A 115343-nucleotide genomic window follows, 5' to 3' on the forward strand; every position below is an offset into this window, starting at 1 on the left:
GTCGGCGAAGGTCATCTGCTTCATGGAAAAACTCGGCTGGCGGGATCGGCGTATTTCACCAGATTCGGGAAGTCTTTTTCAGACCTTCCCTAACGCAATGGGCTGGCCTTTATTGTGTGTAGTGCTTCAAGGATCAACGATTATCGAGTAACGTGCCACTCTGTTTTGGTGAAACGTTTCAGCACAATAGTGTCTTATCGCTGTTATGTCTGTATCGCCCGATGTCGATGATTCAACATGCGATTAGGCTAAAACAATCATTACAAGAAAGGCACGGTGCTCTTCGGTCGCTCGTAGTGCCATGGAGGATTTGAATGTTCGAACTCGATGCGCAGCATATTCGCATGGGACAACAGGCCGCTGACAAGGATAGCGCGCTTGCCCTACTGGGTGAGGCCCTTGTTGCGGATGGGCTTGTGGCTCCCGGCTATATCGATGGTTTGCGTGCTCGCGAAGCCCAGGGTTCTACCTACCTTGGACAGGGTATTGCCATTCCCCATGGTACTCCTCAGACCCGTGACCATGTGTTTACAACGGGCGTACGAATCATGCAATTCCCCGATGGTGTAAGTTGGGGGGAAGGGCAGACCGCTTATCTGGCCATTGCAATTGCCGCCAAATCTGATGAACACCTTCGAATTCTCCAGTTATTGACGCGTGCACTGGGTGAAAAGTCGCTGGACGAGGCGATTCGCCGTGCCGAAAGCGCCGAGGCGATTGTTCAATTGCTGCATGGCGCCCCGCAAGAGCTTGAGCTGGATGACCAGCTGGTGCGTCTGCACGTGGAGGCTGATGATCTTGAAGACTTAGCGTGGGAAGGGGCACGTCTTCTGAAGAAGACACAATGCGTTGAGGCGGGATTTGCCGGTGCGCTACAAACGGGCGTCCCTCTGCCACTAGGAGAAGGGCTTTGGTGGCTGCACAGCGACCATGCCGTAAGCCGCCCCGGTCTTGCGTTTGTAACGCCTGCAACGCCGTTGACGCTGGAGGGGCAGCCAGTCAAGGGCTTGTTCTGTCTGGCCAGCCTTGGTGAGGCTCACCGTGATTTGCTGGAGCGCCTGTGTGACTTGCTGATCGCTGGCCGTGCCCAGGAGCTTAGCCAGGCAACCTCCAGCCGGGCGGTGCTCGAAGCGCTGGGCGGTGAGGTAGCACCGGACTGGCCCAGTGCGAGTGTGGTGCTGGCTAATGCCCATGGCTTGCATGCGCGTCCGGCCAAGGAGCTGGCGCGTGTGGCGAAGGCTTCAACCGGTGAGGTTCGGGTCAGGGTGGATGGCGGAACGGCCGTTTCGGCCAAGAGCTTGTCTCGCCTGCTGGCATTGGGTGCGCGCCGTGGTCAGGTGCTGGAGTTTCTGGCTGAGCCGGGAACCGATGCCGAAGCGCTGCTGGGGGATCTTGTCGCGGCGGTCGAGGCCGGGTTGGGTGAAGAGGTTGAGCCCATTAGCGCCAATACTCAACCGACGCACGCGGCCGTGCCGGTTGAAACCAATATTCTGGCGCGAGCAGAGGACACGGCGCCGCTAGCCTCAGGCGATACCTTCAAGGCCATTGCTGCGGCACCGGGGCTAGCCGTTGGGCCAGCCTATGTCGTGGCTCAGCAGCATTTCGACTTTCCTGCCGAGGGTGAGGGGGCTGCCGCTGAAACCGAGCGCCTCGAAGCGGCACTGGCGGCAGTCAGAACGGAAATCGATGCCCTGATCAGCCGTAGCGAGGCGGGCGCTATTCGCGACATCTTCCTGACCCATCTGGAGATGCTTGATGATCCGGATCTGCGTGAAGGCGTACAGACGCGCCTCAAGCGCAATGCCAGCGCCGCAGCGGCCTGGAATGCACAGATCGAGGAGGCGGCCGCTCAGCAGGAGTCATTGAAGGATGCGCTCCTGGCCGAACGTGCGGCTGATCTGCGTGATGTAGGCCGCCGTGTTCTGGGGCATCTGTGTGGGGTTGGCTCCGCCAGTGAACCAAGCGAGCCCTATGTGCTGGTCATGGATGAGGTCGGGCCTGGTGATGTGGCGCGTCTGGACCGTGACAGGGTCGCCGGTATCCTGACGGCACGTGGGGGGGCCAGCTCTCACAGCGCCATTGTTTCCCGCGCCTTGGGTATTCCTGCGATTGTAGGCGCTGGCCCGCGCGTACTGAACCTTGCACCTCAGACCATTCTTCTGCTGGATGGCGATCATGGCTTTGTCGAGGTCGGGCCGGATGCCGCACGCATCGAGCAGGTTCGTGTAGAGCGCGAGGTGCGGGAGCATCGTCGACAGGAGGCCGAAGCCAAGCGGTTTGAGCCTGCGGTCACCCGCGACGGGCACCGCATTGAGGTGGCTGCGAACCTGGGCAACACGGCGGATGCCCCGGCGGTAGTCGAACAGGGCGCAGAGGCAGTTGGCCTGCTGCGTACCGAGCTGGTATTCATGAGCCATGATTCGGCACCTGATGAGCAGGCGCAGGAAAAGGATTACCGACGCGTACTGGATGCGCTGGATGGACGACCGCTGGTGGTACGTACGCTGGATGTGGGAGGCGACAAGCCGTTGCCTTATATGCCGATTCCAGCCGAAGAGAACCCGTTCCTGGGTATTCGCGGTATACGCCTGACCCTACGTTGCCCGGAGGTGCTGGAAACCCAGCTGCGCGCCTTGCTTCGTGCGGCCGAGGGGCGTCCGCTTAGAATCATGTTTCCGATGGTGGGACGGGTTGAGGAGTGGCGTCAGGCGCGAGACATCCTCAATCGCCTGCGGCAGGAGATTCCGGCGGTCAATCTGCAGGTAGGCATCATGATCGAAGTACCTTCGGCAGCCCTGTTGGCACCGGTGCTGGCGCAGGAAGTAGATTTCTTCAGCGTCGGAACGAATGACCTGACCCAATACGCCTTGGCGATCGACCGTGGTCATCCCTTGCTGTCCGGCGAGGCTGATGGTTTGCATCCCAGCGTGCTGCGCCTGATCGATATGACGGTCCAGGCCGCCCATGCACATGGCAAGTGGGTAGGCGTATGCGGAGAGTTGGCCGCCGATCCGCTGGCGGTTCCGCTTTTGATGGGGCTGGGTGTGGATGAACTCAGCGTTTCAGCGCGCAGCATTCCGCTGGTCAAGGCGCGGGTGCGTGAACTGGATTTCGTGGCTGCACAAGCCTGTGCCCAGCGAGCACTGGCGCTGGCGACAGCAGATGAAGTGCGCGCCAGTGTGGAGGCCATGCAATGAGCCGTGTTTTGACCGTTACCTTGAATCCCGCGCTGGATCTGACGGTGCGACTGCCCGAACTGCATCCGGGAGAAGTAAACCGTAGTGAAGCGGTTGTCATGCACGCGGCAGGCAAGGGACTGAATGTGGCTCAGGTCCTGGCAGACCTGGGGCATTCGCTGACCGTAACCGGCTTTCTGGGCGCTGATAACGCCAAGCCGTTCGAAGCCTTGTTTGCCGAGCGTGGCTTCAAGGATGCCTTTGTGCGGGTAGAGGGCGAGACCCGCAGTAACATCAAGCTGGCCGAAACCTCAGGCCGCATTACGGACATCAACGGGCCGGGACCGCACGTTACCGAGACTGCCCAGGCTCAGTTGCTGCGCACCCTGGACGACGTAGCACCGGGACACGATCTGGCCGTTGTGGCCGGCAGTCTGCCACGCGGCATCGGTGCCGACTGGCTTGCCGAGCTGGTTCAACGGCTGAAAGCCCTAGGCTTGCGGGTGGCACTGGATACCAGTGGCGCCGCGCTGCGTGCCGGGCTCAAGGCTGGGCCGTGGCTGGTCAAGCCTAATACCGAGGAGCTGTCCGACGCCTGTTCGGCACCTGCCGATACTGCCGAGCAGCAGGCTACGCTGGCCGCTCAGCTGGCCGCTCAGGGTGTTGAGCACATAGTGATCTCTCAGGGCAGCGAGGGTGTTCGGTGGTTTGCGCCAGGTCGCGTACTGCAGGCCGTTCCGCCCAGGGTGCAGGTGGCCAGCACCGTAGGGGCCGGCGACTCGCTTCTGGCCGGTATGGCGCACGGTTTGCTCACCGGACTTGAGCCGCAGGACGCGCTACGCAACGCCACAGCCATTGCTGCCATGGCCGTCACTCAAATCGGCTTTGGCATTGATGATCCTGCCCGTTTGGCAGAGTTGGCGAACGGCGTCAGTGTTCACGTCATGACAGAACAATAAGCAGGGATAACTCATGAATATCGCAATCGTTACGACCTGCCCGACGGGCATGGTTACCAGTGTGCTCAGTGCACGATTGCTGGATGCTGCCGCACAGCGCCGTGGCTGGCAGACCAGTGTTGAAATCCACGACGGCCCCGAAGCTACGCTGCTGACGGATGATCAGATCGCTCGGTCTGAATTGATTGTCGTTGTGCATACCGGTGCGGTAGACCTTCGCCGCTTCGCGGGCAAGCGCGTTTACCGTGCAACACCGGCGGAAGCCCTGCGGGACGTCGATGCCTTTTTGCAGCGTGCCGAGCGTGAGGCCAAGGTGTACGAAGCCAGCGCCGAGCCTGAAGCTGTCAGCGCAGCCGCTGCACCTACCAAGCAGCCCCGTCTGGTGGCGATCACGGCCTGCCCAACCGGCGTTGCACATACGTTTATGGCAGCTGAGGCATTGATTCAGACCGCCAAGAAGCTGGGCTATAAGCTGGATCTGGAAACCCAGGGGTCAGTAGGCGCACGCAACCCTCTCAGTGCCGAGGCGATCGCGGAGGCCGATGCGGTTCTGCTGGCAACTGACATTGAGGTCAATACGGATCGCTTCGCGGGCAAGAAGGTGTTTCGCTGCGGCACTGGTGTCGCCCTCAAGCAGCCTGAAGCTACGCTCAAGCGTGCATTGGCTGAGGGTGAAATTCTGGGGGGCGCGGCGGCGGCTTCGTCTTCCGGACAAGCAAAGGCCGGTGCGAAAAAAGAAAAGACCGGAGTCTACAAGCACCTGCTGACGGGCGTGTCCTACATGCTGCCTATGGTAGTCGCCGGAGGCCTGTTGATTGCCCTGTCGTTTGTCTTTGGGATCGAGGCGTTCAAGGAGCAGGGCACGCTGGCGGCTGCATTGATGCAGATCGGTGGCGAAGCGGCGTTCAAGCTCATGGTGCCGGTGCTGGCCGGTTACATTGCATACTCCATTGCCGACCGGCCGGGCCTTGCGCCGGGAATGATTGGCGGGTTGCTGGCCAGTAATCTGGGCGCGGGCTTTATCGGCGGTATCGTGGCAGGCTTTCTGGCCGGTTATGTGGCGAAGGCGATTGCTCGCTGGGTGAAGCTGCCGGCCAGTGTAGAAGCCCTCAAGCCTATTCTGATCATTCCGCTGTTGGCGAGCCTGATTACCGGCCTTGTGATGATCTATGTTGTGGGAACGCCGGTTGCCCAGGCATTGACCGCGCTGACGGGCTTTCTGGAAAACATGGGGACGTCTAATGCCGTTCTGCTGGGTGTCATTCTGGGTGCCATGATGTGTGTGGATCTGGGTGGGCCGATCAACAAGGCGGCGTATGCCTTTACCGTAGGGTTATTGGCATCCAAGACCTATGGTCCGATGGCGGCTACGATGGCGGCCGGTATGGTGCCTGCGATCGGTATGGGGCTTGCTACCGTTCTGGCGCGCCGCAAGTTTGCCCAGAGCGAGCGTGAAGCGGGCAAGGCGGCCTTTGTCCTGGGGTTGTGCTTCATTTCCGAAGGGGCAATTCCCTTTGCAGCGAAAGACCCGCTGCGTGTGATCCCCGCGAGCATCGCGGGCGGCGCATTGACCGGTGCGCTCGTCATGCTGTTCAACTGCAAGCTGATGGCACCCCACGGCGGTCTTTTCGTACTCCTGATTCCCAACGCCATCAATCACGCCTGGCTATACCTGGCCGCCATTGCGGCGGGCAGTATCTTGACCGGTGTGGTGTACGCTGTGATCAAGCGGGGGGAAGTACAGGAAGAGCTGGTACCTGCGGCATGATTAAAAAGGGCTCTCAGGAGCCCTTTTTAATGCGTTGGCGACTTGTCTGATACTGCCGGATCAGGCCAACTGAACGACATATTTGCGTGTCCGCAAGGCAGCTTTCAGATCCTTTAACGCGTTGGGCAGCTGTTTGAAGGGAACAACCTCAAGAGTAGGTATGGCCAATCGATTGTTCTTGATCTGATCCATCAGATCGGCTCCTGCGATGGTCAGCTCCATCCAGTCCAGGACGGTGCCATGCTGGTGGATTGAGGCGAGGGCTTCCTCATGGTAAGAGATCGCCGTTGTGAAGGCAGGCAAGGGCGGCTGCTCGATCCGGTCCTGGATGCAGACCAGATGGCCATTAAGGCCCAGAAGACCGGCCAGCGAGGCGGCATGCTGGCCGGAAATTGTGTCAAAGGCAGCATAGAATTTACGGCCTTGCAGCTTTTTGAGTAACAGATCCCGCCAGTTTTCCTGGTGGTAATCCACAACCTCGGTCACGCCACGTGACAGCAGCTTTTCACGGTGCTGCTCCCCTGCGGTTACCCAGACGCGCCAGCCTTTTTGCAGCGCCAGTTGTGCCACCAACGATCCGACCGAGCCCCCGGCGCCGGTCACGAGTACATCCTTGTTGGTTGCATCCGGTACCTTCATGACCGACTGCCAGGCGGTCAGGGTAGGGCAGGGGAAGGCGGCGGCAGCAGTGTCACTAAGGCCGTCCGGCACCGGCATCACCATGTGGGCGGCGATCTTGATATGCGTGGCATAGCTGCCGGCGTGGTAGAGGTTCTGGTGATAGGCGACCCGCGTTCCGATACGCAGGTGCACGTCGCGACCGGCTGCGATTACGACGCCCATGCCGTCCACGCCTGGAATATGGCCCGGCTTCCAGACCTTTTCGGCCTGCGCAATGAATTTCCAGTCGACTGGGTTGATGCCGATGACCTTGTTGGCGATCAGGATTTCATTAGGCGCTAGCTCCTCGCTAATGGCATGGGTTTCCAGTACCAGATCCGTAGGCTCGTTACCGTGGCGCCAGGTCCAGGCGTGTACATCCAGCATGAGAGTCTCCTTTCAAGGGGGTATATTTTCTCCTTTATGGGGGTTAGTGATGGCTCGTAAAACCCTTACAGGAAAGGAATATGAGTAAAGAGCAGCGGAAGGAGCAGGAAAAAGCAGTGGCGCAGGGAGCATGATCAGGTTTGTATGGCTTCTCTGGATTGCCTACTAGACAAACAATAGGTATCCACTCACACGACAATTGCAAACAAACGACTGGCGAAGTTAAGCCGCTCGGGCAGCGGTATGCCGACCATAAGGAGGGCGAGCGCAGGCAACAGCGGAAGCACGTAAACAGTAAGAAGGACAGCCGAGGTTAGGAATTGCTCAAACCAACCGGTATTCGTAAGGTCATAACACCATTTGATATTTCAATACTTTGTTACAATTGCTGAGCCAACCTATTTTATTTGCTTATGAGCGACTCGAGCGATCCTGCTGCCCCTGACCACAGGGAAACATCTACACACCGCGCTGCGGCATCTCAAGCACCCCAACAGCGCCATCAACGGTTTCGCTCCATTCGGCAACGCCTGGCGTTCTGGGTCGGCGCGCTGCTGGTGGGTTTACTGGCGCTGGCTTTTGCGTGGCTGGCTGATCATGCCTTTCAGCTCTTTCAGCGTCTGTTGAATCACAGCCACTTATGGCCGTGGTTGGTGACACCCGCAGGATTTGCCCTTCTAGTCTGGCTGACTCAGGGGTGGCTGCGTAATGCCAGGGGAAGCGGCATTCCACAAGTGATTGCAGCGCTGGAAAAGCCCTCTGGTCAGTTCAGGGCAGCGGTGTTGGCCTGGCCGATCGCGCTCGCAAAGATGATACTGACATTGCTTGCCCTGCTAGTGGGGGCCTCGGTTGGCCGCGAGGGGCCGACCGTACATTTGGGCGCCTCGGTACTGTATGGCTTTGGTCGGCGGCTGGGCCTGTATGAGCGAAAGACGGTTTCGGGACTGATTCTCGCTGGCGGTGCCGCGGGTATTGCTGCGGCGTTCAACACGCCGCTGGCGGGCGTAGTATTTGCCATTGAAGAGTTGAGTCATACCTTTGAACAGCGCTTCAGCGGTCTGGTACTGACGGCTGTGGTGATTGGCGGTATGGTCACGCTGGGCCTGGTCGGACCGTATACCTATTTTGGCGTTATCAGTGCCAGTTTGCCCTGGGGCGATGCCTGGGTAGCGGTGGTCATATGCGGGCTGGCAGGCGGCCTGTTGGGCGGCGGCTATGCGCGGCTGGTCATTCCAACATCCCACGGCTGGCTTGGAAGGCTGGGCGCTATCCGCTCACGCTTCCCGGTTCGGTTTGCTGCCGTTTGTGGATTACTGGTTGCCTGTCTAGGGACACTGTCCGGACAACATGTCTTTGGTACCGGCTACGAGGAAACACGTGCCATTCTGGAGGGACAGCCCATAACCGATCAGGGCTTTCTCATCTGGAAGTTTCTGGCCAACGTGGTTTCGTATCTGGCGGGCATTCCCGGCGGGCTCTTTTCGCCTTCGCTCACAGTAGGCGCCAGCTTTGCGCCCTGGCTGGTCGATTGGCTCCCTGATGTCACTCTGCAGACCGGTGCGCTTCTGGGCATGGCGGCCTACCTCGCGGGCGTTACCCGGACACCGCTCACCTCGACTGTCATTACCCTGGAGCTGGCCCACAGCCCCGACATGGCGATCCCCGTATTGGCAACGTGCCTGCTGGCGAATGGTGTGTCCGGCTGGCTTTCGCCCACCTCGCTTTATCATGCGTTGGCTCAACAGATCCTGCATGCGGTGGAGCCTGAAGCGTCGAAGCCTACCAAGTGTGATTGAGATCACGCCGTAACAGCTGTTCTTCAGACTGTCACAGGGTTGTCAGGCGTTTTCGCTAAACCCATTCGCTCCAATAATCGTGGGAGCGCATGATGAGCACGTTCGATAATGGAAGACGGCGCCTGATCCAGGGGCTGGGCGTTGGATTGCTGCTGCCGGGAGTAGCACCTGCCGTGATCGCTGGCGCCAAGCAACGTCCGCTGATGCTTGAGGGAGTTCAGTCAGGTGATGTTCAGGGCAATCGGGCCATCGTCTGGAGCCGCTGTGATCGTCCGGCGCGAATGGTCGTCGAGTGGGACACTAAGGAGAGCTTTCGCCATCTGCGCCGAATGGTTTCGCCTGTGGTGACAGCCGACACGGATTACACTGCGCGCATGGACTTGCGCGGACTTCCCGCTGATCAATCCATTTTCTATCGGGTTCGTTTCGAAGATATTTACAGCGGTGCGCAGAGCGAGCCTGTCTTTGGACATTTGCGTAGCGCACCGACGCATCGTACCGATATCCGCTTCGTCTGGAGCGGTGACACGGTCGGGCAGGGATTTGGTATCAACCCTGATATCGGTGGCATGCGCATCTATGAGGCCATGCGTCGCCGACAGCCGGACTTCTTCCTGCACAGTGGCGATACCATCTATGCAGACGGCCCGCTAGAAGCCAAGACCACGACGGTGGAAGGCAAGGTCTGGCGCAACATCACTACAGAGGCCAAGAGCAAGGTTGCCGAGACGGTCGATGAATATCGTGGCAATTATCGCTACAACCTGATGGACGAAAATGTCCGTCGGTTCAATGCTGAAGTCCCGCAGATCTGGCAGTGGGATGACCACGAGACCACCAATAACTGGTCTTCTACCAAAGTGCTGGATGACCGTTACACCGTAAAGGACATCAACGTACTGGCCAAGCGGTCACGTCAGGCGTACCTGGAGTATGCCCCCATGCGGCTGCAACAGCGTGATGATGCCGGACGCATCTATCGCAAGATCAGCTACGGTCCTCGGCTGGATATTTTCGTGCTGGACATGCGGACCTACCGGGGCGGGAACAGCACCAACCTGCAACCCAATGAGGGACCAGACACTGCTTTCATGGGGCGCACGCAACTCGAGTGGCTCAAGCAGGGGCTCGCGGAGTCTACGGCTACCTGGAAGGTTATTGCGGCAGACATGCCCATTGGTCTGGAAGTCCCTGATGGGGTAGATGCAGCAGGAATGCCTCGTTGGGAAGCCATTGCCAATGGTGACGGCGGTGCACCCTTGGGTCGCGAACTGGAAATTGCAGAGCTCTTGCGTTACATCCGCCGGTGGAATATCAACAATACGGTCTGGCTGACTGCAGATGTGCACTACTGCGCGGCTCACCACTACCACCCCAACCGGGCAGCCTTCCAGGATTTCGAGCCCTTTTGGGAGTTCGTGGCAGGCCCCCTCAATGCCGGTGCATTCGGGCCCAACAAGCTGGACAACACTTTCGGGCCGGAGGCCGTGTTTGTGAAGGCGCCACCGGTAGCCAACAGCTCGCCGCTGTCGGGCTTCCAATTCTTTGGCGAGGTCAATATCGAAGGGCACAGCGGTGATCTGACTGTGACCCTGCGAGATCTGGATGGAAAGGCGGTATTCGAAAAGACGCTTCAGGCTGTTTAATCAGGCGGTAGAAACAAAGGGCTGAATGATCAGCCCTTTCTCTTATGCTTAGTGATGTTCCCGCGTCGCGCGGAATTTTATGTCAGGCCAGCGCTCTTCCATGAGACTCAGATTGACGCGAGTCGGAGCAAGATAGGTCAAGTGGCCACCGCCATCCACGGACAGGTTCTCCATGGCTTTGTTCTTGAATTCCTCAAGTTTCTTCTTGTCACCGCACTCGATCCAGCGGGCAGACCAGACATTGATCGGCTCGTAGACGCATTCCACCTTGTATTCTTCCTTCAGGCGGCTGGCAACGACGTCGAACTGCAGCACACCAACAGCGCCGAGAATGATGTCGTTGTTACGCTCAGGGAAGAACACCTGGGTCGCGCCTTCCTCTGCCAGCTCCTGCAGGCCCTGGCGGAGCTGCTTGGACTTGAGTGGGTCCTTCAGGCGTACACGGCGGAACAGTTCAGGCGCAAAGTGCGGAATACCGGTAAAGCCGAGGCTCTCACCTTCGGTAAAGGTATCGCCGATCTGGATGGTGCCGTGGTTGTGCAAGCCGATGATGTCGCCTGCAAAGGCTTCTTCCAGTTGTTCACGCTCGGAAGAGAAGAACGTCAGGGCGTCAGCAATCTTGATGTCCTTGCCGATCCGCACATGGCGCAGTTTCATGCCTTTTTCATACTTGCCGGAGCAGATCCGCATAAAGGCAATCCGGTCACGGTGCTTGGGATCCATGTTTGCCTGGATCTTGAATACGAAACCGCTGAATTTCTCTTCGACCGGCTGTACGTCACGCTCGTTGGTCGCACGCGAGAGCGGCTGTGGCGCCCAGTCCACGACCGCGTCCAGGACGTGATCGACACCGAAGTTGCCCAGGGCTGTACCAAAGAAGACCGGTGTCATCTGGCCCTTTAAAAATTCATCCGTATTGAACTCATGGCACGCGCCCTGAACCAGTTCGAGCTGCTCGACGAAATCATCGTACAGGTCACCCAGGTGAGTACGGGCTTCGTCCGAGTCCAGTTTTTCAATGACGCGGGTTGCGATACGCTCATGGCCGTGGCCAGGGGTATAGACAAAGATCTTGTCTTCGGAGAGGTGATACACCCCTTTGAAGTCACGGTAGGAGCCAATCGGCCAGGTAATCGGGGCCGCCTTGATTTTCAGGACAGCTTCGATCTCGTCGAGCAGCTCGATCGGATCGCGAATATCACGGTCCAGCTTGTTCACAAAGCTGACGATGGGCGTATCGCGCAGACGGCAGACCTCCATCAGGGCAATCGTACGAGGCTCAACGCCTTTACCGCCATCGAGCACCATCAGGGCAGAGTCAACCGCCGTCAGGGTGCGGTAGGTGTCTTCCGAGAAGTCTTCGTGACCGGGCGTGTCGAGCAGATTGATCATGTGCTCGCGATAGGGGAACTGCATGACCGACGTGGTAATGGAGATACCACGCTGCTTTTCCATCTCCATCCAGTCGGAGGTGGCATGGCGGTCGGATTTACGTGATTTAACGGTCCCGGCCACGGCAATGGCTTGCCCCATCAGGAGGAGCTTCTCGGTGATGGTGGTCTTACCGGCGTCCGGGTGGGAAATGATGGCGAAAGTGCGCCGCTTGGCGACTTCGGCGGCCTGCTTGGTCATGGAGGCTGATGTCCGGTGGATACTTAAACCGGCGATTATAGCAAGCCAAAAGGCCTGTAGGTTCAGGCCTTTTGGCTTTTCAGACGAGTCTTGTTCAGCAGGGTGGCCCTGATGCACTGGGCCACTCTGCCAGCGGCTTATTTAGGCCCTATTTCCGAGCAGCCCGAGTGTTTCACATACTTCTTGAGAATGGCCCACTGCGGACGCTCCTTGTTATCCCGGGGTTCGATGGAAAGGGAATAGTCGCCCCAGCCCGGACCTGCTGCCCAGTATGTAGCTGGGATACATTCCTTCTGAAGATGCGAGAGCATGTTATCCATGACCTTCATCCAGCGGGGATCATCCCCTGGTGCACCAAACTCACCAATGTGGCCTTTCTTGTTATTGGCCTTGAGCCAGTCAATAAAAGGTTGAACACGTTTAACGCCAATCATGGGATCAAGCTGACTGGTGTCCTTGGATTCGTAACGACCACCGGCATCAGCGTCGAAATACACATGAGCCGAGAAAATCAGATTGTCCGCCGGATCCTTGAGGTTTAGCAGGCCTTTGTTTACATCAGGCCAGCGCGCGCTGCTTGACCAGAAGTTGCCCTCGATCACGATCGGACGGCTCTTATCGACGGAGCGGATGCCATCGATGCCGTACTGGGCCGCGGTGTCCCAGTGGTCTTCCACATCATGCGGCTCGTTCATGATGTCATAGCCCAGCAGGGCAGGGTGCTTGCTCCAGGTTTTGGCGATCCGCTCCATGACGTCCTGGTAAGCCTCGTAGGGTACGCTCTCCGAACCAATGATCTGGTCGCGGTAACGCCCGTAGTTGTGCAGGTCCAGAATGACCTGCATCTTGTAGCGCTTGGCCGAGTCCAGCGTCTGGCTGATCAGGTCAGCGTACTGAGTGTCCAGCTCACCGTTGAGCTTGGGTTGCAGGCGCTCCCAGGTGATCGGGAAACGTACGACGCGAATCCCGCGATAGCCCCAGCGCCTGAAGTAGGAGTCGTCAGGAAAGAAGTAGTTGGTACCGTTCACACCCGGAAGCACCTGCGCCGCAAAGCCGGCACCCGAGAAATTCAGGCCGATCATCTCGGCTGGGTAATCGGCCGCCGAGGCGGTATGGCTCATGAGCAGGGGAGCGAATGCTAGAAAGGCATATCGCTTGAGGTTGCGTTTGATTCGCCCGGTTCTATTCATCGAAATAAGTGCCATAAGCGTAATGGGCAGGCCAGAACTGTACCTGCAGGGTTAACATGGATAGCCTGATAGCAAAACCCGTCAAACGTGCTCTTTGAGCAGGTCGATTGACAAGGGGGGCCGGCGGGGTTTGACGTAAAAATGTGATTGCCTATGGCTTTATTGAAAATACGTACAGCGATAGGAGCGGGAAGTAAACTCGATAAGCGTTAAAAAGCCATTAAGCTGAAAGCCTGAGCCGGACTCAGGACACAGGCTTTCAAGCCTGGCGCTTAGCAGGCATCCAGACGGAAGCAGACTCCTGTCCAGCGCTCAGCCTCCTCACGTGCATCCTGCTCGTTATCGAACTCGGCAATGACTCCGCCATGGGCGTAGATCACCGCCCAGGTTTCCTTCAAGGCAACCTGTAACGAGTTGATGAATGATGGAGGCTCTACCGAGCCGTCGACTTCGATGCCAAACATTTTGATTTCCCTATGAAATGAAGCAAAACATATTGTTGGAGTTTGGCCATATCCTTCCGTGATGTAAGGCACTGCATGGCGACACACGAAGACCTGTGCGTCTTAATAAAGTTTACGCCTTGCCATATTTCTTTCATCTTTTTGGTGAGCGGCAGTATCCAAATCTGGTTAGCACTCTCTCGCAAAAATCAATCTTTGTTGAAAATGCCTATCTGGCTTGAACGGGTTCTCTCAATTGCAGAGGAATCCTGACGGATTTTGGAACATCGGTTCGCCTGGCCGGTCGGTTTTACGAGGAGGGTTCGTACCGGATCGAGGTAAATCAGACAGTCGTATGGGATTTTTGATTGATCTTGCGGGCGTGTAGTCCTAAAGTTCGCGCCCGAACGTCCATGCTGGAAACGATCCATCCGGCTCAAGTACTGACGACGAGACAGCAAGGTCAACGCTCTGGACATGTTGACCTTTTTGCTTTCGGCGACGTGCCTTGGGAAGTAGGCGAACCAAAGTGGGGAAACGGATTAGGCGTTCAGCAATACCCCTACGAATCCATTTGTTCTGCCATTGGGAGTCCGACGCATGTCCATCCAGGTCGAAGATTATTACTCGCGCGAGACCTTCCAGCGAATGAAGTCCTTCGCTGACCAGCATGAAACGCCTTTTGTCGTAATCGATAAAGCCACCATTTCCAGAGCCTACGATGATCTGGTGAACAATTTCCCGTTTGCCAAAATTTATTACGCCGTTAAGGCAAACCCAGCTATCGAGATTACTGAGCTCCTACGCGACAAGGGCTCGAATTTCGACATCGCGTCCATCTATGAGCTGGACAAGGTACTGAGCACGGGCGTCAGTCCTGATCGCATCAGCTACGGCAATACGATCAAGAAAGCTAAGGACATTCGCTATTTCTACGAGAAGGGTGTGCGGATGTTCGCCACCGACTCCGAGGCTGACCTGCGTAATATTGCCAAAGCTGCGCCGGGATCGAAGATCTATGTGCGGATTCTGACCGAAGGCTCTAATACTGCTGACTGGCCGCTTTCACGCAAGTTTGGCTGCCAGACCGATCTGGCACTGGACCTCTTGATCCTGGCCCGCCAGCTAGGCCTTGTGCCTTACGGCGTCTCCTTCCATGTCGGCTCGCAACAGCGTGATATCGACGTTTGGGATGCGGCCATCGCCAAGGTCAAGGTGATATTCGAGCGCCTGCGTGAAGAAGACGGCATCGTTCTGAAGATGATCAATATGGGTGGCGGGTTCCCGGCAAACTATATTGCCAAGACCAACAACCTCGAAACCTATGCTGAAGAGATCATCCGTTTCCTGAAAGAAGACTTTGGCGACGAACTTCCGGAAATCATTCTGGAGCCCGGTCGTTCGTTGATTGCCAACGCCGGTATTCTGGTGAGCGAAGTGGTACTGGTGTCGCGCAAATCGCGCACCGCCGTTGAGCGCTGGGTATACACCGACGTAGGCAAATTTTCCGGTCTGATCGAAACCATGGACGAGTCCATCAAGTTTCCGATCTGGGTCGAGAAGAAAGGTGAGATGGAAGAGGTCGTGATTGCCGGCCCTACCTGTGACAGTGCCGACATCATGTATGAACACTACAAGTATGGTTTGCCACTGAACCTTGCCAGCGGTGACCGTCTGTATTGGTTGTCTACCGGGGCGTACACCACCAGCTACAGTGCTGTGGAGTTCAATGGCTTCCCTCCACTCAAGGCCTATTACCTCTAAATAGCGCTCATAAAAACCCGCTTCGGCGGGTTTTTTATCATTCAGACGGCAAGGGGCGAATCGTAGCGCTTGCTCTGGGCTCTGGTAAGGGCCGCTTGATCCGTCTCGTCGCCCAATTCGGCGGCGCGCTCGAAATAGCTCAGCCCGATCAGGCGCAGCGCTTCATGGTCGGAGTCCAACAGTCCTTGCCGGCTGGCCCTGAAAAAATTGAGGTTGCCGGCCTTCAAGGCTTCCTTCAACCAGTGCTGGGCTTCCTCAAGGCGACCCGTTGTTGCCAGCACCGCTGCATAGCTATATTGACCGCGAAAATCGCCTGCCTCTGCCGACCGCTTGTACCAGTCATGTGCAACCTTTGTATCCCGTGTAACGACAAGACCCTCTTCGTAGAAGCGTCCAACGAGATTCATGGACTTGGCATGGCCCAGCTCAGCGGCGCGTCGGTAGAATAAAAAGGCGCTGTGCTCGTTACGGGAGACACCGCGTCCTGTCGCCAGCAGATTGGCATAGTTGTACATGCCCCAGTCCAGGCCCTGTTCAGCGGCCTGACGATAGGCCTCGGCTGCTGCGTGGGCATCCTGCTCGCAGCCCCAGCCATGTTCGCGGCAACGTCCTACCATGTTGAGCGCCATCGTGTGGCCTTGATCGGCAGCGATAGTGAACCAGATCAATGCGAGGCTGGCGTCCTGTGCAATGCCGCGGCCCTCCAGCAGGATCTGGCCTAGCATGGCCTGGGCATCTGGCGAGCCGGCCTTGGCAGCCGTCAGGATGACACGGGCCGCCTCCCTGGGATTATCCGATGCCAGTGCCTGTTCCAGCGCCTGGTTTTCGAGAACTTCCTGTCGCCTCAAGACGTAGGCCATGGTTATACGTCTACCCAGCGGCGTAGCAGGTTGTGATAGGTCCCGGTCAACTGAACCAGTGAAGGATGATCAGGGACGTCGCGGGTCAGGTTTTGAATGGCTGTGTCCATTTCGAACAGCAGGGCCCGCTGGCTATCTTCGCGAACAAGACTCTGAGTCCAGAAAAACGAGGCATATCGAGTGCCTCGAGTCACCGGCTCCACCTTGTGCAGGCTGGTGGCCGGATAGAGCACGGCGTCGCCTGCCTTTAGCTTTACGCGCTGTGTGCCATAGGTGTCCTGAATCACCAGTTCTCCACCGTCATAGCTGTCGGGATCACTGAAAAACACTGTGGTCGAGATATCGGTTCTGACACGCTCGACGCTGTTTTTCACGTTGCGTACGGCGTTGTCTATATGGAAGTCGAATGAGCCGCCGGCGGTGTAGCAGTTGATCAAGGGCGGGAAGATCTTGTGAGGCAGTGCCGCAGACATGAACAGGGGATGCTGCCAGAGCCGATGGACAATCGCTTCGCCGATTTCACGCCTTAACGGATGGTCTTCGGGAAGTTGAAGATTATGCTTGGCCTTGGAGGATTGATGTCCGGCAGTGATTTTTCCATCACTCCACTGGGTCTGTTCAAGCGCCTCTCGGATACGAGCCGTTTCTTCAGCAGTAAAGACCTGGGGTATGGCTAGCAGCATGACGCGCTCCGACGAGCATAAAAAAAGCTATTAATGATAGTCATTCTCAGAATTTTTGCAAAAAGTACAGCGTAGAACTGCAAGCTGTCTTTGATAATTCAGAATACTTTAAATTACTATTGATACTAATTCGTATTTGCGTATATTTTCCGCGGCTTCGTTCGTGGGGAATAATTAGAAATGACACGTCAAACCGAGTTGGGTGTTACGCCTAGGCTGTTAGTTTCAGCGGTAGGGGTAGCCATAACGGCTTTTTCCGGTACTACGCTTGCTCAACAAGCGCCTACTAAGCAAAGTGCTAACCAAGGCTCGAGCGTATTGGATCTGAACAGCACCACCGTCCTGGGGGATGAAGAGGGCAGTTATAACGCTCAGGAATCAGCATCGTCCAAGTACACGGCTCCGCTGCGTGACACACCCAAGTCAGTGACGGTAATACCGGCTCAGGTAATCCAAGACACCGGTGCGCTTTCATTAACTGACGCGCTACGGACTGTTCCAGGCATCACGTTTGGAGCAGGAGAGGGAGGAAACCCCCAAGGCGATCGCCCCTTCATCCGCGGTTTCAGTGCTGAAAGTGACACTTTTGTTGACGGTTTGAGAGATATCGCTTCGCAGACACGTGAAGTATTCAATCTCGAAAGCGTTGAAGTCAGCAAGGGGCCAGGCTCGGCTTATACAGGCGCAGGTTCGACTGGGGGTAGCCTCAACCTGATTTCCAAAACGCCCAAGATGCATGATTTCGTCAATGGCGGCTTTACCTATGGCTCTGATCAGACTCGCCGTACAACCCTGGATGTCAACCATGTATTGACCGACTCGGCTGCCTTCCGCCTGAATCTGATGAAGCACGATGCCAATGTGGCTGGTCGTGATGGTCCAGATGTCAGCCGCTGGGGTGTAGCACCTTCGATTAGTTTCGGTCTGGGTACACCCACACGTGCCACGTTTTCCTACTACCACTTGGAAACAGATGACACGCCGGACTATGGTATTCCGCTGACCAATGTGAACCGCAGCAAGGCCAACCCGAGCGGGCCGGCTCATGTAGATAAGGACAACTGGTACGGGTCTAGCCGTGATTACCGTGAAAGCACGACCGACAGCGGTACGCTTCGAATCGAGCACGATTTGAATGACAGCCTCACGCTGTCTAACAGTTTTCGCATGGTGCGGACCACACTGGACTACGTGGCTACCAACCCGGACGACAGCAAAGGCAACGTTGCAAACGGTTACGTCTATCGCTCACCTAAGAGCCGCAATTCAACATCAGAAGGCTGGGTCAACCAGACCGACTTGAAGGCGCTGTTTAATACGGGGACGATTGAACATACTCTGGTAACGGGCTTGGAATTTAGTTACGAAGATGTGCATAGTCGCCCCTATACCTTTACATCGACGGCGTCCGGTACAACATGCAATGCGTCCTTGCTGGCCAGTGGTGATTGCACCAGCCTGTATAACCCCACCTACAAGGATGGATGGGCAGGCACGATTACCGAGGGTGCGTCTTATACGGATACCGACACCAAGACCAGTGCCGCCTATGTATTCGATACACTGAAGCTTAACGATCAGTGGTCTGTAAACCTTGGTCTGCGCTACGACGATTACCAGGTCAAGAGCAGCGGCTTCGGCAATAATGGTGTTCGTGGTGCAGCCAACACCAATTTCTCCAATGAAAACAATTCGCACTTCTGGAACTATCAGGTTGGTGTCGTTTATAAGCCCGCATCCAACGGCAGTATCTATGTAGCGTGGTCGACATCGAGTAACCCATCGGGCGAGACGGGAGGAGAAGGTTTGTCCGATCTGGCGGCTGCCAATAACGGACTGGATCCAGAGCGTAATCGCAATTATGAAGTGGGGACGAAGTGGGACTTCTTCAACGAAGCGCTTTCGCTTAATGCGGCCTTGTTCCGTACAGACAAGACCAATGCTCGCGTTGCCAGCGCAGACGCCAACATATCGCAAGTACTGGACGGCGAGCAGCGTGTCCAGGGCGTGGAGCTGGGCTTCAGTGGCAAGCTGACGCCTCACTGGAAAGTATTCGGCGGTTACACCTACTTGGATAGCGAGATCCGCAAGTCGACCACCACTTCCGATGAAGGCAATAAGATGCCTCAGACACCGGAAAATAACTTTACTCTGTGGACAACTTATGATGTCACTCAGGATTTCACAGTGGGGGGTGGCGCTACGTATGTGGATCGTCAGTTCGGTAATACGGCCAACTCGACCTACATTCCCTCCTACACGCGCTATGACGCGATGGCGGCTTACCGCGTGACGAAGAATCTGGATCTGCAGTTGAATGTGCAGAACCTGACGGACAAACGTTATTTCGACCAAGTGTACTCAACCCATATGGCGCACGTAGCGCCCGGACGTACAGCGCTCCTGAGTGCCAACTTCCATTTCTGATGGAAAAGTGCATGGCCCGGCTCCTGTGAGCCGGGCTTTTTGTATGGATATCTCTTACTTGTCAGGCGCATATGGCACACGCGCTCTGGTTTTGAATGGCTCGTGGATCGAGTGATTTAAATGAAAAAGCTTCTCTTCCAGCTGCATTGGTTTATGGGCATCACGGCAGGACTGGTGCTGGTCATCATAGGCGTGACCGGCGCTGCGTATTCGTTCGAGCCGGAGATATCGAACCTGATCAATCGTTCTGCAGCGGTAGAGCAGCGAATGGCTGGAAATGCGCTGGCACCTTATGAGCTTATCAAGCGCGTCGAGGCGTACGAGGGTAAAAAGGTAACCGGGCTATGGGCCGATCTGGTGCTCAACAGTAATGTCCGCGTATTTCTCGAGCCCCCGCCGGGAGAGCGGCGCGGGCCTATGCGCTTTGTCGATGCCTATACCGGTGAGGTATTGAGTGAACCGATTGGCGCCGAATTCTTTGGGCTCATGCTGCGATTGCATCGTTTTCTTGCTGTGGGAGAAACCGGCAAGGCGATTGTGGGTGCCTGTACCCTGATGCTCGTATTCTTCTGTTTGTCTGGTCTCTATCTTCGCTGGCCTAAACAGGTTGCCAGCTGGCGCGCCTGGTTGACCTTGGATTGGGCCCGTAAAGGGCGCAGCTTCAATTGGGACCTGCATGCTGTCGCAGGCACCTGGTGCCTTATGCTCTATCTGCTGGCGGCGCTCACGGGGCTCTTCTGGTCCTACGAGTGGTACCGCAACGGCCTGATCCGGTTGTTGGATGATGCGCCTGCCGAGCAGCGAGGCGAGCGCAAAGGCGGCAGGCCGGAACGTCCTCAGCCAAACGGGGTGCCACCCATCATCAATCATGAGGCCCTTTGGGCAAGCGTGCAGCAAGCGGCCGGTCCGACGCTGGAAGGTTATACCTTACGCCTGCCCTCGGCAGCCGGTCAGCCGGCAATAGTCTTTTATCGCCTTCAGAATGCCGATCATCTACGAGCACTCAACAAGCTGGACCTGGACCCGCAAACCGGCGCGGTCCGCAGCCATGAGCGCTACGCTGACAAGAGCATCGGCGGGCAGCTGCTGGGCAGCATCTATGCGCTGCACACGGGAGAATACTTCGGGTTGCCGGGGCGGCTGCTAATGTTTCTAGCCAGCCTCGCCATGCCCTTGTTCTTTATCACGGGCTGGTTGCTCTATCTGGATCGCCGCCGAAAGAAAAAGGGGATTCGCCAGGCTCGTCGCGAAGTCATACCTACGGCAACAGAGGATGAGCCCTGGTTGATCGGCTTTGCCAGTCAGAGCGGTTTGGCGGAGCAACTGGCCTGGCAAACCGCCGGCCAGCTACAGGCTGCAGGCCAGCCAGCAACGGTAAAGCCGCTGGCTCAGCTCAATTCTGATGCCTTGACGGCGGCTCGCAAGGCATTATTTATCGTCAGCACCTTTGGTGATGGCGAGGCTCCAGATAATGCCCGCAAATTCGAGCGCGCCGTATTACGGCAGGCGGTGTCCCTGAAGCAGCTCTCCTACGGTGTGCTGGCGCTAGGGGATCGGCAATATCCGGATTTCTGTGCGTTCGGACGACGTCTGCAGCGTTGGCTGAGCGGGCAGGGCGCTCATAGCCTGTTCGATACGGTTGAGGTAAACCGGGACGATGAGGTTGCCTTGGGTCTATGGCAGTCTCGCCTGGGCGAGTTGGGTGCCGTGGCGCATATCCAACCAGCTACTGCTCCGTTCCAGGATTATCACCTGTCGGCCCGTCAGTGCTTGAACCCCAGAGGGCAGGGATGGCCCGTCTTCAGGGTCGATCTCCAAATGCCGGCAAATTGCTCGTGGGCAGCCGGCGACCTTATCGAAATACTGCCGCGTTATCCTGTGTCATTCGTACAGGAATGGCTAAGTCCATTGGGACTTTCTCCAGATTCCCTTGTATGGCTGGACGGGATCGAGTTGCCGTTGGATCAGGCATTGGCAACACGTTTTCTGCCTGAGGACGTGCACCAGATGGTAGGCATGCACGCACAGGGATTGGTTGAGGCGCTGCTGCCTTTGGCGGTCAGGCAGTATTCAATTGCATCCCTGCCCGTTGAGGGGACTATGTCACTGATCATTCGCCAGGAGCGCAAACGAAGTGGGCAGTTGGGTATCGCGTCTGGCTGGCTGACCACCCATGCTCCAGAGGGTGGGCACCTGATGGCACGCCTAAGACCTAATCCCGCGTTCCATATGCCTCATGACGATCGGCCTGCGCTCTTTATTGGCAACGGCACGGGGATAGCCGGCTTACGGGCACTGCTCAAGGCGCGCATTGACGCAGGACACAGCCGGAACTGGCTGCTCTTCGGTGAGCGGAATCGTGGGCATGATTTCTTCTACCAGGAAGAATTGGAGCGCTGGCTGGCGCATCGGCAGCTTGCCCGGCTTGATCTGGCTTTTTCCCGTGATCAGGAAGACAAGGTATATGTTCAGGATCGCTTGCTGGAATCCACAGAAGACGTCCGAGCCTGGGTCGAGCAAGGCGCGGTCATTTACGTCTGTGGCAGCTTGCAGGGCATGGCGCGAGGTGTACATGCCGCCCTGGTTGAGATCCTGGGCGAATCGGGCCTGGAGCGGTTGCAGGAGGAGGGGCGCTACAAGCGGGACGTTTATTGACGGATAGCCTCTGGCCATTCCCATTTGCAGGAGGGAGATGGCCAGTTGCGCTTTGCCTGTAAATCGATAAGCTCTCCGGCCACTCGGGAAAGCACATGCATAGCGGCGGTGATGCCCCTTGAGAAGCAGCTTTCCACTCTGTCTGCCATGGTTCGGATCCTGGCATTCGCTTAGAAGGGATGTGTATGTCGGAAGTACGTCACGGTTCTACCCAACATTGCACTGCTGACGAGGCAGGGACTTACCGTCTTGTTATCTGGCGACTCATTCCGTTTCTCTGTTTCTGTTACCTGGCTGCCTACCTGGACCGTATCAACATCGGATTCGCAAAGTTGCAAATGCTTGATCAGTTGCATCTTTCCGAGACGGCTTACGGGTTGGGGGCAGGGCTCTTCTTCGTCGGCTATATCCTGTTCGAGGTGCCCAGTAACCTGGTGCTGGAGCGTGTCGGCGCCCGTATCTGGATTGCCCGAATCATGATCACCTGGGGGTTATTGTCGGGCGCCACGATGTTTGTGACCGAGGCGTGGCAGTTCTACCTCCTGCGTTTTCTTCTAGGGGCCGCCGAAGCGGGCTTTTTGCCTGGTGTTCTGTTTTACCTGACCCAGTGGTTCCCTACTTATCGCCGAAGCCGCGTCATTGCACTGTTCATGATTGGTCTGCCGCTGTCGAGCCTGATTGGCGGGCCGATTTCGGGTTGGATCATGAGCCATTTCCATCAGGTCAACGGCTTGCAGGGCTGGCAATGGCTCTTTCTGCTGGAAGCCGTGCCTACAGTGGTTCTGGGTATTTTGACTTTCTGGGTGCTGCCCAACACCATCAGCGAAGCCGCCTGGCTGAGCGCAGAACAGAAACAGGTGCTGTTGCAGAAGCTTGAGGAAGATGAATCCGATCGACCCAATACGCCCTATCGTTTTCGCGACGGATTCTGGGACATCAAGGTCTGGATGCTGGGAGGAATCGACTTTTCAATCCTGCTTTGTGCTTATGCCATGGGATTCTGGCTGCCAACCTTCATCAAGGGCGCTGGGGTAACCGATACCGTGCATATTGGATGGCTCACCGCCATTCCAAGCCTCATGGGGCTGATCGGTATGCTGGCCATTGGCGCAAGCTCGGACCGTTTTCGGGAGCGCCGCTGGCACATCATCGTGCCGTTCATCGTAGGGGCTGCGGCGCTGTCCATGAGCACCTTCTTCTCCCAGGACGTCATGATGCTGGTGCTGCTGTTCGGAATCGCCTCGGCTGCGATCATTGGCGCCGTCCCGGTCTTTTTCAGCCTGCCGGCCACCTTTCTCAAGGGGACGGCGGCTGCGACCGGCTTTGCCCTGGCCTGTTCGCTAGCCAACATTGCCGGTCTGGTCAGCAACTCGCTGATGGGGTTTGTGCTGGATCTGACCCATAGCAGCGCCGTAGCGCTCTGGTGCTTTGCTGGTTCGCTGCTGCTCAGCTGTCTGCTTGTACTGGCCCTGCCGGCCAAGGTGGTAAACCGCTGAGGTCAACCTGCTGCTAGGCTGAAAGAAGTCCTGATTACGGAGGCGCCCATGTTCAGTCACATCCAGCTTGGCATTCACGATCTGTCAGGCATGACGGCCTTTTACAACGCTGTGTTGAGCGAGCTTGGCATGATTCGTATGCCCAACGAGCAAGACGGTGGTCCCGAGGGTGCTGGCTGGCAGTATCCCGGGCAGCGATGGCCGCAGTTCTTTATCCAGTTTCCCTTTGATGGAAAACCCGCTTCGGTGGGTAACGGAACGCAGGTAAGTTTTGCGGCTCCCTCACAGACCAAAGTGGATGCCGCATGGCGTCAGGCGCTGTTGCATGGCGGCTCCGATGAAGGCGCTCCGGGGCTAAGACCACAGTACGCGCCAGATTACTATGGCGCGTACTGCCGCGACCCTGAGGGCAACAAGTTATGCTTTGTTCATGCCGAAGGGCTGCCGTTAGCGCACCACCAGTAAGGCGCCGCCGGCCATACGCAGCATATTGCCGGTATTGCTACCCATGAAGAAGTGTCGTAATCGGGAATGTCCGTAGGCGCCCATGACCGTCAGGCCAATTTCCTGCTGTTTGCGGTACTTCTCAAGCGCAAGCTCTACATCGCCTTCGACGATGGCGGTCACAGCGCTCAAACCCACAGAGCGTAGGATAGTGGCTGCATCTTCAAGAGGCTGACGATTTTCGGCGTTATCCTTTCCGACGGTCACGATATGGCACTCCAAACCCCGAAATAGCGGGCTTTCGGCCATAAGCTCGAGTGCCTTTCGCGCACTGTTGCTGTTATCGAAGCCCAGCATAACGCGCTGAGGGATCTCAAACGCTACCGGTGTCACAAGAATCGGACGGGTCAGGGTGCGGATTGCGCTTTCTAAATGGCTACCGATCAGCCGCGCCGGCGGGGTTTCCTCGCCCAGTCGACCCATGACGAAAAGAGCGCTTTGCGCCTGCATATCCCGCAGCGTATCGAGAAAGTCTCCGTGCCGCTGCAGCGTATCGGTTTCCTGAGCGCCCAGCTTGGTAACATGCTCCTGAGCCGCTTCCAGTAGAAGCTGCCCTTGCTTGAGACCTAGCCCCCTGCGTTTCTCATCCAGTCTGGCCAACTCGTCCAACAGGTGCTCCCGGCTGCCCAGCCCGATAGTGCCACTCAGGTCAGAATCGGCAGGATAATGTTTGCGGTCAAGCACATGCAGCAGATGTATGGGGGTGCCCAGCTTCAGGCTGGCCCAGGCAGCATAATCGCAAACACCTCGTGTTGCAGGGGAGCCATCGATACAGGCGATGATCCTGTTCATTACTGTTCCTCGATCAGTAGCATTCAAAACACGATATCTAGTGGCCCATCACTTTGTTGGCCGCGTCCGGTTTGTCATGGATGCCAAAGCGGTCGACCAGCGTAGCACTAGCCTGGTTCAGGCCAATGACCTCCACGTGCGCACCTTCCCGACGGAACTTGAGAACGACGTTATCCAGTGCCGAAACCGCTGTAATGTCCCAGAAGTGGGCATGGGTCAGGTCGATCACTACATGGGAAACCGCTTCCTTCAGGTCGAATGCTGCGTTGAAACGAGTAGTCGATGCGAAGAAAACCTGCCCTTTTACGTCGTAGATCCGTTTTTGCCCATTTTCCAGTCGGCTCTCTACCGTCAGGTAGAACGCCACCTTGTTGGCAAAAAACAGCGAAGCCAGCAGTACACCGGTGAGCACACCAAAGGCGAGGTTATGCGTGAAAACCACCACAGCCACGGTGACCAGCATCACTATATTGGTGGATAGGGGGTATTTTTTCAGGTTACGGATGGAGTCCCAGCTAAAGGTGCCGATAGAGACCATGATCATGACGGCAACCAGTGCAGCCATGGGAATGCGCGAGACCCAATCCCCAATGAAAACCACCAGAATCAGTAGGAATACTCCGGCCACGAGAGTGGATAGACGGGAGCGGCCGCCAGACTTCACGTTAATAACTGACTGGCCGATCATCGCGCAGCCTGCCATTCCGCCCAGAAGGCCCGAAACAATATTGGCCAGCCCTTGGCCCTTGCATTCACGGTTCTTGTCGCTGGACGTATCGGTCAGGTCATCCACGATAGTGGCAGTCATCATGGACTCCAGCAGGCCTACCACGGCAATGGCAGCCGAGTAGGGGAGGATGATCAGCAGGGTATCCAGGTTGAGCGGCACGTCAGGCAGGAGAAATACCGGCAGGCTGTCAGGCAGTTCACCCATGTCCCCTACGGTGCGTACATCAAGACCCAGATACATCGAGAGGGCCGTCAGCAGCAGGATGCAGACCAGTGGTGAGGGAATGAACTTGCCTAGCGTGGGTACGTAGGGAAACAGATAAATGATGCCCAAGCCAGCCGCTGTCAGGGCATAGACATGCCAGGTGACATGGGTCAGTTCAGGCAGTTGCGCCATGAAAATCAGGATAGCCAATGCATTAACGAAGCCGGTCACTACGGAGCGCGAGACAAAGCGCATCAGCGAGCCCAACCTCAGAAAGCCGATGATGATCTGGATAACGCCAGTCAGCAGCGTAGCGGCAAGCAGGTATTGGAGGCCATGATCGCGCACGAGGGTGGTCATGAGCAGGGCAGTCGCGCCTGTCGCTGCCGAGATCATGCCGGGACGCCCCCCTGCGAAGGCGATGGTCACCGCGATACAGAAGGACGCATACAGGCCGACTTTCGGATCGACGCCAGCAATGATGGAAAAGGCGATGGCCTCTGGGATGAGCGCAAGAGCAACGACCAGGCCGGCAAGAATGTCGCCGCGCAGATTGTAGAGCCAGTGATTCTTGAGGGTATGCAGCATTGCAGGTACCAAAGCAAAAGCCAAAACCCGCACGCCGAGCGGACGGCATGCGAAGCCCATGGGTTATGACACGTTGAAAAAAGACAAGTGCTGGGCCTGAAAGGCGCGCAGCAAATACCGCACTGACGGGTGCTTCCAGCGTCAGCGGTACAGGCGAGGAGGGGAAAGCGCTATGGCGGCGTAGGCAGCCAGCAAAGAGGGTTAAGCAGTGTCATCAGACCTGTCTTCAGCCTTCGAAATAAACGAGGGAGCGACCTTAACACAAAATGTAAAAAGGTGCAGACAGCATTAAAGACTTGCTGTATTAGGCCGATAACAAAATCAGAAGTTTCGGAGCGCGCCTCTGACAGAAGTGCTCTGCGAAAGTTCCCAAAAGAGCAAAATAATCGGATAACTGGCTAGTTGCCACCGCTTCGATTGGTTATATTTTGCTCAGGGGTGCGGCGAAGAATCGCACTTCACTTCTGATGAGGAGTCAAGACGTGGATATGAACCGTCGGCAATTCTTCAAGGTCGCGGGTATCGGCCTTGCAGGATCTAGCCTGGCGGCACTAGGCATGGCACCGACGCCAGCTTTTGCCGAACAGGTGCGCCATTTCAAACTGGCGCGCACCATCGAAACGCGTAACACCTGCCCTTACTGCTCTGTGGGTTGTGGCTTGGTTATGTACAGCCATGGCGATAAGGCCAAGAACGTTGCGCAAAACATCATTCACATCGAAGGCGATGCGGATCACCCGGTGAACCGCGGTACGCTGTGCCCGAAAGGTGCCGGTCTGCTGGACTTCATCCACAGCCCGAATCGACTGAAGTACCCCGAGGTCCGCGAAGCAGGCTCCAACGAGTGGAAGCGCATCTCCTGGGAAGAGGCGATGGATCGCATCGTCAAACTGGTCAAGGAAGAGCGTGACGCCAATTTCATCACCAAGAATGCTCAGGGCCAGACGGTTAACCGTTGGACGTCCGTAGGCTTCCTGGCTGCGTCCGCTGCTTCCAACGAAGCCGGTTATCTGACTCAGAAAGTCGTTCGTAACCTTGGTCTAGTCGGTTTCGATAACCAAGCTCGCGTTTGACACGGCCCGACGGTGGCAAGTCTTGCCCCGACATATGGCCGTGGCGCCATGACGAATACCTGGACGGATATTCGTAATGCCAACCTGATTCTGGTGATGGGCGGAAACGCCGCTGAAGCGCATCCGTGCGGCTTCAAGTGGGTGACTGAAGCGAAGGCCCATAACAAGGCACGCCTGATCGTGGTCGATCCGCGTTATACCCGTACGGCTTCCGTATCGGATTATTACGCGCCGATTCGTACCGGCTCGGACATTGCGTTCCTGGGCGGCCTGATCAATTACCTGATCACAAACGATAAGATTCAGCACGAATACGTTCGTAACTACACTGACGTCTCCTTCATCGTGAACGAAGGTTTCACGTTCGAGGACGGTCTGTTCAGCGGTTACAACGCCGAGAAGCGCACCTATAGCGACAAGTCCACCTGGAGCTATGAGAAGGGCGCGGATGGTTTTGCCAAGGTCGATCCGACCCTGGAACACCCGCGTTGCGTCTTCCAGCTGATGAAGAAGCACTACAGCCGTTACACACCGGAAGTTGCCAGCAATATCTGCGGTATGCCGCAGGATCGCATGATGAAGATCTGGGCGGAAATCGCCGAGACCTCGCAGCCTGGCAAGACCATGACCATTCTGTACGCCCTGGGTTGGACGCAGCACTCTGTGGGCGCCCAGATCATCCGTACAGCGGCAATGGTTCAGCTGCTGCTGGGTAACGTGGGTCTGCCGGGTGGCGGTGTGAACGCACTGCGCGGTCATTCCAACATCCAGGGTCTGACCGACCTGGGTCTGCTGTCGAACCTTCTGCCGGGCTACATGACGCTGGGCAATGATGGTGAGCAGGACTTTAACGCTTACATCACCAAGCGTGCGCTCAAACCGCTTCGTCCTGGCCAGATGTCCTATTGGCAGAATTACGGCAAATTCCATGTCAGCCTGATGAAGGCCTGGTATGGCGATGCGGCGACCGCTGAAAACAACTGGTGCTACGACTATCTGCCCAAGCTGGACGTACCGGGTGCCGGTTATGACGTGATGAAGATGTTCGACATGATGTCTCGTGGCGAAGTCCGTGGCTATTTCTGCCAAGGCTTCAACCCGATCGCATCGTTGCCGGACAAGAATCGCGTAGTGGCTGCGCTTGCCAAGTTGAAGTGGCTGGTCATCATGGACCCGCTGGCAACCGAAACCTCCGAGTTCTGGCGTAATGCCGGCGAGTACAACAACGTTGATACCGCCAGCATCAAGACCGCAGTGTTCCGTTTGCCCACGACCTGCTTCGCTGAAGAAGATGGCTCTCTGGTCAACAGTAGCCGTTGGCTGCAGTGGCACTGGAAGGGCGCTGAAGCACCCGGTGAGGCGCGTACCGATGTGACCATCATGTCGGAAATGTTCCTCAAGCTGCGCGAGATGTATCGCACGGAGGGCGGTGCCTATCCGGATCCGATCCTGAACCTGTACTGGCCGTACAAGATTCCGCACGAGCCGTCTCCCGAGGAGTTGGCCAAGGAGTTCAACGGTTATGCCGTCAAGGACGTTACCGATGCCACTGGCGCGGTAGTGGCCAAGGCTGGCCAACAGCTGTCGGGCTTCGCTCAGCTCAAGGACGACGGTACAACGGCTTCGGGCTGCTGGATCTTCTGTGGCAGCTGGACCGAGCAAGGCAACCAAATGGCGCGCCGTGACAATAGCGATCCCTATGGTGTCGGTCAGAGTCTGGGCTGGGCATGGGCGTGGCCGATGAACCGCCGGATTCTGTACAACCGTGCCTCGGCCGACCCAAGCGGTAAGCCATGGGGACCGGACAAGAAGCTGGTCTGGTGGAACGGCAAGAACTGGGGCGGCGCTGACGTTCCAGACTTCAAGCCGGACAGCGCACCGGAAGCCGGTATGAATCCGTTCATCATGAACCCGGAAGGTGTGGCGCGTTTCTTCGCCGTCGACAAGATGGCCGAAGGTCCGTTCCCTGAGCACTACGAGCCCTTCGAGACGCCGATCGGGGTTAACCCGATGCATCCGAAGAACAACAAAGTGATCAGCAACCCGGCCGCTCGTGTTCTGCCCTCCGTATGGGAGTCGTTCGGCAAGGCCGACAAGTTCCCGTATGCGGCGACCACGTACCGTCTGACCGAGCACTTCCACTTCTGGACAAAGCATTGCCGTTTGAATGCGATTGTCCAGCCCGAGCAGTTCGTCGAGATCGGCGAAGCGCTGGCGAAGGAGAAGGGCATAGCGGCAGGCGACAAGGTTCGGGTGAGTTCCAAGCGTGGTTACATTGTGGCCGTCGCGGTGGTGACCAAGCGGATCAAGCCATTGGAAGTGAACGGCCAAACCGTGCACCAGATTGGTATTCCGTTGCACTGGGGCTTCTCAGGTCTGACGCGTCACGGTTACCTGACCAACACACTGGTTCCATTCGTCGGCGATGGCAACTCGCAAACGCCCGAATCGAAATCGTTCCTCGTCAACGTGGAGAAGGCATAAATGGCACTTCAAGAAATCGTTGCCCAATCCGCGACGACGACCACGCCTTCCTCCATCCGTCAGGTGGAGGAGGTCGCCAAGCTGATCGACGTCTCTAAGTGCATTGGCTGCAAGGCCTGCCAGGTGGCGTGTTCAGAGTGGAACGAGCTGCGTGATGAGGTGGGGCACAACCATGGTACGTACGACAACCCGGCCGACCTGACCTCTGATACCTGGACGCTCATGCGCTTTACCGAGCATGAGAACCAGGCCGGCGATCTGGAGTGGCTGATCCGTAAGGACGGCTGTATGCATTGCGCCGAGCCGGGCTGCCTCAAGGCGTGCCCGAGCCCGGGAGCGATCATCCAGCATGCCAACGGTATCGTTGACTTCAACCAGGACCATTGCATTGGCTGCGGCTACTGCATTACGGGTTGTCCGTTCAACATTCCGCGGATCTCGCAGAAGGATCACAAGGCGTACAAGTGCACCCTGTGTTCCGACCGTGTGTCCGTAGGGCTTGAGCCTGCGTGCGTGAAGACCTGTCCGACGGGTGCCATTACATTTGGTACCAAGGAAGACATGAAGCACCATGCTGAGGAGCGCATTGTCGATCTGAAGAGCCGTGGTTACGAGAACGCCGGTCTGTACGACCCGGCGGGTGTAGGCGGTACGCACGTCATGTACGTGTTGCACCACGCCGACCAGCCTGCGTTGTACAACAACCTGCCGAACGATCCGGCCATCAGCCCGATGGTAAGCCTGTGGAAAGGCATCACCAAGCCGTTATCGCTGCTTGCCATGGGCGCTGCGGTGCTGGCGGGCTTCTTCCACTACGTACGTATCGGACCGAACCGTGCGGACGAAGAGGATGAGGCGCATCACGATGCCGCCGCCGAGCAGGTGGAGAAAAAGTCCCAGGACACGTCGGTGAAGACGTTCGATCCGACCAAACGCTGAGATAACGTCTCCCTCGCAGGCGGGGGAGACGCTCCAGGAGCCTTCAAATGAAAAAAGAGATCGTTCGTTACGGTGCCAGTGAGCGCACCAATCACTGGGCGGTGGCTATACTGTTCTTCATGGCAGGCCTGTCGGGGCTGGCGCTGTTCCATCCAGCGCTGTTCTGGCTGACCAACCTGTTCGGCGGCGGACCGTGGACACGGATTCTTCACCCCTTCATGGGTGTGGCGATGTTCCTGTTCTTCATGGGACTCGTGATCCGCTTCTGGCATCACAATATCCTGGAAAAGCGGGATATGCAGTGGGTCAAGCAGATCGGTGACGTGCTGAACAACCGGGAAGATAAGTTGCCCGAAATCGGCAAGTACAATCCGGGACAGAAAGTGTTGTTCTGGGTACTGCTGGCTTCCATGCTGGTACTGATGCTCAGCGGGATCGTGATCTGGCGTGAGTACTTCAGCCATTTCTTCCCGATTGGTGGTATCCGTCTGGCGGCACTGGCCCATGCGGCTGCAGCTTTCCTGTTGATCCTGTCGATCATCGTGCATATCTATGCCGGTATCTGGATCAAGGGTTCGATTGGTGCCATGCTGCACGGTAAGGTCAGCCTCCTCTGGGCCAAGAAGCATCACTCGCTCTGGTACAAGGACATCACGCGAGACAAGAAGTAAAAGTCCCTTCATGGCCTGTTTTGGCAGGCCATGAACAGGCGTCAAACGTGTAGCCATGCCTGGCATGGTTGTCGCCGTCACGGACCAGGAGGTCTGTGGCGGCTCCCATCACCGAAGAGGTTTCCTGCGTGTCAGGTCAGATTCTCGAACCGGGGCAGATCGAAGCCTCAGCCGTAACGCCTCCCTTCATCAACCTGCCGCCGAAAAATGCGTTCAGCTACCGTGCCGAGCGTTTGGAAAAGTTGGCGGACGGTAACCCGCTCCGTGATTACTTGCTGCTTGTCAGTGGCATCTGCCGTGCTCAGCAGCAGGTTTTCGACAACCTGGAAAACCTTCCGCTGGAGGCTAAGCGGATTGAGCAGAGCCAGCATCACGGCCTGCCCCCGCTGAGCTGCGATACGCTGGTCCGCGAAGAGGCGTGGCTAGGTGTTCTAGACGCCGTACTGAAGGTGTATCAGGCCCCCGAAGGCAATACGGCCGTACAGGAAGCGCTTGAGCAGATTCGTACAGCGGACGCCGGGCAGCGCAAAGTGTGGGCAATTGCCTTGGTCAGCGGGCAGTACGACCAGGTTCCAGCGGCACTGGTGCCTTTCCTGGGCGCAGCGCTACAGGTTGCCTGGACAAATTGGCTGTTTCAGATCGAGACGGACAAGTTTCGTGAATCCAAAAGCCAGACCCATTGCCCAGCCTGTGGCTCGCTTCCGGTAGCCGGTGTGATTCGCCACCGCGGCAAGCTCAATGGTCTTCGCTACCTGAGTTGCTCACTGTGCTCGTGTGAATGGCATTACGTGCGGGTAAAGTGCACCCAGTGCGAAAACAGCAAGGAGTTGGGTTACTTTTCGCTGGAAAACGATGCGGTTCTGGCCGAAAAGGCACCGCTGCGAGCGGAAGCTTGTCCCAGCTGCGAAACCTACCTCAAGCTGCTGTATCTGGAGCATGATACCGAGGCGGAGGCCGTGTCAGCCGATCTGGCCAGCTTGGCGCTAGACATGCGGCTCGATGAGGAAGGTTATCACCGTCAGGCCCCTAATCTGCTGCTGGCTCCCGGCGGCTGATTCCTGATAAACAGAGTCCGCTTCGCTCATAGCGGCGGGCTCTGCCAGCCTTTCTTTTACAGGGCTGAAGTGTTGGTCTTGCTACGTGCGCATGCGCGATGCTGCATCCGGTTGTAAACTCCAGGCTCATGTTCTTGTTATGAGGCCTGCATGACAGCCGTCCGTTTGCCTTCTGTTGATCGTCTGTTACGTCATCCCGCTGCGACATCGCTCCTGGACCGCTATGGTCGTGAAGCATTGCTCAAGACCTTTCGCGAGCTGCTCGATGAGCTGCGTGAGCCTTTTCGACAGGGACAGATCAGCGAGGCGGATGTTGATGAAGCCGTTCTGACAGGCCGGGCCGGGGAGCGATTGGCTGCCCGAAACCAGCGTCAGGTCCGACGCGTATTCAACCTGACTGGAACTGTTCTCCATACCAATCTTGGGCGTGCGCTGCTGCCTGAAGAGGCCATCGATGCGATGACCCTAGCTGCTCGCTACCCGCTCAATCTTGAGTTTGACCTCAATACCGGCAAGCGCGGTGACCGCGACGACCTGATTGCGGGATTGATCCGTGAGCTGACCGGCGCCGAAGCGGTGACGGTGGTCAACAACAATGCCGCCGCCGTATTGCTTGCCCTTAACAGTCTTGGCGCTCGCAAGGAAGGCATCATTTCGCGTGGCGAGTTGATCGAGATCGGTGGCGCTTTTCGTATTCCGGACATCATGGCGCGCGCCAATGTAAGGCTGATCGAGGTCGGTACGACCAACCGTACCCACGCCAAGGATTACGAGAGCGCCATTACCGAGCGTACCGGGCTGCTCATGCGTGTACATACCAGCAATTATACGGTTCAAGGGTTTACCAGCAGTGTGGCAACTCCCGAACTGTCCTCTATTGCTCGCGCCCATGAAGTCCCCTTGCTGGAGGACTTGGGGAGCGGCTCTCTGGTAGACCTCACCCGTTGGGGATTGCCCAAGGAGCCAACCGTCCAGGAAGCGCTACGCGATGGCGCTGATATCGTGACCTTTAGCGGCGATAAGCTGCTCGGTGGTCCGCAGTGTGGAATTATCGTCGGGCATAAGGACCTGATCGCCCGCATCAAGAAAAACCCCCTCAAACGTGCTTTGCGAGTCGACAAGATCACCTTGGCTGCACTTGAGGCGGTGTTGGCGCTTTATCGAGACCCGGATCGTTTGGGTGAAAAGCTGACCAGCCTCAGATTACTCTCCCGTGGCCAGGGGGATATTGATAGTCAGGTTCAGCGGGTAATGCGTCCTTTATCTCAGGCACTGGGCGAGCGTTGGCAGGTAACGAGTGAGCTCACGCTCGGCATGATCGGCAGTGGTACCCAGCCGGTGGCTCGTCTGCCCAGCGCAGCGTTGTGCATGCGGCCGAATAGCTCCAAGCGCCTGCGAGGCCGTGCGCTGCGTCTGCTGGAAGAGGCCTTGCGACAGCTGCCTATCCCCGTGATCGGACGTATCGATGACGATGCGCTTTGGCTTGATCTGCGTCAGCTCGATGACGAGGCCGGCTTTCTGGGGCAGCTGGGAGCGCTATCGGTTGGGGAGTGGGACGCATGATCGTTGGAACAGCGGGCCATATCGACCACGGCAAGACGTCCCTCATCCGAGCCCTGACGGGTGTGGAGGGCGATCGTCGCCGTGAGGAAAAGGAGCGAGGCATCACCATTGACCTGGGGTACGTTTACTCGGATCTGGGGAATGGAGAGCTGACCGGGTTTATCGATGTTCCTGGCCACGAGCGGTTTGTTCATAACATGCTGGCCGGGGCCAGTGGAATTGATCTGGTGTTACTGGTCGTGGCTGCCGATGACGGTGTGATGCCACAAACACGCGAACATCTGGCCATTGTTGAATTGCTGGGCATACGCCGTGCGATGGTCGCCATGACCAAAACGGATCGGGTTGAGGCTGCGCGTGTTAACGCGGTACGGGAAGAAATTGATGCACTGTTAGCAGACGGCCCGCTTGCCGGGGCTCCGGTATTTCCGGTCTCCAGCCAGACGGGAGTGGGTATCGAGGCACTGCGTGCAGCGCTTCTGGATCAGGCTGAACAGGCACTGGCCCGCAGCGACCAAGGGTATTTCAGGCTTGCAGTCGACCGTGTCTTCAGCGTCTCGGGTGCCGGGGTGGTGGTCACGGGAACGGCTTTCGACGGTCGTGTTGCCGTCGGCGATGAGTTGTTATTGGGCACGCTGGGGCGTCGCGTGCGTGTGCGTGGCCTGCATGCGCAAAATCGAGAGGCCCAGATTGCCCACGCAGGGCAGCGGGTGGCAGTAAACCTGGCGGGTGAACGGCTCAATGTCGAACAGATCCGGCGAGGCGATTGGCTGCTCGATGAAGCCCTCCACGCGCCGTCTACCCGTGTCGATATTGATTTGCACCTGCTTGGCAGCGAAGGTAAAGCGCTGGCCCACTGGACCCCTGTCCATGTGCATCTGGGCGCCCAGAATCTGACCGGTCGGGTGGCGCTGTTGGAGGATGAGGGTGTATTGACGCCTGGTGGGCGCACACTGGCGCAGCTGGTGCTCAACTCGCCGCTACAACAGGCTGCTCATGGTGACCATCTGGTGCTGCGGGATCAATCCGCGCAGCGAACCATTGGCGGTGGACGTGTGCTGGATCCTTTCGGGCCTGCCCGCAATCGGCGTACTCCCACACGTCTGGCACAGCTTGAGGCATTGCGTCAGGGCTCCTTTGAAGACGCACTGCCGGAGTTGCTCAAACAGGCGGACAATGGCGTAGCGCCTGCCGTGCTGGAGCGCCAGTTCAATCGACCGAGGGCGCGCTGGCAACTGCCTGAACATGTCATGGAAGTTGCTACCCGACAGGGTATCCGTCTGTTCGATGCGACCCGCTGGCAGCACTTGCAGTCTACGCTGTTAGAGCGGCTCGGAACCTTTCATGTCGAACAGCCCGATGAGCTAGGGCCTGATCGTGATCGATTACGTCGTTTTGCCTTGCCGCAACTGGACCGGCCTGTGTTCATTGCGTTGTTGGAAAGCCTGATGGCGTCCAGCCAGATCGAGGCGAGCGGGCCGTGGCTGCACCTGCCGGGCCATCGGGTTCGTCTGACCGAGGCCGAAGAGGCGCTGAAAGAAAAGCTCTGGCCTCTTCTCGAAGCAGGCCGCTTTGATCCCCCCTGGGTACGTGATCTGGCCCGGGAAATTGGTGAGGACGAAGCAGGGGTTCGTCATCTGCTACGCAAGCTGGCACGCCTGGGACAGCTGCAGCAGATCGTCAAGGATCTCTTCTATCCTGAAAATACGATAAACCATTTGGTACGATTGACGTTGCGTCTTGAGCGCGAAGAGGGGATCATTCGTGCAGCCGCGTTTAGGGATGGTCTGGGGATCGGACGTAAGCGCACAATCCAGATACTCGAATTCTTCGACCGGATCGGTCTGACTCGCCGTATGGGTGATGAGCGCAAGATCCGCCCAGACAGCGCACTGGCTGCTCAGGTCGAACAAGCGAGTTGATTGATGGAAGGCAATCGTGCCCGGTGGCGCGGCCGGGCTTCAAACCCGGTTGGGGACGGCAGCCGTTCCCGGGTGAGTTCGACTCTCACTGCCTTCCGCCATTTCTTTTAGACCGAATGTCCTGGCCTGACTTTGCTTTTCTGAATCTTACCTATACTGGATAGGACAAGGCAGCGCGTGACGCCTCCTGTTCTGCTGGCGCCAGGCTGTCAGCCTATGCAGTGGAGGTGACGTATGAAGACGAGAGCCGGCGCGGCCTTTCTTTTTCTGACCTTGTTAGCGGTGTTGCTGGGTGGGCTTGGCCTTGACCCAGCTTCGACTCCATCGACTGAAGCCTCTACAGCCGCTTCGACAGACTGTATGTATGGATATGAGCCCTACGGTTGCGCAGCGCCTATGCAGGTAGGCGGCGACTTTGCCATGCTGGCCCGCATGTAGCGGGTAACGCATTCAAAGACGTTTTCGCAGGTGTATCAGGGCTGTTCGTTGTCCGGAGGAATCGCGTCGCTCATCAATGGATACCGGCAAATAGCCCAAATGTGTATAGAGCAACAGGCCCGGCGTATTGTTGCTGAAACAGGCAGCATGCAGAAAACGCACGCCATGCTGCTGGCAGGCTTGCTGCTCCATCACTCCGATCAGGTGTTGCGCTATGCCCATGCGTCGTGCCCAGGGTGCCACCATTAAATTGCCCAAGTCGCACCGTTCGCCTGGTTGACAGCGAAAGAAGTTTGCGAATGCAGCCAGACGATTGTTCAGCAATACAACCGTGCTGCCCTGGCGGTTGGCATATGCCTCTGCCAGTTGGTCTCTTGTTAGTGGCCACTGAGCTGTGGGATAGCTGTAAAACAGCTCTTCACGACTTTGCGGAAAGTGACACACGGCCTGCAAATCATCAAGGGTGGCCGCGCGATGTGTCAGTTTGGTATTCATCAGTGAGGTGGGTACTGCGGCAGGATCTTGCCAACGGCTGTCTGGATGGTTGCAGTACGCTGCGCAGGGGTATCAGCTGTCTGGTCAGATGACACCTCGGTGCTGCCACGCCATACCAGTTTTCCGTCCCGGCCATCGAGCAGGTCGATCTGCAGCGTAGTTACCTGATAGGTAAAGGTCTGGGTCTGGGTATAACCGCCACCCCAAGGGCCCCAGTATCCCCAGGGACCACCCCAGTAAGGATCGGTGCGCATGGTTTGCCCTTGGCGCTCGTCCGTGAACAGATAGGCCCGAACCCTCAGGTCTGCCTGTCCGTTCGCTGCGGCAGGGCGTAAGCCGCGCTGATCAAGCTGGCTGCTTACGGCATCCTTGATGCGCTGCTCGGTCAAGTCACTTTTCAGCCGCGGGTCTTCAGGCTTGTACGAGACGGCAGGCTGGGCCCAGGTCCAGTTTCGGTAGGCCGCATAGTCACGGGAGGGATCATAGTCCCGGTTGACGGTATTGGTTTCACACGCGGCAAGGGCAAGCGTAAACGCGATAACAAGCAAACGACGGATCATGATCATTCTCCGACCAGGGGCGCTTAAAAGAAACAATAACTACTCATGGGACCAGGCCGTATGCGCTTTATCTTCAATGCGGTGGATACTGCTCCAGCGCGCGACGAGCGGCTTCGCGGATCGCCTGGACCCGGGCGCTCTGATCATTGCCGCCCCGTTCCTCGACACTGCCACTCCATATTCTCTTGCGGCTCTGCGAATCGATCAGCTCGATGCTCAGCACCTGAACCTGATAATACCGAGGGCGAGTCTGGCTGTAGCCTGTTCCGCCATACGTGCCCCAACGATCGTAGCCATACGGATAGCCGCCGCCATAGCCGACACCACCTCCGTAGTAATCGGTATCGTATACGACACGTTGCTCCTGTCTGACCGTTGCGCTCACGTAGAGATCAGGCCGCGTACCGGTTGGCGCAGGTCGGAGCCCGCGCTGATCGAGCTGGGCGCTGATGGCCTCCTGAAGAGTGCTGGTATCCATTGATTGAGAGGAATCACCGCTGGCACGAATGCCCTCGGGTGACCAGGCCCAGCTCCGGTAGCGGCCATAGTCGACTGGGGCTGCTGGATAGCTGCTCGGGTCGATACGTGCCGGAACAGCAGGTGCTGGCGCAGCAAGCTCAGGCAGGGCGCTGGCTATATAGGGATTCTGGCTCTGACAGGCGGTCAGCCCCAGGCTGATAACCACGCAGGCAAACAGGCGACGCATAGATCACTCCTCTAACGCGCCGGGTTGGCAGATCCAGTGCAGATAACGACCAAGCCCGGCAAATGTAGGGTGCCGTCGATGGGCCAATTCCATTTCGATCAGATCGGCTTCGTTGACCTTACCTTGAAATTCGACTGGCATATAGTCATGAAAAACACGAACGCCACTACGGGTCACGATCTGCCAGCGACTGCTCATGGCGCGTTCCAGCTCCCGCGGATCAAGTGGCTGTTGAGGTGTCAGGCCCTTGCCTTCGCCCGCATATTCCTGGCGCTTGAGCTTTTTGAAATGGCCTTTGAGCAGGTTCCGGTAGATCAGCGCGTCCCGGTTGTAGAATGCCAGTGAAAGCAGACCATCCGGAGCCGTGAGGCGCGAGAGGACTGGCAGAATCGTATGTGGCTCGGCCAGCCATTCCAGTACGGCGTGGCAGATGACCAAGTCAAAGCGAGTCGTGAGCTGCTCACTCAGTTCCTGCCAGGGCGCCTCGATAAACGTTGCCTCAAGGCCAGCCTCGGCGAAGCGTTGGCGAGCACCCTCCAGCATCGGGGCTGAAGGTTCTGCCAGTGTGACGGAGTGACCCTGTTCAGCCAGCCAGAGCGCCATATGGCCCAGTCCTGCTCCAATATCCAGAACCCGCAGCGAGCGTTCAGGCAGGGCTTCCTTCAGGTCGGCCTGGAGTACCGCCAGCCGGATGGCGCCTTTGGCATTGCCATAGATCTTTTCGGCGAAACGGATGGCGCGGTCATCGAAAAAGGTATCGGTCATGGCAGGAAGCGCCGCTCATTATCGGCCAGCTTGGCGCGAGTGATTGTCTCCATGTCGAGTCCGAGCTCTGCGCAGAGTTGCAGCAGATAGAGCACGACGTCTGCAATCTCCTGGCCGGCATGCTCAAGGTGATCAGCCGTTAAATGGCGGGATTCCTCTTCGGTCTTCCACTGGAAGATTTCAGCCAACTCGGCCATCTCAACGCCGGCAGCCATAACCAGGTTTTTCGGGCTGTGATAACGCCGCCACTCATTGGCATCGCGAATGGCGTGCAGGCGGGCAGTAAGTTCGGAAAGGTCCATGCAGGGCTCCTGATGGCCGCATGGCTGGTGGATAGCTATGCGGCGCTTGTTAAGCGCCGCATTTTTTCATGGACTGACGCGAAAGCGTAGCGGCTTAGCGCGTCATCAGCAGCCAGGGCGTGCCGATTCCCAGCCATGCAGCCAGGAACAGGAAGCCAAAGATGGCACCCAGGCGCCACCACATCGGTCCAGGCAGATAACCGCTGCCGTAGTAAACCGGGCTAGGGCCGGTACCGTAGGGCGTAATGATGCCCATGATGCCGATGGTGGGCAGAAGCAGCAATACGAAGGTATGCATGTCGATGCCAGGAATACTGGCGGCGGCGGCCACCATAACCGGTAGCAGAGCCGTGGTATGCGCGGTGGCACTGGCGAAGAAGTAGTGCAGCAGGTAGAAGGCAATCGTGAGCAGGACCATCGCCACAGTAGGATCGAAGTGGCCCAGGTAGTTGGCCATCAGCATACCGAACCATTTCACAAAGCCGACCATGTTCAGGCCGTCTGCGAGAGCTACCAAGGTGGCGAACCAGGCAAAGGTGTTCCAGGCGGCTTTATTACTAAGGATATCGTTCCAGGTCACGATGCCGATAATCAACATGAGACTGATCACGAGCATACCAACCAGCGCGGGTGAAATAACGGCAGTACCAAAGATCCACATGGCCAGCGCCAGGACGACCAGAATCAGCAGAATGACTTCGTTGCGCGTCAGGCTGCCCATCTTGGCCAGCTCCTCGGCAGCCCATTTGGGCACTACCTCACCGGACTTCAACTCGGGCGGGCACAGCCAGTAGCTCAACAGTGGCAACAGGGCGAGCAGCAGGATGCCGACCGGCGCGGTGGCCATGAACCATTCACCCCAAGTAATGCGAATGCCGGTGGAGCTTTCCACCAGGGCAACGGCGAGCAGGTTGGGGGCGATACCTGTCAGAAACAGTGTGCTGGTTACACAGGCTGAGGCAATCGCCACCCACATGAGGTAGGTGCCGATGCGACGCATGCTGGGATCGTTGGGGTGCGAGTCATACAGCGGTGGCAGGTTACGCAGAATAGGGTAGAGCGTACCGGCGCTGCGTGCGGTATTAGAGGGCGTAAAGGGGGCCAGAACGGTATCCGCCAGCATGATGGCGTAGCCCAGCGTCAGGGTACGCTTGCCCATGGTTTTAACCAGCCATAAGGCAATACGGCGACCCAGGCCGGTCTTCTCGTAACCCAGGGCAAACATGAACGCGCCAAAGATCAGCCAGACTGTAGAGTTGGTGAAGCCGGAAACGGCCCAGGTAAAGGCCTTGTCGGCCACCTTGAAGCCCGGCTGTGCCAGTTGCTCGGGCGAGAAGAGAGCCCAGGGCGCCAGGACCGCAGCAACCACCACGCCAATCAGGCCGATGACGGCACCTGGTAAGGGTTCAAAGATCAGACCGATCACACAGCCCAGAAATATAGCAAAGAAATGCCATGCGTGCGGTGCCAGCCCCTCGGGAACCGGCAAGGCTGCAATGACGATCGCCACGATCAATGGCGCCATCAACTTGGCCAGCGATTTCATTTTAACTCCCATGCTTTAAAGAGTTTGCGATCTTAGCGCCTGAATGAGACGGCTCAATCGTTTAATTAAACTAAGCGCTAATTGACTTGATTGTTTTTATTGATTAGCAGTTCGGTGAAATTGAGGCAAACGCAGGCCAACCGACAAAAATTCCGGTGGCCATTAGCGTAGGAGAGAGTAGACGCCAGACTGAAAAGTCTGGCGCTGTCCTGGATCAAAGAAAGTTTTCGGCGTAATGGCAGGCAACCTGACGGTTGTCTACATCACGAAGGGCAGGAACTTCTGTCTTGCAGCGCTCAGTTGCGTAGGGGCAACGGCGGTGGAACACGCAGCCAGGTGGCGGATCCAGTGGGTTCGGCAGCTCGCCCTGGATCTTGATGCGTGGCTTGCTGGCGTCCGGTTGCAGGCTTGGCGTGGCTGAAAGCAGCATCTGAGTATAGGGATGCAAGGGCTTTTCAAAGAGTGCATCGCGAGGCCCCTTTTCTGCCGTACAGCCCAGATACATCACCATCACGTCATCGGCGATATGACGCACCACCGACAGGTTGTGTGAGATGAAGACGTATGCAGTATGAAACTCCTGCTGCAGATCCATGAACAGGTTAAGCACTTGCGCCTGGATGGAAACGTCCAGTGCCGACGTCGGCTCGTCCGCTACCAGCACCTTGGGGTTGAGCATCATCGCGCGGGCCACGGCAATCCGCTGGCGCTGGCCGCCAGAGAACATGTGAGGATAGCGCTGATAATGCTCGGGACGCAGGCCTACCTGCTGCATCATGGCCTGTACCTTGTCACGACGCTCGCTACGGGACAGGTTTGTATTGATAACCAGCGGCTCCGCCAGTTGGTCCCCGATCTTCTGCCGTGGATTGAGCGAAGCGTAAGGGTTCTGGAACACCATCTGCACATCGCGGCGCAACTGCTTGCGGACTTCTGCACTGGCACCACTGACCTCATGACCGCCAATGTTGAGCGAGCCGGAGGACGGCTCCTCGATCAGCGTCAAGGCACGGGCGAGGGTGGATTTGCCACAGCCCGACTCACCGACGACCGCCAGTGTCTTGCCGGGTACCAGGTCAAACGAGACACCGTTCAGGGCGCGTACGGTAGCTTGACCTTTGAACAGACCTCGGGAGACATGGTAATGACGTGTCAACGCTCGGGCGGTGAGTACGCTATCCGCTGGTTTGGCAGCGTTGGTATTCAAATCAGGCGCGGCCATGGGTTTCTCCAGGTAGATGACTAGGACGCTGGAACTCCGGCAAGACTTCCGGCCACTGCGCAGGGTTCAGGTTGCGCGGGAAGAAGCAGCGGACTGAGCCGCTGATACCATCGTGGGTATAGGGCTCGAGGGCAGGGCGTTCCAGACAGCGTGGCTGTGCGTAAGGGCAGCGCGGCGACAGCAGACAGCCCTTGGGTCGATCGTAACGGCCGGGAACAATACCAGGCAGCGTAGAGAGCCGTTCGCCAAGGCTATGCTCGGGGATGGCGGCCAGCAGCGCTTCCGTGTAGGGATGTTTGGGTGCCTGAAAGATATCCGGCACAACGCCGGTTTCCACGGACTGGCCGGCGTACATCACGCAGACCCGCTGAGCCGTCTCAGCCACTACGGCAAGGTCATGAGTGATCAGGATCAGGGCCATGCCTTCATCACGCTGAAGGTTGAGCAGCAGGTCCATGATCTGCGCCTGAATGGTAACGTCCAGCGCTGTGGTTGGTTCGTCGGCAATCAGCAGCTTGGGTTCTGCCGCAATCGCCATGGCGATTGCCACGCGCTGGCTCATGCCGCCGGACAGTTGATGTGGGTAGGCGGAAAGGCGGCTCGCTGCGGCTGGAATCTCCACCCGCTCAAGCAGTTGAAGCGCCCACTGGCGGGCTTCTCGGCCTCGCAGACCCAGGTGCTGGCGAATCACCTCTTCGATCTGATAACCCACCGTGTAACTGGGGTTCAGGGCGGTCATCGGGTCCTGAAAGACCATGGACAGGTCCTTGCCGATCAGCTGACGCCGGGCACGACCCTTGAGCTTGAGCAGATCCTGGTCTGCAAAGCTCAGCCGATTGGCCGTGACCTTACCGGGCGCATCGATCAGGCCCATTACAGACATCATGGTCACGGACTTGCCGGAGCCGGATTCACCTACAATGGCCAACACTTCGCCCTGGTCGATGGTCAGGTCGAGACCTTCGACGACCGGGATGGCATCTTCACCGCCAAAGCGGACATTCAGATTCTGGATTTCCAGGAGGCTCATGGCTGCTCCTTGATCAATAAGCAGGAATCGATCGGCAACGGGCTGCCGCATCGAGACAACGAAAGAATGATTGGCAAGCCGGTCATGACTGCACCTTCAGGCGAGGGTCGAGGGCGTCACGCAGGCCATCACCCATCAGGTTAATAGCCAGTACGCTCAAAAGAATGGTCAGGCCGGGCAGGGTAACCACCCACCAGGCGCGCTCAATGTAATCACGGGCCGATGCCAGCATGGTGCCCCACTCAGGGGTGGGCGGCTGTACGCCGAGGCCAAGGAAGCCCAGGGCCGCCGCATCCAGAATGGCCGAGGAAAAGCTCAAGGTAGCCTGAACGATCAGAGGTGCCATGCAGTTAGGCAGTACGGTGACGAACATCAGGCGCAGGCGTCCGGCACCTGCCAGTCGAGCAGCCGTTACATAGTCGCGATTCACCTCACCCATGACAGCGGCTCGGGTCAGGCGCACGTAGGAGGGCAGCGAGACAATGGCAATGGCAATGACGGTATTGGACAGGCCTGGGCCGAGAATTGCCACGATAGCTACCGCCAGCAGCAACGATGGCAGGGCCAGCATGATATCCATCAGGCGCATGATGAAAGGGCCGGCTCGCGTGGGCGAAAAGCCTGCAATCAGCCCGAGCAGGATGCCGGGAATGAGTGAACAGATCACCGAGGCCAAACCGATCATCAGTGACAGCCGTGCGCCGTGAATCAGGCGGGACAACAGGTCGCGTCCCAGTTCATCGGTGCCCAGCAGGAACTGCGTCGTGCCGCCTTCCAACCAGGAGGGAGGCGTCAGCAGGAATTCACGGAACTGCTCGCTGGGATCGTGGGGTGCAACCCAAGGGGCGAACAGGGCGCAGATCACGATGATAGTCATGAACAACAGGCCGCCCAGGGCGCCTTTGTTGTGGGAAAACGCTTTCCAGAACTCCTTGTACGGAGACGGATACAGGACAACCTGATCTTCGACCTGAGCGCCTTGTGGCAAAGTACGTTCCATAGGGCCTCCTTAGCGCTGATGGCGGATACGGGGGTTGGCAAAGCCGTAGAGAATGTCCACGACAAAGTTCACCAGGATGACAAGGGTGGCGATCAGCAGGATGCCGTTCTGCACGACGGGATAGTCGCGACGGGAAATCGCATCGATCAACCATTTGCCTACACCAGGCCAGGAAAAGATCGTTTCGGTCAGCACGGCGCCAGCGAGCAGGCTGCCCACCTGCAGGCCCAGTACGGTGAGAACCGGGATCAACGCGTTACGCAGTGCGTGGATGAATACGACACGGGCTGGCGACAGGCCTTTGGCACGAGCCGTACGTACGTAATCTTCTCGCAGCACTTCCAGCATGGCGGAGCGCGTCATCCGTGCGATAACTGCCAGGGGAATCGTGCCTAGCACAATAGAGGGCAGAATCAGGTGGTGGAGGGCGTCCATGAACGCGCCTTCTTCATCGGACAACAGGCTGTCGATCAGCATAAAGCCGGTTTTGGGCTCGATGTCGTAAAGCAGATCGATCCGGCCAGACACCGGGGTCCAGCCGAGCTGTACCGAAAAGAACATGATAAGGATGAGGCCCCACCAGAAGATCGGCATGGAAAAGCCCGTCAGGGAAATGCCCATCACACCGTGGTCAAACAATGAACCGCGGCGAAGCGCTGCGATCACTCCGGCCAGAAGGCCCAGCACGGTAGCAAAGATCATAGCGCAGAGAGCCAGTTCCAGGGTGGCCGGAAAGAGGGTGGTGAACTCGTGCCACACATTGTCACGGGTAATCAGCGACTCTCCCAGGTTGCCGTGGGCAAGGTTGCTGAGATAGTCGAAATATTGCTGGTAGAGCGGCTTGTCGAGCCCGAGGCGATGCAGTGCTTCGGCATGCATCTGCGGATCGACGCGGCGCTCGCCCATCATGACCTCTACCGGATCGCCAGGAATCAGGCGAATCAGGGAAAAAGTCAGTAGCGTGACACCGAAAAACGTCGGTATCAGCAAGCCCAGGCGGCGGGCAATAAAACTGAACATGGGGTTGAATACTCCTCATCGGAGGCAGGGAAGCGTGCCCTGCCTGTTTCCGTCTTTTTATTTTGCGTACGTTGTAGCGAAATTGTTGTTGGCCAAGGGACTCAGGTGATAGCCCTCGACGTTGCTGCGCATGACGTTGAACAGCTTGGGATAGGCCAGGGGGATCCAGGGCGCATCGTTGTGGAAGATCACTTGAGCCTGCTTGTAGAGCTCGGCTCGCTCATTTTCATCCTGGCTGGTACGAGCCTTGTCCAACAGGGCGTTAAACTCCTTGTTGCACCAGCGTGCACTGTTTTCGCCTGACTTTGCGGCATCACATGACAAGTTAGGCGTCAGGAAGTTATCCGGATCGCCGTTGTCACCTGCCCAGCCAAAGAAGAGCAGATCGTGCTCGCCTTGCTTGGCTCGGCGAATCAGCTCACCCCACTCCAGATTGCGGATGTCCAGTTGTACGCCGACCTTGGCCAGGTCGGCCTGAAGCATTTGAGCACCCAGCGCAGGGTTGGGGTTGGTCGGGCCGCCGCCTGAACGTGTAAACACGGTCAGCTTGAGGCCTTTCTCCATGCCGGCCTCTTTCAGCAGTGCCCGCGCCTTTTCAGGGTCGTAGGGCCAGTCCTGAATATCACGGTTATACCCCAGAAGGGTAGAGGGATACGGATTGACGGCAGGCACAGCGTTGCCTTCACCAAACAAGGCCTTGATGTAGGCGTTCTTGTCAAAGGCCAGATTCAGGGCCTGACGGATACGCACATCGTTCAGCGGTTTATGCTCGGTGTTCATGGCAACATAGGCAATTAGCAGTGCTTCGCCTTCAGCAAGCTTAAGGTTCGGGTCCTTGCGGATGGCTGGAATATCGTCCGGTTTAGGATAAACGCCTACCTGACATTCACCAGCTCTCACGCGCTGCAGGCGTACATTGCTGTCGAGGGTGATGGCAAGGACCAAGCCATCAGCTGGAGGTTTGCCTTCGAAATACTCGGGGTTAGCCTTGAAACGTACCTGAGCATCCTTGGTATAGCGCGAGAAAATGAACGGACCGGTACCGACCGGCTTGAAGTTGAGCTGATCAAACTGTCCGGCTTTTTCCAGTTGAGCGGCATATTCAGCCGAATAGATCGATGCAAAGCCCATCGCCATGTCCCGCAGGAAAGGTGCTTCCGGACGATTGAGCACGAAGCGGATCGTGTAGTCGTCGACCTTATCGATCGACTTGATCAGATTTTGCAGTCCCATGGCCTCAAAATAGGGGAAGCCATGCTGCGCCTTGTCGTGCCAGGTGTGCTTGGCATCGTATTGGCGCATGAAGCTCCACATCACGTCGTCGGCATTGAATTCACGTGTGGGCTTGAAGTAATCGGTTGTCTGAAACTTCACCCCTTTACGCAGGTGGAAGGTGTAGGTCATGCCGTCTTCGCTGACGTCCCAACGCTCTGCCAAACCAGGCTCGATGTCGGTAGTGCCGGGCTTGAAGTCTACGAGGCGGTCGAATAGCGTCTCAGCTGAGGCGTCAGCCGTCGTGGCTGCGGTGTACTGAGCGATGTCGAAGCCTTCAGGACTGGCTTCCGTACATACCACCAGAGGTTTGGCTTGAGCCAGGGTGGCGGCGCCAAGCAGACTCACGGCAAGCGCGATTCGTGTTAATGCATGCATAGGGATGCTCCTAGGTCTGTAACCGGTCTACGGCATAGAGCGAGCCTCGATCAGCCTGATCGGGCTCGTCTTCTTTTTGGGAAAAGCGCTTAATCCAGGCGCACAGTTGAAAAATCGTTTTTACCCAGAGGGCTCATGACAAAGCCGCTGACGTTGCTACGTGTCACAACGTTCCTCACAGGCTGTGAGGTGGGAATCCAGGGGATTTCGTTGTGAAAGATCTCCTGGGCCTTGCGGTAGAGCTCAGCGCGCTTGTCCAGATTACTGGTACGGCGAGCCTGCTCTACCAGCGAGTCGAACTCGGCATTGCACCAGCGTGCACGGTTCTCGCCGTTTTTGGCTGCCGAGCAGGTGAGGTTGGGTGACAGGAAATTGTCCGGATCGGCATTGTCACTGACCCAGCTCATGCTGAGGATATCGTGTTCACCCTGCTTGCCACGACGAACAAATTCGCCCCATTCGTACTGACGAATATTGACCTTGATACCGATCTTGGCCATGTCTCCCTGAAACAGCTGGGCGACTCGCAAGGTATTTCCCGAGGGGCCTGACCCGGTAGAGCTCATATAGGTCAATTCCAGCCCGTTGGGGTAGCCCGCTTCGGCCAAGAGCTGCCTGGCCTTTTCCAAGTCATACGGCCAGGGTTTGATATCGGTGTTATAGCCCAGCATGGCAGGGGGATAGGGACCCCAGACCGGCTTGGCTGCGCCTTCACCGTACAGGGCCTTGATCGTACCCTCCTGATCGGTTGCCATGGCAATGGCCTGACGGACGCGTACATCGCTGAGTGGCTTGTGCGTTACGTTCAGAGCATTGAAGCCTATGGTCAGCTCCTCGACGCTCAGTACTTTCAGATTGGGGTCTTTTTTTAACGCCGGAACGTCTGACGGCTTGGGGGTCAGTGAAATCTGGCATTCGCCTCGCTTCAGACGTTGCAGGCGCACGCTGGAGTCCAGTGTAATGGCTTGTACCAGATCGACTGCTGGCGCACCGTCCCAATAGTTGGAGTTGGCCTTGTAGCGCACCTGCGAGTCGCGGCTGTAGCGCTCGAAAACAAAAGGTCCCGTACCTACCGGTTTGAACCCCAGATCATCAGTTTTTCCGCTCTTGAGCAGCTGATCAGCATATTCAGCTGAGAGAATTGAGGTAAAACCCATGGCCAGATCAGCCAGGAAGGGCGATTCTTCATGTTGAAGAACAAAGCGCACCGTATGGTCGTCGACCTTTTCAATATGGTCGATGATCTTGCTCATCTCCATCGAGTCGGAGAAGGGGAAGCCTTTGCTGGCTAATTCGTGCCAGGGGTGCTTGGGATCGATCTGACGCTCGAAGCTCCAGATTACATCATCGGCCGTCAGCTCACGGGTAGGCTTGAAGTAGCTGGTACTATGAAATTTAACACCCTTGCGCAGGTAAAACGTGTACTGGAGACCATCCGGGCTGATGTCCCACCGCTCGGCCAGTGACGGCTGAAGCTCCGTCGTGCCGGGTTTGAACTCCACCAGCCGGTTATAAAGAGGCTCATCTGCCGCATCGGCTGTATAACGCGAGGAGTGAACCGCCGGATCGAATGTCTCCGGACTGGCCTCGGTACATGCCACCAACGTTTTGGCTTGTGCCTGTACAGCCGTTGCCAACGCAACCGCCAACAGACAGGTATTCAGCCTGAATGCAGCTTTCATCTTTCGTTAGGCTCCATGGTGAGGCGGTAACAGTCGGGTTGCGACTGTAACCGCTTGCAATCCCGTCGATGGGTATCGGCGGAAGGTGTCCCTGCCGGGGTCCGCTGGCATCGCTCGGGTAAAGCGTCGCACCAGAGGAAATCCGGCAAACCGGCTGCCTGCGTGCTGATCGAGCACGTCGCCGGCGGCAATACAGGACAGCCTGCCTCTCATCGGGCAAGGCTGACGCCATAGAATGCGCTAAGCCCGAAGGGGCTGATCTTGAAGTCCTGGACTTCCTTGCGCATGGGTTGATAAACGATGGAATGGGCGATCGGTGTGATCGGCACGGCGTCCTTCAGCACATGCTGCGCCTGCTTGTACAAGCGAATACGTTCCTCACGATCATTGCTGATCTTGGCCTGTTTGATCAGCTTGTCATAGGCCGGATCGCACCATTTGGAGTAGTTGCTGCCATTGACGGCATCGCAGCTGTATAAAACGCCCAGCCAGTTGTCTGGATCACCATTGTCTCCGGTCCAGCCGTAGATCATTACATCGTGTTCGCCCTGACGGGCACGCTTGATGTACTCGCCCCACTCATACGTGACGATGTTGGCCTTGATGCCGATCCTGGCCCAGTCCGCCTGTACCATCTGCGCAGACAGGCGGGCGTTGGGGTTGGATGCGCGAACGACCGGCATGGCCCATAGGTTGAGCTGTGTGCCTTGCTTGATACCGGCCTTCTTGAGGAGCGCCTTGGCCTTTTCCGGATCGTAGGGGGCATCCTTGATCGTGTCGTCATAGGACCACTGCGCCGGTGGCATGGAGTTGGTGGCGAGCTTTCCATTACCCTGGTAGACGGCATCGATGATGGCCTTCTTGTTGATGGCCATGTCCAATGCCTGACGGACTTCGAGCTTGTCCAGCGGCGGATGCTGAACGTTGTAGGCGAAATAGCCCAGGTTGAAACCGGGTTGTTGGAGCACCTTCAGGCTGGAGTCTTTCCTGACCTCGGCAATATCTGCCGGACGTGGATAACCACTGATCTGGCACTCACCCGCCTTGAGCTTTTGCAGGCGAGTAGCGGCGTCCGTCGTAATGGCAAAGATCAGGTTGTCGAGTTTGACGTCCTCGGGCTTCCAGTAATCCTTGTTGCCCTTGTAACGAATGACCGCATCCTTCTGGTAGCGACTGAATACAAAAGGTCCGGTACCGATCGGGTACTGGTTGATATCGGCTGCTTTGCCCTGCTTGAGCAAATGATCGGCATATTCGGCTGACTGGATGGAGGCAAAGCTCATGGCCAGGTCCGAGGCAAAGGCGGCATCGGTCTGATTCAGCGTAAAGACAACGGTGTAATCGTCTCGCTTTTCGATCTTGGCGATGTTCTTGTCCAGGCCCATGTCGCTGAAGTAGGGGAATTCACTCGGGTAGGCCTTACGGAACGGGTGCTCCTTATCGAGCATACGCTGAAACGTGAACACGACATCGTCGGCATTGAATTCACGTGTCGGCTTGAAGTAGTCGGTCGTATGAAACTTCACGCCCTTGCGCAGATGAAAGGTATAAACCTTGCCGTCTGGAGAAATCTCCCACTTTTCGGCCAGCCCCGGTGTCAGGGTAGTGCCGCCACGCTCGAATTGAACCAGGCGATTGAATACCGTCTCGGCAGACGCATCGAACTCGGTTCCGGAGGTGTACTGAGCAGGGTCGAAACCGGCCGGGCTGGCTTCGGAGCAATACACGAGATTGCTCGCCGCCTGGGCGAGCGGAGCGGCTGCAAGCAGGCTTGCAGTAAGAAAGGAGAGGGCGAAGGACGTACGCATGGATGAATTCCCGTCAGTCAAGTAAAGCGGAGCGTTCGGGGTTTTACCCTACGAACGCTCCGCCGCCAATCACTTGCTGACGCTTACGCCATAGAACTCGTTCAATCCAAAGGGACTGATCTTGAAGTCCTGGACTTCCTTGCGCATCGGCTGGAACACCGTCGAGTGCGCGATCGGCGTAATCGGAACCTGTTGTTTCAGGATCTGCTGAGCCTGCATATACAGCTTGGTCCGCTCGTCCATATCGGTGGTGCGCTTGGCGGCCTTGATCAGCTTGTCGTATTCCGGCTGGCACCAGCGAGAGTAGTTGTTACCGCCGATGGCATCGCAACCGTACAGGGTGCCCAGCCAGTTGTCCGGGTCACCATTGTCGCCGGACCAGCCGATCAGCAGGGTGTCATGTTCACCGGCCTTGGCGCGCTTGTTGTACTCGCCCCATTCATAGCTGACGATCTTGGCCTTGATGCCCACCTTGGCCCAATCCTGCTGGATCATCTCGGCCATCTGACGTGCATTCGGGTTATAGGGACGCTGAACAGGCATGGCCCAGAGGGTGATTTCCGTTCCTTCCTTCACACCAGCCTGCTTGAGGAGCGCCTTGGCTTTTTCCGGGTCGAAGGGTGCATCCTTGAGGCTGTTGTCATAGGACCACTGGGTCGGCGGCATACCGTTGACCGCCATCTGGCCAGCGCCCTGGTAGATCGCGTCGATGATGGCCTTCTTGTTGATAGCCATGTCCAGCGCCTGGCGGACTTCGAGCTTGTCCAGTGGCGGATGCTGAACGTTGTACGCCAGATAACCATCGTTGAAGCCGGGCTGTGAAGGCACCTTCAGGTTGGGATCGTTCTTGAGCCCTTCCAGGTCGGCCGGGCGTGGGTAAACGGTAATCTGGCATTCGCCGGCCTTGAGCTTTTGCATGCGGACCGAGGCGTCGGAACTGATCGAGAAGATCAGGTTGTCCACCTTGGCACCTTCTTCCGGATCCCAATAATCCTTGTTGGCCTTGAAACGAATGACCGCATCTTTCTGGTAGCGGCTGAAGACGAATGGGCCTGTTCCGACAGGTTTCTGGTTGATGTCACTGGGCCGACCGGACTTGAGGAGCTGGTTGGCGTACTCCGAAGACTGGATCACAGCGAATGGCATGGCCAGGTTCTGAATAAACGCCGCGTCGACCTCTTTCAGGGTCATGCGTACCGTGTAGTCGTCCACCTTTTCAAGTTTGGTGATGTTTTCATCGAGGCCCATGTCAGTGAAATAGGGAAACTCGGTGGGGTAGGCCTTACGGAACGCACTGTTCTTGTCTAGCATGCGCTCGAAAGTGAATACCACATCGTCTGCGTTGAATTCGCGGGTCGGCTTGAAGTATTCCGTAGTATGGAATTTCACGCCCTTGCGCAAATGAAAGGTGTAGGTCCTGCCGTCTTCGCTAACATCCCAGCTGCTTGCAAGCCCGGGCTGCACTTTGGTGCCGCCGCGTTCGAACTCGCTCAGGCCATTGAACATGGTTTCAGCAGAGGCATCGAAGTCCGTTCCGGTGGTGTACTGTGCAGGATCGAAGCCTGCCGGGCTGCCCTCAGAGCAAAAAACCAGGTTACTGGCTGCTTGAGCAAATGGGGTTCCGGCCAATAAACCAGCCGCAATGAGAGATGAAAGTAACTTCTTATGCATGCAGACCTCGGTTGGCTGATGTCGACTCAGGCGATGGATACGTCTGGGTCATACAGAAACAGTTGAGACTTTTTGGGTCATTGGGCGGACGCTATGCAGGAGATATGCCTGTAATAGGATGACTGACGAGTCAGTGGCAGGTTGTGGAGTAACACTGAATGTTTGTGTCGCAAAAATATAAAAACAGGCGAGCTAGAGCGGAAAAATGAAACTGTTCCTACGGTAACAGCACCAAATTGTGTTACCGCAGGTGTGTTTTGCACCAAATTAGAGCGATGCAAGCGGGGTCTTTGCTTTAATTTAGGGCGTCTGCACTTCAATGACACCATCGGCCGTGATAGACACTGCGCTAGTACCTGCTTCGATATCCTGGCTGGGTGCGCTTTCAGCGTAAGCCATGATCTTCATTCTCATCATGGGCATAGGGCCGGTAGCGTTGTTGGTTATCAGGTTGAGATTCACAAGCTTGTAACCGGAACCGCCCAGGGCATCGGTTGCTAGTTGAGCACGTGCCTTGAAGGCGTTGACGGCCTCCTTGAGCAGGGCATCTTCACTTTTCTTGCGCGTCTCGTCAGCAACAGTAAAGGTCATGCCGCCCATTTTGAGGGTACCCAACAGGTCGGCTGTCAGGCGGGAAAGGCTGGCAAAGTCACTGCTCTGCAAGTGAAGCTCACCACGCTCGCGCCAGGCGGTAATGGTCTGGCGTTTATCGTCATACAGCGGAAAACTGTTGCGCCCTCCCTGACTGATCTCGACGCCATTGACCTTGCGCGCAGCCTCGACCCCTTCGTTGAGCGCCTTGGTGATGTCCGCCGCCAGTTTGGCAGGGTCATTACCTTGCTGTTCGGTATAAAGCGTTACCTGCATGCGGTCTCGCGGAACATCCTGGCTGACTTCGGCGCGCAGGCTGATCTGGTTGTAACGAGGCTCCTCGGCCTGCGCTGCATGGGAAACACTGATCAGTGCACCCGCTGCCATGATCGACGCCATCCCTCTGGACAAATGTTTAGTCAAGGCAGGTGAGGTGGCGAGACGGGAAAAGACAGGCATCATGGACTCCTTTCGTTCATTAACAGTGACTTCCGTTCTATCCTATGGGTTTGTGCGGCGCTATGTCGCGCCTTGCGGACAGAAATGGGCCAGAGCCACCGTTATACTCGCCGCCCCTGGATAAATACATGTTTGAATCTCCTGTGCAGTGGTTATCCGCTAGTCGTCAAAACCTGGGTCGTCTTGTTCTCATTCGCGTACTGGTGCTGGCTGCCCAAGCCGGTTCGGTAGGGGCTGCCTGGCTCTCCGATATCGTCGAGCTACCATGGCTGGCTATCAGCGCCACATTAGGTCTGTCCGCGCTACTCTGTGGCATCACTGCGCTGCGCCTGAGTCGAGACTGGCCTGTAACCGAGCAGGAGTATGCGGCGCATCTTGCCTTCGACCTGCTTATCCACAGCGTGCTGCTCTACTATGCCGGAGGGGCAACCAATCCCTTCGTGTCCTACTACCTGGTGCCGCTGACCATTGCGGCGGCTACCCTGCCTTGGCTCTACACGTTGCTGCTGGCGGGCCTTGCCTTGGTCAGCTTCACGTTCATGCTGATCTGGTTCCGGCCACTGCAACTTCTGATCAACCCAGGTGGCGAAATTCTGAGTTATGGCATGTGGCTGAGCTTTGCGCTATCGGCGGCACTGATCACCTTTTTTGTCGCCAAAATGGCTGAAGCGCTCCGCCACCAAGAGCTGCTGCAGGCCCAGCGCCGTGAGCAGGGGATGCGCGATCAGCAACTACTGGCCGTGGCCACGCAGGCCGCTGGCGCTGCCCATGAGCTGGGTACGCCATTGTCGACCATGAGCGTACTGCTCAAGGAGCTGCGCCAGGAGTACACCGATAAGGCTGAGCTACAGGAAGACCTGTCGCTTCTGCAAGATCAGGTTCAGCTCTGTAAGGAAACCCTGCAGCAGCTGGTGCGCGCCGCTGAAGCGGATCGCCGTCAGACTATTCATGAGCAAACGGCACTGGAGTGGCTGGAAGCCGTACTGAGTCGCTGGCATCTGATGCGGCCCGAGGTCAGTTACCGCTTTGAATGTCCAAGCGTAGGCGCAGCGCCTCGTTTGATTCCACCCACGGATCTGACTCAGGCGCTTCTTAACCTGCTGAACAATGCTGCTGATGCCTGTCCGGATAATCTGCTGGTAACCCTGTCGTGGAGTGCCGCGGAAATATGCCTGTCCATCAGAGATCGTGGCCCGGGTGTACCGCTGGCCATTGCCGAGCAGATCGGTAAACCGTTCTTTACGACCAAGGGTAAAGGCTTTGGTCTAGGGTTATTCTTGAGTCAGGCGAGTGTGACCCGTGTCGGTGGTACAGTGAAGCTGTATAACCATGAAGAAGGCGGCACGCTGACCGAGCTGCGTCTGCCACGTCAGTATCCATTGGTCTGAACTGCTGTCGCGAGGATTACAATGAGCGAAAACATTCAACATGACGATGAGCAGCCCCATCTGCTGCTGGTCGACGACGATGCCACCTTTACCCGCGTCCTGGCACGGGCCATGGATCGTCGCGGGCTGCGCGTATCGGTCGCGGGCTCGGCAGAGGAGGGCTACGAGCTGGCCAAGCAGGATCTGCCCGATTACGCCGTGCTGGACCTGAAAATGGAAGGCGATTCCGGCCTTGTCCTGTTGCCCAAGCTGCTTGAGCTGCATCCCGACATGCGCGTCGTGATTCTTACCGGTTATTCCAGTATTGCCACGGCGGTCGAAGCGATCAAGCGTGGTGCTACGAATTATCTGTGCAAGCCTGCCGACGCAGATGATGTGTTGACCGCGCTACTTTCCCAGCATGCCGATGTGGACAGTCTGGTGCCGGAAAACCCGATGTCGGTCGATCGGTTGCAGTGGGAGCATATCCAGCGGGTATTGAACGAGCACGACGGCAATATTTCGGCAACGGCACGTGCACTCGGAATGCACCGTCGTACTTTGCAGCGCAAGTTGCAGAAGCGTCCGGTTCGTCGCTGATCAGCTGATCCCCTTCCGGCTGGAAGGGGATTGATAAAAATGGACAGAAATCTTTTGTTACGTTTGGTGTGACAGAAACCATTCAGCTTGGCTGCCCTATGATGGCCTTTGGTTACGTTATTACGTGCTTACCGAGCTGGAGCGATGAGAGAAAAAGAGACTCCCGTACCGCCTGTGTATGGTTCGACCAAGGGCCATTTCCTGTCCCGCGTTTGGGCATTGACGATACCCTATTGGCGCAGTGAAGAAAGAAAGCCTGGCTGTTGCTGGTTGCTGTGATAGCTCTTTCGCTGGCGGGTGTCGGCTTGTCAGTGGTATTCAATACCTGGAACCGGTATTTCTACGATGCCCTGCAAAATCATGATCTGAAGTCCTTTACGCGTCTTATTTTGTATTTTTGCGGCTTGGCGGCCCTGTTCATTCTGCTGGCCGTATACCGGCTTTACCTGACCCAGATGCTTACCATCCGGTGGCGACGCTGGCTGACCGAGCAGCATTTCTCGCTATGGCTTAGGCACCGCAACTATTACCACTTGGAGCAGAAGGGGGGGCGCAGACAACCCGGACCAGCGTATTGCCGAAGATCTGAACAGCTTTACGGACATGACGCTCTCTCTGGGGTTGGGATTCATCCGCACCATCGTCAGCCTGATTTCCTTTTCTGTCATCCTGATCACTATGTCAGGCAGTATCGAGCTGTTTGGCATCACCGTTCCTCATTACATGTTCTGGGCTGCAGTACTGTATGCCGCCATCGGCACCGTTCTGACGCATTACATTGGTCGACGGTTGATTGGCCTTAGCAATCAGCAGCAGCGCTATGAAGCGGATCTGCGTTTTGGGTTGATCCGTGTCCGGGAGAATGCCGAGAGCATTGCACTCTATAACGGGGAGCAGAACGAGCAGCAACGGCTCCAGGAACGATTCGGGCACGTCTGGGGCAACTTTTGGATGCTGATGCGCTATCAGAAGCGTCTGACCTTCTTTACCTCTGGCTACTCCCAGATTGCCGTCATCATTGGCGCCGTGCTTTCGGCACCGCGCTATTTCAGTGGCAGGATCCAGCTTGGTGACATGATGCAGATCAGCGACTCGTTCAGTAACGTTCAAGGCAGCTTGAGCTGGTTCATTGACGCATACCTGCAACTGGCGAACTGGCGTGCTGTAACTGATCGTATCCTGAGTTTTCGCGACACCATGCACAGGCATGAGGCTCAGGCTTCCGCCATTACGCTGGAGCGCGGCGAGGATGCATTGGTATTCGACAGGCTCCAGGTTTCGCTGGCCAACCAGACGCACTCACTGATCGACCCTATCAGCGGCCGCATTGAGTCAGGCGAGCATGTGCTTATCAGCGGTCCCTCAGGGGGTGGCAAAAGCACCCTGCTACGGGTTATCGCAGGGCTGTGGCCCTATGGTAGCGGGACAGTAAGTCTCCCGATTGGTCGATGCCTATTTCTGCCGCAACGACCTTACCTGCCTATTGGAACATTAAGGGCTGCGTTGAATTATCCTGGGGAAGTTCAGCATGCGCCAGAGTGCCTCGAGAGCGTGCTAAGGCAATGCCGTCTGGCGCATCTGGTTTCTGTCATGGACGAGGCTAACCATTGGGAACGGCGCCTCTCTCCTGGAGAGCAACAGCGCCTGGCCATTGCTCGGGCTATCCTGTACCAACCGCACTGGCTGTTTCTGGATGAAGCGACTTCTGCCCTGGATGAGCGTGATCAAACCGCCATGTACACCTTGTTACGAGAGCACTTACCCGATACGACACTGGTGAGTGTAGGGCATCGAAGCAGTCTGCAACGCTTCCATCAGCGGATCTTGCGCCTGGAGGAGGGCATCCTCAAGGACGTTACTGTCTATGAAAGTGCCCAACTTTAGATTAATAGGGTCATCCTACAACGCGGTTACGCTATTATGGTTCATATTTCCAAGACGCCCTGAATGAACCCTTATGCAAAACAGTAACGTGACTCCTCGCCCACGTAAAAAGTCTCGCAGTCTGGCCGAAAACGTTGTCGAGGTCATGAAGGCTCGTATTCGTGACGGCGACCTGAAACCCGGCGACAAGCTGCCGACCGAGTCGGCCATCATGCAGGAGCAGGGCGTCAGCCGAACGGTGGTCCGTGAGGCGATCTCGCGCCTGCAGGCTGCAGGGCATGTCGAAACGCGCCACGGGATCGGTACGTTTGTGCTGGAGCGGCCTGCCGAGGGGCCACTGTTCATCGATCCGGCTACCATCACAACCTTGCGTGATGTGTTGGCAATGCTTGAGTTGCGAATCAGTCTGGAGGTTGAAGCTGCCGGTCTGGCGGCGCAGCGCCGAAATGACGAGCAGCTTCAGGAGATGCGTCGTCTGCTGGATCAAATGAAAGCTCGCACCGAGCAGCCTGCCGAGGCTGTCAGTTTCGATCTGCAGTTTCATTTGCAAATTGCCATGTCTACGGGCAATCGTTATTTCAGCGACATCATGACCTACCTCAGTAGCGTTCTGATCCCCCGCACCCGTCTCAACTCAGCTTACCTGGCTCACGATGATCAGCAGCGCTATCAGCTGCGCCTGGATGGCGAGCATGAAGACATCTACAACGCTATCGCTCGGCAGGACACTGATGCGGCACGTGCAGCGATGCGCCTGCATCTAACCAACAGTCGCGAGCGACTACGTCGAGCCAATGAAGAGGTAGGAACAGGCCAGAATTCACGCTGATTAAAAAATCTGCGTAAGGGGAGTTGTACCCTGGAATCTATAGTTGTACGATGACTGATAACGGGCGATAGCCTGTCTCATTAACTTCTGTATGCCGTCAGGCCAGGGTGCAACAAAAATGACTCCACAAGAACTCAAGCACACCCTTTCATCCGGATTGCTGTCCTTTCCGGTAACCGATTTCGATGCGCAGGGCGACTTCCGCCGCGATACCTACATCAAGCGTCTGGAATGGCTGGCGCCCTACGGTGCCAGCGCCCTGTTTGCGGCGGGCGGCACCGGTGAGTTCTTCTCGCTGGACCAGAAGGAATACTCCGACATCATCAAAACGGCCGTGGACACCTGCAAGGGCATGGTCCCGATTCTGGCCGGTGCCGGTGGCCCAACCCGCGTGGCGATCCAGCAGGCTCAGGAAGCCGAGCGCCTGGGTGCCCAGGGCATCCTGTTGCTACCGCACTACCTGACCGAAGCCAGCCCTGAAGGCGTGGCCGCGCATGTCGAGGCGGTGTGCAAGTCCGTCAAGTTTGGCGTGGTGGTGTACAACCGCAACGTCTGTCGCCTGAAGCCTGACCAGCTGGAAATGCTGGCCGAGCGTTGCCCGAATCTGATCGGCTTCAAGGATGGCATGGGTGACATCGAGCTGATGGTCTCCATCCGCCGTCGCCTGGGTGATCGCTTCACCTACCTGGGCGGTCTGCCGACCGCTGAAGTCTATGCCGCGGCCTACAAGGCGCTGGGTGTACCGGTGTACTCCTCGGCGGTGTTCAACTTTGTTCCCAAGACGGCCATGGACTTCTACAAGGCCATCGCTGCGGATGACCACGAGACCGTGGGCAAGCTGATCGATGACTTCTTCCTGCCGTACCTGGACATCCGTAACCGCTGCGCAGGTTATGCGGTAAGCATCGTCAAGGCCGGTGCGAAGATCGCAGGTTACGACGCCGGTCCGGTACGTGCACCGCTGACTGATCTCAAGCCTGACGAGTACGAGCGTCTGGCTGCGCTGATGGACAAACTCGGTCCGCAGTAAGTGTGTAAATGGCTGACTGGTTTTAGTAGACCAGTCAGCCATTTTTGTTTTATTGTGTTCTGAAATGATTGCGCTATCATTTGGTTGTGTAAGCAAAGGCGATGTTCTCGCCTGGCTATAAAAGACTACCCGCGACAAGAATAACGAGTGGGGGCAGAGTGAATATCAACCGAGTCAGTGTGACATCGCTTGCCTTGTCAGGCACTTCATTGCTCGGTGCTCTTGGCATTCGCAGACCCCGCATTCTGCGCGCGATCAGCTTTTCTGAACGCTTATCTTTAGTCATCCCGCTTGCCATGGTCGGCTCCCTTATCGGAACGCTAAGGGTTGCCAGAACCTGTCATTTGTCCAGTGGCGGGTCGATCAGGTGCTCTTTATTGCAACCAGTGGCGAAGCGTGGAGAAGCGTCCGCGTGTGTATCGGTGACTCACAGCGGAGGTATGGGGATGGATGAGTTGACCGTCGGTTTACGTTGAATAACAGAACGCGGGCAGAGCATCGCTCTGTTCGCATGCCTTAGCCTGAGTGAGTATAAGAAGGAGTGAGTCATGCAGTTGATTGAACACCAGGACTCGCCTCGTTACATCCGACTTCATGCTGACGATAACGTCGCAATCGTTGTAAACGAGCAAGGTGTTGCAGCCGGTGGCCAGTTTCCAGACGGTCTCGTGACCATCGAGGCCGTTCCGCAAAGTCACAAGGTAACGCTGGTTGATATCCCCGAAGGCGGCGCTGTTCTGCGCTATGGCACAGTGATCGGATATGCCCTGAAACCCATTCTACGGGGCTCCTGGGTGAAAGAGGAGTTGCTTAGCCTGCCTTCGCCGCCCCCGCTGGACAACCTGCCGCTGGCAACTGATGTACCGCCTACCCAGCCTCCGCTGGAAGGTTTTACCTTTGAGGGTTTCAGAAACCCGGACGGTAGCGTCGGGACGCGCAATATCCTGGGTGTGACCACCACGGTTCAATGTGTGACCGGTGTGCTTGATCATTGCATCGAGCGTGCCCGTAAGGAACTGCTGCCTAAATATCCGTATGTGGATGACGTCATCGCATTGACTCACAGCTATGGTTGCGGTGTAGCGATCAACGCCCCCGATGCTGTCGTACCCATTCGTACGCTGCGTAACATCAGTCGTAATCCCAACCTCGGTGGCCAGGCACTTGTCATCAGCCTGGGATGTGAAAAGCTTCAGGCCAGCCAGATCATGCCGGACGATGAATTGCCTTCTGGTATCGATGAAGAGGAATGGCTGTTCCGCCTCCAGGATTCCAATACCGGTTTCAGCGGTATGGTCGAGCAGATTCTTGGCATGATCGAGGATCGCCTGAAGGTGCTGAACGAGCGCCGTCGTGAGCCATGTCCGGCTTCCGATCTGGTGGTCGGTATGCAGTGCGGCGGCAGTGACGCCTTTTCCGGGGTAACAGCCAATCCGGCATTAGGTGTTGCGGCTGACCTGTTAGTGCGCGCAGGGGCTACCGTGATGTTCTCGGAAAACACCGAGGTGCGCGACGGTATCCATCTGCTGACCTCGCGGGCGGCTACACCTGAAGTCGCCAAGGCCTTGGTTCGTGAAATGGATTGGTACGACCGCTATCTGGATCGCGGCATGGCGGATCGCAGTGCAAATACGACGCCCGGTAACAAGAAGGGTGGCCTGAACAACATCGTGGAAAAGGCCATGGGCTCGATTGCCAAGTCGGGTTCCAGTCCTATTGCAGGGGTGGTATCGCCAGGCGAGCGTGTCAAGGGTAAAGGCCTGTATTACTGCGCAACACCTGCCAGTGACTTTATCTGCGGTACGCTTCAACTGGCTGCCGGTATGAACCTGCACATTTTTACTACAGGTCGCGGAACGCCTTATGGTCTGGCCATGGTGCCTGTCATCAAGGTAGCAACACGCACCCAGCTGGCCGAGCGCTGGCCGGATCTGATCGACGTAGACGCCGGTCGGGTGACATCGGGCCGAATGACACTGGAAGAGTTGGGTTGGGAGATTTTCCATCTCTACCTGGATGTTGCCAGTGGCCGCAAAAAGACATGGGCTGAACACCACAAGCTGCATAACGATCTGACACTGTTTAATCCGGCTCCAGTGACCTGATGGCTAAGTGAAGTACAAAACAGCGGAGCTTGGTGCTCCGCTGTTTTTTGCCTATCAGGATAAGCGCCTGGTTCGGGACAGCGAATTGAAAGGGCGTCCCTCATGCCAGGACGCTAGCTAGGTATAAGGCAAGCTGACCTCTCTGCTCCAACGCATTATTAGCCCCGTCTAGTCAAATCAGTCCAAGGCCCTGATCTGGACTTTCGCAACGCCATCAGAAATCAAGCCGATTGAACTGGCCGCATTGCGTGACAGATCAATAATCCGTCCACGTACGTGAGGACCACGGTCATTGATGCGTACGACTGCACGCTTTCCGTTGCTCAGGTTGGTCACCTCGACTCGCGTGCCAAAGGGCAGCGTACGATGAGCGGCTGTCATCTCCGAAGGATTGTAGCGTTCTCCGCTGGCAGTGCGGCGTCCGGCATGGCGTTTGGCGTAGTAAGAAGCGAGGCCGGAGTCCTGGTAACCATGAACAGCAGCAGGTGACATGGGTGAAGAATAAGGCTCTCGGTTGGCACACCCGGCAAACAGTATGGTGAGCGATAGAAGAGCAATGCGTAGGCTCCATGACATATCGAAAGCTTCCTGGCGATTTGATATCAGATTGGCTATATGACTCTCTTGAGTTCAAGCCGTTTCGCTGTAATTACGTGCTGAAACACATTCCAGGACTAGTCCGACATTCAGCCCTGAAGATTGTATAAGCGTGCGTAATCTATAGGCGCAGGCCAAGTCCATCGCTCAGAAAGCTCGACTGCTTCGCATCGGCTGAAAAAGAAAAATGAAGAAAGAAGAAGTAGATTCGTGAGTGGCATAGCCATGACGCAAGGTTGCGTCATGGCTATCGGAGGAGGTTAACCTGCCAGCTTTTTCTTCAGCAATTCGTTGACTTGCTGAGGATTGGCCTTGCCTTTGGAGGCCTTCATCGCCTGGCCTACGAAGAAGCCAAACATCTTTCCGCGCTTGGCCTCATCACTGGCACGGTACTGCTCGACCTGGGCGGCGTTGGCTGCCAGGACTTCATCCAGCATGGACTCAATAGCGCCGGTGTCGGTTACCTGCTTGAGCCCCTTCTTTTCGATGATCTCATCGGCAGAACCTTCGCCAGCGGCCATGGCTTCGAACACCATCTTGGCGATCTTGCCGGAAATGGTGTTGTCCTTGATACGCAGGATCATGCCGCCCAAATGCTCAGCGGAAACTGGCGAGTCGGCGATATCCAGATCCTGCTTGTTGAGCAGGCTGGAAAGCTCGCCCATGACCCAGTTGGCGGCCAATTTGGCATCGCCGCTGACCTGTTGGACCTGCTCGAAATAATCGGCCATTTCACGGCTGGAGGAGAGGACCGTCGCGTCATACGTAGATAGGCCAAAGTCACGCTCGAAGCGCTCACGCTTCTGCTGCGGCAGCTCTGGCAGCAGACTCCGTGTCTCTTCGAGAAAACTGTCTTCGATCACCACGGGCAGAAGGTCAGGGTCAGGAAAGTAGCGATAGTCGTTTGCTTCTTCCTTGCTGCGCATAGCCCTTGTGTCATCGAGGTTAGGGTCGTATAGACGCGTTTCCTGAATGACTTTGCCACCATCCTCAATGAGGTCAATCTGGCGTTGAACCTCACGATTGATCGCCTTCTCGATGAAGCGGAACGAGTTAACGTTCTTGATCTCGGCGCGAGTACCAAACTCGGCCTGACCTTTCGGACGAACCGAGACGTTGCAGTCGCAACGCAGCGAGCCCTCGTTCATGTTGCCATCACAGATGCCCAGGTAACGCACGAGTGCATGAATGGCCTTTACGTAGGCAACGGCTTCCTTGGCGCTGCGGATGTCCGGCTCAGAGACGATCTCCAGGAGTGGCGTGCCGGCGCGGTTCAGGTCGATGCCCGTCATGCCCTGGAAGTCCTCGTGCAGGCTCTTGCCCGCATCTTCTTCCAGATGCGCACGGGTGATACCGATGCGCTTGACGGTACCGTCGTCTAATGTAATGTCCAGGTGGCCCTTGCCTACGATAGGCAATTCCATCTGGCTGATCTGATAGCCCTTGGGCAGGTCAGGGTAGAAGTAGTTCTTGCGCGCAAAAACGTTACGCTGGCCAATGTGTGCGTCGATGGCCAGGCCAAACTTGACGGCCATGCGCACTGCTTCCTGGTTGACTACTGGCAGTACGCCGGGCATGCCCAGGTCGATCAGGCTGGCCTGGGTATTAGGCTCGGCACCAAAGGTGGTGGAGCTGCCAGAAAATATCTTCGATTTCGTGGAGAGCTGTGCGTGAATTTCCAGCCCGATCACGGTTTCCCATTGCATGTGAGTCGTCCTCTGCCTTCTATTCCAGGAACCCAGTCGGGGCTTTCGTATGCCAATCGGTTGCCTTCTGGTACTGATGGGCGATGTTGAGCAGGCGGCCTTCCTGGAAGTAGGGGGCCAGCAGCTGTACGCCAACGGGCAGGCCGTCGACAAAGCCGGCCGGCATCGAAAGACCAGGAACGCCGGCAAGGTTGGCAGTGATGGTATAGATATCCATCAGGTATTCAGCCACGGGATCGTTGTTCTTCTCGCCGAGTTTCCACGCCACGCTGGGCGTCGTCGGGCCAAGAATGACGTCCACATCATTGAAGGCGGTCATGAAGTCGTTCTTAATCAGGCGGCGGATACGTTGTGCCTTCAGGTAGTAGGCATCATAGTAACCGGCAGAAAGTGCATAGGTGCCCACCATGATCCGACGGCGAACCTCATCACCAAAGCCTTCTGCGCGGGAGCGTTTGTACAGATCGGTCAGGTCTGCCGGGTCTTCACAGCGATAACCGAAACGTACACCGTCATAGCGCGACAGGTTGGAAGACGCTTCCGCCGGTGCGATCACGTAATAGGCAGGTATCGCGTGCTGCATGTTTGGCAGACTGATGTCCTTGACGGTTGCGCCCAGCGCCTTCAACGCTTCTACAGCCTTGAGCGTAAGATCTGCGATACGGCTGTCCAAGCCCTCACCGAAATACTCTTTCGGCAGGCCAATGCGCAGGCCGGCGAGCGGCTTGCCCAGGCAGGCCAGATAGTCATCGACCGGTTGGTCTACGCTGGTGGAGTCCTTGGGGTCGAAGCCTGCCATTGCCTGCAAGAGTAGGGCGCAGTCTTCGGCGTTGCGGGCCAGCATGCCGCCCTGATCGAGGCTGGAGGCATATGCAATCATGCCCCAGCGGGAGACGCGCCCATAGGTGGGCTTGAGGCCAGTCAGGTTGGTCAGCGCCGCAGGCTGGCGGATCGAGCCGCCGGTATCGGTACCGGTTGCAGCCGGGACGAGGCGAGCCGCTACTGCCGCCGATGAGCCACCTGAAGAGCCGCCTGGAATACGAGAGGTGTCCCAGGGGTTCTTGACGGGGCCGTAGTGGCTGGATTCGTTGGCCGAGCCCATCGCGAACTCGTCCATATTCAATTTGCCCAAGCTTACAACGCCTGCATCTGCCAGCTTCTGAACCACAGTGGCGTTGTAGGGCGCGATGAAGTTATCAAGCATTTTCGAGCCGCAGCTGGTGCGAATGCCCTGAGTGCAGAAGAGGTCTTTGTGTGCGATCGGTGCCCCTAGGAGCGCGCCGGTTTCGCCCGCTGATCGGCGCTGATCGGCGATTTTGGCCTGCTCAATGGCCTGTGTTTCCGTCACGGTGATAAAGCTGTTGAGCTGTGGATCAACCCGGGCGATGCGGTCCAGCAGGGCGCGAGTCAATTCCTCGGCAGAAAATTCCTTTGCCGATAGCGCACGGCTGATCTCGGCCAGGGTCAACGTATGCATAGGGGTGTCCTTCATTACTCAATCACCTTGGGTACCAGGAACAGGCCGTTTTCGACCGCTGGGGCGATAGTCTGGTAGGCGTCACGCTGATTGGTTTCGGTGACTTCGTCGGGTCGCAGGCGCTGTACGGCCTCCAGCGGGTGCGCCAGAGGTTCGACGTTATCGGTATTGACGGCCTGCATGCGATCAATCAGGCCGAGGATGTCATTCAACGTCCCGGTGGTCCGTTCAATATCGGCATCGTTAAGGCCTAGTCTGGCCAGGTGAGCGATCTTTTCGACGTCGGAGCGTTCGAGCGCCATCGGATTCTCCAGCAATATCGGGGCTTGACCATGGCGAAAGTCATAAATCGAGAGATTTGCACGGTAGGCGGTCAAGCACCGCGTTAAGAAAGGCCTAAGAGGGCCGCAGAAACGAGCAATCTAGCACATCACCGCCTTGCTCAAAATCCCTGCCGTTGTTAGAGTCTGCCGCAATTTTTCCCACGCGTTTCATCTGCGTGCCTGACGCCACCGCCTAGGGTCACTTCATGTTCAAAAAGTTGCGTGGCATGTTTTCCAGCGATCTGTCGATCGACCTGGGTACAGCCAATACCCTCATTTATGTCCGGGATCGCGGTATTGTCCTTGACGAGCCATCCGTTGTTGCCATTCGTACGCATGGCAATCAGAAGAGTGTAGTTGCCGTCGGTACCGACGCCAAACGCATGCTGGGTCGTACGCCTGGCAATATTTCTGCGATCCGACCGATGAAGGATGGTGTGATTGCAGACTTCAGCGTTTGTGAAAAAATGTTGCAGTACTTCATCAACAAAGTTCACGAGAACAGCTTTCTCCAGCCAAGTCCCCGTGTACTTATCTGCGTACCGTGCAAGTCCACCCAGGTCGAGCGCCGTGCCATTCGTGAATCGGCTCTGGGCGCTGGCGCCCGTGAAGTCTTCCTGATCGAAGAGCCGATGGCAGCTGCCATTGGCGCAGGTCTTCCGGTTGAGGAAGCGCGTGGTTCGATGGTAGTGGACATCGGTGGCGGCACCAGCGAGATCGCCTTGATCTCCCTGAACGGTGTTGTCTATGCCGAGTCCGTACGCGTAGGCGGTGACCGCTTCGATGAAGCGATCGTGACCTATGTCCGCCGCAACTACGGCAGCCTGATCGGTGAATCTACTGCCGAGCGCATCAAGCAGGAAATCGGTACGGCCTACCCGGGCGGTGACCTGCGTGAAATCGACGTCCGCGGCCGCAATCTGGCTGAAGGCGTACCGCGCAGCTTTACGTTGAACTCCAACGAAGTGCTGGAAGCCCTGCAGGAATCGCTGGCAACCATCGTCCAGGCGGTCAAGAGCTGTCTGGAGCAGTCCCCGCCGGAGTTGGCTTCGGATATTGCCGAGCGCGGTCTGGTCCTGACCGGTGGTGGTGCTCTGCTACGTGATCTAGACAAGCTCCTGGCGCAGGAAACCGGCCTGCCGGTGATCGTGGCGGAAGATCCTCTGACGTGTGTTGCCCGCGGTGGCGGCAAGGCGTTGGAGATGATGGACCGTCACGCTATGGATCTTCTTTCCACCGAATAAGTCGCATGCATGAATATCAGGGCCTGCATGGCGGGCCTTGATGTTGTCATGATTGACGCTTCGAGGACGAGACCATCAAGCGTATATTTTCCAAGGGTCCTTCGCTTGGCGTCCGTCTGCTGGCTCTGGCTGTTCTGTCTGTCAGCCTGATGGTGGTAGATGCCCGCTTCGATTATCTGAAGCCGGTGCGCAGCGAAATGGGCCTGGTGCTTACACCCTTCTATTGGGCAGCCGATCTCCCGGTTCGTGCCTGGCAAGCCGTGCGCGATCAGTTTTCCAGCCGTACTGAAATCATGGCTGAAAACGAGCGCCTCAAGGCTGAGGCACTGCTTATGCAGCGTCGCCTGCAAAAGCTGGCGGCTTTGACCGAGCAAAACGTACGACTTAGAGAATTGCTCAACTCTGCCGCCCTGGTAGACGACAAAGTGCTGGTCAGCGAGCTGATTGGCGTCGATCCGAATCCATTTACTCACCGTATCCTGATCGACAAAGGCGCGAAGGATGGGGTCTTTATCGGCCAGCCGGTGTTAGACGCCAGTGGGTTGATGGGGCAAGTGGTCGAAGTCATGCCCTATGCCGCCCGTGTCCTGCTGTTGACGGACGTCACCCATAGCATTCCTGTTCAGGTCAACCGCAATGGTTTGCGTGCTATCGCCATGGGAACTGGTAACCCTGAGCGTCTTGAACTGCGCCATGTGGCCGATACCGCCGATATCAAGGAAGGCGATCTACTGGTCAGCTCTGGTTTGGGGCAGCGGTTTCCTGCGGGGTACCCGGTCGCAACCGTGACCGAAGTAGTGCATGACTCAGGGCAACCGTTTGCCATTGTGCGAGCTGTACCCACTGCCAAGCTGAACCGCAGTCGCTATGTGCTATTGGTCTTCAGTGATCCACGTACACCTGAGGAACGGGCCTACGATGCTGCCCGGGCCCAGGAAGAAGCGGATCGCAAAGTGTCCCAGGAGCAGCAGGGAACAACGCCAGCGGCAACCTCGCCCGCCCAGGTTAATAATCCCGCTCAGCCAGCCAGTGGTAATAACAAGACACCGGCGACCAACGCGGCGGCTCCGGCTGCTCAGTCGGCCAAGCCCCAGACTCAACCCGCGAAGCCTGCCGCCAAGCCGCAGTCCAGCCAAGCCCCGGCCGCCTCGACACAACGCGCCCAGGAGGCCCGTTAATGGCCTTTCGGATCGGCCATAACGGCTGGGTTATCTGGCTGACATTGTTGGTGGGGCTGTTGCTTTCGGTTGCGCCAATGCCGGACTTCATGGAAATCGGGCGGCCCTTATGGCTGTCCATGTTCTTGACGTTCTGGACGTTGGCGCTGCCTCACCGGGTAGGCCTGAGTACGGCCTGGGTTTTCGGATTGGCAGAGGATGTGCTGTACGGAAATCTGCTTGGCCAGAATGCCCTGATTCTGAGCCTGGTAGTTTTTCTGGTGCAATCATTACAACAGCGGCTTCGCGTCTTTCCCATTTGGCAGCAGGGCTTTGTGCTGCTGGTCGTCTATGGCATCTCGCAGCTGGTTCAGCTCTGGCTGAATACGTTGACGGGTAATCGTCCACCCACCCTGGTATTTCTTGCACCCTCCCTGGTCAGCGCCTTGCTCTGGCCTTGGGTATATCTGGTGCTACGTGATTTGCGAACGCGTTTCAATGTAAGTTGACGTGGCGTCGGCGGCTGATCTGCTGACGTGAGCGTTTCAAGGAGCCTTCTATGCCACGTCTGTATCTTGCTTCCGGATCTCCACGCCGTCGTGAGTTGCTTGAGCAAATCGGTGTGCCGTTCGAACGTCTTTCGGCCGAAATTAATGAGGCCGTGCTGCCTGGCGAGACAGCAGATGCCTATGTCGAACGTCTTGCCAGAAGCAAGGCACAGGCAGGTCTGGCACTTTTGTCTGGTGACACGGTTGATTGCGTCCTGGGAGCCGACACTAGCGTCGTGTTGGATGGGCACATTCTGGGCAAGCCGGAAAGCCGCGAGCATGGCATGGCTATGTTGGTTCGTCTGAGCGGCAAAACGCATACCGTTCTAACCGCAGTTGCCGTAGCCAGTAAAGACCTGTGCCTGGCGCGTGTCGTGTCGAGCGAAGTAACGTTCAGGCCTATCAGTGAAGCCGAGCGTCAAGCCTATTGGGCAAGCAGTGAGCCGGCCGACAAGGCAGGCGGCTACGGAATCCAGGGGCTGGGCGCTGTCTTTGTTCAACATATAGCGGGAAGCTATAGCAGCATCGTCGGACTCCCCCTTTGTGAAACAGCGGAGCTTTTATCAACGTTTGGCATACCATGCTGGCAGCCCAATGTACCTCGTTGAAAAGGTTAATACCCTAGATAGCGCCGATACCGATAAGCTGCAAGACACCTCGAATAATGGATAAGTCTATGAGCGAAGAAATCTTGATCAACATCACCCCGATGGAGTCTCGGGTGGCGGTTGTTGAAAACGGCGTTCTGCAAGAGGTTCATATCGAACGCACGATGCGCCGGGGCATTGTAGGCAATCTGTATCAAGGCAAGGTTGTCAGAGTCCTGCCTGGGATGCAGGCGGCCTTTGTGGATATTGGGCTGGCCAGGGCCGCCTTTATTCATGCTGCCGAGATTTCTACCCGCGAGGGCAGTGCTGTCGAAAGCATCAGTGCCCTGGTTCATGAGGGGCAAAGTCTGGTCGTTCAGGTCACGAAGGATCCGATCGGAACCAAGGGGGCGCGCCTGACAACGCACCTTTCAATTCCCTCACGCTATCTGGTGTACATGCCCAAGACCAATCATGTGGGCATCTCGCTGAAAATCGAGGATGAAGCCGAGCGTGAACGGCTCAAGAACATCGTTGAAAAGTGCATCGCCAACGAGTGTATCGAGGAAGCCGGTGGCTTTATTCTTCGTACGGCGGCGGAGGGCGCGCGTGAAGATGAAATCAAGGCGGATATCCGCTACTTGCGGCGGCTGTGGGCTCAGATTCATTCTCAGATGAATAAGGTTCCTGCGCCTACGACCATCTATGAAGACCTTGACCTTCCATTGCGTACCTTGCGGGATCTGGTCAGTCCGCGCAGTGAAAAGATTCGTGTGGACTCTCGGGAAAACTTCCAGCGAATTGGCCAGTTCGTGTCCGAGCTGATGCCTGAAGTATCTGATCGCCTAGAGCATTATCCTGGCGAGCGTCCGATTTTCGACTTGTATGGCGTCGAGGATGAAATCCAGAAGGCGCTTGAGCGAAAGGTCATGCTCAAATCGGGCGGGTATCTGATCATCGATCAGACCGAGGCCATGACTACGATAGACGTGAATACAGGTGCATTCGTAGGGCACCGTAACCTGGAAGAGACAATCTTCAAGACCAATCTTGAGGCAGCTACGGCAATTGCCCGGCAGTTACGGCTGCGAAACCTGGGCGGCATCATCATTATCGATTTCATCGACATGGAAGATGAAGAACATCAGCGCCAAGTGCTTCGCAATCTGGAGAAGCAGCTGGAGCGCGATCACGCCAAAACCAACATCATTGGCATTACTGAGCTTGGTCTCGTCCAGATGACGCGCAAGCGCACACGTGAAAGCCTGTCGCAGGTCCTGTGTGAGCCTTGTCCGGCGTGCCAGGGACGTAGCATGCTGCGGACGGCTGAAACTATCTGCTACGAAATCTTCCGTGAAATTCTGCGCGAAGCACGCGCTTACCAGGCAAACTCCTATCTCGTGTTGGCCAATCAGAAGGTGGTAGACCGTCTTCTTGATGAGGAGTCAGGCAATGTAGCGGACCTGGAAGCTTTTATCGGTCGAACGATCAAGTTTCAGGTCGAACCTATGTACTCCCAGGAGCAATATGATGTTGTACTGCTGTAAGCCGCTGAGCTTAGGCTGATGGCAGGGTTGGGCCGCTTCATCGGAACACTCCTGCGCCTTGGTTTCGGTCTGTGTGCTCTGATCCTGATCTTGCTGGCGCTTTATGTCAGCGTAGGGCGCCAACTCATGCCGGGCGTTGCCGAGTATAGAGCCGACGTTGAGGTGCGCTTGAGCAGTGCCTTGAAGCAGCCTGTACGCCTGGGCGCCTTGAAGGGAAGCTGGCAAGGACTCAATCCTGTCATTGACCTGCAGGACCTGGAACTGGGTGAGGGCAGCCAGCCTCTGCATCTGGAGCGAATCAGGGTTGTGCCGAATATGTTCCAGAGCCTCCTGCACTGGCAGCCCATACTGAGTTATGCCAGCCTCGACGGTGTACGACTCGAGTTGCTGGAAGAAGCGGATGGGCGCTGGCGTATCGCAGGACTGCCCCAGCGTGATGATGAGCAAGAGCCTTTTGATCCCGCACCGCTTCTCAAGTGGCTGCCCTCGCTTGGGCGACTATCAGTACTCAATGGGCAGCTCAGCGTTTTATCCCATGAAGGAAAAGTGTTTACGCTGCGCTATGTCGAGGCAACGCTGTCTACGAGACGTAACGGCGATGTCCGTCTCGATGCGCGTTTGAATCTACCTGACGGGCAGCCCTTGGCCTTAGACGTCCAGGGGCAGGTCGATTCGGCGCATTGGCAGGACAGCCGATTCAAGAGCTATTTGAGCCTGCCCCAGACGGACTGGGCACAGTGGGTGCCACGTACTCTGACGCGGCAGTGGCGGCCGCATGAGTTACATGCAGGAGGAGAGGTCTGGCTTGACTGGGCTCATGGAGTGCCTCAAGACGCAGCCTTGCGGCTCAATGCGGCTCGGCTGGTGGCTTCGTATGGTACCCGTGCGCCCGCTGGTCTTGATGACCTCGCCTTGAACCTTTCATTTACCCGCGAGAAAAACGGCTGGCGAGCCATCGGTTCCGATCTTGCGGTAAGCCTTGGGGAGAAACGCTGGAGTGGTGTGACATTAGCGGTTCAGCGCAATGATGCAGCGGATCGCTGGCAGGTACGTGCCGACCGGCTCGATCTGGCACCATTGGCGGCCGCCGTCCAGGCACTTGCGCCTTTACCTGAAAATGTGGCGTCAGCGTTATCGGCACTTAGTCCGCATGGTGCGCTACGTAACATCTCGCTGGACTACCAACCCCAGAAAAGTCTTGCTGATCGCCTCGCGTTTGCAGCCAACCTGGAAAAGGTAGGGTTCTCGGCCTATCACGGTGCGCCGGCTGTCGAGAATGCCAGTGGTAGTGCAACTGGCGGACTGCAGCATGGCGAATTGCGGCTGGATACCACCAACTTCTCGCTGCATCTGGCCACCCTGTTTCCTGAACCGTGGCAGTACCGTACAGCCAAAGCGCGCTTGAATTGGTCTTTAAGCGATGACAGCTTTACCTTGTCGAGTCCGTTGATGCGCGTCTCGGGTGAAGAGGGTGATGCCGCCGGTGACATGTTCATCCGGCTGGCGCGCAAGCCAGGCATTGAAAGCTACATGGACCTGCGTGTTGGGCTGCGCAATGGTGATGCGCGCTATACCGCCAAGTATCTGCCTACCCGGACACCTGCGATGAGTGGCCCTCTGGCTGACTGGCTCAAGACTGCGATCAAGGGTGGCCATATCGATGAAGGTATTTACCAGTATCAGGGTTCCCTGATGCACGATGCACCGCCGGGTGCACGTACCATGAGTCTTTTCTTTCGCGTCCACGACGCATTGCTTGCCTACCAGCCGGGTTGGCCAGAGTTGCGTGAGGCCAGCGGCGATATAGTCATTGAAGATGATGCCGTTCGCATTCAGGTACCGGAGGGGCGAATCCTGGATACCCAGGTCAGCAAGGCAAATGTCACCATCCCGCTGCGACATGATGGCAGTACGGTCCATCTGTATCTGAAAAGTGACTTGGACAGTAGTGTAAAGGACGGGCTCACGATCTTGCAGGAGACGCCGTTACCGACAGCCGAGACATTCAAGGGATGGCGGGGGGAGGGGGCTCTAAAGGGTAAGCTTGACCTGGATTTGCCTTTTGATCATGGGCTACCGCCCAAGGTGATTGTGGATTTCGTGGCTAATGGGGCCCGGTTACAGCTGGCAAATCCCATGCTCGATGTCACCAATATCCGCGGTGCGTTTCGCTATGACACGACACGAGGCTTGAGCGCACCGGATATCAAGGCGCAGGTATTGGGCAGTCAGGCCCACGGCAAGGCGTTCGCCGAAGGGAACCAGACCGATCCCAAGACCCGCCTCGTGGCTGAGGGCAAGGTAGCGCTCAGTCAGCTTACCCAATGGCTGGGTGTTGGAGGCCGGCCATTGCCAGTGTCAGGCGATATTCCGTATCGCATGAGCCTGACCCTGGCAAACGAGGCCAGCGAAATCGTAGTAGCCTCGAATCTTCAAGGGGTAGCTATTGATCTGCCAGCACCGTTTGGCAAGGATCCGCAGACCGCCCATGACGGTTTTTTCAGTATGACACTCAATGGGCCCGAGCGTCGTTATGAGGCGACATATCAAGGCTTGGCGGATGCCGTTATCGTCGCACCGCCGGATCGCTTGACCGAGGCCCGTGGCGAGGTTGTTCTGGGAAATGGCACAGCCAATCTCCCGAGCGGTCAGGGAATCCGTGTTCGTGGCGTCCTGGATCGTCTCGTGCTGAGTGAATGGCAGGTCGCTATCGAAAAGTACGTTACGCCTGGTAAGGAACCGGCTACGCGCTCTGGTGGTGGGCCTGCCTCGCCCGACTCCATGCTCTCAATACTTGCGGGCGGGCAGCTCAAGGTAGTGCATTTTGAAGGTTTCGGTCAGACCGTCGAAAACCTCGCTGTTCAGCTGGAACCACAAAGTAATGTCTGGGTGCTTACGCTCGATAGCTCGGTCATTGCCGGCCAGGTACGGTTGCCGGAAGACCGCAAGGTACCCATTACGCTTGCGCTCAAACATTTGGACTTTCCCAGTCATGCTGCTCCGGCAGGGGGCGCCAAGCCCGTCGAAAGTCCTGATCCCCTGGCGAATATCGACCCGCATGGCCTGCCGGCAATGGACGTATCGATTGATACCCTTTCGCTGGGCGGTGAGCCTGTTGGCGCACAGCGACTCAGGATCCGGCCAACGACGGCAGGAGTGCGCTTTTCAGACCTGAACCTCTATCTGAAGGGGCTGAAGGTCGAAGGTACGATGGATTGGGAGGGGTTGCCGGGCACTACGCGTACACGGTATAGCGGTCGTCTCTCGGGTGACAACGTTGCCGATGTATTGCTGGCCTGGAAGTTTGCATCCAGTGTGACCAGTCGCGAGTTTCGTCTTGATGCCAACGTCAGCTGGCCTGGATCGCCAGCCTGGGCGGGGCTGAATCGTCTGTCCGGCACACTGGATGCCAGCCTGCGTAACGGACAGTTGCGTCAGGTTGAAGGCTCTGCATCAGCGCTCCGGGTGTTTGGCCTGCTCAATTTCGAGGCCATACGGCGGCGGCTGCGGTTGGACTTTTCCGATATTTTTGGCCGCGGCCTGAGTTACGACACGATCAGCGGGTTACTGGAGGCGCAAAACGGTGTTTTTCTAACCCGGAAACCCATCATTCTGGATGGTCCTTCTACCGATATGCAGATGCAGGGTACGCTGGACCTGGCCCATGATCAGGTTGACGCCCATTTGCAGGTTGGATTGCCCTTGACCAACTCATTGCCTATCGCAGCGTTGATTGCCGGAGCACCTGCCATAGGTGGAGCCCTGTTCATTGTGGATCGCTTGATTGGTGACAGGGTAACCCGCATGGCCAGTGTGAACTATCACATCCACGGGCCCTGGCAAAATCCACAGATGACACTGGGCAAGAAGTGAACCCTGCGCAAAGAAATGCGACTGTTCTGCCATGACAGAAGAAGTCGGTTGAGCGTAAGCGGATCCTCTGCGTAGCATAGACAAGTCAATACGAGGTGGGCTATGACGTTTGCGGTAATCCAGATGGTAAGCCAAGACGACATAGAGGCCAATCTTGCTACGGCATACCGTCTGCTTGAGCAGGCGGCCAAGGCTGGAGCACAGCTGGCAGTCCTGCCCGAGAATTTCGTTGCGATCGGTCACTCCAATCCTGCCATGATCGGCCAGGCGGAGGCGCTAGGAGCAGGGCCCATCCTGCCTTGGTTAAGCTGTTCTGCTCGTGCATTGGGGCTCTGGATTGTCGCCGGGACATTACCGTTTCCTCCAGATGATCAGCCATATGCCAAGCCAAGGGCGTGCTGCCTGTTGATCAATGATCAAGGGGAGCGAGTAGCTCGTTATGACAAGCTGCATCTCTTCAATGCCCGTGTAGATGATCGGCAGGGTAGCTATAGAGAGGGTGATCACTATGCGGAAGGCCAGGATATCGTCGTGGCGGATACCCCTGTAGGGCGGCTTGGCTTGACGGTTTGCTATGACTTGCGTTTCCCTGAGTTGTACACCTCTCTACGTGAGGCCGGTGCCGAGTTGATTGCTGCGCCTTCGGCATTCACGGCTGTTACGGGAAAGGCTCATTGGGATATCTTGATACGTGCCCGAGCTATCGAAACGCAATGTTATATTCTGGCCGCTGCGCAGGGAGGTCTGCATCCACGAGGTCGGGAAACCTGGGGCCACTCCGCTATTATCGATCCTTGGGGGCGCGTCCTTGAAGAGTCGCCTACAGGGGAAGCTGTCATGATTGGACGGCGTAATATTGTCCAGCAACAAGCATTACGCGAACAGATGCCGATTGCTCAGCATCGTCGCTTTGGTTTTGCAACATCGCCCTTGCCAAGCCACGAATGACCACAATCGACTTGATTGGGCATTTCCATTAAGCACAACGCGCAAGACGCGCTAAGGTCAATAAAGAAGATCTGTGTGTTTCAACGTGTTGTGCACGCCTTGCATAAGACCTTTCGGCTATTGGAGTAAGCATGAGCCAATACCTGACTTCTGTCAGTCAACATCTTCTCAATCCAGGTGGGCTTGAAATCGACAGCCTGCCAGTGGTTCTTCATCAACTGGCGGGACCAGGAATCGACGCCGCCGATCTGTATTTCCAAAGCATGATTTCCGAGTCTTGGCTGCTTGAGGACGGCATCGTCAAGGAAGGCGGCTTTCATATGGACCAAGGCGTTGGTGTCCGTGCTCAATCAGGTGAAAAGACCGGGTTTGCCTATAGTAACGCCATCACACTGGATGCCTTGAGCCAGGCTGCCCAGGCTGCACGTTCCATCTCACGCAGTGGGGATAACGGCAAGGTTCAGGTATTCAGCCACATCGAGCCGGTACGGCTTTACCCCGAAGAAAACCCACTGGATGTCTTGAGCCGTGCAGAGAAAGTCGAGCTGCTCAAAAATATTGACGTAGCCACGCGGGCTCTGGATCCCCGTATCCAACAGGTTACGGTCAGCCTTTCCGGTGTCTGGGAGCAGGTGCTTGTCGCCGCCAACGATGGAACGCTGGCGGCGGATGTACGCCCTCTGGTGCGCTTCAATGTCAACGTGGTCGTCGAGCAGAATGGTCGCCGGGAACGTGGCAACAACGGCGGTGGCGGACGCACGGATTATCGTTACTTTCTGCGTGAAGACCGTGCCATGAGCTACGCGCGCGAAGCGGTGCGGCAGGCCTTGGTAAATCTGGAGGCTGTTGCCGCTCCAGCGGGCACGCTACCGGTTGTGTTGGGCTCGGGATGGTCTGGCGTCCTGTTGCACGAAGCTGTAGGTCATGGCCTGGAAGGTGATTTCAACCGCAAGGGCAGTTCGGCTTATAGCGGACGTATGAACGAGCGTGTAGCTTCATCGCTATGCACCATTGTCGATGATGGCACTCTCCCTGATCGCCGTGGTTCGGTATCGGTCGATGACGAAGGCACGCCAGGCGCCTACAACGTGCTTATCGAGAATGGCATTCTTAAAGGGTACATGCAGGACAAACTCAATGCCCGGCTTATGGGAGTGGCACGTACCGGTAACGGACGCCGTGAATCCTATGCGCACCTGCCCATGCCTCGCATGACCAACACCTATATGTTGGCAGGTGAAAGCGACCCGGCAGAAATCATCGCCTCGGTCGAGCATGGCCTGTATTGCGCCAGCCTGGGGGGCGGTCAGGTCGATATCACCAGCGGTAAATTCGTCTTTACGACCAATGAGGCTTACCTGATCGAGAACGGCAAGGTGACCCGGCCGGTGAAGGGCGCCACGCTGATAGGAAACGGTCCGGAAGTCATGACACAGGTATCGATGGTCGGCAATGACCTGTCGCTGGACAACGGTGTTGGCACGTGCGGGAAGGAAGGCCAGTCAGTTCCGGTTGGCGTAGGCCAGCCAACTCTGAAAATTGATGCCATCACGGTAGGAGGAACGGGTGCCTGACAGGCAGGCAAGGGCCGCGTATTAACGCAGGCCCCGCTTGGTATCATCCAGTTCACGGATGTACTTGAACAGTTTACGTGCCGCTGACGGCGGCTTGTTATGCGCCTGCTCGTGTTGGGCGTGACGGATCAACTGGCGCAGGTGCTGGCGGTCAGCGTCCGGGTAGTCTTCGACAAAAGCCTGCAGGACCTCGTCGCTACCACCCAGCAGGCGATCCCGCCAGCGTTCAAGGGCGTGAAAGCGCTCGTTGTACTGGCGGGTCGAGGAATCGACTTGTTCGATCATGGCCATGATCGCATCAAGATCCTGATCGCGCATCAGTTTGCCCAGGTACTGGGTATGTCGCTTCCGGGCGACGTTGGCTTTGTGCTTGGGAGCCTCGGCCAAAGCGCGGCGCAAAGGCTCGGTCAAGGGGAGGCGGTCAAGCAGGTCAGGGCTCATCCCGGCGAGGCGCGCGCCAAGGTCCTGCAGGGCATGCAATTCGCGCTTGATCTGCGATTTGCTCTTCTCTCCGGAGAAGGAGTCGTCGTCAAGAAAATCAGACATGAGGGTGGTCCATAACTAAAGGTCGCCATCATAACGAGTTGAAGGTCGGTTGTCCGGTCCGCCGGGCTGCCAACGCTGTATAGGAGAGAAGCATGAATCAATCCGTGGAAGTTGTCGGCCCGGCTGCCTTACCTGCCTTGCGTGAACAGGTCGAGCGCATTTTGGCGGAGGCGCGTCAGCAGGGTGCCACTGCTTGTGAGGTCTCGGTATCTGTTGAGCAGGGGTTATCTACAACCGTTCGCAAGGGCGAGGTTGAAACGGTTGAGTTCAATCGTGATGAGGGCTTCGGTATTACCTTGTACGTAGGGCACCGCAAGGGCTCGGCCAGTACGTCCGCAACGGGCGAAAATGCTATCCGTGAGACCGTAGCCGCGGCTCTTGCCATTGCCCAGCACGCTTCCGAAGACGAATATTCAGGCTTGGCCGATCCGGAAAAAATGGCCAAGAGCCTACCTGACCTGGACCTGTTCCATCCCTGGAGCATTACGCCTGACGAGGCGATCGAGAAAGCGCTTATTTGCGAGTCAGCAGCCTTTGCAGCCAATCCCAAAATCACCAATGCTGATGGAACAAGCCTCAACACTCATCAGGGTTGCCGTATCTATGGCAACAGCCATGGCTTTATCGGTGGGTATGCCAGCAGTCGACACAGCCTGAGCTGCGTCATGATTGCGGAAAGTAATGGCCATATGCAGCGCGATTACTTTTACGACGTCAATCGTGTGGCTGAAGAGCTGATGGACCCTGTCTATATTGGTCAGCGCGCAGCAGAACGGGCGGTGAGTCGCTTGGGAGCTCGTCCGGTTCCAACAGCCCAGGTTCCTGTGCTGTTTGCGCCTGAACTGGCCTCGGGATTGTTCAGTAATTTTCTGGCCGCCATTTCTGGCAGCAACCTCTATCGGAAGACGACCTTCCTGGAAGGCGCAATGGGGCAGCAACTCTTCCCCGAGTGGTTATCTGTCGATGAGCGTCCACTAATTCCTAGGGCATTGGGTAGTGCATCGTTCGACAATGAAGGACTGGCGACCTATGCCAAGCCCTTTATCGATAAGGGTGAGTTGGTTTCCTATTTGCTGGGCACCTATTCCGCCCGCAAACTGGGGATGCAAAGTACAGCCAATGCCGGAGGCGTGCATAACCTGTTTGTCAGTCACGGCAGTGATGACCAGGCGGCCTTGATCCGTCGCATGGGCAAAGGACTTCTCGTAACCGAACTCATGGGGCAGGGGGTCAATCTGGTAACAGGCGACTACTCACGGGGCGCTGCCGGTTATTGGGTCGAAAACGGCGAAATACAGTTTCCGGTGCAGGAAGTCACTATTGCAGGGCGTCTTCAGGATATGTTTCGCAACATCGTTGCGATCGGTTCGGATGTAGATCGTCGCGGTGGTATTCGAACCGGATCGGTGCTGATTGAGTCCATGACTCTGGCCGGACGTTGATTCAAACTTTTGCGCCTGCCAATCAAACTACTGTAGGCAGGCGTAAAACGTCGCTTTCGTTTGTCGAATCTGTTAGATATGTTATTGATAAATAATCTCATTTCTTATGAGGTCTGGTTTTATGGGGTGACAGGTCTTTAATTCTGTCCAGTTAACCCATAGCTAATAACTTCCAGCGTCAAGCCTCCTTGGCGCGCTTCACTCAGCAGTAAACACGTGAACGTTCGAGCAACACGGGTCTGCCCTTAGGCAGACGATAGTTATCCTCACATCAGGAGACGACATCATGCCTCATACGCTTCCAGCTTTACCCTATGCCTACGATGCACTGGAGCCTCACATCGATGCGCAGACAATGGAAATTCACCATACCAAGCATCATCAGACCTACATCAATAATCTGAATGCTGCGCTCGAGGGGACTGGCCTTGAGTCCTTGCCGGTAGAAGAACTGCTGACTCAACTGGACAAGCTGCCTCAAGATAAGCGTGGTGTGGTAGTAAACAACGGCGGCGGACATGCCAACCACTCTCTGTTCTGGACCGTTATGACTCCGCAAGGCGGTGGTAACCCGGAAGGTGAATTGGCTCAGGCTATCGATTCCCAGCTGGGCGGTATGGACGCATTCAAAGAAGCCTTTACCAAGGCTGCGGTGTCTCGCTTTGGCAGTGGCTGGGCATGGTTGAGCGTGACGCCTGAAAAGAAACTGGTTGTTGAAAGTACACTTAACCAGGACAGCCCCATCATGAATGGCAATACGCCTATTCTGGGCCTGGACGTATGGGAGCACGCATACTACCTGCGTTATCAGAACCGTCGTCCGGAATACATTGGTGCCTTTTACAATGTAGTCAATTGGTCTGAAGTTGCTCGTCGCTATCAGGCAGCAATGGCCTAACGGGGTACAAGCGTCGTGATCTTCGCGGTGTAAGAGGTTCTTGCACCGCGTCCTCTGATCTTTTTTTCGCCTCAGTAGGCCTATGCGTTCGATACAGACGTTTTTATCAAGTTATCTCGGATTGGCGTTGTGTATCGTCTTGCTGTTTATTGGGGGCACTCTTCTTCAGTTCGAAGCCTTACAGGCGCTATTTCAAAGACCTTCCATGCAAAGCGCAGTGAAAGACGGCATGCTCTGTGCGCTAGGCACTGCGCTCGGTGCGCTCCCCGTACTTGCCGTTTCTCGTATTTCTGAGCGTCTGTCCAATATCATGTTGGGCTTTGGTGCAGGCGTCATGCTTGCGGCTACTGCCTTTTCTCTTTTATTGCCTGCATTGGATGCAGGGGGCTCGCTAGGGTATTCCAAGTGGGGCAGTGGAGCGGTAGTCAGCTGTGGAATCATGCTAGGCGTTCTTGGCATGCTAGGGTTGGAACGTGTCATGCCGGAGCAGGAGTTAGAGCAGCGTGATTCTATTTCCGCCGTAGAGCCGCGAATCCTACTGTTCGTTGCAGCCATTATTCTTCATAACATTCCCGAAGGGATGGCTGTCGGTGTAGCCGCAGGTGGTGCTGTTGACGGGGCAGAGAGCCTGGCGCTTGGGATCGCCCTGCAGGACTTTCCGGAAGGGATGGTGATTGCGCTGGTGTTGGCTGGAGCGGGCGTAAACCGATATAAAGCGGTGGGCATTGGCGCAGCCTCAGGGCTGGTTGAGCCGCTTTTCGCAGTCATTAGCGCCTGGCTGGTCAATTTCAGTCAGATGATGCTGCCCTGGGGGCTGTCGCTGGCAGCAGGTGCCATGCTGTTTGCCGTAACCCACGAAGTCATTCCTGAGGCGCACCTTAAAAAGGGTCACCGCAGTGCTGCCACCGTCGGGCTCGGCATTGGTTTTTGTCTGATGATGGTAATGGATACCGCGTTAGGGTAGGGGAGCGTGGGCGATCATTCGCCTTCGTCGAACCGGTTGTTGATCAATTCAATCAATGCCTGCAAGGCTTCTTCGCTCTGTTCGCCTTCCGTTGCCAAGTGAAGCATCGTGCCTTTGCCGGCAGCCAGCATCATGACAGACATGATGCTTTTCCCATCGATTGTGCTTTCAGGGCTTCTACCGACTCTGACTTCGCAAGGAAAGCGCCCAGCCACACCGACGAACTTGGCCGCTGCGCGTGCATGCAGCCCTAGCTTATTGATGATGGTGATTTCTTGGGCGGGCATTACGTTGAGTGTCCTTAATCGCTATTGTCCAGGTAGGTCGCGGTGGCGAATCTGGACTTTTTTCAGTTTTGATTTGAGAGCTGTTCCCAGTCGCTGGGCAATGTAAACCGAGCGGTGGTGGCCTCCCGTACAGCCAATCGCAATCGTTACATAAGAGCGATTGTTAGCGGCGAAATTGGGCAGCCATTTAGACAGGTAATTATAGATGTCTTGGTAGAGCTCTTCGACCTCGGTTTGCTCCTCCAGATACTCGATCACGGGTTGATCTAGACCTGAAAGCTCCCTGAGCTCTGCTTTCCAATAGGGATTGGGCAGGAAGCGGATATCGAAAACCATATCTGCGTCAACCGGGAGGCCCCGTTTGAAACCGAACGACTCGATTAGAAACGCAGTGCCAGGCTCGGGTGCATTGAGCAAGCGTAGCTTGATCATGTCCTTGAGCTGATAGAGATTCAGATGAGTGGTGTCGATCTTCAGGTCAGCCAGATCGGCAATAGGCATCAGCAGCTGACGCTCATCCTCGATGGCTTCAGCCAGCGAACGATACTCGCTCGTAAGCGGATGACGACGGCGGGTTTCCGAGAACCGTTTGAGCAGTGTCTGATCATCTGCATCCAGATACAGCACATCGCAACGGATATGGCGTGATCTGACTTGCTCAAGCAGCTCGGGAAAGCGTTGTAGCTGGCTAGGCAGGTTGCGGGCGTCGATAGACAGGGCTATCTGAGACTGAGCCCCTTCGGATTCAGTCAGGGCGCGCTCGGACAGGTCCGGTAAAAGACCGGCAGGTAGATTATCGATGCAATAAAAGCCGTTGTCTTCCAGCACATCTAGTGCTGTGCTTTTGCCAGATCCGGAGCGTCCACTGACGATAATCAGATGCATGTTAATGACCGCTTTGGGCGTCGATAACTATTTGATAGAGCCCATTGCTAGTAGTTGCATGGCGCAGTCGGTCGCGGATTTCAGCCTTATCCAGCATGGCTGCAATCTGGCGCAACAACTCCAGATGCTGCTCGGTAGCGGCTTCGGGTACGAGCAGGACGAAAATAAGGTCTACTGGCGCTCCGTCGAGTGAGTCGAAGTCTACCGGTGTTTGCAGGTGGCACAGCACACTAATAGGCTCCTTGGAGCCACTCAGGCGGCAGTGAGGAATAGCTATTCCATTGCCGAAACCGGTCGACCCTAACTTTTCTCGGGCCATGAGGCTTTCGAAAATTGAGTGAGCGTCTTGCCCTGGCAAGTCAGTCGCAGCAATTTCAGAGATCTGCTGAAGCACGCTTTCTTTACTGACCCCTGGCACGCTCACGTGTGAGCGGCCAGGGGTCAGAATGGTTTCTAATCGAATCATAGGGTGATGTTAAGTCTCAACGGACGCCCAACCCTTGCTGCCTCTCGAGCTGTTTCTCTTTGTGTTTGATCAACTGGCGGTCGAGTTTATCGGTGAGAAGGTCGATGGCAGCGTACATGTCTTCATGTTCGGCATTTGCAACGACAGACGCACCTGCAACATGCAAGGTGGCTTCAACTTTCTGTTTCAGTTTATCGACCTGCATGATTACCTGAGCACTGGTAATGCGATCGAAGTGGCGTTCAAGTCGGGCGAGCTTTTCTCCAACGTAGCTGCGAAGGGAGTCGGTAACATCCAGTTGATGCCCACTGATGTTGACTTGCATACCGCGTTCTCCTTATTGCCGTGGTGTAACAGGCAGGCATTAGGCCTGCCGAAGAAACACTGTTGAGCGATAAGCGCCTCTTTTCCCCGCGCTCGCAGTCCGCTCGTGGCGAGCCGCCTAAGTCTAGACCAGCCTTTTCCGTTCACTCGATGGAGCAATGCCCAGCGACTCACGGTATTTGGCTACAGTCCGACGCGCGACCTGTATGCCTTGTGACTCCAGTAAACCAGCGATCTTGCTGTCGCTCAATGGCTTTTTTGCATTTTCGGCGGCAACAAGTTTTTTGATGATGGCGCGAATGGCGGTCGACGAGCATTCACCGCCCTCAGCCGTGCTTACGTGACTGGAGAAGAAGTATTTCAATTCGTATATGCCACGAGGCGTGTGCATATACTTTTGGGTGGTCACACGAGAAATTGTGGACTCGTGCATGCCAACCGCCTCGGCAATATCGTGAAGTACGAGTGGTTTCATGGCTTCTTCGCCATACTCTAGAAAGCCACGCTGATGCTCGACGATTTGCGTCGCAACCTTCATCAGGGTCTCGTTACGGCTCTGCAGACTCTTGATGAACCAGCGAGCTTCCTGCAACTGGTTACGCATGAAAGTGTTATCTGCACTGCTGTCGGCACGTTTCACGAAACCGGCATATTGTGAGTTTACGCGTAGCCGCGGCACCGCCTCCTGGTTCAGCTCAACCAGCCAACGGTCATTGTGTTTGCGCACGATGACATCAGGAACCACGTACTCGGCTTCACCTGATTCGATCTGGGAGCCTGGTCGGGGGTGCAGGCTTTGAATCAGCTCGATTACGTTGCGTAACTCATCTTCCTTGATCTTCATGCGGCGCATGAGCTGGCTGTAATCACGGCTGCCTAGGACGTCCAGATAATCTGTGACCAAGCGCTTGGCTTCCGCCAGCCGTGGTGTTTTGCCTGGAAGCTGATTGAGTTGCAGCAGCAGGCATTCCTTGAGATTACGTGCGCCTACGCCTGCCGGTTCGAACTGTTGAACACGGCGTAAAACTACTTCGACTTCATCAATCTCTACCTCAAGCTCAGGATCTAGCGAGGCGTGTATGTCTTCGAGTGATTCTTCGAGGTAGCCATCATTATTGATGCCGTCGATGATCGACATGGCGACCATGCGATCCACGTCCGACATCGGGGCCAGATTCAGTTGCCAGAGAAGATGGCTCTGCAGACTTTCACCTGTCGATGTTCTGGATGTGAAATCCCATTCATCGTCGTCAGAGCTCGGAAGGCTGCTCGCGCTTGTCTGATAGATATCTTCCCAGGCGGTATCGACGGGAAGCTCATTGGGGATACGGTCACTCCATTCGGACTCGTCCGACTCAGCGGTCTCTATCGAGGGAGCCGTATCCTTGAACGTAACCTCCTGGCTACCAGGATTCGATAGCTCCTCGCCATCGGCAAGCGGGTCGCTGTGATCAAAATCATCGCCTTCTTCTTGCCGCTCGAGCATGGGGTTGGATTCCAGGGCTTCCTGAATTTCCTGCTGGAGATCAAGCGTCGAAAGTTGAAGCAATCGAATGGCCTGTTGCAGCTGAGGAGTCATGGTCAGCTGCTGGCCCATCTTTAAAACTAACGATGGTTTCATGGCTGCGGGCTTAGCACCTTAATCTACAGACGCGAACTGCGCCACGGAGCCCACCAGATAATTTGGTAGGGATGAGCAAATTATATGCCTGGTTTTTACCCTTTTGCCTAGAGGCGGAATTCGTGCCCCAGATAAACTTCCTTAACCAGGTCGTTGGCCAGCACGCTTTCGGCATCGCCTTCAGCAATCAGCTGTCCGTCATTCACAATATAAGCCATCTCACAGATTGTGAGGGTTTCCCGAACATTGTGATCCGTGATCAAAACGCCAATGCCTTTGGCTTTCAAGTGGCGAATGATTTGCTTGATATCACCCACTGAAATAGGGTCGACACCGGCAAAGGGCTCATCCAGCAGAATGAACTTGGGCGCCGTGGCTAGGGCGCGAGCAATCTCGACGCGACGACGTTCCCCACCCGACAGGCTCATGCCTAGGTTGTCACGAATATGGGTGATGTGAAATTCTTGAAGCAGCGACTCGAGCGCCTGGGTGCGTCCGTTTCGGTCCAGGTCCTTGCGTGTTTCAAGGATGGCCATGATGTTGTTGGCCACGGTCAGCTTGCGGAATATCGATGCTTCCTGGGGGAGATAACCGATACCTGCCTGCGCTCTGCCGTGCATAGGCAGGTTGGTGACATCCTGGTTATCGATCAGTACACGGCCATGATCGGCGTTGACCAACCCTACGATCATATAAAAGCATGTCGTCTTGCCCGCACCGTTAGGTCCGAGCAGTCCCACGATCTGGCCGCTTTCGATGGTCAGGCTGACATCCCGGACCACTTGGCGACCCTTATAGCTCTTGGCCAGATGCTGGGCTTTGAGCAGTACTGTCATTGAGCTTGCCCCGGCTGCTGGTCTTTGTTCTTGGGCTGGATGACCATGTCGATACGCGGTCTTGGTGTGGTGATCTTGTTACCGTTTGCACGGCCAGCATTCACGATCTGGCGCTGGGTGTCGTAAACGATCTTTTCGCCTTCGAACGTATTGCCTTGCTGTTCAACGCGTGCCTGGTCGATCAGTACGATTCGGTTTTCATCCGCATAGTACTGGATAGTCAGGCCGTAAGCCTTCACCGTATCTTTGTCCGCAGATGGCTTCTGCTCATAGTGAGCCGGCTTGCCAACGGCAGTTGCAACCTTGATGTTGCCGTTGTTGTCCTGGGTGATGGTCACGGTGTTACCCGTGATCTTCATCGTGCCTTGGGTAATGATGACGTCGCCTCGATAAACCGCTACGTTCTGCTTGTCATCGAGTTCGGCGCTGTCGGCCTGTACCCGGATAGGCTGGTTGCGGTCAGAAGGCAGAGCCCAGGCGTTAACGCTTCCGAACGTAGCGCCCAGGGTTAAAAGAAGGGGTAGAGATTTAACGAACCTCATGCTGGCCTCTTACATTGGACAGCAGGAGCATTCTGCCGTCATTCAGGTACGCTTTCATGCCTTTCGCTGTGGTCACGCTATTAGCGGCCTCAATCTTAACGGCTTGCTCAGTCTGCGCATAATTTTTGTCAGGAAAAACAGTCATTCGCGTCGTCGTCATCACGATAGGGCGGCCCTTTTCGTCTGTACGCTCGACCCTTACATCATCGATCAACTCAGCCTGTGTACCTTTTGGCGCCACCTCGGCCCTTGCGCTGCGAACATGCCAGGGCAGGTCAGTACCGCGGTATGCCAGCATATCGGGTTTCGAAACCAGTGTGACATCGGTGGCCTGAACGTGATCAAGCCGTTCGGCTGTCATCTCGTATTGTACCTTTCCATCGGCACGGTACTGGATCGTTTTGACATTTGTTGCATAGGCATCAATGGCATTATCGGTCTGGGCATTGCCTGCCGGGTCATCGATAAACCGTTGCGGCAAGAGGTTCCAGTAACCGATAGCGACCAGCGCCAGGGCAATCAGGACATAAAGTACAGGTTTACGCAGTGTACGGAACATGACAAAAGGCCTGCAAAAGCATTGTAGTCAAACGGCGGCATAAAGCACGGCAAAGGCTTTGTACCATTTGAGGCGTAAAGCATTTATGAGTGCCATCACTGCCATACAGCAGCAATGATGGGCTGTCTCTCGATATGAGCTGCATTCACATGACGCCTGCGCGAAGCAGGTCGTGCATGTTCAGTGCCCCCAGAGGGTAATCTTTCTCGTCGACCACAACCAAGGCGCTAATCTTGTGATCTTCCATGACTTTCAATGCCTCTGCTGCCAGCATCTGTGGGCGTGCCGTACGACCATGCTCCGTCATGACGTGGTCTATGGTCGTTGAGCGTACGTCAATTCCGCGATCAAGCGCACGCCGAAGGTCCCCATCAGTAAAAATACCTGCCAGTCGGCCATCAGGCTCCGTGACGACGGTCATGCCAAGCCCTTTTTGGGACATCTCAAGTAATGCACCGCTAAGCGAAGTGCCTCGCGGCACTTGAGGTAATTCCTTCCCGCTATGCATGACATGCTCGACCTTGAGAAGTAGGCGTCGGCCCAGAGCGCCGCCGGGGTGAGAAAAGGCAAAATCTTCAGCCGTGAAGCCTCGTGCATCGAGCAAGGCAATGGCAAGCGCATCCCCCAGAACCAGACTGGCAGTGGTGGAGGAGGTCGGTGCAAGATTCAGCGGGCAGGCTTCCTTGGCAACGCCTGCGTCCAGGTTGACAGTAGCTGCCTGGGCCAGAGGTGACTGGGGATTGCCTGTCATACTGATCAACGTGATTCCCAGTCGCTTGATAAGTGGCAGGAGCGTCACTATTTCAGGGGTAGAGCCGGAGTTGGACAGGGCCAGCACAATGTCCGCCTGGGTAATCATCCCCATGTCGCCGTGGCTTGCTTCGGCGGGATGGACGAAAAACGCGGGTGTGCCTGTGCTTGCCAGCGTGGCCGCAATCTTATTGCCGATATGTCCGGACTTTCCCATGCCCAGTACAACGATGCGGCCCTTGCAGTCCAGCATCAGTTCACAGGCTTTGACAAAGCGATCATCTATACGCCCACGCAATGCGTTCACGGCTTCCACTTCATAGCTGATGGTACGATTTGCGGATTCGATGAAATTTGCAGCGTGGGTCATTTGTCTACCAGTTTGCTGGGCAGCAGATTGATTGAAAACGCAGAATTATAACGACAATCAATCCCCCCTCCTATGAAAACGATTGAATTATGTTCATGTTGGGGAGGTAGCGCTGAAATGTTATGCTATGTCCTTGTCGAATAGGCCCTTAAAAGTGCCTTGGATGCCATTCGATGCGTCTGCCAGGAGGGCTGTAAGCTAGGAGTTTAGATGAACACCGATAGCGAGTATGCGGTCGAGCTTAAAGGCGTTACCTTCAAGCGAGGCGAGCGTACCATCTACGAGAATGTTGATATCCGCATCCCGCGTGGCAAGGTGACCGGTATTATGGGGCCTTCAGGGAGCGGCAAGACAACGCTGTTACGCTTGATTGCAGCCCAGTTGCGCCCTGAAAAGGGTGAGGTATGGGTTAACAATCTCAATCTTCCCATACTGTCTCGAAGTGACCTGTTCAATGTGCGTAAGCAGATGGGCGTTCTGTTTCAGAGCGGTGCACTGTTTACAGACCTTGATGTTTTCGAAAACGTGGCCTTTCCTCTCCGGGTTCATACCAAGCTGCCTGAGGAGATGATCCGGGATATCGTCCTGATGAAACTTCAGGCGGTCGGTCTGCGGGGCGCTATCGAGTTGATGCCCGATGAGCTGTCCGGAGGCATGAAACGTCGGGTGGCTCTGGCTCGGGCGATTGCATTGGATCCTCAGATCCTGATGTATGACGAGCCTTTCGTGGGACAGGACCCCATTGCCATGGGCGTACTGGTGCGCCTGATTCGTCTGCTCAATGATGCACTGGGATTGACCAGTATCGTTGTGTCACATGATCTGGCCGAGACGGCAAGTATCGCTGACTATCTTTACATTGTCGGGGATACACAGGTGCTGGGCCAAGGAACCCCCGCAGAGCTCAAGGAGTCGTCTGATCCACGAGTGCTTCAGTTCATAAAAGGTACTCCGGATGGCCCGGTACCGTTCCATTTCGCAGCGCCTGACTATAGCGAAGATCTTTTGGGGAGGCGCTAATGCGTCACATTTCACTGCTTGAGCGCATCCGCTTATTGGGGCGCACAGGCCTGGATGTATTGGCTGCAGCTGGTCGTTCTGTTCTGTTGCTATTGCAATCCTTGTTTGGCCGCTCCGGCGCAGGCAAGGGTGGACAGTTGCTGATCAAACAGCTCTATTCGGTGGGGGTTTTATCGCTACCCATCATCCTGGTTTCCGGTCTTTTCATCGGTATGGTTATAGCACTTCAGGGCTATAACATTCTGGTTACCTATGGTTCGGAACAGGCGGTTGGGCAGATGGTGGCTCTTACCCTGTTGAGAGAGTTGGGCCCTGTAGTTAGTGCGCTTCTGTTCGCAGGTCGTGCAGGTTCTGCATTAACGGCTGAAATTGGCAATATGAAGTCGACAGAGCAGTTGTCCAGCCTCGAAATGATCGGTGTTGATCCGCTCAAATATATAGTGGCTCCGCGCCTGTGGGCGGGCTTTATTTCCTTGCCTCTGCTCTCAGCCATTTTCAGCGTTGTGGGTATCTGGGGCGGTGCAATGGTTGCGGTTGACTGGCTCGGCGTCTACGACGGCTCGTTCTGGAGCAACATGCAGAACAGCGTCCAGATGGCGGATGTCATCAACGGCATGATTAAAAGCCTTGTCTTTGCCTTTGTGGTGACCTGGATCGCCGTGTTCCAGGGATACGACTGCGACGCCACTTCCGAAGGGATCAGCCGCGCGACGACCCGAACAGTTGTCTATGCCTCTCTGGCAGTGCTGGGTCTCGATTTTCTTTTGACTGCTTTGATGTTTGGAGATATCTGATGCAAACCCGCACCCAGGAAATTGGTGTCGGCCTGTTTCTGCTCGCTGGCTTGCTGGCTCTCTTACTGTTGGCTTTGCGAGTGAGTGGCTTGAGCGTTGGCGAGCACAATGACACCTATAAAGCGTATGCCTATTTCGACAATATCGCCGGTCTGACCGTACGTGCAAAAGTCACGATGTCAGGCGTCACGATTGGTCGAGTCACCGCAATCGATCTGGATCGTGATAGCTACCGTGGTCGAGTGACCATGCAGATCGACCAACAGGTCGATAACATTCCGGTCGATTCCACCGCCTCCATCCTGACAGCAGGTCTGTTGGGTGAAAAATATATTGGTATTAGCGTGGGAGGGGATGAGGAGGTTATCAAAGATGGCGGAACTATTCGTGATACCCAGTCGTCGCTGGTATTGGAAGATCTGATCGGCAAATTCCTGCTCAACACCGTCAACAAAGATTCGTCTGGCGATAAGTAAGAAGGACACGACATGCTTAAATTATTGCGAAACAGCGTTCTGGCCTTGCTGGCCGTAGTGCCATTGCTGGCCTTTGCAGCGCCTTCGGCTCATGATGTCATTCAACAGACTACAGATAAGTTGCTGTCTGATCTGCAAACTAACAAGGAAACATACCGGAGCAATCCAGATGCTTTCTATAACTCTTTGAACGAGATCCTTGGTCCGGTCGTTGATGCCGAAGGTATCTCCCGCAGCATCATGACCGTAAGGTACAGTCGTCAGGCATCGCCTGAGCAAATGGCTCGCTTCCAGGAGAACTTTAAGCGAAGCCTGATGCAGTTCTATGGCAACGCACTGTTGGAGTACAACAATCAGGGTATCAAGGTTCTGCCGGCAACTGACAATGATCCCGAGCGTACTAGCGTAGGCATGGAAGTACGTGATAGCCGCGGAACTGTCTATCCGGTCTCTTATACCATGGTAAATATCAATGGTAGTTGGAGAGTGCGTAACGTAATCATCAACGGCATTAATATCGGTAAGCTGTTCCGTGATCAGTTTGCCCAGTCCATGCAGGCCAACGGCAACAACTTGGACAAGGTTATCGATAGCTGGGCCAATACCGTGGCGCGTGCCAAAAACTCTCCTGAAGCTCAAAAGGCCCAGGCTGGCTCATGAGTACGCAGGCGCATCTAGGAGAGAAGGTGCCGGGCGTCATGACGCTGTCTGGTCTTCTCGATCATCAGACGACGGTATCGCTGCGTCAGGAAGGGCAGCGCTATATACAGCAGAGTAGTACCGATGTGATCGTGATCGACTGTGCTGGTGTCGAGCGCTCCAACAGTGCAGGGCTTTCCTTGTTGCTGTCCTTTCAACGTGATGTGTTGCAGGCTGGCAAAAAACTTGAGGTTTGGAATTTGCCTGCAGATATGAAGCAGATCGCAAGTGTGTCCGGTTTGCTGGACATTCTTCCTCTCTCTCATTGAATATCCCATCGCCCTCTATCTGCAACCTTGGGGTTCGCAGTTGGAGGGCTTTTTTGTATTATGTCTGGCTGCGGAATAGGCTGCCAGGAGGTTGAACATGCAGGCTGAAGAAGTTAAACGCTTATTGGAAGCACAACTGCCGGAAACTCAGGTTGAGGTAGAAGGCGAGGGCTGCAACTTCCAATTGAACCTGATTGGCGATGAATTGGCTGCTATGAGCCCAGTAAAGCGCCAGCAGCAAGTCTATTCCCATCTCAATGCATTGATCGCTGATGGCAGCATCCATGCAGTCACTATGAAATTCTATACGCGCGCCGCTTGGGCTGAACGGGCTTGAGTTCGGCGCCGCCGAGATACCTATGGATAAATTGATTATTACCGGTGGCGCCAGCCTAAACGGAGAGATCCGTATTTCAGGCGCAAAAAACTCTGCCTTGCCGATCCTGGCTGCCACCTTGCTTGCGGATACGCCTGTAACTGTTTGCAATCTGCCGCATCTGCATGACATCACTACCATGATCGAATTGTTCGGTCGTATGGGGGTGCAGCCGGTTATCGACGAAAAGCTCAACGTTGAAGTAAATGCTTCGACTATCAAGACGCTTGTAGCGCCCTATGAGCTGGTCAAGACTATGCGCGCCTCTATTCTGGTGCTGGGTCCGATGCTGGCTCGTTTCGGTGAAGCCGAAGTCGCACTGCCCGGCGGATGTGCCATTGGCTCGCGTCCGGTCGATTTGCACCTGCGCGGCCTTGAGGCGATGGGTGCCCAGATTGAAGTCGAGGCAGGCTATATCAAAGCCAAGGCTCCAGCGGGCGGCCTGCGTGGCGCACATTACTTCTTTGATACCGTCAGTGTAACCGGTACTGAAAACGTTCTGATGGCGGCAACGCTGGCCAAAGGACGTAGCGTCATCCAGAATGCTGCACGTGAGCCGGAAGTCGTGGATCTAGCCAATTGCCTGATCGCCATGGGAGCCCATATTGAAGGTGCCGGTACCGATACCATTACGGTAGAAGGTGTCGAGCGTCTGGGTGGTGCCCGTTATTCCGTACTGCCCGACCGTATCGAGACGGGTAGTTATCTGGTTGCGGCGGCGGCTACCCGTGGTCGCGTCAAGCTCAAGGATACTGATCCTTCTATTCTCGAAGCCGTTCTGCTCAAGCTGGAAGAGGCAGGTGCCCACGTTTCTACTGGATCCAATTGGATCGAGCTGGACATGAAAGGGAATCGACCTAAGGCAGTCAATGTGCGTACTGCACCGTACCCTGCATTCCCAACAGATATGCAGGCGCAGTTCATCTCCATGAACGCTGTGGCAGAAGGCACAGGAACGGTCGTTGAAACGATCTTTGAAAACCGCTTCATGCACGTCTATGAAATGACTCGCATGGGCGCTCAGATCGCTGTGGAAGGTAATGCTGCCATCGTAACCGGCATTCCTCACCTGAAGGCTGCCCCCGTAATGGCTACTGACTTGCGTGCATCGGCCAGCCTGGTAATCGCTGCGCTAGTAGCGGAAGGCGATACCCTGATCGACCGCATCTACCATATCGATCGGGGTTATGAGTGCATCGAGGAAAAGCTACAACTTCTGGGTGCTAAAATTCGCCGTGTTCCGGGTTAAGGGCTCATGCTGACTATCGCGCTTTCAAAAGGCCGAATCCTGAACGATACGCTGCCGCTTCTTGCGGCGGCGGGTATCGTCCCAACTGAAGACCCCGATAAAAGCCGCAAGCTGATCATCCCCACAAGTCTGGATGATGTGCGCTTGTTGATCGTACGTGCGACTGACGTGCCGACCTACGTTGAGCAAGGCGCAGCTGACTTGGGTGTTGCGGGAAAGGATGTGCTTATGGAGCACTCTGGCCAAGGACTCTACGAGCCGCTGGATCTGCAGATCGCCAAATGCCGGCTGATGACAGCGGGTGCAGTAGATGCTCCAGAGCCACGTGGCCGCCTCAAGGTAGCGACCAAGTTTGTCAATATCGCCAAACGTTACTATGCCGAGCAGGGACGTCAGGTCGATATCATCAAGCTCTATGGCTCCATGGAGCTTGCACCGCTAGTGGGGCTGGCTGACAAGATCATTGACGTGGTCGATACAGGTAATACCTTGCGCGCCAATGGGCTTGAGCCACAGGAGCTGATTGCCCATGTTAGCTCTCGATTGATCGTCAACAAGGCTTCGATGAAGATGCAGCACGCGCGTATCCAGGCGCTGATCGATGTGCTGCGTGCTACGGTCGAAGAGCGACACCAGGCCTGACCTTTCGCACGGCTGATGCCGTGCCTGCCTATCCGTGTCATAGCCAATTTTCTCAGGTACCCGCACGGCAGGGCTGATACTCTAGCGGTGCCTGAGACTAGCCATTGATAAGAGGCTTCGCTATGACCGCACCGATTACGCTTCGCCGACTCGACGCTGCCGATCCTGATTTCGCGCGTCATCTGGATCATCTGCTGAGCTGGGAAAGTGTTTCTGACGCTGGCGTCAATCAGCGAGTCCTGGAGATTATCGAGGCTGTTCGCACCCGAGGGGATGAAGCTCTGGTGGAGTTCACACAGCGCTTTGATGGCGTCCAGGCTAGCTCAATGGCTGATCTGATTCTGCCTCGCGAAAGACTTGAGTTGGCTCTTACGCGCATTACCGATGAGCAGCGAAATGCTCTTGAGCATGCAGCAGATCGTGTTCGCAGCTATCACGAAAAGCAAAAGCAGGACTCCTGGCGTTATACGGAAGCGGATGGCACCGTTCTTGGGCAGCAAGTGACGCCGCTTGATCGGGCTGGGTTATATGTACCTGGCGGTAAGGCTTCCTATCCCTCTTCGGTGTTGATGAACGCCATTCCTGCCAAGGTTGCCGGTGTTGCTGAAGTTGTAATGGTCGTGCCAACGCCTCGTGGTGAAATCAACGAGCTGGTGCTCGCTGCCGCGTGCATTGCAGGCGTGGACCGCGTTTTTACTGTGGGTGGTGCGCAAGCAGTAGCGGCACTGGCTTACGGTACGCAAAGCGTCCCTCGTGTGGACAAGATTGTAGGGCCAGGCAATATCTATGTTGCAACGGCCAAGCGTCATGTCTTCGGACAGGTGGGTATCGACATGATTGCCGGGCCCTCCGAGATTCTAGTGGTCTGTGATGGCCAGACTGATCCTGACTGGATCGCCATGGATCTGTTTTCTCAGGCTGAGCATGATGAAGATGCCCAGTCGATACTTGTCAGCCCTGATGCCGAGTTTCTGGACAGGGTTGCTGAAAGTATCGCTCGTCTTCTGCCTACAATGGAGCGTGCTGAAATCATCCGAACGTCCTTGGAAGGACGAGGTGCTCTGATTCATGTTGCCGATCAGGCTCGGGCCTGCGAGGTCGTCAATCGCATTGCGCCTGAGCATTTGGAGCTCTCTGTAGCTGATCCTGAAGCCTGGTTGCCGGGCATTCGCCACGCGGGCGCGATCTTCATGGGGCGTTATACCGCTGAGGCACTGGGGGATTATTGTGCAGGGCCCAACCATGTTCTACCCACGTCCGGCACTGCACGTTTCTCTTCTCCTTTGGGCGTGTATGACTTCCAGAAGCGCTCGTCCTTGATCTTTTGTTCCGCGGATGGCGCTTCAGTGCTGGGGCGTACCGCCTCGGTGCTTGCGCGTGGGGAGTCCCTGACAGCTCATGCGCGCAGCGCTGAATACCGGATCAAGGAGTGATGTCATGAGTCGATTCTGGAGCCCCTTTGTCGAGAAGCTGGTGCCGTATGTACCTGGCGAGCAGCCCAAGATTGCCAATCTGGTAAAACTCAACACCAACGAAAACCCCTACGGCCCTTCGCCCAAGGTTATTGATGCTATACGGGCTGAGCTGGGCGAGGGCTTGCGGCTGTATCCTGATCCCAATGGGGATCGGTTGAAGCAGGCGGTAGCAGAGTATTATTCAATCAATGTCGAGCAAGTGTTTGTAGGCAATGGTTCGGATGAAGTGCTTGCCCATATCTTTCACGGCTTGTTTCAGCACAAGGCGCCCTTGCTGTTCCCGGACATTTCTTACAGCTTCTATCCAGTGTACTGTGGATTGTATGAGATTCCATTCGAAGCGTTGCCATTGGATGAGCACTATCAGATCAATCTGGGCGACTATATCCGGCCTAACGCCGGTATTATTTTTCCCAATCCCAACGCGCCTACAGGGTGTCCGGTAGGGTTGGAGCACATCGAGTCGCTTCTGCAAAAGAACACGGACTCGGTTGTTGTGGTTGATGAAGCCTATGTGGATTTTGGTGGCGAGACTGCTATTTCACTGGTGGGTCGTTATCCAAATCTGCTAGTGACTCAAACGCTCTCCAAGTCTCGCTCTCTGGCAGGCTTGAGGGTTGGGCTGGCAGTAGGTCATCCCGATCTCATCGAGGCATTGGAGCGTATCAAGAACAGTTTCAATTCATACCCGCTTGATCGGTTGGCGCTGGCAGGCGCCGTCGCAGCGTTTGAAGACAGGGATTATTTCAGTCAAACGTGCGGAGCAGTGATTGAAAGCCGAACGGTGCTGGTAGCCGAATTGGAAGCACTGGGTTTCCATGTGCTGCCCTCTGCTGCAAATTTCGTGTTCGCTCAGCATCCTTCGTATGAGGGGGCTGAATTGGCGGCTGCATTGCGTGAAAGACGCGTCATTGTGCGTCACTTCAATAAGCCTCGAATCGATAAGTTCTTGCGTATCACTATTGGTACGCCAGAACAAAATGCTGTTTTGATCGAGGCGTTGAAGGACTACGGACTCGCCTGATGGAAGAAGAAACGGCGCTATGGGGCGCCGTTTTTTTGTGCTGACTCATCAGGGGAGGGCCCGGATGACGTGCTGGTATCAATGGGTGGCCTTAAACCTATGATTCCGGTCAGTTTGAGCGGCTTGCCATTGCGAAGCACTTCTATCGAGATTTTGTCTCCAGGTCTGCTGCGTGCGACCTGATTCATGGACTGGCGACCATCGATCGCAGGTTCGTTGTCTAGCTTAAGCAGAATGTCGCCTGGCTGCAGGCCGGCACGTTGTGCCGGACCGTTGGGGTAAACCCCAGAAACGACAATGCCGTCCTGATTAGGCAGGTTGAACGAGGCGGCAAGCTCTGGGGAAATACGTTCTACCTCAACACCTAGCCAGCCGCGAATTACCTGGCCGTGGGCAATGATTGATTGCATGACGTCCATGGCCAGTTTGATGGGTATGGCGAAGCCGATACCCTGCGAGCCACCGGATAAAATCGCTGTGTTGATCCCAATCAGATTGCCGTTGGCATCTACCAGTGCCCCACCAGAGTTACCCAGGTTGATGGCTGCATCTGTCTGGATGAAATCCTCATAGGTATTTAGCCCCAGCTGGTTACGGCCTGTGGCACTGATAATGCCCATGGTCACCGTCTGACCTACGCCGAACGGGTTGCCAATAGCCAGTGCCACATCCCCGATGCGAATGGCTTCCGAATGGCCGATGGAGATGGCCGGAAGACTATTCAGATCAATCTTGAGAACAGCCAGATCTGTATCGGGATCGCTTCCTATCAGATGCGCCACCGTCTGCCGGCCATCCTGTAACGCCACGACAATGGTATCGGCGTCAGAGGTGACATGGTTGTTGGTCAGCAGATAGCCTTCATGGCTCATGATCACTGCCGAACCCAGGCTCAGCTCTTCGTTACTCTTTGGTGGATTCTTATCAAAGTAGGGTTTGAATAAGGGGTCATCCTGAATTGGCGCGCTGGGCTTCTTGGGATGCTTGGTCGAACGTAGTGAAACTACGGCCGGAGCTGCCTTACTGGCGGCATCAGCATAAGAGACCGGGCCTTGAGTGCGAGGAGAGGTCTCAGTCGTCTGCTCGAAGTGTACCTGCTGCTTGGGCAAGCCTACCCATTCAGGAAATCGAATGACTACCACCGCTGCCAGCAGGATGCCTACCACGATGGGCCAGCCGTAGGAGCGCAAGGCCTTTAACATTATTACCAATCCTTGTTGCGAGGCCTGTGTACGGCCGATAAGGTGCGGCCATTATACGGAGCTGCCTTTGTCTATAAAGACATGCGAACCGATTGGTAGAGCCTGTTTAATGGAGAATATAACCATGACCATAGCCTTGACGACACTGCTGGATGAGGCGAACCGCTATCTTGATGCTGCTGCAATCAAGGATTACTGCCCCAATGGCCTGCAAGTGGAAGGTCGCGCTACGGTGGCTCGTATCGTTAGCGGTGTGACCGCAAGCCAGGCGTTGTTGGATGCCGCGATAGAGGCGGGGGCCGACATGGTGCTTGTGCACCACGGCTACTTCTGGAAAAGCGAGGATCCGCGTGTCATTGGAATGAAGCAGCGTCGACTCAAGACCTTGATCATTAATGACGTGAGCCTGGTGGCTTATCACCTGCCGCTCGATTTGCATCCTGTGGTGGGTAATAACGTTCAGCTGGCCGAGCGCTTGGGTATCACGGTTGAGGGAGGGATCGAGCCAGGTAATCCACGCTCTATCGTTTTGCAAGGGACACTAAGTGAACCGCGTACCGCTGCCGAGTTTGCAGCTCATATCAAGCATGTTCTAGGGCGCGAACCTCTCGTAATCGAGGGTGATCGCCCCATCAAGCGGATCGCCTGGTGTACAGGGGGAGCCCAGGGTTATATCGATCAGGCTATCACCGCTGGTGTTGATGCCTATCTTACAGGTGAAGTATCGGAGCAGACCGTTCACAGTGCGCGTGAAAATGGCATCAGTTTTTTTGCGGCTGGCCATCATGCGACCGAGCGTTACGGCGTTCAGGCTTTGGGAGAGTATCTTGCAGGACGTTTTGGCATAGAGCATGTCTTCATCGACAGTTCAAATCCGGCTTGAATATATATATAGAACACTTGGTTCTAAGCAGGCTCCTGAATAGAAGAGTTATGCTGTGGTATCGTGAATGTTCGTCCACGGCCCGCTGGCCGTCCCTCCGCAATTCCGTGAGTAGCCATGCTCGATAAACTGACTCATTTGAAACAGCTCGAAGCGGAAAGCATCCACATCATTCGTGAGGTGGCCGCCGAATTCGACAACCCTGTGATGTTGTATTCCATCGGTAAAGATTCCGCGGTAATGCTGCATCTGGCGCGTAAAGCCTTTTTTCCCGGCAAGTTGCCGTTTCCTGTTCTGCACGTCGATACAGGCTGGAAATTCAAAGCCATGTACGAGTTTCGTGATCGCATGGTCAAGGAAATGGGACTGGATCTTCTGATTCACCAAAACCCAGAAGGCGTCGCTCAGGGAATCAATCCCTTTACACATGGTAGCGCCAAGCATACCGATGTGATGAAGACTCAAGGCCTCAAACAGGCACTGGATAAATACGGCTTCGACGCTGCCTTTGGCGGCGCACGTCGCGATGAAGAAAAGTCTCGTGCCAAGGAGCGCGTCTATTCGTTCCGTGACACTAAACACCGCTGGGATCCAAAGAACCAGCGCCCGGAGTTGTGGAATATCTACAACGGCAACATCAATAAGGGCGAGTCGATTCGGGTCTTCCCGCTTTCGAACTGGACCGAGCTGGATATCTGGCAATACATCTATCTGGAGAGTATCCCGATCGTTCCGCTGTACTTTGCGGCAGAGCGGGACGTCATCGAGAAGAATGGCACGCTCATCATGATCGACGACGAGCGTATTCTCGATCACCTTTCCGACGAGGAAAAAGCACGTATTCAGAAGCAGCAGGTCCGCTTCCGTACCCTGGGTTGCTATCCACTTACCGGGGCGGTCGAGTCTTCTGCGGCTACGCTACCCGATATCATTCAGGAAATGCTGCTGACTCGGACCTCCGAGCGTCAGGGTCGAGTCATTGACCATGATGCGGCGGGGTCAATGGAAGAGAAGAAACGTCAGGGGTATTTCTAATATGTCGCATCAATCCGAACTGATTAGTCAGGACATCCTGGCATACCTGGCCCAGCACGAGCGCAAGGAGCTACTTCGCTTCCTGACGTGCGGCAACGTAGATGATGGCAAGAGCACCCTTATTGGTCGCCTGCTGCATGATTCCAAGATGATCTATGAAGATCATCTTGAGGCAATTACTCGCGACTCCAAGAAAGTCGGTACCACAGGCGAGGAAGTGGATCTGGCGCTGCTGGTGGATGGCTTGCAGGCCGAGCGTGAGCAGGGCATCACCATTGATGTGGCGTATCGTTATTTTTCTACGGCCAAGCGCAAGTTCATCATTGCCGATACTCCTGGTCATGAGCAGTACACTCGCAATATGGCAACCGGTGCGTCCACTTGTGACCTTGCGATTATCCTGATCGACGCACGTTACGGTGTGCAGACCCAAACACGTCGTCACAGTTTTATTGCATCGCTGCTCGGCATCAAGCACGTTGTGGTTGCGGTGAACAAGATGGATCTGCTGGGCTTTGACGAAGCGGTTTTCAACCGGATCCGCGAGGATTACCTGAGCTTTGCCGAGCGCATCAATCTGGGCGCCAAGGACATTCACTTTGTCCCGATGTCAGCGCTCAAGGGCGATAACGTGGTCAATCGCAGCGAGCAAACGCCCTGGTATACCGGCAAGCCGCTGATGGAAATTCTGGAAACCGTCGAGATCTCAGCCGATCGCAATGTCACCGACATGCGCTTTCCGGTCCAGTACGTAAACCGTCCAAACCTGAACTTCCGCGGATTTGCCGGTACTCTGGCCTCTGGCGTGGTGCATAAGGGTGATGAGGTTGTTGTGCTGCCATCAGGCAAGGGTAGCCGCGTGAAATCCATCGTCACGTTCGAGGGCGAGCTGGAGCAGGCTATTCCTGGTCAGGCCGTTACGCTGACGCTTGAAGATGAAATCGATATCTCCCGTGGAGATCTGCTGGTTCATCCAGATAATCGCCCCCAAGTGGCGGACAGCTTCGAAGCCATGCTGGTTTGGATGGCTGAAGAGCCCATGCTGCCTGGCAAGAAATACGATATCAAGCGTGCAACCAGCTATGTCCCTGGCTCTCTGCCCAGCATCGTGCATACAGTTGATGTAAACACGCTGGAAAAAGGTCAGGCCAGCCAGCTCAAGCTGAACGAGATTGCGCGGGTCAAGGTCAGCCTGGATGCCCCTATCGCTCTAGACAGTTACGAGCGCAACCGTACCACGGGTGCCTTCATCGTTATCGATCGGCTTACCAATGGTACGGTCGGCGCAGGCATGATCATCGCGGATCCCAAGGTGGGCGGTACTACCGATCAGCATGGCCATCAGCTACATGTCTCCACTGAGGAGCGCGCGGCTCGGTTTGGCCAGCAGCCTGCTACGGTGCTCTTTACAGGTCTTTCCGGCGCAGGCAAGAGCACGCTGGCGTACGCAGTCGAGCGCAAGCTGTTCGATGCCGGACGTGCGGTGTATGTACTGGATGGGCAGAACCTGCGTCATGACCTTAACAAGGGGCTTCCGCAGGATCGTGCAGGGCGTCGTGAGAATTGGCTTCGGGCGGCCCATGTGGCCCGTCAGTTCAATGAGGCCGGCCTATTGACCCTTGCCGCATTCGTAGCACCGGACGCCGAAGGGCGTGAGCAGGCCAAGACTCTGATTGGTCCTGAGCGGGTCATTACAGTATACGTTCAGGCCTCTCCACAGGCATGTCGTGAACGCGATCCTCAGGGGCTGTATGCGGCTGAGGGTGACAACATCCCGGGTGAGTCCTTCCCCTACGATGTGCCGCTAAACGCCGATCTGGTAATCGATACGCAAAGCCTTTCCATCGAGGAAGGAGCTAGGCAGGTAATTGCCTTGCTGCGGGCCAGAGGTCATATCTAGGTGTTAATAAAAAGCCCGGCTATTGCCGGGCTTTTTATTTATCTTTTCAGCGATGATTCTTAAGGCCGTAGGCCTCATCCAGCCCGCTGTCAGTATCGCCCTTTGGCGCGTAGTCCTTGGGCGCCTCTGCAGGACCGTCCAGGCGGTCGCGTGGTGATGGGTAGTTGTCATTGCTATGCAGGGCCGCTTGTAGGCGCTGGCGTGTCAACTCGTCCAGAGCCAGGCGATCCGCACCTTCGGAAAGGTGACGCTGCACATCCTGGTAATTCTGGGTGAGTTTTTTCACAAGTCCTGCCGTTGTGCTGAAGTGGCTAGTGACCTCATGTTGATAACTGTCAAAGCGCTGCTGAAGCTCGTCAAGCTGGCGTTGTACTCGGTTGGGCGCGGTGCCAGGCATCAGGCGCGCAATCAGAAAGCCGATGCCTATACCAACGAGCAGGGCAATAACAGGCATTAGCCAAATAGTCAGGGACTGGTCCACGAATCTTCCTCTCTGAACGTCTTTTGCATTACGGTAACGGCTTCTTGCTGCGCTTGTACACTGTCCCATGTTAAATAGTGAGCGCAGTCAACGAGCTAGACGAGTCGACCCGATAGAGGGTCACGGAGTTCAGGTGTGTCTACACGAGAAAATCCAGTTTTGATCGAAGGGCCTTCAGGGCCACTCGAAGCCTTGCATCTTGATCAGCCTGACGCCCATGGCGTAGCGATCATCTGCCATCCGCATCCCCTGTTTGACGGGACTATGCACAATAAGGTCATTTCTACGCTGCAACGTACTGTAAGGGATGCAGGCTTTTCCACGCTACGTTTCAACTTTCGAGGCGTAGGACAAAGCGCTGGAAGCTACGGTGAGGGAGCAGGTGAGATTGATGATGCCTATGCGGCTGCACAGTGGTTGATAAGGCAGCACCCAGGGGTACCTTTAACCGTCATGGGGTTTTCATTCGGTGCCTGTGTGGCGGGATGCCTGGCAGGGCGTCTGGAAGGAGACGGGCAGGCATTGACTCGTCTGTTCATGCTGGCTCCTTCTGTCGAACGCTTCGATATTGAAGGTAAGCTACCGCTGCGCTGTCCTTTGACGGTCATTCAGCCCGAGGCCGATGAAGTCGTCACGCCGGAAAAGGTCTATGCCTGGTCTGAAGCGTTGCAGCAGCGCCATGAGTTGATCAAAGTCCCTGAGTGCAGCCATTTCTTTCATGGCAAACTGACCGACCTCAAAGCGCTGGTCCAGCCTCGACTGGACTGATTAAGCCGTTGCGTCCGAAGACGCCGTAATTGGCGGCCATGCCTGATACTGGCCGCCCTAGATGAGAATGCACCATACGCCATGACCACACGTATTCTGACCGGTATTACCACAACCGGTACTCCTCACCTTGGTAATTATGCAGGCGCTATCCGTCCTGCCATTGTAGCCAGTCGCTCGGCCGATACCGACTCGTTTTATTTCCTGGCGGATTATCACGCCTTGATCAAGTGCGATGATCCGTTGCGTATTCAACGCTCTCGCCTTGAAATTGCTGCTACATGGCTGGCGTGTGGTCTTGACCCTGAAAGGGTCACGTTCTATCGCCAATCCGATATTCCGGAAATACCGGAGTTGACATGGCTGTTAACCTGCGTCACCGCCAAAGGCTTGCTCAACCGCGCTCATGCTTACAAGGCCTCCGTTGACAAGAACGTCGCTGCTGGCGAAGACCCGGATGCTGGCGTCACGATGGGGCTATACAGCTATCCGGTCCTGATGGCAGCAGACATCCTGATGTTTAACGCTCATCAAGTACCGGTAGGTCGGGACCAAATCCAGCACGTTGAAATGGCACGTGACATCGCTCAACGCTTCAATCATCTGTTTGGTGCCGGCAAGGATTTCTTTGAGCTGCCTGAAGCGCTTATCGAGGAGACGGTTGCCACTCTGCCGGGGCTGGATGGTCGCAAGATGTCCAAAAGCTACGATAACACGATCCCACTTTTTGGGACCGCCAAGCAGCTCAAGGAGGCGATTGCCCGTATCGTCACTGATTCGCGAGAGCCGGGCGAACCCAAAGATCCGGACAGCGCTCATTTGTTTACGCTTTATCAGGCATTTGCTACAGCCGAGCAGACGGCCGAGTTCCGTCATGATCTGCAGGGTGGTCTGGCTTGGGGGGAGGCCAAGCAGCGTCTGTTCCAGCTTTTGGAGGCAGAGCTGGGCGAGGCAAGAGAGCATTATAATGCATTGATTGCCAAGCCAGACGACATTGAAGACGTTCTTCTGGCCGGTGCTACCAAGGCGCGTAAGATAGCTACACCGTTCCTGGGTGAGTTGCGCGAGGCTGTGGGGCTTCGCTCCCTGAATGCCCAGGTCAAGACTGAAAAGACCAAGAAAAAGGCCGCGAAGCGGGCGCGTTTCGTTAGCTTCCGTGAGCATGATGGTACTTTCCGCTTCAGACTGCTAGCCGCCGATGGCTCTCAACTGCTGCTTTCTCGCGCCTTTGCGGATCCAAAAACCGCTGGGCAGATGACGCAGCGCCTCCAGAGCGAGGCTGGGCAGCTGGAAATCAAGGCAGAAGAGCTACGCTTCACGGTATGGCTGGCTGGCGAGCCTGTGGCAGAAAGCCCGGACTTCGCTAATGCCGATGAGCGTCAACACGCTGTTGATGCCTTGCGTGAAGCATTGGTGGAAATGACTGCCGAGTAATGGCGCCTATCGCCGAGGCGGGCGGCTTAAGCCGCTTGCCTCGTTAATTGTCAACTTGGAAGCTCGCCGCTAAAGTGAGCTCCCCTTCGAATCTATGCAGCCTGTCATGACACCCTTAGAGCGCTACAAGGCCGATCTGGAACGTCCCGACTTTTTTCATGACCCTGCTCAGGAGCAGGCGGTAAAGCATCTTCAGCGGCTTTATGATGACCTGGTTAGCCAGGCAGACAGCAAGCCTGGGTTGCTAGGCCGTCTTTTGGGAAAAAAGCCCGCTGGCCCTGTAAAGGGGCTTTATTTCTGGGGCGGGGTAGGGCGCGGCAAGACCTATCTGGTTGACACCTTTTATGACTCACTTCCCTTCGACAAGAAGATGCGTACCCACTTTCATCGGTTCATGAAGAGAGTGCATGAGGAGTTAAAGACGCTAAAAGGTGAGAAGAACCCATTGACCATCATTGGTCGGCGCTTTGCGGACGAAGCTCGTGTCATCTGCTTTGACGAGTTTTTCGTATCGGACATTACCGACGCCATGATTCTGGCAACGCTGCTGGATGAGCTGTTCAAAAACGGCGTATCGCTAGTGGCAACTTCCAATATCGTCCCTGATGGGCTTTACAAGGATGGATTGCAGCGCGCCCGCTTCCTGCCTGCGATTGAGTTGCTGAAGCAGCACACCGAAATCGTCAATGTCGACAGCGGTGTGGATTATCGTTTGCGTGCGCTGGAGCAGGCTGAGCTTTATCACTGGCCGTTAACGGAGCAGGCCGAGACGGAAATGGCCAAAAGCTTCAAGGCGCTTACGGTGGAGTGCGGTAGTGCATCAACTGGTGAGCCGTTGGTTATCGAGAACCGGGAGATCAAACCACGCAAGACGTGCGACGATGTAGCCTGGTTCGAGTTTCGAGAGCTCTGTGACGGTCCTCGTAGCCAGAACGACTACATTGAGCTGGGTAAGATCTTTCAGGCGGTACTGGTTTCCAACGTCGAGCAGATGAATGCAACGAAAGACGATATGGCGCGTCGCTTCATCAACCTGGTCGATGAGTTCTACGACCGTAACGTTAAATTGATCCTGTCGGCAGAAGTTGAGCTTAAGGATCTGTATGCAGGTGGACGGCTCGAGTTTGAATTTCAGCGTACGCTGAGCCGTTTGCTGGAAATGCAATCCCACGAATATCTGTCGAGAGCGCATAAGCCATAAAATTCAGGGGTCGCAAGAGCGGCCCTGCTGCTATCTGGAACTGGCTGCATCCAATCCGGTTCGAATACCGTAATGGTAACGACAGGAGTCAATGTGGCTACTTCACCTTTCAATGAGTGGGACGGCACGCCCGCCGCTGCGCGCAAACAGCAGATTGAGCTGGCCAAGCAGGTCAGGCTGGAGGATGACTTTCCTTCGCTGCGTCTGATTGCTGGCGTGGATGTAGGCTTTGAGGAGGAGGGCACCGTGACCCGTGCTGCGGCCATCCTGCTCAATGCTGAAACATTGGATCCCATTGCTCAGGCGGTAACTCGTATCCCCACCAATATGCCCTACATTCCTGGGTTGCTTTCCTTTCGAGAGCTGCCTGCGGTTCTGCAGGCCTTATCGGAGCTGCCTGAAACCCCGGACCTGATCTTTTGCGATGGTCACGGGATTGCTCACCCAAGGCGCTTGGGTATTGCTGCCCACTTGGGGGTCGTTACAGGACTGCCAACGATAGGGGTTGCGAAAAAAATCCTGACGGGAAGCCATGAACCTTTGGCAGAAACACGGGGCTCTCAAGTGGACCTGCTTGCCAAGGGAGAGTTGATTGGCACTGTTTTACGCAGCAAGGACAAGGTAAAGCCTCTGATCGTGTCGCCCGGTAATCGGGTCAGTTTGAAAACAGCACCGGAACTGGTTCTGGCGTGCGTGCATAAACACCGCCTGCCCGAGCCGACCCGATTGGCTGATCGACTGGCTTCTCGGCGAGACAAGTCTTCTCAGACATCAGGTCAGCTTGAGGATCAGGGTGATTTATTCTCGTAGCGTAAGCGCTTTCTTGAGAGAAAGCGCTTTTCCGTTAGGGCGCTGGATTGGGTTGGACTTTATGAATGGCCTCAATGCCTGCGACCACTTCCTCTGATAGCGTCAGGTTTGTGCTGTCGAGATTGCTTTGAAGCTGCTCCAGAGAGGTCGCTCCAATGATATTGCTGGTAACAAATGGACGGCTGGTAACGTAAGCCAGTGCCATTTGTGCAGGATCAAGGCCGTGCTGCTTGGCTAGCTGAACGTATTGTTCGGTAGCTCGCATCGTTTCAGGATTGTTGTAGCGAGTGAAGCGGCTGAACAGTGTCAGGCGTGCGTGTTCCGGCCTTGCACCGTTGGCATACTTTCCGGTTAGCATGCCAAACGCCAGTGGCGAATAGGCCAGGAGCCCGCATTGCTCGCGGATAGCGATTTCCGCCAGACCTACTTCAAAGGATCGGTTCAGGAGGTTGTAGGGGTTCTGAATGGTGACTGCACGTGGCCAGCCGCGCTCTTCCGCCAGTTGAAGAAAGCGCATCGTGCCCCATGGTGTCTCATTGGAAAGTCCGATATGGCGAATCTTTCCCGCCTGGACCTGCTCATTCAAGACTTCAAGCGTTTCCTCAAGCGGCGTAAACGTCTTGTCATTATGGACATAGCCCAGCTTGCCGAAAAAATTGGTTTCTCGATCCGGCCAATGCAATTGATAAAGGTCGATGTAATCCGTTTGCAGACGTTCAAGGCTACCTTCCAGTGCCGCGACAATGTGCTGCCGGTTGTGCTTTAGGTTGCCGTCACGGATGTGGGAAATGTTATTGCCCGGCCCGGCAACCTTGCTGGTCAGGATCCATTGGTCACGGTTGCCTCGTTTCTTGAAGTAATTTCCGATAATGCGTTCTGTCTGGCCATAGGTCTCTGGTCGCGGAGGGACAGGGTACATCTCGGCGGCATCCATGAAATTGATGCCATGTTCTGCTGCCCGGTCTATTTGAGCGAAAGCTTCATCCTGGGTGTTCTGCTCTCCCCAGGTCATGGTGCCCAGGCAGAGTTCGCTGACGCTGATGGTGGTTCGTCCAAGGCTACGATACTTCATTTAATTTCCTTTCTTGATGTGATAACAGTTGATATTTTCACAGTAATCGTCATAATTCCGCAGCTTTATTGACAGGGGATGCCTAGCCTGTCGATTTTCGCCGTAGCGGACGCGCTGACCCGAGCCCCCGATTAGCGTCTGTTTCCGGCTGCCCTTGACTTGTCAAGGATCGTACTGTTCTGTAAGATTTGCCGTCTTTTTTCAGGCGGCCCTGAGGCCATAACGAATGAAAACCTTCACAGCAAAACCGGAAACTGTTAAGCGCGACTGGTATGTCGTCGACGCTGCCGGCCAGACCCTGGGTCGTCTGGCTACTGAAATTGCTAGCCGTCTGCGTGGCAAGCATAAGCCGGAATACACTCCTCATGTTGATACTGGCGACTATATCGTTGTTATCAATGCCGAGCAGGTTCGTGTAACTGGCGCCAAAACTACCGACAAGATGTACTACCACCATTCCGGCTTCCCGGGTGGTATCAAGTCGATCAACTTCGAAAAGCTGATCGCTCGTGCTCCTGAGCGCGTTATCGAAACCGCAGTCAAAGGTATGCTGCCGAAGAACCCACTGGGTCGCGACATGTATCGTAAGCTGAAGGTTTACAAAGGTAGCGTTCATCCGCATACCGCTCAGCAGCCTCAAGAACTGAAGATTTAAACGGGATAGTACATAATGTCGGCGACTCAAAATTACGGTACTGGCCGTCGTAAGACAGCTACCGCTCGCGTTTTCCTGCGTCCGGGCACTGGCCAGATTTCCATCAATAATCGTAACATCGACGTATTTTTCGGTCGTGAAACAGCTCGCATGGTTGTTCGTCAGCCGCTTGAGCTGACTGAAACCCTCGAAAAATTCGACGTGTACGTAACTGTTGCGGGTGGCGGTGTTAGCGGCCAGGCCGGTGCTATTCGTCACGGTATCACTCGTGCTCTGATCGAATACGACGAAACCTACCGCAGCTCTCTGCGCAAAGCGGGTTATGTTACCCGTGACGCGCGTGAAGTTGAGCGTAAGAAAGTCGGTCTGCGTAAAGCGCGTAAGCGTCCGCAGTACTCCAAGCGTTAAGCTCCAGCAGCTTCGCTTGCAAAACCCAGTCTCTTTCGAGACTGGGTTTTTTTTTGCCCTGCGTCTGTTGCCTAGCTATGTTTGGGCAGGTTTGGCTAAAGCAGATGAATAGGTTCTCTCGTTGAATTTAAGTATCCTCTGCCTTCGCGTGACATGGCTTGGGTGGTGGTGGCCGAAGGGGCTTTGAATGAGTGATGGGGGTGTCAATCAGGGGCGTCGCCGACTATTGGTGGCGGCAACCTCGGTAATAGGCGCAGTGGGGGTCGCTGGCGCCGCTATCCCGTTTATTAAATCATGGTCTCCAAGTGCCAAGGCGAAAGCCGCTGGCGCTCCGATAAGGGTCAATATTTCCAAGTTGGAGCCGGGGCGGCAAATTGTTATTGAATGGCGTGGTCAGCCTGTTTTTGTACTCAGGCGTGGCGCAGATGCATTGGAGCGCCTGTCGAGGTTGGAAAATCAGCTGGCTGACCCTGATTCTCATGACTCAATACAGCCCGATTATGTAAACAGTCGCTTGCGTTCAATCAGGCCGGATGTGCTGGTCGTGGTAGGTGTTTGCACTCATTTAGGCTGCTCCCCGATCTTTAGGCCGGAAGTTGCTCCTGCTGACCTAGGAACGGAGTGGTTGGGAGGATATTTCTGCCCATGTCATGGCTCACGCTATGATCTGGCTGGAAGGGTGTACAAGGCGCAGCCTGCGCCGCTCAACCTAGTGGTTCCGCCTTACGCTTACGAGTCTGAACATATTATTGTGATAGGCATGAGTCAAAAGGAGGCGGGATGAGCAGGTTGAAGGCTTGGCTAAATGCTCGTTTTCCTGCTTCGCGTCTATGGAGCGAGCACCTAAGCCACTATTACGCACCCAAGAACTTTAATGTCCTTTATTTTTTTGGATCCCTGGCCTTGCTTGTCCTGTTCAACCAATTGGTAACAGGCATTTGGTTGGCGATGAGCTATACCCCCACGGCAGCAGGTGCCTTTGCTTCAATTGAATACATCATGCGCGATGTCGATTACGGCTGGCTCATTCGTTATCTGCATTCAACAGGCGCCTCAGCTGTTTTTATTGTTGTCTACCTGCATATGTTTCGAAGCCTGCTCTATGGGTCTTACCAAAAGCCGCGCGAGTTAGTCTGGGTCTTTGGCATGTTGCTGTATCTTCTACTCATGGCCGAGGCGTTCATGGGATACCTGCTGCCTTGGGGGCAGATGTCTTATTGGGGGGCTCAGGTAATCATCGCTCTGTTTGGCGCCATTCCTGTGGTGGGCGAAGACCTGGCGCAATGGATACGCGGCGATTACCTAATTTCAGGTATTACGCTCAATCGCTTCTTTGCGCTGCATGTTATCGCGCTGCCACTACTGCTGGTCGGATTGGTGGTGCTGCATATTCTTGCCCTGCACGAAGTGGGTTCCAATAATCCGCTGGGGGTGGATATCAGAAAAAGCCTTGATGAAACGGGTAGGCCGCTTGATGGTATTCCCTTTCATCCGTATTACACCGTCAAAGACCTAATGGGTGTGGCGGTCTTTCTCTTTATCTTCTGTAGCGTGGTTTTCTTCTTTCCTGAAGGTGGTGGTTATTTTCTGGAGAGATCGAATTTTGAAATTGCCGATCCGCTGAAGACGCCTGAGCATATCGCTCCAGTTTGGTATTTCACGCCTTTTTACGCGATGCTTCGAGCTGTGCCTGACAAGCTGGCCGGCATCATGATTATGGGAGCAGCTGTTGCCGTCCTATTCGTAGTGCCCTGGCTAGATCGCAGTCCTGTAAAGTCGATGCGCTTCAAAGGATGGATGAGCCGATTGGCGCTGTTGCTCTTTTGTATGGCCTTTGTAGCGCTTGGCGTACTAGGGGTTCTTCCCCCTACGTCTGAACGGATTTTTCTATCTCGCTTGGCTACTGTGCTGTACTTTGGCTATTTCGTCTTCATGCCGTTTTACACCCGTGTCGAGCGGGTAGGTCTGGTACCTGAGAGGGTAGTAAGGTGATGCTGTTCAGGCTAATGGCATTGCTGGTGCTCACGTGTATGCCATTAGCCCTGAAGGGGGCGGAAAATGTTCCGTTTGAGAAGGTTCGCGTTGACCTTTCTGACAAGGCCGCCCTTCAGGAAGGGGCGCGCACCTTTGTTAATTTTTGTATGGGGTGTCATGGCACCCAGTATCAGCGTTATGAGCATGTAGCTAGGGACCTTTCCATTCCTGAGGATGTTCTACAAAAAACACTGATTTTTACTGAGGCCAAGCCAGGCGATCACATGACTTCAAGTATGCGTGCTGAGGATGCAATGGGCTGGTTTGGCGCCGTACCTCCTGATTTGACGCTGGTGGCTCGCGTTCGAGGGGAAGACTGGCTGTATCACTATCTCAAAGGATTTTATGAAGATCCCTCCAGGCCCTGGGGCGTGAACAACCTCGTATACCCCAATGTAGCCATGCCAAATGTCCTGGGCGCTTTGCAGGGCCGTCAGGCCTGTCTGCCTGTAGAAGAGAATAGCGCAGGCAGTTGCAGGGAGCTTGTTGTCATTTCAGGGACAGGATCGCAAACCGCTGAGCAGTTTGACCAAACGGTTCGCCATCTTGTGGCTTTTCTAGCGTATTCAGCGGACCCGAATAAAGAAAAGGCTGAGCGGATTGGCGTTTATGTTCTGGCGTATCTGGCAATTCTTTTTGTATTTGCCTACCTGCTCAAGCGAGAATATTGGAAAGACGTCCAATGATGTCTGTTTTTAGTGGGATCTGTGCCGTGAGGTGCGATCGTTTGCCCTGTTTGGGGCTGCACAGCGAAGAAGTGTATGGCTAATGTAACGCGTCTCACCTGTTTTTCTGACTCTAGGGATCCGTACTCGCATCGTGTTCGCCTTGTGCTTGCCGAGAAGCAGGTCGATGTGGAGGTTAAAGATATCGATCCTGCCAGGTATCCGGCAGCACTGGCTGATGCGAATCCCTATAGGACACTACCTGTTCTGCAGGATCGTGATCTTGTGTTATATGACTCGACCATCGTGCTGGAGTATTTGGAGGAGCGCTATCCCCATCCTCCGCTATTGCCGGCTTACCCTGTTGCTCGAGCACAGATGCGATTGCTCATGCATCGCATCCAGAAGGATTGGTGCGACAGCGCTGATGTCATCATGAGTCAGCAAAAAGGAGGTGGTGATGTTCAGCAGGTTCGCCGGCAGCTCGCCAGCAGTCTTACTTCGGTTGCTCCTCTTTTTGCAGACAAAAAATTCTTCTTAAATGAAGAAATGAGTCTGGTTGACTGCTATTTATTGCCTTTGCTCTGGCGTTTACCTGGCCTGGGTGTTGAGTTGCCGCGACAAGCCAAGCCGATTTTTGATTATATGGATCGCCATTTCGTCCGCGATACCTTTCAGGCGAGCTTGTCGCCAGTTGAGCGCGAGATGCGCTGATAGGAGGAACATAATGAATTCAAGCCGTCCCTATTTGATTCGGGCGCTGTATGAGTGGATCGTGGATAACGATTGCACACCGCATATCCTGGTCAATGCGGACTATCCGAATGTGCTGGTTCCGCCGGGCTATGCCAGTGACGGTCAGATTGTTCTCAACGTTGCGCCAGGAGCTATTCGCCAATTGCACATGGATAACGAAGCCGTGAGTTTCGATGGGCGGTTTGGTGGTGTAGCCCATAGTCTCTATGTGCCCACCCAAGCTGTTCTGGCTATCTATGCGCGCGAAAATGGGCAGGGGATGGTGTTTGATCTGGAGCCTTCTTCTCCAGATGATGATCCCAAGGGTAAGTCGGAAGGTTCTGCGCCTAAGTCGGCGCCAAGCAAGCCGCAAGGGCGGCCTAGCCTGAAAGTAGTCAAGTAAAACGAAACCGCCCACATCAGTGGGCGGTTTTCATTCAGCGCTTCAGTGAGGCGGGTAGGTGAGGTTGCAGCGTAGTCAAGAGTGCCTTGAAGCACTTGGTGTTGCCTGCTACTACATGGCCTTTTTCAAGGTAGTCATGGCCGCCATTGAAGTCGCTGACCAGACCGCCAGCTTCCTGAATCAGTAGCGCACCTGCTGCCATATCCCACTCGGATAGCCCCATTTCCCAGAAGGCATCGAATCGACCAGCGGCCACATAAGCTAGATCCAATGCAGCAGATCCCGCGCGGCGAATACCTGCGGTTTGGGTGCTCAGGGTGCGGAACATGCCTAGATAATTATCCAGGTAGTCCATATTGCTGGAGCGATACGGGAAGCCAGTGCCGATCAAGGCACCCTCAAGGCTTTTACGAGTGCTGACACGCAAGCGTCGGCCATTGAGGGCGGCGCCACGTCCGCGACTGGCGGTAAATTCTTCCTGACGAACCGGGTCCAATACAACGGCATGCTCGATGCGGCCGCGATACTTGCACGCGATGCTGACAGAGAAGTGCGGGACGCCATGAATGAAGTTGGTGGTTCCATCCAGCGGATCGACGACCCACAGATAATCAGCGCCATCACCCTGACCTTCGATGAGTCCGGACTCCTCGCCTAGAAAGCCGTGGTTGGGGTAAGCCTTGCGTAAAACGTTGAAAATAGCTTGTTCGGCGGCCCGGTCGACCTCGGTCACGAAATCGTTGGCGCCTTTTTCGTCGATAGCGATGAGGTCCAGCCGCTCGATTGAGCGAAAGATCAATTCACCGGCACTACGAGCTGCGCGCAGCGCAATGTTCAGCATGGGCTGCATGAGAAACCACCTGGTTGTAAAAGAAAGCCGGTTATTCTAGCAGAAAAGAATGCAGAGAGCGGTTGCCTTGTCGGCATGAATGGTTTTGCGCACAGGGGTCCGGTAAGATTCGCACCTTTAAAGAGGGGGTGCTACTTGCTCGAGAACATACGCGTTGTCCTAGTTAACACAAGCCATCCTGGCAATATTGGCGGTGCGGCTCGCGCCATAAAGAACATGGGATTGAAGCGGCTGTATCTGGTGCAGCCTGAGCAGTTCCCCCATGGCGATGCCATAGCGCGTGCATCCGGTGCCACGGATGTGCTGGATAATGCTTGTGTTGTTGAAACGCTGGAAGATGCGCTGACAGGGTGCAGCGTTGTTCTGGGAACCAGCGCAAGGGATCGCCGTATCCCCTGGCCGCTGCTCGATCCCCGTGAGTGCGCACAAACGTCGCTGCAGCATGCCGAGGTGGGTGGGGAGGTGGCGCTGGTATTTGGTCGCGAATATGCAGGTCTGACGAATGAAGAGCTTCAGCGCTGCAATTTTCATGTTCATATTCCTTCTGACCCGGAATTTGGCTCTCTGAATCTTGCGGCTGCGGTACAGGTGCTCGTCTACGAGGTACGCATGGCATGGTTGGCCCTTCAAGGGCAGCCCACCAAGATGAGCAAGGTCGAAAGTACGGCCATGCTCAATACCCAGCTGGTCACTGTTGAGGAGTTGGAGCTGTTCTATCGCCATCTCGAGGAAACGCTTATCGATATTCGTTTTCTCGATCCCGAGAAGCCTCGCCATCTCATGTCTCGCCTACGCAGGCTTTATGGGCGCAGTGCAATCACCAAGCTGGAGATGAATATCCTTCGTGGTGTTCTGACCGAGACGCAAAAGGTTGTTCGTGGCGAAAAATGCAAAACTGATGATGTCTGAAGGCCAGTTTTAGCCGAGTGCGCCAACGCCTCTGGTCGGCTTTAATGGTTGACTGAATCGATAGGGCTTATAGTTGACTTAAATAGTCAGGAATTGCATACTTGACCTATCTAAAGTACATCCTGGTTTTGCCATGAGACTGACAACCAAAGGACGATACGCCGTCACCGCCATGCTTGATCTGGCGCTGCATGCGCAGCGTGGACCGGTCTCCCTGGCTGACATCTCTGAGCGCCAAGGTATATCGCTTTCCTATCTTGAGCAGCTGTTTGCCAAGTTGCGCCGTGGCACTTTGGTAACCAGTGTGCGTGGACCGGGCGGTGGTTACCAACTGTCGCGCGATATGCAGGACATTCATGTCGCTCAGGTCATCGATGCCGTAAACGAGTCTGTCGATGCTACCCGCTGTCAGGGGCAGGGCGATTGCCATTCCGGTGACATATGCCTGACGCATCACTTGTGGTGCGATCTGAGCGAGCAGATTCATACGTTTCTCAGCGGTATCACGCTAGCGGATCTAGTCGCGCGTAATGAGATACAAGCTGTAGCGAACCGTCAGGACAAGCGAGTGTGCAATAGCCGAACTCGTGCCTCGGACATTGAAAAGATTGAAGCGTCCGCTATTGAGTGAGCCGGCCGCCAGCCTGATATAGGAGTTACCGATGAAATTACCGATTTATCTTGATTACTCTGCAACTACTCCAGTCGATCCACGTGTCGCTCAGAAAATGAGCGAGTGTCTCTTGGTAGATGGTAACTTTGGTAATCCAGCCTCGCGCTCGCACATGTTTGGCTGGAAGGCTGAAGAAGCGGTCGAGAATGCTCGCCGTCAGGTTGCCGAGTTAGTGAATGCCGATCCACGTGAAATCGTTTGGACATCCGGTGCGACCGAATCGGATAACCTGGCGATCAAAGGTGTGGCTCACTTCTATCAGAGCAAGGGCAAGCACATCATTACGTCGAAGATCGAGCACAAGGCCGTATTGGATACGACTCGCCAGCTCGAGCGCGAAGGTTTTGAGGTGACTTACCTAGAGCCAGGCGAAGATGGCCTGATCACGCCGGATATGGTTGAAGCAGTATTGCGTGAGGACACCATTCTGGTTTCCCTGATGCACGTCAACAACGAGATCGGCACTATCAATGACATCGCTGCGCTGGGTGAGCTTACGCGTGCCCGTGGCATCCTGTTCCATGTGGATGCTGCTCAGTCAACTGGTAAGGTTGAGATCGACCTTGAGACGCTGAAAGTTGACCTCATGTCCTTCTCGGCACACAAGACCTATGGTCCGAAAGGTATTGGTGCGCTTTATGTTCGTCGTAAGCCGCGCGTTCGTCTTGAGGCGCAGACCCATGGCGGCGGTCACGAGCGTGGTATGCGTTCCGGTACGCTGGCGACTCACCAGATCGTCGGGATGGGCGAGGCCTTCCGAATTGCTAAGGAAGAGATGGCGCAGGAAAACGTTCGTATCAAGGCGCTGAGTGATCGTTTCTACAGCAAGCTTCAGGATATGGAAGAGCTGTATGTAAACGGCAGTCTGGTTTCACGCGTACCGCATAACTTGAACTTGAGCTTCAACTATGTAGAGGGTGAATCCCTGATCATGGCGCTCAAGGATCTGGCGGTATCGTCGGGTTCGGCCTGTACTTCGGCCTCGCTTGAGCCTTCCTATGTGCTGCGCGCGTTAGGCCGTAACGATGAACTGGCTCATAGCTCCATTCGTTTCACCTTTGGCCGTTTCACGACCGAAGAAGAAGTTGATTACGCCGCCGAGAAAGTGCGTGATGCAGTAACCAAGCTGCGTGAACTTTCTCCGTTGTGGGATATGTACAAAGAGGGCGTTGACCTGACCACAGTTGAATGGCAGGCACACTAAACCGCTCCTGATGAGTGAGGATTGAGAAATGGCTTACAGCGATAAAGTAATCGATCACTACGAAAACCCGCGTAACGTTGGCAAATTCGATGCCGAAGATCCTGACGTCGGAACAGGCATGGTTGGTGCGCCGGCGTGTGGTGATGTCATGCGTCTGCAGATCAAGGTCAACGATCAGGGCGTCATCGAAGATGCACGCTTCAAGACCTATGGCTGTGGCTCTGCCATCGCTTCCAGCTCGCTCGCTACCGAGTGGATGAAGGGCAAGACCATCGATGAGGCAGAGGCGATCAAGAACTCCATGATTGCTGAAGAGCTAGCTTTGCCTCCGGTCAAGATTCACTGCTCGGTTCTGGCCGAAGACGCCATCAAGGCGGCGGTGCAGGACTATAAGCAGAAGAAAGGTTTGGCTTGAGGAGGCACTGATGGCCATTAGCATGACTGAATCTGCTGCACGTCACGTGCAGCGTTCTCTGGAAGGACGCGGCAAAGGCGAAGGTATCCGTCTGGGCGTACGTACCACCGGATGTTCGGGCTTGGCCTATGTGCTGGAATTCGTTGATATGCTGGCTGAAGAAGATCAGGTGTTCGAAAGCCATGGCGTCAAGGTCATCATTGATCCGAAGAGCCTTGTCTACCTTGACGGTACCGAACTGGACTTCGTCAAGGAAGGACTCAACGAGGGATTCAAATTCAATAACCCTAACGTGCGCGGTGAGTGTGGCTGCGGCGAAAGCTTCAACGTTTGAGGTCGCCCGTGGGAACGCCTTGTCACTTTGCCTTGTTCGATCTCAAGCCGTCTTTTGCGCTTGATCTTGAGCAGCTTTCGAGTCGCTATCGTGAGCTTGCGCGTACAGTGCATCCTGATCGCTTTGCCGATGCCCCCGAGCGGGAGCGGCGACAGGCACTGGAGCGTGCGGCGCAGTTGAACGAGGCGTATCACGTTCTCAAGACTCCCTCGCGGCGAGCCCGTTACCTGCTGTCACTTCAAGGGCATGAAATGCCTGTTGAGGCGACTATCCAGGATCCCGACTTTCTCCTTCAGCAGATGCAGTGGCGTGAAGAGTTGGAAGAATTGCAGGATGAGGGGGACGTTGAT

104 protein-coding genes, 1 tRNA gene and 1 pseudogene (1 of these 106 cut by a window edge) are annotated in these 115343 nt (G+C 55.9%); 65 read left to right on the top strand and 41 right to left on the bottom strand.

All coding sequences use genetic code 11. The annotated features are described in order from the left end of the window. The first annotated feature begins 314 nt into the window (after positions 1-314). From ptsP to HMPREF1487_RS13515, 3 genes are read left to right on the top strand one after another with little or no spacing between them, the layout of a single operon-like run. The gene (ptsP, locus tag HMPREF1487_RS13505) at positions 315-3197 is read left to right on the top strand and encodes a phosphoenolpyruvate--protein phosphotransferase (RefSeq protein WP_010797215.1); all 2883 of its coding nucleotides are present in this window, start codon (positions 315-317) and stop codon (positions 3195-3197) included. Further along, a complete protein-coding gene (gene pfkB, locus HMPREF1487_RS13510; RefSeq protein ID WP_010797216.1) occupies positions 3194-4135 on the top strand; it encodes a 1-phosphofructokinase in 942 nt (313 codons plus the stop codon). The genes ptsP and pfkB overlap by 4 nt, the downstream gene beginning before the upstream one ends. A gap of 13 nt (positions 4136-4148) precedes the next feature. Further along, positions 4149-5903: a PTS fructose-like transporter subunit IIB gene (locus HMPREF1487_RS13515; RefSeq protein ID WP_010797217.1), complete on the top strand. Its 1755-nt coding sequence runs from the start codon at positions 4149-4151 to the stop codon at positions 5901-5903. Between the two features lie 60 nt (positions 5904-5963). On the opposite strand, the gene HMPREF1487_RS13520 is transcribed toward HMPREF1487_RS13515, so the two are convergent. Next, on the bottom strand, positions 5964-6950 hold the full coding sequence (locus HMPREF1487_RS13520; RefSeq protein ID WP_010797218.1) for a zinc-binding dehydrogenase: 987 nt from the start codon (positions 6948-6950) through the stop codon (positions 5964-5966). A 413-nt stretch (positions 6951-7363) separates the two neighbouring features. Here HMPREF1487_RS13520 and HMPREF1487_RS13525 point away from each other — a divergent pair, with 413 nt between their 5' ends. Continuing rightward, on the top strand, positions 7364-8746 hold the full coding sequence (locus tag HMPREF1487_RS13525; protein ID WP_010797219.1) for a chloride channel protein: 1383 nt from the start codon (positions 7364-7366) through the stop codon (positions 8744-8746). A gap of 92 nt (positions 8747-8838) precedes the next feature. Further along, complete coding sequence (locus HMPREF1487_RS13530) at positions 8839-10392, top strand: alkaline phosphatase D family protein (protein ID WP_010797220.1); 1554 nt, start codon at positions 8839-8841, stop codon at positions 10390-10392. 48 nt (positions 10393-10440) lie between these two features. Here HMPREF1487_RS13530 and HMPREF1487_RS13535 read toward each other — a convergent pair whose 3' ends face one another. The 3 genes from HMPREF1487_RS13535 to HMPREF1487_RS13545 all read right to left on the bottom strand — a co-directional run bounded on the left by HMPREF1487_RS13535 (position 10441) and on the right by HMPREF1487_RS13545 (position 13678). Further along, a complete protein-coding gene (locus tag HMPREF1487_RS13535; RefSeq protein WP_010797221.1) occupies positions 10441-12024 on the bottom strand; it encodes a peptide chain release factor 3 in 1584 nt (527 codons plus the stop codon). A 137-nt stretch (positions 12025-12161) separates the two neighbouring features. After that, complete coding sequence (locus tag HMPREF1487_RS13540) at positions 12162-13214, bottom strand: glycoside hydrolase family 5 protein (protein WP_010797222.1); 1053 nt, start codon at positions 13212-13214, stop codon at positions 12162-12164. A gap of 272 nt (positions 13215-13486) precedes the next feature. After that, entirely contained in the window at positions 13487-13678 is a 192-nt protein-coding gene (locus HMPREF1487_RS13545) for a hypothetical protein (protein WP_010797223.1), read from the bottom strand. 579 nt (positions 13679-14257) lie between these two features. Here HMPREF1487_RS13545 and HMPREF1487_RS13550 point away from each other — a divergent pair. Continuing rightward, positions 14258-15421 carry a type III PLP-dependent enzyme gene (locus HMPREF1487_RS13550; protein ID WP_010797224.1) on the top strand — a complete coding sequence of 388 codons (1164 nt, stop codon included), beginning with the start codon at positions 14258-14260 and terminating at the stop codon, positions 15419-15421. A 41-nt stretch (positions 15422-15462) separates the two neighbouring features. Here the strand turns inward: HMPREF1487_RS13550 and HMPREF1487_RS13555 are convergent, their stop codons facing one another. Together HMPREF1487_RS13555 and HMPREF1487_RS13560 are read right to left on the bottom strand one after the other, a co-directional pair. Next, positions 15463-16281 (bottom strand): tetratricopeptide repeat protein, encoded by an 819-nt coding sequence (locus HMPREF1487_RS13555; RefSeq protein ID WP_010797225.1) that lies wholly within the window; start codon positions 16279-16281, stop codon positions 15463-15465. 2 nt (positions 16282-16283) lie between these two features. Next, positions 16284-16964, bottom strand: coding sequence for a Fe2+-dependent dioxygenase (locus tag HMPREF1487_RS13560; protein ID WP_010797226.1), 681 nt, complete (start codon positions 16962-16964; stop codon positions 16284-16286). A 180-nt stretch (positions 16965-17144) separates the two neighbouring features. Between HMPREF1487_RS13560 and HMPREF1487_RS13565 the strand changes: the two genes are divergently transcribed. The 4 genes from HMPREF1487_RS13565 (at position 17145) to HMPREF1487_RS13580 (ending at position 24007) form a co-directional block, all read left to right on the top strand. Then, positions 17145-19391, top strand: a complete 2247-nt coding sequence (locus HMPREF1487_RS13565; RefSeq protein WP_010797227.1) for a TonB-dependent receptor — start codon at positions 17145-17147, stop codon at positions 19389-19391. Positions 19392-19511: 120 nt separating this feature from the next. Continuing rightward, positions 19512-22046 (top strand): sulfite reductase flavoprotein subunit alpha, encoded by a 2535-nt coding sequence (locus HMPREF1487_RS13570; protein WP_010797228.1) that lies wholly within the window; start codon positions 19512-19514, stop codon positions 22044-22046. Positions 22047-22231: 185 nt separating this feature from the next. After that, the gene (locus HMPREF1487_RS13575; RefSeq protein ID WP_010797230.1) at positions 22232-23542 is read left to right on the top strand and encodes an MFS transporter; all 1311 of its coding nucleotides are present in this window, start codon (positions 22232-22234) and stop codon (positions 23540-23542) included. Positions 23543-23590: 48 nt separating this feature from the next. Beyond that, entirely contained in the window at positions 23591-24007 is a 417-nt protein-coding gene (locus HMPREF1487_RS13580) for a VOC family protein (RefSeq protein WP_010797231.1), read from the top strand. On the opposite strand, the gene HMPREF1487_RS13585 is transcribed toward HMPREF1487_RS13580, so the two are convergent. Both HMPREF1487_RS13585 and HMPREF1487_RS13590 read right to left on the bottom strand, forming a co-directional pair. After that, positions 23990-24838, bottom strand: a complete 849-nt coding sequence (locus HMPREF1487_RS13585; protein ID WP_010797232.1) for a universal stress protein — start codon at positions 24836-24838, stop codon at positions 23990-23992. The two genes, HMPREF1487_RS13580 and HMPREF1487_RS13585, sit on opposite strands and share 18 nt — an antisense overlap. Before the next feature lie 37 nt (positions 24839-24875). Next, the gene (locus tag HMPREF1487_RS13590; RefSeq protein ID WP_037030775.1) at positions 24876-26360 is read right to left on the bottom strand and encodes a SulP family inorganic anion transporter; all 1485 of its coding nucleotides are present in this window, start codon (positions 26358-26360) and stop codon (positions 24876-24878) included. Positions 26361-26842: 482 nt separating this feature from the next. Here HMPREF1487_RS13590 and fdnG point away from each other — a divergent pair, with 482 nt between their 5' ends. The 8 genes from fdnG to HMPREF1487_RS13635 all read left to right on the top strand — a co-directional run bounded on the left by fdnG (position 26843) and on the right by HMPREF1487_RS13635 (position 36505). Beyond that, on the top strand, positions 26843-29917 hold the full coding sequence (gene fdnG / locus HMPREF1487_RS13600; RefSeq protein WP_139272269.1) for a formate dehydrogenase-N subunit alpha: 3075 nt from the start codon (positions 26843-26845) through the stop codon (positions 29915-29917). After that, positions 29918-30856: a formate dehydrogenase subunit beta gene (gene fdxH, locus HMPREF1487_RS13605; protein ID WP_010797236.1), complete on the top strand. Its 939-nt coding sequence runs from the start codon at positions 29918-29920 to the stop codon at positions 30854-30856. A gap of 47 nt (positions 30857-30903) precedes the next feature. Further along, positions 30904-31527, top strand: a complete 624-nt coding sequence (locus HMPREF1487_RS13610; RefSeq protein ID WP_010797237.1) for a formate dehydrogenase subunit gamma — start codon at positions 30904-30906, stop codon at positions 31525-31527. A gap of 128 nt (positions 31528-31655) precedes the next feature. Continuing rightward, positions 31656-32582 carry a formate dehydrogenase accessory protein FdhE gene (fdhE, locus tag HMPREF1487_RS13615; protein ID WP_037030776.1) on the top strand — a complete coding sequence of 309 codons (927 nt, stop codon included), beginning with the start codon at positions 31656-31658 and terminating at the stop codon, positions 32580-32582. Between the two features lie 150 nt (positions 32583-32732). Beyond that, positions 32733-34145, top strand: coding sequence for an L-seryl-tRNA(Sec) selenium transferase (selA, locus tag HMPREF1487_RS13620; RefSeq protein ID WP_010797239.1), 1413 nt, complete (start codon positions 32733-32735; stop codon positions 34143-34145). Further along, positions 34142-36067: a selenocysteine-specific translation elongation factor gene (gene selB, locus HMPREF1487_RS13625; RefSeq protein WP_010797240.1), complete on the top strand. Its 1926-nt coding sequence runs from the start codon at positions 34142-34144 to the stop codon at positions 36065-36067. The genes selA and selB overlap by 4 nt, the downstream gene beginning before the upstream one ends. Before the next feature lie 5 nt (positions 36068-36072). Further along, positions 36073-36168, top strand: a tRNA-Sec gene (locus tag HMPREF1487_RS13630). Positions 36169-36301: 133 nt separating this feature from the next. Beyond that, positions 36302-36505 (top strand): hypothetical protein, encoded by a 204-nt coding sequence (locus HMPREF1487_RS13635; RefSeq protein WP_010797241.1) that lies wholly within the window; start codon positions 36302-36304, stop codon positions 36503-36505. A 12-nt stretch (positions 36506-36517) separates the two neighbouring features. Here the strand turns inward: HMPREF1487_RS13635 and HMPREF1487_RS13640 are convergent, their stop codons facing one another. From HMPREF1487_RS13640 to HMPREF1487_RS13710, 15 genes are all read right to left on the bottom strand, one after another. Then, complete coding sequence (locus tag HMPREF1487_RS13640; protein ID WP_010797242.1) at positions 36518-37000, bottom strand: GNAT family N-acetyltransferase; 483 nt, start codon at positions 36998-37000, stop codon at positions 36518-36520. Further along, a complete protein-coding gene (locus tag HMPREF1487_RS13645) occupies positions 37000-37560 on the bottom strand; it encodes a DUF4136 domain-containing protein (RefSeq protein ID WP_010797243.1) in 561 nt (186 codons plus the stop codon). Before HMPREF1487_RS13645 ends, HMPREF1487_RS13640 begins: the two co-directional genes overlap by 1 nt. A 73-nt stretch (positions 37561-37633) precedes the next feature. Beyond that, positions 37634-38266, bottom strand: a complete 633-nt coding sequence (locus HMPREF1487_RS13650) for a DUF4136 domain-containing protein (protein ID WP_010797244.1) — start codon at positions 38264-38266, stop codon at positions 37634-37636. A gap of 3 nt (positions 38267-38269) precedes the next feature. Further along, positions 38270-39031, bottom strand: coding sequence for a methyltransferase domain-containing protein (locus tag HMPREF1487_RS13655; RefSeq protein WP_010797245.1), 762 nt, complete (start codon positions 39029-39031; stop codon positions 38270-38272). Next, complete coding sequence (locus HMPREF1487_RS13660) at positions 39028-39333, bottom strand: nucleotide pyrophosphohydrolase (protein WP_010797246.1); 306 nt, start codon at positions 39331-39333, stop codon at positions 39028-39030. Before HMPREF1487_RS13660 ends, HMPREF1487_RS13655 begins: the two co-directional genes overlap by 4 nt. A gap of 94 nt (positions 39334-39427) precedes the next feature. Then, entirely contained in the window at positions 39428-40879 is a 1452-nt protein-coding gene (locus HMPREF1487_RS13665) for an anion permease (protein ID WP_010797247.1), read from the bottom strand. A gap of 214 nt (positions 40880-41093) precedes the next feature. Continuing rightward, positions 41094-42101, bottom strand: coding sequence for a peptide ABC transporter ATP-binding protein (locus tag HMPREF1487_RS13670; RefSeq protein WP_010797248.1), 1008 nt, complete (start codon positions 42099-42101; stop codon positions 41094-41096). Next, on the bottom strand, positions 42088-43131 hold the full coding sequence (locus HMPREF1487_RS13675; RefSeq protein ID WP_010797249.1) for an ABC transporter ATP-binding protein: 1044 nt from the start codon (positions 43129-43131) through the stop codon (positions 42088-42090). Before HMPREF1487_RS13675 ends, HMPREF1487_RS13670 begins: the two co-directional genes overlap by 14 nt. Before the next feature lie 82 nt (positions 43132-43213). Beyond that, positions 43214-44131 carry an ABC transporter permease subunit gene (locus tag HMPREF1487_RS13680; protein ID WP_010797250.1) on the bottom strand — a complete coding sequence of 306 codons (918 nt, stop codon included), beginning with the start codon at positions 44129-44131 and terminating at the stop codon, positions 43214-43216. A 9-nt stretch (positions 44132-44140) separates the two neighbouring features. After that, positions 44141-45151: an ABC transporter permease subunit gene (locus tag HMPREF1487_RS13685; RefSeq protein WP_010797251.1), complete on the bottom strand. Its 1011-nt coding sequence runs from the start codon at positions 45149-45151 to the stop codon at positions 44141-44143. A gap of 57 nt (positions 45152-45208) precedes the next feature. Further along, complete coding sequence (locus HMPREF1487_RS13690) at positions 45209-46801, bottom strand: ABC transporter substrate-binding protein (RefSeq protein WP_010797252.1); 1593 nt, start codon at positions 46799-46801, stop codon at positions 45209-45211. 89 nt (positions 46802-46890) lie between these two features. Next, a complete protein-coding gene (locus HMPREF1487_RS13695; protein ID WP_010797253.1) occupies positions 46891-48483 on the bottom strand; it encodes an ABC transporter substrate-binding protein in 1593 nt (530 codons plus the stop codon). A gap of 209 nt (positions 48484-48692) precedes the next feature. Further along, positions 48693-50291, bottom strand: coding sequence for an ABC transporter substrate-binding protein (locus tag HMPREF1487_RS13700; RefSeq protein ID WP_010797254.1), 1599 nt, complete (start codon positions 50289-50291; stop codon positions 48693-48695). 69 nt (positions 50292-50360) lie between these two features. Further along, positions 50361-51962 carry an ABC transporter substrate-binding protein gene (locus HMPREF1487_RS13705; RefSeq protein ID WP_010797255.1) on the bottom strand — a complete coding sequence of 534 codons (1602 nt, stop codon included), beginning with the start codon at positions 51960-51962 and terminating at the stop codon, positions 50361-50363. Positions 51963-52262: 300 nt separating this feature from the next. Then, complete coding sequence (locus HMPREF1487_RS13710; RefSeq protein ID WP_010797256.1) at positions 52263-53012, bottom strand: SIMPL domain-containing protein; 750 nt, start codon at positions 53010-53012, stop codon at positions 52263-52265. A gap of 128 nt (positions 53013-53140) precedes the next feature. On the opposite strand from HMPREF1487_RS13710, the gene HMPREF1487_RS13715 reads away from it, so the two are divergent. From HMPREF1487_RS13715 to garD, 6 genes and pseudogenes are all read left to right on the top strand, one after another. Beyond that, on the top strand, positions 53141-54400 hold the full coding sequence (locus HMPREF1487_RS13715; RefSeq protein WP_010797257.1) for an ATP-binding protein: 1260 nt from the start codon (positions 53141-53143) through the stop codon (positions 54398-54400). A 21-nt stretch (positions 54401-54421) separates the two neighbouring features. Then, positions 54422-54979: a response regulator transcription factor gene (locus tag HMPREF1487_RS13720; RefSeq protein ID WP_010797258.1), complete on the top strand. Its 558-nt coding sequence runs from the start codon at positions 54422-54424 to the stop codon at positions 54977-54979. A gap of 144 nt (positions 54980-55123) precedes the next feature. Beyond that, positions 55124-56863: pseudogene (locus tag HMPREF1487_RS13725) on the top strand (ABC transporter ATP-binding protein/permease). Between the two features lie 73 nt (positions 56864-56936). After that, on the top strand, positions 56937-57692 hold the full coding sequence (locus HMPREF1487_RS13730) for a FadR/GntR family transcriptional regulator (protein ID WP_010797260.1): 756 nt from the start codon (positions 56937-56939) through the stop codon (positions 57690-57692). A gap of 118 nt (positions 57693-57810) precedes the next feature. Then, entirely contained in the window at positions 57811-58722 is a 912-nt protein-coding gene (gene kdgD / locus HMPREF1487_RS13735; protein ID WP_010797261.1) for a 5-dehydro-4-deoxyglucarate dehydratase, read from the top strand. Between the two features lie 548 nt (positions 58723-59270). Beyond that, positions 59271-60827, top strand: coding sequence for a galactarate dehydratase (garD, locus tag HMPREF1487_RS13745; RefSeq protein ID WP_010797263.1), 1557 nt, complete (start codon positions 59271-59273; stop codon positions 60825-60827). A gap of 177 nt (positions 60828-61004) precedes the next feature. On the opposite strand, the gene HMPREF1487_RS13750 is transcribed toward garD, so the two are convergent. The 4 genes from HMPREF1487_RS13750 to gatC all read right to left on the bottom strand — a co-directional run bounded on the left by HMPREF1487_RS13750 (position 61005) and on the right by gatC (position 64909). Beyond that, entirely contained in the window at positions 61005-61403 is a 399-nt protein-coding gene (locus HMPREF1487_RS13750) for a septal ring lytic transglycosylase RlpA family protein (protein ID WP_010797264.1), read from the bottom strand. 281 nt (positions 61404-61684) lie between these two features. Then, positions 61685-63130, bottom strand: coding sequence for an Asp-tRNA(Asn)/Glu-tRNA(Gln) amidotransferase subunit GatB (gene gatB / locus HMPREF1487_RS13755; protein ID WP_010797265.1), 1446 nt, complete (start codon positions 63128-63130; stop codon positions 61685-61687). 19 nt (positions 63131-63149) lie between these two features. Continuing rightward, positions 63150-64607 carry an Asp-tRNA(Asn)/Glu-tRNA(Gln) amidotransferase subunit GatA gene (gene gatA / locus HMPREF1487_RS13760; protein WP_010797266.1) on the bottom strand — a complete coding sequence of 486 codons (1458 nt, stop codon included), beginning with the start codon at positions 64605-64607 and terminating at the stop codon, positions 63150-63152. A 14-nt stretch (positions 64608-64621) separates the two neighbouring features. After that, positions 64622-64909, bottom strand: coding sequence for an Asp-tRNA(Asn)/Glu-tRNA(Gln) amidotransferase subunit GatC (gene gatC / locus HMPREF1487_RS13765; RefSeq protein WP_010797267.1), 288 nt, complete (start codon positions 64907-64909; stop codon positions 64622-64624). A gap of 227 nt (positions 64910-65136) precedes the next feature. Here gatC and mreB point away from each other — a divergent pair, with 227 nt between their 5' ends. The 8 genes from mreB (at position 65137) to tldD (ending at position 76408) form a co-directional block, all read left to right on the top strand. Then, the gene (gene mreB / locus HMPREF1487_RS13770) at positions 65137-66174 is read left to right on the top strand and encodes a rod shape-determining protein MreB (RefSeq protein WP_010797268.1); all 1038 of its coding nucleotides are present in this window, start codon (positions 65137-65139) and stop codon (positions 66172-66174) included. A 119-nt stretch (positions 66175-66293) separates the two neighbouring features. After that, the gene (gene mreC / locus HMPREF1487_RS13775) at positions 66294-67352 is read left to right on the top strand and encodes a rod shape-determining protein MreC (protein WP_230382042.1); all 1059 of its coding nucleotides are present in this window, start codon (positions 66294-66296) and stop codon (positions 67350-67352) included. After that, positions 67352-67840, top strand: a complete 489-nt coding sequence (mreD, locus tag HMPREF1487_RS13780) for a rod shape-determining protein MreD (RefSeq protein WP_010797270.1) — start codon at positions 67352-67354, stop codon at positions 67838-67840. Before mreC ends, mreD begins: the two co-directional genes overlap by 1 nt. A 50-nt stretch (positions 67841-67890) precedes the next feature. Beyond that, positions 67891-68487 carry a Maf family protein gene (locus HMPREF1487_RS13785; protein ID WP_010797271.1) on the top strand — a complete coding sequence of 199 codons (597 nt, stop codon included), beginning with the start codon at positions 67891-67893 and terminating at the stop codon, positions 68485-68487. Between the two features lie 68 nt (positions 68488-68555). Then, positions 68556-70013 carry a ribonuclease G gene (gene rng / locus HMPREF1487_RS13790; protein WP_010797272.1) on the top strand — a complete coding sequence of 486 codons (1458 nt, stop codon included), beginning with the start codon at positions 68556-68558 and terminating at the stop codon, positions 70011-70013. Between the two features lie 18 nt (positions 70014-70031). Further along, a complete protein-coding gene (locus tag HMPREF1487_RS13795; protein ID WP_010797273.1) occupies positions 70032-73886 on the top strand; it encodes a YhdP family protein in 3855 nt (1284 codons plus the stop codon). 102 nt (positions 73887-73988) lie between these two features. Continuing rightward, on the top strand, positions 73989-74834 hold the full coding sequence (locus HMPREF1487_RS13800) for a carbon-nitrogen hydrolase family protein (protein WP_010797274.1): 846 nt from the start codon (positions 73989-73991) through the stop codon (positions 74832-74834). 131 nt (positions 74835-74965) lie between these two features. After that, positions 74966-76408 (top strand): metalloprotease TldD, encoded by a 1443-nt coding sequence (gene tldD / locus HMPREF1487_RS13805; protein WP_010797275.1) that lies wholly within the window; start codon positions 74966-74968, stop codon positions 76406-76408. Between the two features lie 21 nt (positions 76409-76429). Here tldD and yjgA read toward each other — a convergent pair whose 3' ends face one another. Further along, positions 76430-76954, bottom strand: coding sequence for a ribosome biogenesis factor YjgA (gene yjgA / locus HMPREF1487_RS13810; protein WP_010797276.1), 525 nt, complete (start codon positions 76952-76954; stop codon positions 76430-76432). Positions 76955-77046: 92 nt separating this feature from the next. On the opposite strand from yjgA, the gene pmbA reads away from it, so the two are divergent. From pmbA to HMPREF1487_RS13825, 3 genes are all read left to right on the top strand, one after another. After that, a complete protein-coding gene (pmbA, locus tag HMPREF1487_RS13815) occupies positions 77047-78396 on the top strand; it encodes a metalloprotease PmbA (RefSeq protein ID WP_010797277.1) in 1350 nt (449 codons plus the stop codon). A 286-nt stretch (positions 78397-78682) separates the two neighbouring features. Continuing rightward, entirely contained in the window at positions 78683-79294 is a 612-nt protein-coding gene (locus tag HMPREF1487_RS13820) for a superoxide dismutase (protein ID WP_010797278.1), read from the top strand. Positions 79295-79376: 82 nt separating this feature from the next. Beyond that, a complete protein-coding gene (locus HMPREF1487_RS13825) occupies positions 79377-80258 on the top strand; it encodes a ZIP family metal transporter (protein WP_010797279.1) in 882 nt (293 codons plus the stop codon). A gap of 14 nt (positions 80259-80272) precedes the next feature. Here HMPREF1487_RS13825 and HMPREF1487_RS13830 read toward each other — a convergent pair whose 3' ends face one another. The 9 genes from HMPREF1487_RS13830 to HMPREF1487_RS13870 form a co-directional block, all read right to left on the bottom strand. Continuing rightward, on the bottom strand, positions 80273-80545 hold the full coding sequence (locus HMPREF1487_RS13830) for an HPr family phosphocarrier protein (RefSeq protein WP_010797280.1): 273 nt from the start codon (positions 80543-80545) through the stop codon (positions 80273-80275). 21 nt (positions 80546-80566) lie between these two features. Beyond that, complete coding sequence (gene rapZ / locus HMPREF1487_RS13835) at positions 80567-81430, bottom strand: RNase adapter RapZ (protein WP_010797281.1); 864 nt, start codon at positions 81428-81430, stop codon at positions 80567-80569. Position 81431: 1 nt separating this feature from the next. Continuing rightward, positions 81432-81896, bottom strand: a complete 465-nt coding sequence (gene ptsN / locus HMPREF1487_RS13840; RefSeq protein ID WP_010797282.1) for a PTS IIA-like nitrogen regulatory protein PtsN — start codon at positions 81894-81896, stop codon at positions 81432-81434. A gap of 16 nt (positions 81897-81912) precedes the next feature. After that, complete coding sequence (hpf, locus tag HMPREF1487_RS13845; protein ID WP_010797283.1) at positions 81913-82221, bottom strand: ribosome hibernation-promoting factor, HPF/YfiA family; 309 nt, start codon at positions 82219-82221, stop codon at positions 81913-81915. A gap of 123 nt (positions 82222-82344) precedes the next feature. Next, entirely contained in the window at positions 82345-83841 is a 1497-nt protein-coding gene (locus HMPREF1487_RS13850; protein ID WP_010797284.1) for an RNA polymerase factor sigma-54, read from the bottom strand. 107 nt (positions 83842-83948) lie between these two features. After that, on the bottom strand, positions 83949-84677 hold the full coding sequence (lptB, locus tag HMPREF1487_RS13855) for an LPS export ABC transporter ATP-binding protein (RefSeq protein ID WP_010797285.1): 729 nt from the start codon (positions 84675-84677) through the stop codon (positions 83949-83951). After that, positions 84674-85219 carry a lipopolysaccharide transport periplasmic protein LptA gene (gene lptA / locus HMPREF1487_RS13860; protein ID WP_010797286.1) on the bottom strand — a complete coding sequence of 182 codons (546 nt, stop codon included), beginning with the start codon at positions 85217-85219 and terminating at the stop codon, positions 84674-84676. The genes lptB and lptA overlap by 4 nt, the downstream gene beginning before the upstream one ends. After that, entirely contained in the window at positions 85206-85778 is a 573-nt protein-coding gene (gene lptC, locus HMPREF1487_RS13865) for an LPS export ABC transporter periplasmic protein LptC (RefSeq protein WP_010797287.1), read from the bottom strand. Before lptC ends, lptA begins: the two co-directional genes overlap by 14 nt. 145 nt (positions 85779-85923) lie before the next feature. Further along, a complete protein-coding gene (locus tag HMPREF1487_RS13870) occupies positions 85924-86898 on the bottom strand; it encodes a KpsF/GutQ family sugar-phosphate isomerase (protein WP_010797288.1) in 975 nt (324 codons plus the stop codon). Positions 86899-87108: 210 nt separating this feature from the next. Between HMPREF1487_RS13870 and HMPREF1487_RS13875 the strand changes: the two genes are divergently transcribed. The 10 genes from HMPREF1487_RS13875 to hisC all read left to right on the top strand — a co-directional run bounded on the left by HMPREF1487_RS13875 (position 87109) and on the right by hisC (position 94922). Continuing rightward, the gene (locus tag HMPREF1487_RS13875) at positions 87109-87918 is read left to right on the top strand and encodes an ATP-binding cassette domain-containing protein (protein WP_010797289.1); all 810 of its coding nucleotides are present in this window, start codon (positions 87109-87111) and stop codon (positions 87916-87918) included. Further along, positions 87918-88712, top strand: coding sequence for a lipid asymmetry maintenance ABC transporter permease subunit MlaE (gene mlaE / locus HMPREF1487_RS13880; protein ID WP_010797290.1), 795 nt, complete (start codon positions 87918-87920; stop codon positions 88710-88712). The genes HMPREF1487_RS13875 and mlaE overlap by 1 nt, the downstream gene beginning before the upstream one ends. Then, positions 88712-89188: an outer membrane lipid asymmetry maintenance protein MlaD gene (gene mlaD, locus HMPREF1487_RS13885; RefSeq protein ID WP_010797291.1), complete on the top strand. Its 477-nt coding sequence runs from the start codon at positions 88712-88714 to the stop codon at positions 89186-89188. The genes mlaE and mlaD overlap by 1 nt, the downstream gene beginning before the upstream one ends. A 12-nt stretch (positions 89189-89200) precedes the next feature. Next, positions 89201-89848, top strand: a complete 648-nt coding sequence (locus HMPREF1487_RS13890; protein WP_010797292.1) for an MlaC/ttg2D family ABC transporter substrate-binding protein — start codon at positions 89201-89203, stop codon at positions 89846-89848. Next, the gene (locus tag HMPREF1487_RS13895; RefSeq protein ID WP_010797293.1) at positions 89845-90156 is read left to right on the top strand and encodes an STAS domain-containing protein; all 312 of its coding nucleotides are present in this window, start codon (positions 89845-89847) and stop codon (positions 90154-90156) included. The genes HMPREF1487_RS13890 and HMPREF1487_RS13895 overlap by 4 nt, the downstream gene beginning before the upstream one ends. A gap of 97 nt (positions 90157-90253) precedes the next feature. After that, on the top strand, positions 90254-90493 hold the full coding sequence (locus HMPREF1487_RS13900; protein ID WP_010797294.1) for a BolA family protein: 240 nt from the start codon (positions 90254-90256) through the stop codon (positions 90491-90493). 22 nt (positions 90494-90515) lie between these two features. Beyond that, positions 90516-91781 (top strand): UDP-N-acetylglucosamine 1-carboxyvinyltransferase, encoded by a 1266-nt coding sequence (murA, locus tag HMPREF1487_RS13905; protein WP_010797295.1) that lies wholly within the window; start codon positions 90516-90518, stop codon positions 91779-91781. 6 nt (positions 91782-91787) lie between these two features. Further along, complete coding sequence (gene hisG / locus HMPREF1487_RS13910) at positions 91788-92423, top strand: ATP phosphoribosyltransferase (protein ID WP_010797296.1); 636 nt, start codon at positions 91788-91790, stop codon at positions 92421-92423. Between the two features lie 122 nt (positions 92424-92545). Then, positions 92546-93856 carry a histidinol dehydrogenase gene (hisD, locus tag HMPREF1487_RS13915; protein WP_010797297.1) on the top strand — a complete coding sequence of 437 codons (1311 nt, stop codon included), beginning with the start codon at positions 92546-92548 and terminating at the stop codon, positions 93854-93856. Between the two features lie 4 nt (positions 93857-93860). Next, on the top strand, positions 93861-94922 hold the full coding sequence (gene hisC, locus HMPREF1487_RS13920; RefSeq protein ID WP_010797298.1) for a histidinol-phosphate transaminase: 1062 nt from the start codon (positions 93861-93863) through the stop codon (positions 94920-94922). Positions 94923-94939: 17 nt separating this feature from the next. Here hisC and HMPREF1487_RS13925 read toward each other — a convergent pair whose 3' ends face one another. Continuing rightward, the gene (locus tag HMPREF1487_RS13925) at positions 94940-96124 is read right to left on the bottom strand and encodes a S1C family serine protease (protein WP_010797299.1); all 1185 of its coding nucleotides are present in this window, start codon (positions 96122-96124) and stop codon (positions 94940-94942) included. A gap of 124 nt (positions 96125-96248) precedes the next feature. Here HMPREF1487_RS13925 and HMPREF1487_RS13930 point away from each other — a divergent pair, with 124 nt between their 5' ends. From HMPREF1487_RS13930 to cysN, 3 genes are all read left to right on the top strand, one after another. Next, the gene (locus tag HMPREF1487_RS13930; protein WP_010797300.1) at positions 96249-97007 is read left to right on the top strand and encodes a Nif3-like dinuclear metal center hexameric protein; all 759 of its coding nucleotides are present in this window, start codon (positions 96249-96251) and stop codon (positions 97005-97007) included. Positions 97008-97124: 117 nt separating this feature from the next. Next, positions 97125-98042 carry a sulfate adenylyltransferase subunit CysD gene (gene cysD / locus HMPREF1487_RS13935; RefSeq protein WP_010797301.1) on the top strand — a complete coding sequence of 306 codons (918 nt, stop codon included), beginning with the start codon at positions 97125-97127 and terminating at the stop codon, positions 98040-98042. Between the two features lies 1 nt (position 98043). Continuing rightward, entirely contained in the window at positions 98044-99942 is a 1899-nt protein-coding gene (gene cysN / locus HMPREF1487_RS13940) for a sulfate adenylyltransferase subunit CysN (RefSeq protein ID WP_037030033.1), read from the top strand. Between the two features lie 46 nt (positions 99943-99988). On the opposite strand, the gene HMPREF1487_RS13945 is transcribed toward cysN, so the two are convergent. Beyond that, positions 99989-100423: a Z-ring associated ZapG family protein gene (locus tag HMPREF1487_RS13945; RefSeq protein ID WP_010797303.1), complete on the bottom strand. Its 435-nt coding sequence runs from the start codon at positions 100421-100423 to the stop codon at positions 99989-99991. A 135-nt stretch (positions 100424-100558) separates the two neighbouring features. On the opposite strand from HMPREF1487_RS13945, the gene HMPREF1487_RS13950 reads away from it, so the two are divergent. The 4 genes from HMPREF1487_RS13950 to nfi all read left to right on the top strand — a co-directional run bounded on the left by HMPREF1487_RS13950 (position 100559) and on the right by nfi (position 104636). After that, positions 100559-101191: an alpha/beta hydrolase gene (locus HMPREF1487_RS13950; RefSeq protein ID WP_010797304.1), complete on the top strand. Its 633-nt coding sequence runs from the start codon at positions 100559-100561 to the stop codon at positions 101189-101191. 81 nt (positions 101192-101272) lie between these two features. Continuing rightward, positions 101273-102625 (top strand): tryptophan--tRNA ligase, encoded by a 1353-nt coding sequence (locus tag HMPREF1487_RS13955; protein ID WP_010797305.1) that lies wholly within the window; start codon positions 101273-101275, stop codon positions 102623-102625. Positions 102626-102731: 106 nt separating this feature from the next. After that, on the top strand, positions 102732-103826 hold the full coding sequence (gene zapE, locus HMPREF1487_RS13960) for a cell division protein ZapE (protein WP_037030784.1): 1095 nt from the start codon (positions 102732-102734) through the stop codon (positions 103824-103826). 72 nt (positions 103827-103898) lie between these two features. Continuing rightward, on the top strand, positions 103899-104636 hold the full coding sequence (gene nfi / locus HMPREF1487_RS13965; protein ID WP_037030034.1) for a deoxyribonuclease V: 738 nt from the start codon (positions 103899-103901) through the stop codon (positions 104634-104636). A gap of 34 nt (positions 104637-104670) precedes the next feature. On the opposite strand, the gene HMPREF1487_RS13970 is transcribed toward nfi, so the two are convergent. Then, complete coding sequence (locus HMPREF1487_RS13970; RefSeq protein WP_010797308.1) at positions 104671-105708, bottom strand: NADP(H)-dependent aldo-keto reductase; 1038 nt, start codon at positions 105706-105708, stop codon at positions 104671-104673. Positions 105709-105934: 226 nt separating this feature from the next. Between HMPREF1487_RS13970 and rplM the strand changes: the two genes are divergently transcribed. From rplM to HMPREF1487_RS14005, 7 genes are all read left to right on the top strand, one after another. Next, positions 105935-106363, top strand: coding sequence for a 50S ribosomal protein L13 (gene rplM, locus HMPREF1487_RS13975; RefSeq protein WP_010797309.1), 429 nt, complete (start codon positions 105935-105937; stop codon positions 106361-106363). Positions 106364-106378: 15 nt separating this feature from the next. Next, positions 106379-106771 carry a 30S ribosomal protein S9 gene (rpsI, locus tag HMPREF1487_RS13980; RefSeq protein WP_010797310.1) on the top strand — a complete coding sequence of 131 codons (393 nt, stop codon included), beginning with the start codon at positions 106379-106381 and terminating at the stop codon, positions 106769-106771. Between the two features lie 187 nt (positions 106772-106958). Further along, complete coding sequence (gene petA, locus HMPREF1487_RS13985) at positions 106959-107555, top strand: ubiquinol-cytochrome c reductase iron-sulfur subunit (RefSeq protein WP_010797311.1); 597 nt, start codon at positions 106959-106961, stop codon at positions 107553-107555. Next, entirely contained in the window at positions 107552-108763 is a 1212-nt protein-coding gene (locus HMPREF1487_RS13990) for a cytochrome b (protein ID WP_010797312.1), read from the top strand. Before petA ends, HMPREF1487_RS13990 begins: the two co-directional genes overlap by 4 nt. Beyond that, positions 108763-109491 (top strand): cytochrome c1, encoded by a 729-nt coding sequence (locus HMPREF1487_RS13995; protein WP_010797313.1) that lies wholly within the window; start codon positions 108763-108765, stop codon positions 109489-109491. The genes HMPREF1487_RS13990 and HMPREF1487_RS13995 overlap by 1 nt, the downstream gene beginning before the upstream one ends. Before the next feature lie 75 nt (positions 109492-109566). Continuing rightward, entirely contained in the window at positions 109567-110184 is a 618-nt protein-coding gene (locus HMPREF1487_RS14000) for a glutathione S-transferase N-terminal domain-containing protein (protein WP_010797314.1), read from the top strand. Positions 110185-110197: 13 nt separating this feature from the next. After that, complete coding sequence (locus HMPREF1487_RS14005) at positions 110198-110608, top strand: ClpXP protease specificity-enhancing factor (protein ID WP_010797315.1); 411 nt, start codon at positions 110198-110200, stop codon at positions 110606-110608. Positions 110609-110642: 34 nt separating this feature from the next. Here the strand turns inward: HMPREF1487_RS14005 and suhB are convergent, their stop codons facing one another. Then, positions 110643-111458 carry a type III secretion system regulator SuhB gene (gene suhB / locus HMPREF1487_RS14010; RefSeq protein ID WP_010797316.1) on the bottom strand — a complete coding sequence of 272 codons (816 nt, stop codon included), beginning with the start codon at positions 111456-111458 and terminating at the stop codon, positions 110643-110645. Positions 111459-111593: 135 nt separating this feature from the next. Here suhB and trmJ point away from each other — a divergent pair, with 135 nt between their 5' ends. From trmJ to hscB, 6 genes are all read left to right on the top strand, one after another. Next, a complete protein-coding gene (gene trmJ / locus HMPREF1487_RS14015; RefSeq protein ID WP_010797317.1) occupies positions 111594-112367 on the top strand; it encodes a tRNA (cytosine(32)/uridine(32)-2'-O)-methyltransferase TrmJ in 774 nt (257 codons plus the stop codon). A gap of 133 nt (positions 112368-112500) precedes the next feature. Continuing rightward, complete coding sequence (gene iscR, locus HMPREF1487_RS14020) at positions 112501-112998, top strand: Fe-S cluster assembly transcriptional regulator IscR (RefSeq protein WP_010797318.1); 498 nt, start codon at positions 112501-112503, stop codon at positions 112996-112998. Between the two features lie 31 nt (positions 112999-113029). Continuing rightward, positions 113030-114244 (top strand): IscS subfamily cysteine desulfurase, encoded by a 1215-nt coding sequence (locus HMPREF1487_RS14025; protein ID WP_010797319.1) that lies wholly within the window; start codon positions 113030-113032, stop codon positions 114242-114244. Between the two features lie 28 nt (positions 114245-114272). Then, positions 114273-114659, top strand: coding sequence for a Fe-S cluster assembly scaffold IscU (gene iscU / locus HMPREF1487_RS14030; protein WP_010797320.1), 387 nt, complete (start codon positions 114273-114275; stop codon positions 114657-114659). Between the two features lie 10 nt (positions 114660-114669). Continuing rightward, entirely contained in the window at positions 114670-114993 is a 324-nt protein-coding gene (gene iscA / locus HMPREF1487_RS14035; RefSeq protein WP_010797321.1) for an iron-sulfur cluster assembly protein IscA, read from the top strand. Positions 114994-115001: 8 nt separating this feature from the next. Next, positions 115002-115343 carry the 5' portion of a co-chaperone HscB gene (gene hscB / locus HMPREF1487_RS14040; RefSeq protein WP_010797322.1) on the top strand. The gene runs 180 nt beyond the window's last position, so only the first 342 of its 522 coding nucleotides appear in the window; it begins with the start codon at positions 115002-115004; its stop codon lies off the right edge, out of view.

Source organism: Pseudomonas sp. HPB0071 (assembly GCF_000478505.2).
Taxonomy (GTDB): domain Bacteria; phylum Pseudomonadota; class Gammaproteobacteria; order Pseudomonadales; family Pseudomonadaceae; genus Chryseomonas; species Chryseomonas luteola.

Excerpts from the sequence above, each read along its gene's own strand:
- ptsP (WP_010797215.1), top strand. The coding sequence starts at position 315 with ATGTTCGAACTCGATGCGCAGCATATTCGCATGGGACAACAGGCCGCT.
- pfkB (WP_010797216.1), top strand. The coding sequence starts at position 3,194 with ATGAGCCGTGTTTTGACCGTTACCTTGAATCCCGCGCTGGATCTGACG.
- HMPREF1487_RS13515 (WP_010797217.1), top strand. The coding sequence starts at position 4,149 with ATGAATATCGCAATCGTTACGACCTGCCCGACGGGCATGGTTACCAGT.
- HMPREF1487_RS13520 (WP_010797218.1), bottom strand. The coding sequence starts at position 6,950 with ATGCTGGATGTACACGCCTGGACCTGGCGCCACGGTAACGAGCCTACG.
- HMPREF1487_RS13525 (WP_010797219.1), top strand. The coding sequence starts at position 7,364 with ATGAGCGACTCGAGCGATCCTGCTGCCCCTGACCACAGGGAAACATCT.
- HMPREF1487_RS13530 (WP_010797220.1), top strand. The coding sequence starts at position 8,839 with ATGAGCACGTTCGATAATGGAAGACGGCGCCTGATCCAGGGGCTGGGC.
- HMPREF1487_RS13535 (WP_010797221.1), bottom strand. The coding sequence starts at position 12,024 with ATGACCAAGCAGGCCGCCGAAGTCGCCAAGCGGCGCACTTTCGCCATC.
- HMPREF1487_RS13540 (WP_010797222.1), bottom strand. The coding sequence starts at position 13,214 with ATGAATAGAACCGGGCGAATCAAACGCAACCTCAAGCGATATGCCTTT.
- HMPREF1487_RS13545 (WP_010797223.1), bottom strand. The coding sequence starts at position 13,678 with ATGTTTGGCATCGAAGTCGACGGCTCGGTAGAGCCTCCATCATTCATC.
- HMPREF1487_RS13550 (WP_010797224.1), top strand. The coding sequence starts at position 14,258 with ATGTCCATCCAGGTCGAAGATTATTACTCGCGCGAGACCTTCCAGCGA.
- HMPREF1487_RS13555 (WP_010797225.1), bottom strand. The coding sequence starts at position 16,281 with ATGGCCTACGTCTTGAGGCGACAGGAAGTTCTCGAAAACCAGGCGCTG.
- HMPREF1487_RS13560 (WP_010797226.1), bottom strand. The coding sequence starts at position 16,964 with ATGCTGCTAGCCATACCCCAGGTCTTTACTGCTGAAGAAACGGCTCGT.
- HMPREF1487_RS13565 (WP_010797227.1), top strand. The coding sequence starts at position 17,145 with ATGACACGTCAAACCGAGTTGGGTGTTACGCCTAGGCTGTTAGTTTCA.
- HMPREF1487_RS13570 (WP_010797228.1), top strand. The coding sequence starts at position 19,512 with ATGAAAAAGCTTCTCTTCCAGCTGCATTGGTTTATGGGCATCACGGCA.
- HMPREF1487_RS13575 (WP_010797230.1), top strand. The coding sequence starts at position 22,232 with ATGTCGGAAGTACGTCACGGTTCTACCCAACATTGCACTGCTGACGAG.
- HMPREF1487_RS13580 (WP_010797231.1), top strand. The coding sequence starts at position 23,591 with ATGTTCAGTCACATCCAGCTTGGCATTCACGATCTGTCAGGCATGACG.
- HMPREF1487_RS13585 (WP_010797232.1), bottom strand. The coding sequence starts at position 24,838 with ATGAACAGGATCATCGCCTGTATCGATGGCTCCCCTGCAACACGAGGT.
- HMPREF1487_RS13590 (WP_037030775.1), bottom strand. The coding sequence starts at position 26,360 with ATGCTGCATACCCTCAAGAATCACTGGCTCTACAATCTGCGCGGCGAC.
- fdxH (WP_010797236.1), top strand. The coding sequence starts at position 29,918 with ATGGCACTTCAAGAAATCGTTGCCCAATCCGCGACGACGACCACGCCT.
- HMPREF1487_RS13610 (WP_010797237.1), top strand. The coding sequence starts at position 30,904 with ATGAAAAAAGAGATCGTTCGTTACGGTGCCAGTGAGCGCACCAATCAC.
- selA (WP_010797239.1), top strand. The coding sequence starts at position 32,733 with ATGACAGCCGTCCGTTTGCCTTCTGTTGATCGTCTGTTACGTCATCCC.
- selB (WP_010797240.1), top strand. The coding sequence starts at position 34,142 with ATGATCGTTGGAACAGCGGGCCATATCGACCACGGCAAGACGTCCCTC.
- HMPREF1487_RS13635 (WP_010797241.1), top strand. The coding sequence starts at position 36,302 with ATGAAGACGAGAGCCGGCGCGGCCTTTCTTTTTCTGACCTTGTTAGCG.
- HMPREF1487_RS13640 (WP_010797242.1), bottom strand. The coding sequence starts at position 37,000 with ATGAATACCAAACTGACACATCGCGCGGCCACCCTTGATGATTTGCAG.
- HMPREF1487_RS13645 (WP_010797243.1), bottom strand. The coding sequence starts at position 37,560 with ATGATCCGTCGTTTGCTTGTTATCGCGTTTACGCTTGCCCTTGCCGCG.
- HMPREF1487_RS13650 (WP_010797244.1), bottom strand. The coding sequence starts at position 38,266 with ATGCGTCGCCTGTTTGCCTGCGTGGTTATCAGCCTGGGGCTGACCGCC.
- HMPREF1487_RS13655 (WP_010797245.1), bottom strand. The coding sequence starts at position 39,031 with ATGACCGATACCTTTTTCGATGACCGCGCCATCCGTTTCGCCGAAAAG.
- HMPREF1487_RS13660 (WP_010797246.1), bottom strand. The coding sequence starts at position 39,333 with ATGGACCTTTCCGAACTTACTGCCCGCCTGCACGCCATTCGCGATGCC.
- HMPREF1487_RS13665 (WP_010797247.1), bottom strand. The coding sequence starts at position 40,879 with ATGAAATCGCTGGCCAAGTTGATGGCGCCATTGATCGTGGCGATCGTC.
- HMPREF1487_RS13670 (WP_010797248.1), bottom strand. The coding sequence starts at position 42,101 with ATGGCCGCGCCTGATTTGAATACCAACGCTGCCAAACCAGCGGATAGC.
- HMPREF1487_RS13675 (WP_010797249.1), bottom strand. The coding sequence starts at position 43,131 with ATGAGCCTCCTGGAAATCCAGAATCTGAATGTCCGCTTTGGCGGTGAA.
- HMPREF1487_RS13680 (WP_010797250.1), bottom strand. The coding sequence starts at position 44,131 with ATGGAACGTACTTTGCCACAAGGCGCTCAGGTCGAAGATCAGGTTGTC.
- HMPREF1487_RS13685 (WP_010797251.1), bottom strand. The coding sequence starts at position 45,151 with ATGTTCAGTTTTATTGCCCGCCGCCTGGGCTTGCTGATACCGACGTTT.
- HMPREF1487_RS13690 (WP_010797252.1), bottom strand. The coding sequence starts at position 46,801 with ATGCATGCATTAACACGAATCGCGCTTGCCGTGAGTCTGCTTGGCGCC.
- HMPREF1487_RS13695 (WP_010797253.1), bottom strand. The coding sequence starts at position 48,483 with ATGAAAGCTGCATTCAGGCTGAATACCTGTCTGTTGGCGGTTGCGTTG.
- HMPREF1487_RS13700 (WP_010797254.1), bottom strand. The coding sequence starts at position 50,291 with ATGCGTACGTCCTTCGCCCTCTCCTTTCTTACTGCAAGCCTGCTTGCA.
- HMPREF1487_RS13705 (WP_010797255.1), bottom strand. The coding sequence starts at position 51,962 with ATGCATAAGAAGTTACTTTCATCTCTCATTGCGGCTGGTTTATTGGCC.
- HMPREF1487_RS13710 (WP_010797256.1), bottom strand. The coding sequence starts at position 53,012 with ATGCCTGTCTTTTCCCGTCTCGCCACCTCACCTGCCTTGACTAAACAT.
- HMPREF1487_RS13715 (WP_010797257.1), top strand. The coding sequence starts at position 53,141 with ATGTTTGAATCTCCTGTGCAGTGGTTATCCGCTAGTCGTCAAAACCTG.
- HMPREF1487_RS13720 (WP_010797258.1), top strand. The coding sequence starts at position 54,422 with ATGAGCGAAAACATTCAACATGACGATGAGCAGCCCCATCTGCTGCTG.
- HMPREF1487_RS13730 (WP_010797260.1), top strand. The coding sequence starts at position 56,937 with ATGCAAAACAGTAACGTGACTCCTCGCCCACGTAAAAAGTCTCGCAGT.
- kdgD (WP_010797261.1), top strand. The coding sequence starts at position 57,811 with ATGACTCCACAAGAACTCAAGCACACCCTTTCATCCGGATTGCTGTCC.
- garD (WP_010797263.1), top strand. The coding sequence starts at position 59,271 with ATGCAGTTGATTGAACACCAGGACTCGCCTCGTTACATCCGACTTCAT.
- HMPREF1487_RS13750 (WP_010797264.1), bottom strand. The coding sequence starts at position 61,403 with ATGTCATGGAGCCTACGCATTGCTCTTCTATCGCTCACCATACTGTTT.
- gatB (WP_010797265.1), bottom strand. The coding sequence starts at position 63,130 with ATGCAATGGGAAACCGTGATCGGGCTGGAAATTCACGCACAGCTCTCC.
- gatA (WP_010797266.1), bottom strand. The coding sequence starts at position 64,607 with ATGCATACGTTGACCCTGGCCGAGATCAGCCGTGCGCTATCGGCAAAG.
- gatC (WP_010797267.1), bottom strand. The coding sequence starts at position 64,909 with ATGGCGCTCGAACGCTCCGACGTCGAAAAGATCGCTCACCTGGCCAGA.
- mreB (WP_010797268.1), top strand. The coding sequence starts at position 65,137 with ATGTTCAAAAAGTTGCGTGGCATGTTTTCCAGCGATCTGTCGATCGAC.
- mreD (WP_010797270.1), top strand. The coding sequence starts at position 67,352 with ATGGCCTTTCGGATCGGCCATAACGGCTGGGTTATCTGGCTGACATTG.
- HMPREF1487_RS13785 (WP_010797271.1), top strand. The coding sequence starts at position 67,891 with ATGCCACGTCTGTATCTTGCTTCCGGATCTCCACGCCGTCGTGAGTTG.
- rng (WP_010797272.1), top strand. The coding sequence starts at position 68,556 with ATGAGCGAAGAAATCTTGATCAACATCACCCCGATGGAGTCTCGGGTG.
- HMPREF1487_RS13795 (WP_010797273.1), top strand. The coding sequence starts at position 70,032 with ATGGCAGGGTTGGGCCGCTTCATCGGAACACTCCTGCGCCTTGGTTTC.
- HMPREF1487_RS13800 (WP_010797274.1), top strand. The coding sequence starts at position 73,989 with ATGACGTTTGCGGTAATCCAGATGGTAAGCCAAGACGACATAGAGGCC.
- tldD (WP_010797275.1), top strand. The coding sequence starts at position 74,966 with ATGAGCCAATACCTGACTTCTGTCAGTCAACATCTTCTCAATCCAGGT.
- yjgA (WP_010797276.1), bottom strand. The coding sequence starts at position 76,954 with ATGTCTGATTTTCTTGACGACGACTCCTTCTCCGGAGAGAAGAGCAAA.
- pmbA (WP_010797277.1), top strand. The coding sequence starts at position 77,047 with ATGAATCAATCCGTGGAAGTTGTCGGCCCGGCTGCCTTACCTGCCTTG.
- HMPREF1487_RS13820 (WP_010797278.1), top strand. The coding sequence starts at position 78,683 with ATGCCTCATACGCTTCCAGCTTTACCCTATGCCTACGATGCACTGGAG.
- HMPREF1487_RS13825 (WP_010797279.1), top strand. The coding sequence starts at position 79,377 with ATGCGTTCGATACAGACGTTTTTATCAAGTTATCTCGGATTGGCGTTG.
- HMPREF1487_RS13830 (WP_010797280.1), bottom strand. The coding sequence starts at position 80,545 with ATGCCCGCCCAAGAAATCACCATCATCAATAAGCTAGGGCTGCATGCA.
- rapZ (WP_010797281.1), bottom strand. The coding sequence starts at position 81,430 with ATGCATCTGATTATCGTCAGTGGACGCTCCGGATCTGGCAAAAGCACA.
- ptsN (WP_010797282.1), bottom strand. The coding sequence starts at position 81,896 with ATGATTCGATTAGAAACCATTCTGACCCCTGGCCGCTCACACGTGAGC.
- hpf (WP_010797283.1), bottom strand. The coding sequence starts at position 82,221 with ATGCAAGTCAACATCAGTGGGCATCAACTGGATGTTACCGACTCCCTT.
- HMPREF1487_RS13850 (WP_010797284.1), bottom strand. The coding sequence starts at position 83,841 with ATGAAACCATCGTTAGTTTTAAAGATGGGCCAGCAGCTGACCATGACT.
- lptB (WP_010797285.1), bottom strand. The coding sequence starts at position 84,677 with ATGACAGTACTGCTCAAAGCCCAGCATCTGGCCAAGAGCTATAAGGGT.
- lptA (WP_010797286.1), bottom strand. The coding sequence starts at position 85,219 with ATGAGGTTCGTTAAATCTCTACCCCTTCTTTTAACCCTGGGCGCTACG.
- lptC (WP_010797287.1), bottom strand. The coding sequence starts at position 85,778 with ATGTTCCGTACACTGCGTAAACCTGTACTTTATGTCCTGATTGCCCTG.
- HMPREF1487_RS13870 (WP_010797288.1), bottom strand. The coding sequence starts at position 86,898 with ATGACCCACGCTGCAAATTTCATCGAATCCGCAAATCGTACCATCAGC.
- HMPREF1487_RS13875 (WP_010797289.1), top strand. The coding sequence starts at position 87,109 with ATGAACACCGATAGCGAGTATGCGGTCGAGCTTAAAGGCGTTACCTTC.
- mlaE (WP_010797290.1), top strand. The coding sequence starts at position 87,918 with ATGCGTCACATTTCACTGCTTGAGCGCATCCGCTTATTGGGGCGCACA.
- mlaD (WP_010797291.1), top strand. The coding sequence starts at position 88,712 with ATGCAAACCCGCACCCAGGAAATTGGTGTCGGCCTGTTTCTGCTCGCT.
- HMPREF1487_RS13890 (WP_010797292.1), top strand. The coding sequence starts at position 89,201 with ATGCTTAAATTATTGCGAAACAGCGTTCTGGCCTTGCTGGCCGTAGTG.
- HMPREF1487_RS13895 (WP_010797293.1), top strand. The coding sequence starts at position 89,845 with ATGAGTACGCAGGCGCATCTAGGAGAGAAGGTGCCGGGCGTCATGACG.
- HMPREF1487_RS13900 (WP_010797294.1), top strand. The coding sequence starts at position 90,254 with ATGCAGGCTGAAGAAGTTAAACGCTTATTGGAAGCACAACTGCCGGAA.
- murA (WP_010797295.1), top strand. The coding sequence starts at position 90,516 with ATGGATAAATTGATTATTACCGGTGGCGCCAGCCTAAACGGAGAGATC.
- hisG (WP_010797296.1), top strand. The coding sequence starts at position 91,788 with ATGCTGACTATCGCGCTTTCAAAAGGCCGAATCCTGAACGATACGCTG.
- hisD (WP_010797297.1), top strand. The coding sequence starts at position 92,546 with ATGACCGCACCGATTACGCTTCGCCGACTCGACGCTGCCGATCCTGAT.
- hisC (WP_010797298.1), top strand. The coding sequence starts at position 93,861 with ATGAGTCGATTCTGGAGCCCCTTTGTCGAGAAGCTGGTGCCGTATGTA.
- HMPREF1487_RS13925 (WP_010797299.1), bottom strand. The coding sequence starts at position 96,124 with ATGTTAAAGGCCTTGCGCTCCTACGGCTGGCCCATCGTGGTAGGCATC.
- HMPREF1487_RS13930 (WP_010797300.1), top strand. The coding sequence starts at position 96,249 with ATGACCATAGCCTTGACGACACTGCTGGATGAGGCGAACCGCTATCTT.
- cysD (WP_010797301.1), top strand. The coding sequence starts at position 97,125 with ATGCTCGATAAACTGACTCATTTGAAACAGCTCGAAGCGGAAAGCATC.
- cysN (WP_037030033.1), top strand. The coding sequence starts at position 98,044 with ATGTCGCATCAATCCGAACTGATTAGTCAGGACATCCTGGCATACCTG.
- HMPREF1487_RS13955 (WP_010797305.1), top strand. The coding sequence starts at position 101,273 with ATGACCACACGTATTCTGACCGGTATTACCACAACCGGTACTCCTCAC.
- zapE (WP_037030784.1), top strand. The coding sequence starts at position 102,732 with ATGACACCCTTAGAGCGCTACAAGGCCGATCTGGAACGTCCCGACTTT.
- nfi (WP_037030034.1), top strand. The coding sequence starts at position 103,899 with ATGGTAACGACAGGAGTCAATGTGGCTACTTCACCTTTCAATGAGTGG.
- HMPREF1487_RS13970 (WP_010797308.1), bottom strand. The coding sequence starts at position 105,708 with ATGAAGTATCGTAGCCTTGGACGAACCACCATCAGCGTCAGCGAACTC.
- rplM (WP_010797309.1), top strand. The coding sequence starts at position 105,935 with ATGAAAACCTTCACAGCAAAACCGGAAACTGTTAAGCGCGACTGGTAT.
- rpsI (WP_010797310.1), top strand. The coding sequence starts at position 106,379 with ATGTCGGCGACTCAAAATTACGGTACTGGCCGTCGTAAGACAGCTACC.
- petA (WP_010797311.1), top strand. The coding sequence starts at position 106,959 with ATGAGTGATGGGGGTGTCAATCAGGGGCGTCGCCGACTATTGGTGGCG.
- HMPREF1487_RS13990 (WP_010797312.1), top strand. The coding sequence starts at position 107,552 with ATGAGCAGGTTGAAGGCTTGGCTAAATGCTCGTTTTCCTGCTTCGCGT.
- HMPREF1487_RS13995 (WP_010797313.1), top strand. The coding sequence starts at position 108,763 with ATGCTGTTCAGGCTAATGGCATTGCTGGTGCTCACGTGTATGCCATTA.
- HMPREF1487_RS14000 (WP_010797314.1), top strand. The coding sequence starts at position 109,567 with ATGGCTAATGTAACGCGTCTCACCTGTTTTTCTGACTCTAGGGATCCG.
- HMPREF1487_RS14005 (WP_010797315.1), top strand. The coding sequence starts at position 110,198 with ATGAATTCAAGCCGTCCCTATTTGATTCGGGCGCTGTATGAGTGGATC.
- suhB (WP_010797316.1), bottom strand. The coding sequence starts at position 111,458 with ATGCAGCCCATGCTGAACATTGCGCTGCGCGCAGCTCGTAGTGCCGGT.
- iscR (WP_010797318.1), top strand. The coding sequence starts at position 112,501 with ATGAGACTGACAACCAAAGGACGATACGCCGTCACCGCCATGCTTGAT.
- HMPREF1487_RS14025 (WP_010797319.1), top strand. The coding sequence starts at position 113,030 with ATGAAATTACCGATTTATCTTGATTACTCTGCAACTACTCCAGTCGAT.
- iscU (WP_010797320.1), top strand. The coding sequence starts at position 114,273 with ATGGCTTACAGCGATAAAGTAATCGATCACTACGAAAACCCGCGTAAC.
- iscA (WP_010797321.1), top strand. The coding sequence starts at position 114,670 with ATGGCCATTAGCATGACTGAATCTGCTGCACGTCACGTGCAGCGTTCT.